Here is a 115343-nt window from a genome sequence, read left to right on the forward strand (position 1 = left end):
CGTTGTTGAATACTGATCGGCGCTTGATTTTTTAGGAGCTGTATTGCTGATGATGACTACCTATCCTGTCATGGAAATCACGACGCAGGCGGAGGTGTTGGATATGCCTATGATTCATGCTTTTTTGTCGGAACAGTCTGGCTGGGCCAGAGGAATACCGTTGGCAACGGTCAAAAAGTCACTACAACATTCATTATGTTTTGGTGGATTAATAGATGGAAAGCAAATGGCATTTGCCAGAGTGGTGACAGACCATGCCACTTTTGCCTATTTGATGGATGTGTTTGTCTTACCAGAATGGCGGCATCAAGGTCATGGCAAAACACTACTGAACAACATTCAGCAACATTACAAAATCTGCGCAGGATCATGCTGGTCAGCTCTGATGCACGTGGCTTGTATCAGAAATTCGGTTTTACAACGCCACTCAAACCGGAAACATTTATGGAAATCAACGTACCGGATATTTACCAGCAATCAATAAGCGATCAGGACTGAAAAAACATTGTCGCTATAGAGCCAAACAAGCCCCCTGTTTTTTTAGGAAATATCACTTGGCAGCGAGTTTGTTAAGTGATGCTCGTTTCGCCAGCAAAAAGTCGTTTGCCTACGCCCCTCGCTACAGCATGACGACGAAGATAGTACGGGCTTGTACGGAACGTACTTATACAGCAGACAGTCGTCATGTTCATTTCTGATCACTTAACGTGGAACCCAAGGAATGACGGCAGAGGCTTCTTTTTTTGCCTGACGTGCTGCTTTTTTTTCTTTCGGATTTAACAAGGCCTGCTTCTTGGTTTCTTTGTTGCTTTGTTGTACTTTGCTCACGATGCTACTCCTGATAGTGCTCAACAGACTGTTGAACTCAGCTCAGTATAGGCTACTAAACAATCGCTGATCATAAATATATTCCCGCGCTTTTGAGAAGCCACTGCGAACTTGATCGTACAGAAAAAAAGCCAGCAACAATGCTGGCTTTTTACGCAACTGCTCGTTTTGGCTTACTTATACACAGTCACTGGCTCAGGTGCCTGCGCCGGAACGACTGGCTGGCCACTCATACCGTTATTGCCATTCAAAGAACGATTATTTCCACGTGGCAAACCAAACTGCACCATCAACTCGTTATACGCTGCTTCTGCCAGACTGCGCGACGTTTCCTGTATGACCTTACCGCGATTGAAGACAACACGATCACCGGCACGGCTGATGATCTTGGTATCGACACCGGAACCACTGGCACTGAATGCCGCTTTGACTTCATAGGTTTTGGTGTTGATCAGACTAAAATCAGCGACCAGATCCAGCGACAGGCTGGCTGTCATTGAATTGCCGTATTGCAGTTGATTGCTTTCCTGGCGGAACTGGATATTACTGACTGTGCCAAACAACACATAATCCGCGCCGGGATACATGCCTTGTTTGATGCGACCGATGATGTCGTAAATTTTTTCCATCGGTTTTCCAACATACGGACGCGCCTGAATCAGATGCACGCCACCGCCTTTGATCATCGCGCCTTTTAAATCAGCCGTGTAGGTTTTCAATTCACCGCGGTCGATATAGGTGTAAAAACCTTCCGCTTCATAGTAGTTGCTTTCACTTTTAGCATTGATATTGCCACGTTGTGAGTAGCTGCGATCGGTTTCACGCTCGCTGTAACTGCCTTTGACGCTGCTTTTACTGCTGGCAGAAACAACATGGAAATACTCGCTGACTTTTTCTTCGTAAGTCAGATCGGTCACGGCAATTTTCGGTTCTGCTGCCAGCGCGCTGCATGCCGCTGCGGAGCAGAAAACGCCTGCCAGAATTTTTTTCATATTCAACATCTTGCGTCCTTCAGGAGCCGGTTAAAAACCGGTTAAAGATTGATCAGGGCTGATTATTTCTTCGATGTTTTACGGATTTCTTTTTCATCTTGCCATTCGATGGAACCGTCTTCGATGTCATACAGTTTCAATGTCATCTTGTAGAACACATCTTTGGTCGTGGCGTTTTGTTTGACGATAGAAACGATTTCACCTTCGAGTGAATATTTCGCTGCCGTCATGTTGCCCACTTTTGCTTTACCCTGGGATTTATACAAGCCGCTTTGATTCTGACGTTGCAACTCATCCACGCCTTGCTGCATTTCATCAGCGCTACGTGTGAATTTGACTTTTTTACTTTTCACCAAGGCTGTCTGAATCGTATTCATGATGGACTTGGTATCAATGTATTCACTGGTTTTATTGCGCACACCAGCCAGCGTCAGTGTCGGACGATTTGCCAGCGCCGGATCTTCGAGCAGGGAACCTACCATTTTTTCGGCAATCATCTGCAGATCGGTAGAACCGAATTCGTTCGTGACTGTTTCTACCGCTTTGTTATCACCGTAGCTGACCTGACGCGCAAGGCTGACTGTCGGCTGCGATAATTTAGTCTGGCAGGCAGACAGTGCGCCTGCGGCAAGTAAAAGTACGCACAAGGATTTGCTGAGAGAGGAAATTTTTTTCATGATGACTCCGTGATTCTGTTCAATATCTGTTGATCTGCTGATTGTTTATAACGTTGGCCTAGCGTGGCTCCGCACTCATTTCAATTCTGAAATCAGTTGCCTGAGGGCCGTAACCAGTACTTTTGACGATCTGGCTTTGTTTTCCCAATATCATCAGTGGCTTCCAGACTTCGCCATCGCCAACCTGCATACCTGCGGCATCCGTCCAGCGGAAGCGGTAATACACGCGGACATCCTTCACTGTCGTGTTATACATTTCTGCCTGTACCACCAGAACATCATTGCGACGCTGCGAGCGTAAATCCGTCACCTGTACGCCCTCGAGGGTGCCGCGCACCATCAACTTTGCGGCAATACCGGGAGATACGGCATTAGGTACATCTTCAGCATGAGCTGTGGCGGTAAAACAGGCAGCGACAAGGCTGGCGCTGACTAAGATTCGTGTCGATAGCAGTTTCATACATTCTCGTTTCATCAATTAGTTTTTGTAACTGTTCCGCCACCAGCATTACTGGAAGCTGGTTTGACTTTGGCAGCAGATTTTTTGGCAACGGGCTTCGTAGGTGCAGGTGGAGCTTCAGACTCTAACTGCGCCACCGGCGTGACAGCACCAAACTTTGCCAGATCACCGATATAGGTTTTTTCATGATACATACGCACTGGTACCACCATATAACGGCCATCGACTGACAGTTTGACATTTTCACCCGCACGGCCAGAGAAATTCACATCGTACTCGCCAGGCGGAATGAATGCACGTGCCACGAAGACACGTTCAGGCAGACTACGCCACATACGATCATCGGCGTTACTTTCCGTTGCAGCGACTGCCAGATTGGCGGCCAGCCCGGCCAGTGCACCGAAATTCTTATTGATCTGGTCTTGCGCCACGCCTTTGGTAATCGCACGAATCGCGGCCCTTGCCTGAATACCTGGCAATTCATCTTTCAATGCTTTACGGGCCATGACATTAAAGTCTGTCACTAATGCGGTCGGCAATACCTGATTACCGACTTTGACGCTATTAATCGACGGTGCATTCTGGTCAGGATAAATCACCGGGAAGGCAAAGGATACTGTCACCAGACCGCGTCCGGTCGGTACAGGAAAAGCAATTTTTTTCGATTGGCGTGCCGGAGAATTCCCCGCCTCAATCACAAACAAGACATCGGTCACACCTTTTTTACGGCGGAAACTGGTACGTTGATCCAGCCCTTTCAGTCCATCTTCCAGCACAGGCAAATCAGGACGCAATTCAATCGCCTTACGATAGCCAGGCGCTGCCAGACCTGGCTCATTCAGCGCTTCATACACAAACCCAGCCAGATAATGACTCAACGCATTCTGGTAACCGTTTTTCAGTTTCAGCACTTCAGGATCATTTAATGTTTCAACCGGATAGCCGTTGAGCTCCTTGCTACCTGTCGTCACACCTTTGTCCTTGGCTTCTTTTTCAGCTTCGGCAGTTTCTTTGGAACGGAATTCGGCAATCACAGCTTCACGTTCGTGCGTGCGCTTGATATCCACCCTGGCAGTATCCAGATCACCCAGATTCAGGCGGTTCATTGCCATACGCGTCGTGAGCATCACTTTTTCATAATCCTGGCCTTCGTAATCGCGGCTGGCATCACCCAGAATAGTCGCGCCGATCTGGCTCATGAGTTTTTGCGGATTACTCTTGGCGGTTTCTTCCCACTCCTTCACTTTGGCATCGGCAACATCAAATGCCTGCAAACTATCCTGATAGCGTTTGCCAATGCGCATCAGCTCGCCTTTTTCGAGATTCAGCAACAGATCATTTTTGCTGCTGCCCTGTGTCTGCGCTTCTACCTGCCGGATCGCTTCGTCAATCTGACCTGTTTTGGCAACAGCCAGAGAGGTAGCGACTTTGCTGTCATGCGTCGGCGACGTCACACAACCTGTCAGAACCAGCGCCGCGACGATGGGACTGAGTGAAAATGAAATAATGCGCATAAGTGTTTTCGATGAAGGGTGGCAGAAAGAATACTCAGACGCTGTCAGACGTTTCTGGACGTTATCTGATGAGCATCACTCAAGAGCTCGCTCATGTAAATTCGATGAGGCCTGCCAGTATATTAAAAATTTACTTTTTGGTCACTTTTTTGATATGTTTATACTATTTTTTGCGCTTAATGTGTCTCTATTCCATGTGCATCGTCCAGCCAGAGTTCAATCTGATGCATGAAATCCGGCAAATAATTTCTGTTTTTGCTACGAAGTCCATGGTCCGCATCAGGAAAAATACGGACTGTCAGATGCGGGTTCTCTGCATCTGCAAATTGTTTCTGTAAAGCATGCAGCGCCTGCACGGGAACAAGGGGGTCTGCTTCACCTGCACCGATCAGCACAGGTCGATTCCATGCCAGCAGCGCAGAGGATGGTTGCACGCGGGCTGATTCAGACCAGTAACGCCAGCTACGTCCATGTATTCGCTGAGCCTGGTCAGGCTGTGCCGCAGATAAGGCCGCAGACACAACGCGCCATCCCTCGCGCATGTGGGGATAATCTGCGGCCAGTTGACGATAAAGATTGAGCGGAGCCAGACCGCTATGTGACAGCAGCACCACGTGACTAACCGGTAATTGCAGAGCAAGCAAGGATGCCGGCTCCGCCCCTTCTGAAATCCCCATCAGCACAATGCGGGAGTGCTGATCGCGCCGCCGCTGTTGTTGCTGTTTTTGTTGCTGTTGCAGATGCAAAGCCAATTGCCGCTCGATAAATTCCCGCTGATCTGCCAGCCATTGGGACGGATGATCCGCTTCCACAAACGCATCACTGCAATGTTGCCCATCCGCCCTCGGTGCAATATAGCGCTTCTGCAAGATCAATATCCGTATCGGGAAACGCTCGCCGTCCAGCCCGGTAAAGTAGTCAGGTAAAAGCGATCCCATGCTCCGGCAACCGGCTCCGGCAATGACAAAGACAAGATGATCTGGCTGACTCATCGAATCGGCGGGTAAGGAAGGTACACGCCCCCCCACACGATCCAACGTATAAAAAATCGCCGCCCCACCATCCTGAAAACGAAACTCCTGCGCAACCGGTCGCACGACTGCTGCGATATCTGCGGCGGCATCTACCGCTGTGTCCGCAACTGCATCTACCGTGACGTCTGCCAAGGCATTCCACGAAGACAATAATGACAATAGGGCCAGAAGCAGCATCAATGCCCAATGCACTACGTCAGAAAATCGTCTACGGCGCAAATGCATCAACATAAGGAGGCAAAGTAGGAAAACACATGAGATAAAGAAATCATCGGAGTCAGCACAGTAACAAGAATCAGGGGAATCATGCAATTCGATCAACCAAATCTCTCGCGAATGATCTCGGCCGAATGATCTATGACGAATGAGCGATGAATGTACCGACAATAAGCCCACAATACACGACTCTATACGACTCACATGCCACCAACATCCACATTCATACCAGCGTGTGACGCCGGATGCACGATAGCAACCAGCATAGAATCCGCCGTAGGACGATAAAATATACTCCCTCCAGTATAAAAATCTCCGCTTTAAATATATGGTCTGCAAGGCCTATTTTGATCTATACCCCCAATAATTGAAGTGAAATTGAGTTAATTATTGCGATAATTCGCCAGACTCTGACACTGTCAAGACTGGCGCAACGCTGCAAATTGCGTATCATCTGCGCCTTCATTGCTTTTTTATTGTCTGGATTCTGGATTTATGCTGCATTCGATTGAACAAAGACTCGCCGTAGAACTCGCCGCCAAGCCGGTACAGGTGGCCGCTGCCGTTGCCTTGCTGGATGAAGGCGCGACCGTGCCGTTTATCGCCCGTTACCGTAAAGAAGTCACCGGCGGGCTTGATGATACGCAATTGCGTCTGCTCGAAGAACGTCTGCGTTATCTGCGCGAACTCGAAGACCGCCGCGCCGCCATCATCGCCTCGATCGATGAACAAGGCAAGATGACGCCAGTCTTGCTTGAGGCGATTACCCACGCCGAAGACAAAACCCGTCTCGAAGATTTATATCTGCCGTACAAACCGAAACGCCGCACCAAAGCGCAGATCGCCGTCGAAGCCGGTTTGTTGCCGCTGGCCGACGCCTTGCTGGCAGACCCGATGCTGACGCCGGAAACCAAAGCCGCCAATTATCTGAAACCCGCGTTCAGCACCGACAACGGCGACAACCCCGGCGTGCCTGACACCAAAGCCGCGCTCGATGGCGCACGTCAGATTCTGATGGAACGTTTTGCTGAAGATGCGAGCCTGTTGCAAGCGCTGCGCGAATATCTGAACGACCACGGCATCGTCGAATCTAAAGTCGTGGCAGGCAAAGAAGACGCAGGCGAAAAATTTGCCGATTATTTCGATTACTCAGAAACGCTGGGCACCATTCCATCGCACCGCGCGCTGGCCTTGTTCCGTGGTCGCCGCGAAGAAATGCTGACCGTCACTTTGCGACTCGATACCGAAGAAGAAAAACCAAAATGGGATGCGCCGCTGAACCCATGTGAAAGCCGCATCGCCGCACGTTTCGGCGTCAGTCAGAAAGATCGCCCGGCCGATAAATGGCTGGCCGATACCGTGCGCTGGGCATGGCGCGTCAAAGTCTTCATGCATCTGGAAACCGAGCTCATGGGCAAGTTGCGTGAGAATGCAGAAATTGAAGCGATCAACGTATTTGCGCGCAACCTCAAAGATTTATTGCTGGCCGCACCTGCAGGCCCACGCGCCACGATGGGTCTTGATCCCGGCTTGCGTACCGGCGTCAAAGTGGCGATTGTGGATGCGACTGGCAAGGTGATGGAACACGCCACGATTTATCCGCATCAGCCGCGCAATGACTGGGATGGTTCGCTGCACACGCTGGCGAAGCTCGCTGAAAAATATCAGGTGTCATTAATCTCGATTGGCAACGGCACCGCCTCGCGCGAAACCGACAAACTGGCGCAGGATTTAATCAAACTCAAACCAGAACTCAAGCTGACCAAAATCGTCGTCTCTGAAGCTGGCGCGTCGGTGTATTCCGCCTCAGAATTCGCGTCTAAAGAATTGCCGGATCTGGATGTGTCCATCCGTGGCGCGGTCTCGATTGCACGTCGCCTGCAAGACCCGCTGGCGGAGCTGGTGAAGATCGATCCGAAATCGATCGGCGTTGGTCAGTATCAGCATGATGTCAGCCAGACCCAGCTGGCACGTTCGCTCGATGCGGTGGTGGAAGACTGCGTGAATGCAGTCGGCGTGGATGTGAACACCGCCTCCGCGCCTTTGCTGGCACGGGTGTCCGGTTTGTCTGCCAGCGTCGCGCAAAGCATCGTCAATGTCCGCGATGCCAAAGGCATGTTCAGTTCCCGCGCCGATCTGCGCGCAGTACCGCGCCTCGGTGACAAAACCTTTGAACAAGCCGCTGGCTTTTTGCGCGTGATGAATGGCAGCAATCCGCTCGATGCGTCGGCAGTTCACCCGGAATCGTATCCGCTGGTCGAAAAAATTCTGGCCGATATCAAGAAAGATGTGAAAGGTGTCATCGGCGACAGCGGCTTATTGAAATCGCTGAACGCCGCCAAATACGCCGACGAAAAATTCGGTGTGCCGACCATCACCGACATCATCAAAGAGCTGGAAAAACCAGGCCGCGATCCGCGCCCTGAATTCACCACCGCCACCTTTAAAGACGGCGTGGAAGACATCAAAGATTTGCAGCCCGATATGATTTTAGAAGGCGTCGTCACCAACGTTGCCGCGTTTGGTGCCTTCGTCGATATCGGCGTGCATCAGGATGGTCTGGTGCATATCTCCGCGCTGTCGAACACCTTTGTCAAAGACCCGCACACCGTCGTCAAAGCCGGTCAGGTGGTGAAAGTCAAAGTCATGGAAGTCGACGTCAAACGCCAGCGTATCGCCCTCACCATGCGCCTCACCGACAGCGCACCACAGCCCGGCAGCAAACCGGAACAACGCGGCGACCGCAACGACGCCAAACGCCTGGGCCAGCACCAGCAACAACGCAAACAAGAAGCCGCCCCGGCAGGCAACGCAATGGCAGCCGCGTTTGCGAAATTACGCGGTTGAGATTAAAAATTCTGCGAAAGAAAACGCAGCAGTAACATAACTAAACACCCTGGTTTTTACCGGGGTGTTTTTTTGTTATCTTGTCACCGCAAGCAAATACGAAGCACCATTCAAGCCCCCTATTCCCGGTAAATGACGCAGACCAGAACAAGGCAAACGAATTGAGGAGAATGAGCATTCATGACAGGCTCCTGTTGTTATACTGCACATTCAATCAGTATAAAGAAAAAAACCCATACCAAATAAGGACTTGCAACGCACTGGAACTTGTTGCTTATTTATCATCTATCTGTTATTTTGCCATTTTGCACTTTAAAACAAGTTAGGGGTCTTGATATGTACTCCGAAATCACCGCTGCTATTCAGAGCACCAAGACGGCTATCGAGCTTGTCAAAGCCGCTCACGGGCTTTCCAATTACAGTGAGCTTCTTACCGCTGTCACTGCTGTTCAGATAAAGCTCACGGACGCCATCGCTTCTGAGTTGGCGAGCCAAGAGAAGCAAGCGGCGCTCGCCGAACGGGTGCGCGAACTTGAAAAGCAAATAGCAGAGATCGAGGACTGGAAGAGTCAAATTCAACGCTATGCGCTTTTTCAGTTTCCCGCTACCAACGCACTCGCTTACGCTTTGAAGGCGGGAAGCGAGTGCGGCGAGCCAATGCACTATCTTTGTACAGCCTGCGTGGATAAGAAAAAGAAAACCACATTGCAGCCACACGGACGCTTTCTTCATTGTCCGGAATGCAAGACAGACATTGCTACTGAAAAGTCCAAGCCAATAAATTATGGTGGTCGGGGTAGTTCGTAGATGACGGCCTGACCCCCAACCCGGCAGTCGAGCGGACCTGCGCAAAAAGCCGCGCAGCAAGCGTAGGGTGCGTTACACGCACCAATTTTTTACCCCCTCACCGTAAATCAATTTATGAATGTCCATACATTACTTAAGACAAAAAGACTTTTTTATACCAATGATTAAAAAGAACGGCAGCTAATTACATTAATATTTCAGCTTTATTATCATTTTTTTTACCGCTGACGCGGTGCCTAAAACGCGCTCTATGCTTACAACATATGTCTTTGATAATCGGTCAAAAGGTTAAGCTTATTTCTACCGGAGAAGTGGGCGTCGTTATTTACACGTGGAAAAATGAACACGGAGACGTTGACACTTATGTGGCATTCTTTGGCGAGGCGTTTCCCGATGGGCAGCCGACCAGTAGACCTTACATTCTCCGTTACTACGAAAGTAGCTTGGAGGCACTTGAGTGAGGTTTTTTATGCACCAATATGTTCGCAACCTCACGTGCGTTTTAATCCAGCAAACGTAGGGTGCGTTCCACGCACCCTTTTTTGAAACTCCTCTCCGTTAATTAACCGAATATCGGATTTTTAGTGTCATTGTTCATCTGAATAAGACGTACTGTCACAATTTGGAACAGCCCTTTTTTGCGCATTTTTTGCCTGTTCTAAAACGATACAACTGTGACAGTGCATTTGATTCTTCTGCACGCATTCCTCATCGTATTTTTAAAAATCCCACTCTGAAACCTGGTGAAAGCCAAGGATTTTGTTGAGTTGGCACGCCGATTGCAAATCAGAGCATGTGCAACATGCACCTGATTTTATTTCGGCATATTCAACAAGCATTCATCCGGAGACAGCATCATGAACTTGACAGATATCAGCAAATTTGGCCTCAGCAATCCATACAAACAACGCTATGACAACTTTATTGGCGGCAAATTTGTTCCGCCGGTCAACGGCAATTATTTTGAAAATCTGAGCCCGATTTTTGGCCAGGCTTTCTGTGAAGTGGCTCGCTCAACAGCGGAAGACATAGAACTGGCGCTGGATGCAGCGCATGCAGCTAAAGCAAGCTGGGGTAAGACATCGCAAACAGAACGCGCCAATATCCTGAATAAAATCGCAGATCGTCTGGAAGCCAATCTGGCGACACTAGCAACCGCTGAATCGATTGATAACGGTAAACCTATTCGCGAAACCATGGCAGCGGATATTCCGCTGGCGATTGATCATTTCCGTTATTTCGCAGGTTGCATCCGCGCACAAGAAGGTTCTGTTGCACAGATCGACTCCGAAACTTACGCCTACCATTTCCATGAGCCACTCGGCGTTGTTGGTCAGATTATTCCGTGGAATTTCCCGATTCTGATGGCAGTCTGGAAAATGGCGCCAGCATTGGCTGCTGGTAACTGTATCGTGCTGAAACCAGCTGAACAAACACCGGCATCGATCATGGTGCTGGTCGAATTGATTCAGGATTTGTTACCGCCTGGCGTGTTGAACATTGTGAATGGCTTTGGTCTGGAAGCCGGTAAGCCATTAGCATCCAGCAAGCGTATCGCTAAAATTGCGTTCACAGGTGAAACCGGTACTGGCCGCCTGATCATGCAATACGCGTCACAAAATCTGATTCCTGTCACGCTGGAACTGGGTGGTAAATCACCGAATATTTTCTTTGCGGATGTGATGGATCAGGACGATGCTTTCTTCGATAAGTGTCTGGAAGGTTTTGCGATGTTCGCGCTGAATCAGGGTGAAGTCTGTACGTGCCCATCCCGCGTGTTGATTCAGGAATCGATTTATGAGCGCTTTATTGAGCGTGCAATCAAGCGTGTTGCCGCGATCAAGCAAGGTCACCCACTCGACAGTTCAACCATGATTGGAGCACAGGCTTCTCAGGAACAACTGGAAAAGATTTTGTCGTATCTGGACATCGGCAAACAGGAAGGTGCGGAATGCCTGCTGGGCGGAGCACGTCAACAGCAATCCGGCGAACTGGAAGGCGGTTACTACATTCAGCCGACTATTTTCAAAGGCCATAACAAGATGCGCATCTTCCAGGAAGAAATCTTTGGCCCGGTTGTGTCTGTCACTACCTTCAAAGATGAAGCCGAAGCACTGGAAATTGCCAATGATACGTTGTACGGCCTTGGCGCTGGCTTGTGGACTCGTGACGGCTCCCGCGCTTTCCGCGTAGGTCGTGGCATACAAGCCGGTCGTGTCTGGACGAACTGCTATCACCTGTATCCTGCTCACGCAGCATTTGGCGGCTACAAACAATCCGGTATCGGTCGTGAAAATCATAAGATGATGCTGGATCACTACCAACAAACTAAAAATTTGCTGGTCAGCTATAGCCCGAATGCTCTCGGATTCTTCTGAGAACGTGTTCACGATCTGTAGCGAGAGGGAGTCAGTGGGCGCTCAACAGCGCGGAAACACCGGAATGTACTCAAGTACATGAGGATATTGAGCACTGTTGAGTACCCAATCACGCCCTCGCAGTAAGATCGTGAACGCGTTCTAAGCCGGTCAGCACTTTATATCTGCTGAATCAGTCATATACTGGGATGCAGGGTGTATGCCCCGCATCCCAGTTTTTTCAGAAATGGAATTCATCATGACAGCAGTATCTGTACCAAGAGTGATCGCCACACCCGCTACGCTGGAAATGTTGACCAACTTACGTCAACAATATGGCTCTCTGATGTTTTTTCAATCCGGTGGTTGTTGTGATGGCAGTTCGCCGCTGTGCTATGCGCAAGGAGATTTTCAGGTCAGCGCTGAAGATGTGTATATGGGCGACCTGGATGGAACACCGTTTTATATGGGGCACGATCAATTCGAATACTGGAAACATACGCAACTCATTATTGATGTTGTCAACGGTATGGGAGGTATGTTTTCTCTGGACAACGGCACAGGAAAACGCTTTCTGACCCGATCGCGTCTCTTTACCGATGAAGAGAACAGCTTGCTTGAAGAAGCGGATTTACAACGCAGTCGCCCGATGGCCCGCTGATTACGGGATTTTCGCTTGACGCGCGTCAGCGACGCGGCTTCCGGCTTTCAACTATAATGTGGTCATTCGTTTTTAAAGGAAAATGCCATGAGTGACGTTCAAAGCTGGATCAAAGAAACCGTAAGCCAAAATCCTGTCGTGCTGTTCATGAAGGGAACTGCCCAATTCCCGCAATGTGGCTTTTCTGGTCGCGCAGTGCAGGTATTGAAAGCCTGCGGCGTACAGAATATGGTCACTGTCAATGTTCTGGAAGACCCGGAAGTTCGCCAGGGCATCAAGGAATTCTCTCAATGGCCAACAATTCCACAACTGTATGTCAAAGGTGAGTTCATCGGTGGCTCTGACATCATGAATGAAATGTTTGAAAACGGCGAACTGCAAACATTATTGAAAGACTGATCTTTCATGAGCGCAGCCACACCGAAGCGTCTGATTGTCGCCATCACTGGCGCAACTGGCGCGATTTATGGCGTGCGGCTGCTGCAAGCATTGCGCGATATTCCGGAAGTTGAAAGTCATGTTTTAATTTCCGAAGCAGGAGTCCTGAATCTGCATCAGGAAATGGGATTCAAGCGCAAACAAGTCGAAGAACTGGCAGATGTCAGCCACAATGTACGAGACGTGGGTGCGAGTATTGCCAGCGGATCATTTCAATCCGATGGTATGGTGATTGCGCCTTGCTCCATGAAAACCTTGGCCTCTGTGGCGCATGGTTTATCCGACAATCTGATTACACGAGCCGCAGACGTGGTATTGAAAGAGCGTCGCCGGTTGATACTGATGGTCAGGGAAACGCCATTCAATCTTGCGCACTTACGCAATATGACTGCCGTCACAGAGATGGGCGGAATCATCTTTCCACCACTTCCTGGCTTTTATCACCAACCCCAATCGATACAGGAAATGGTCGACCATACAATCGGTCGCGTTCTTGATATGTATGCACTTCCCCATCAGCTGACGCCACGTTGGCAAGGCCTGAAAACACCATCCTGAGCTATCCCCTGCTCAAAAAACAGACTGGAAGAAGTCAGTGCGTATGTGGGACACACATTTGATTTTGGCAATAAAAAAGCCCACATTGCTGTGAGCTTTTTTAAAAAACTGGTGCCGACTGCCGGAATCGAACTGGCCACCTGATGATTACAAGTCAACTGCTCTACCAAATGAGCTAAGTCGGCGATACTTTTACACTTAAGAATTACTTCTGAAGCTTTAAAGAAACAAGATTATAGCTTAATTTTTTATTTTTTGCGAGTACTTAGCGAACTTTACAAGGAACGTTTGATGCGATTAGCTCGGCAAAACTGCCAATGCAAATATCACGTAACCAACTGAGAAAGCTCGTTCACTTTAATCATTCAGAGCTAATAAAATCAAAAGGGCTCGCATTTCTGCGAGCCCTTAGAAAAACTGGTGCCGACTGCCGGAATCGAACTGGCCACCTGATGATTACAAGTCAACTGCTCTACCAAATGAGCTAAGTCGGCAAATTTCGATAAAATAAAATTTCTTACACCTTACCGAAGACGAATATTATAGTCTACTTTATTATTTTTAGCGAGGGTTTTTCTGATTTTTTTTCTGGTTTCGCTTGGGCTGCGTCGGTACTTTTCTCTCCCGTCTCAGCCCGCGTGCTGACGGCGGCGAGCCCTATCGCAGGCTTCGTTATCTCAGGGATAGCAGCAGGCGATATCCCTGCCATGTCAGGTTCTGAAAGATCGACTTCAAATGCCATTCCCTGACCATTTTCGCTCGCGTACACCGCCTGCACGTTTCCTACAGGGACATAGATTTCTCTTGAAACTCCGCCAAATCTCGCATGGAAAGCGACGGCATCGTTATCCATTTTCAGGCCACTGGTCGCACCAAAGCTGATGTTCAATACGATTTCACCATTGCGCACAAACTCCATCGGCACGCGCACGACAGGAGTCACTTTCACAGCCATATACGGTGTATAGCCGTTGTCGGTACACCATTCGTATATGGCGCGCATAAAATAAGGCTTTGTAGAAGTTTCTGACATAACGGTAAATATCAACTAAATAGTATTAAAGGATAAGCCTGACAACCAAAAAGAACAAGGCTGACTCAATCATCAGTCAGCCTCATTCTCTGTCAGGTCAGCAATCGATGTATTAATCGATGACTTATCTGCGCATGACTTTTTCTGATGGCGTCAGCGCTTCGATATACGCAGGACGAGAGAAAATACGCTCAGCATATTTCATTAATGGCGCGGCTGTTTTAGACAACTCAATACCATAATGATCAAGACGCCAGAGCAAAGGCGCCACAGCCACATCAAGCATAGAGAACTCATCGCCCAGCATGTATTTGTTTTTAATAAACAAAGGTGCCAGCTGCGTCAAACGATCGCGAATTTCTGCGCGTGCTTTATCGAGCACTTTAGCAGATGCTGTATTTTTGTCATTTTCCAGAGTGTGTACATGAACGAACAACTCTTTCTCGAAATTGAACAGCATCAAACGTGCACGTGCGCGTTGCAGCGGGTCCGCTGGCATCAATTGCGGATGCGGAAAACGCTCATCAATATATTCATTGATGATGTTGGATTCATACAAAATCAATTCACGTTCCACCAAAATTGGCACCTGACCATAAGGATTCATGGTCGAGATATCTTCTGGCTTATTGAACAAGTCAACATCACGGATTTCAAAATCCATGCCTTTTTCAAACAAAACAAGGCGGCAACGTTGGGAAAAGGGGCAGGTTGTACCCGAATAGAGAACCATCATTTTTATAGTTCCTTAGAAACAATCAGGGCGAGGAGCCAGTTTTGCGCACCTCACCCCGGGGATTACACGTCCGCTTACGACGGAGAAAAACGGACGATCTCAAAAATTCTTGTGTAAATTTCGACAACTCACACAAGATACATTACATTTATTTTACTTCTTTCCAGTAAGACGCGTTCAGTCTCCATGCGAGAGTTGCCAGAGAAGCTAAAAATATCAATACCCAAACGCCGAGGCGCTTGCGGGTACTTTGTGCTGGCTCACCCATCCACTGAAGATAAGCAACCAGATCACCGACTGCACTATCGTACTCCGCTGGGGATAACGTACCTGCTGTCACTTTTTCAAAACCACTGAATTTATGAACGGATTTAGATTCGTCATGCGGATCTTTCTCCTCAACGAATTTAGCAGTACGTACACCCTGTAGCTCCCACAACACATGTGGCATACCTACGCTAGGGAATACCATATTATTCCAGCCAGTTGGGCGGGAATCATCTTTGTAGTAAGTACGCAAATAAGTGTATATCCAGTCAGCTCCGGAACCAGCATCAGAGGCCTTGGCGCGTGCAATCACAGACAAATCAGGAGGCACTGCACCAAACCACGCTTTAGCATCTTTAGGTGCCAGCGTCGTTTTCATCAGATCACCCACTTTTTCACCGGTGAACAATAAATTGTCTTTAATCTGGTCTTCAGTCAGTCCGATATCACGCAAGCGGTTGTAACGCATTGCAGATGCGGAATGGCAATTCAGGCAGTAATTCACAAACAATTTTGCGCCGTTTTGCAAAGCTGCCATGTCCGTAGACCGATCAGGAGCACGATCCAAAGGGAAAGTGGCACCACTCGCTAACGCCAGTGCAGGTGCAAAAGCCAGCACAGCGATCAGTTTTTTAAGTAATTTCATGCTTATTCTTCCTCGCTTAGTCCGCTCAGTGAGCCGCAAATGTAACGCGTTTCGGTACAGGCTTGAATGTACCCATTGCACTCCACCATGGCATCAGCAAGAAAAAGCCGAAATAAATAATGGCGCAGACTTGGGAAATACGTTCACCAGTTGGGGACGGAGCTTGTACGCCGAGGTATCCCAAAGTAACGAAAGCAATGCCAAATACGATGTACACATATTTGTGCCAGTCAGGGCGATAGCGGATCGACTTCACTGGAGACAAATCAAGCCAAGGCAGAAAAGCAAGAATCACCACTGAGCCACCAAACAAAACAACACCCCAGAATTTTGCATCCAACGCACCAGGCATCATGCCGGCAATCGCCAAGAGCGCAATCACCGCAATAGCTGCTTTGATTTTGCTATCCAATTTTGAGCCCATGTAAATCAAGCCGACATAAGCAACTACACCCGCTTGTACCACATACAGGAACTCAGAAGTAGTAGCACGTAAGATCGAATAGAAAGGCGTGAAATACCATGTTGGCGCAATATGTGGTGGCGTTTTCAGCGAATCAGCTGGAATGAAGTTGTTATATTCGAGGAAATAACCACCCATTTCCGGTGCAAAGAATACGACTGTACTAAAAATAGTCAGGAACACAGTCACACCAAAGATATCGTGGAAAGTGTAATAAGGGTGAGAAGGCACGCCATCAACAGGGTGACCATCAGGCCCCAGGTTTTCTTTGATTTCAATACCATCAGGATTGTTAGACCCCACTTCGTGCAGAGCGATCAAGTGAGCAACGACCAGACCCAGCAATACCAGAGGAATTGCGATAACGTGGAAAGAGAAGAAGCGATTCAATGTCGCATCAGACACCACATAGTCACCACGGATCCACAGGGATAGATCAGGGCCGATGAAAGGAATGGCGCCAAACAGGTTAACAATAACCTGAGCACCCCAATAAGACATCTGACCCCAAGGCAACAAATAACCGAAGAATGCTTCTGCCATCAGGCACAGGAAAATCGCAAAACCAAACAACCAGATCAATTCGCGTGGTTTGCGATACGAGCCGTACAGGAAAGCACGGGTCATATGCAGGTACACAACAATGAAGAATGCCGAAGCGCCAGTCGAATGCATATAACGCACCAGCCAGCCCCAAGGGACATCACGCATGATGTATTCAACGGAAGCAAACGCCAGCGTTGCGTCTGGTTTGTAATGCATGACCAGGAAAATACCAGTCACGATCTGAATCACCAGCACCAGCATCGCCAGGGAGCCGAAGATATACCAGAAATTGAAATTCTTAGGAGCGTAGTATTTGCCCCACTGATCATTCCACAGCTTCGTCAGCGGAAAACGGGAATCGACCCAGTTCAAGGCTTTATCCACGACAGGAGCGTCAGCCGGGAGTTTTTTCTCAACAAATGCCATGATTAAGCCTCGCCTTTCTCATCTTTACCGATGATGATTTTGGTATCTGACAAAAACATATGACGTGGCACGTCAAGATTTTGTGGCGCTGGTTTGTTTTTATAGACACGACCTGCCAGATCGAATGTGGAACCATGGCATGGGCAAAGAAAGCCACCTTGCCAGTCATCAGGTAAAGAAGGTTGAGCGCCTGCCTGGAATTTTGAGCTTGGGGAACAGCCGAGGTGAGAACAGATACCTACTGCTACCAAAATCTCAGGATGTTCTTTGCGAGAGCGACTTTGCTTATCGCAATAGTCTGGCATATCCATCGTGTAAGGCTTTTTAGATTGAGGATCAGCTACCTTGTCTTCTGTCTTAGGTAAGCTGGCCAGCATTTCTGGCGTACGCTTCAAAATCCAAACTGGCTTACCGCGCCATTCGGCAGTGGTCATTTCACCCGGTTTCAGAGCCGAGATATCAACCTCCACCGGAGCACCTGCTGCTTTTGCACGCTCAGATGGCTGGAAAGTGCTAACCAGCGCCCCTGCCGTTGCCAAGCCTGCCACACCACCCGCCGCGCAAGTGGCGACGAGCAAACCGCGACGGCCGGAATCGACCTGCTTTTCGTTACTCATACCAACCCCAATCTGTCAAAAATCAAAACTTGAGAAGCACACCCAACTTCTAGCAACATTAAATTATAAAGTAGCCGGGTATGGTTTTAAAGAAAAAGATATCCGAAACACTAACTATGCACACTTTGTCGTTAATTTCGATGACATTCAGTGTTTTTTGTGTCCTAAATCCCTCCTGTATACGTAAAAAGAGCGCAAACGAAAAGAAAATTGACAAAGATAGTAGTTTTTTTAGATATCTGTCACATTAGAATAGTGACAGTTGACGCTTAGTCAAATGATGATCTGACTCAAAACAAGGAGATTTTTATGAGTATGTTGCAAGAATTTAAGGCATTTGCGAGCAAAGGAAATGTGGTTGATCTGGCTGTGGGTGTCATTATCGGTGCCGCCTTTGCCAAAATTGTGGACTCGCTTGTCGGCGATGTGGTGATGCCTATCGTTGGAAAAATATTTGGCGGACTGGATTTTTCTAATTATTACCTGCCACTCAATGGACAAGGAACCCAGTTGACATTGATTGAGGCGAAAAAAGCTGGCGGCGTGCTGGCATATGGCAATTTTATTACCGTCACTGTGAACTTTCTGATACTGGCTTTTATCATTTTTCAAATGGTCAGGCTGTTCAATAAAATGAAAAAGGATGAACCCGCACCAGCGCCAGCACCCGTCGTCACGCCGGAAGATGTGCTGTTGTTACGTGAAATCAGAGACGCACTGAAAAAATAAGCTCTCACCGATGATCGGTCTGGCCTTGACGAACCAGACCGGCCAATGAGCAGCAATCACCTTATCTAGATTTACACTGGATTATCAATATCTACAAACTGGTGTTCAACTCCTGTTTGCTGGGAAATATATTCGCCCAAAGCCTGAATTCCATAGCGCTCTGTCGCGTGGTGACCGCAAGCAAGATAAGCCACGCCACTCTCGCGCGCCAGATGCACGGTTGGCTCAGAAATTTCGCCACTCAGGTATACATTTGCCCCGACAGCAATCGCCTGATCCAGCATATTTTGTGCTGCACCAGTGCACCAGGCAACCGTCCCCAGTTGTTGATCAGGATCACCGATCAGCAAAGGTGCACGCCCCAGTTGTTGTTTTATCAGAGACATCAATTCAGAGACGCGCATTTGAGGCTGTTGATGATATCCCCACCAGCCTAGCCCATCTTCACCAAATCGCCCTTTTTCTACCAAATTCAAGCGATGAGCCAGTCTGGCATTATTTCCCAGCACAGGATGGGAATCCAGCGGCAAATGATAGGCAAATAACGACATATCGTGTTGCAGCAATAACTTCAGGCGCTTTTGTTTTTGGCCAATAACTCTGGCATCTTCACCTTTCCAAAAGTAGCCATGATGCACCAGCACTGCATCGGCACGCAGCTGAACTGCGGCTTCCAGTAAAGCTAAACTCGCTGTCACGCCGGTCACAATACGCTTAATCTCTGATCGCCCTTCCACCTGCAAGCCATTTGGGCAATAATCACGGAAACGATTCACTTGCAATTCAGACTCTATCAATCTTGCAAGTTCATTCCGATCGATTGTATTTATACTCATTATTCACTTTCTATGCGACGTCTTTGGCTTTTGTTCGCCCAAACCATCACGGTAGGTCTGGCGATATGGTTTATTGTAACGACCCTGAAACCAGAATGGGTTAACCGTACGTTAAGTTCTAATCAACAGTTACGCCTTGCATCCACCGTCAGCATGCAAGAAGCGCCAGCAAACGCGGTGCAGGCTCAAAGCTCTTACCGGAGTGCAGCAAAACAGGCGATGCCTTCAGTGGTGAATATTTATACCTCCAAAGAGGTGAAGCAGACACGTAACCCTCTGTTGAATGATCCATTTCTGAAGCGTTTTTTTGGCGAACAACAAAATCAGCAGGTTGAGCGTCAGTCCAGCCTTGGTTCCGGTGTCATCGTCAGCACCGAAGGCTATATTCTGACAAATAACCACGTCGTAGAATCAGCCGACGAAATTGATGTGGCTCTGGCAGACGGGCGCAAAGCAAATGCAAAAGTGGTGGGAACCGATCCGGAAACCGATCTGGCCGTCATCAAAATCGATTTACCCAATTTGCCTGCCATCACCCTGGGCCATGCCGATGATGCGCATGTCGGAGATGTGGTACTGGCGATAGGTAATCCATTTGGCGTAGGTCAGACCGTGACAATGGGCATTGTTTCCGCTCTCGGAAGGAATCATCTGACAGGTAATGCGTTCGAAAACTTCATTCAAACCGATGCGGCAGTCAATCCAGGAAATTCAGGTGGTGCACTGGTGGACGTCAATGGTAATTTGCTCGGCATTAACACTGCGATCTATTCACAAAATGGCGGTTCTGTCGGGATCGGTTTTGCGATTCCGGTGACCACGATCAAACTGGTCATGGAATCCATCATCAGTCACGGTCAGGTCGTGCGGGGCTGGATAGGTGTAGAACCGCAAGATATTACTCCGGAACTGGCTGAAAGTTTTGGCCTGAAGCAAAAGTCTGGCGCCATCATTGCAGGAGTCATTCGCGGAGGCCCAGCGGATAAAGCAGGTATGCGACCAGGCGATATTTTGATCGCGATTGAAGGTAAATCTGTCAGTGACACCACGGAAATGCTGAATCTGGTCGCTCAACTCAAACCAGGCAATAAAGCAAAAATGACCATCCTGCGCAATACTCAGGAGCCAACACTGGAAGTGCTGATCGGCAAACGCCCTCCTATACGCAAAGAAGAATAAAATTGCCGCCATTATTCAGTCAGGATCACTATGCATTTAATTGATTTGCGCTCTTATCTGAGCGAGTTAGCGGATAACAATAACCGCGCCTGGTTTGTTATGAACAAGCCGCGCTACGATATATTGCGTAACGAATTTTTGCAATTGGTGACGGAGCTGATCGCAGGCATTAGCAAATTTGACCCAGTCATCATCGGCTGCGAACCCAAAAAGGCGTTGTTCCGAATTAACCGGGATGTTCGCTTTGCACACGATAAATCCCCTTATAAGACCACATTTTCTGCCTCGATACTACCGAGCGGCAGAAAGAAACCAAGCGAAGGTGGAGGTCCTGCCTACTATTTCCAGCTGGATGGAAATGGCAGATTATTTTTTGCCTGTGGTGAATATATGCCGCCATCAGATCGATTGCGCGCAATACGTGAACGCATCGTAGCAGACCCAGACGGTTTTGGGAAAATGCTGAAAGACAAAAAATTAAAGCAAATTTTTGGTACTTTACAAGAAGAAGGCAAGCTTGTGCGCCCACCTAAGGGTTTTGATCCATCACTTCCTCACATGGAACAAATCAAGTTAAAGAATTTTATGGTGTGGACAGAATGCAGCATGACTGACATGGATACATCGGAGTTGATATCCACGCTACTGACAGGGTACAAAAGCGCATTTCCATTAGTAAAATGGTTGCGCACCGCCTGACAGCAGGTATGGATTTAATCTTGCTCGGCTGGTGCCTGAGTTGCCTTGACAAATAAAGGTGCAACCAGCAAACCCAACTCATAGAGTAACCACATCGGCAACGCCAGTGAGAACTGGCTGACAATATCCGGGGGCGTCACAATCGCAGCAATCACAAAGGCACCAACGATCACATACGAGCGAATTGCCTTCAGCTTTTCTAACGGTACCAATCCCATTCTGACCAGCACCACGACCACTACCGGCACTTCAAACGTCACGCCGAATGCCAGGCACATAGACATGATGAAATCGAGATAATTTTCAATATCTGGCGCTACGCTGATTGATGCTGGAGCAAACTCGTTGATAAATTTAAATACCCTGCCGAAAACCAGGAAATAACAAAAAGCGACACCACCCAAAAACAACAGAGAAGATGAGATGACCAACGGCGCAATCAGTTTTTTCTCATGCGTATACAGTCCTGGTGCCACAAATGCCCATGCCTGATACAACACCCAAGGCAAGGCCAGCATAAAAGCGATCAGTAAAGTCACTTTCATCGGTACAAGAAAAGGGGAAATCACACCGGTCGCAATCATCTTGGCCCCTGCAGGCAAAGAAGCCAGCATGGGTTGTGCCAAAAAATCATAAATCGCAGAAGGCCCCGGCCACAGCATCAAGAGCGCACACATCAATGCAATACCAATACTCGCTCTGACAAGACGATCGCGTAATTCAACCAGATGAGAGATAAAACTCTCTTCAACACCATTCTCAATATGATCGCTCATGCGCAGACCGCCGGAAATAATAGAGGCAAAAACATAAGTGAGAAATTAGAAAAAACTATTGTGAGAAGTGCCACGCGAGCTGCCTGGCCTGTGCCGGGCCATTCTGGCGGAACCGGAAATAACATGGCTCCGCTGACCATGACGATTTTTGTACCAGAGAGGCACTGCCGAGGTGCGAGATAATTTTTTGCGCCGGAAATCTTTTGCTTTTACGGACAGAGAGTCAGTCGTCGGCGGATCAAGCAGCGGGGATGCGTCTGCAAACGATGTCTTTCCAATGGAGCGGAACTCATCTTCGGCCTCAGACACCGCTTTTGACACCGACTGCTCCACATTCAACGCAGCATCCTGCACATCTTTTTGCATACGACGAAACTCTTCGAGCTCAATCTCACGACTGACTTCGGACTTCACATCGTTAATATAACGTTGAGCGCGCCCCAGCAAAGTACCCGCCATTCTCGCAACTTTGGGTAATTTCTCGGGTCCGATGACCACCAGCGCCACCACGCCGATCAAGGCCAACTTCGTGATACCAAGATCAATCATTGGTCTGCCCCGTTATCAGCGATACAGCAATCACTGCCTGGATTTTTCTTTGGCATCAACATCAATGGTCGTTTTTTCAGTGGCAGGTGCGGAAGTTTTTTCCTCTTCACCTTTAATGCCATCTTTAAAACCTTTGACCGCTTTACCAAGATCAGAGCCTACATTGCCCAGTTTTTTAGTGCCGAAAACCAGCATAACAACCACAAGAACAATCAGCCAATGCCAGATGCTTAAGGAACCCATTATTTACTCCTTGTGAGAGCGCACTCTCAAAAAATTTACTTGAATTTGTTTGAATGTGTTCGATCAACGCTGACCACGCCAGGGTTTTGGACCACCAATCACATGTGCGTGCAAATGATACACCTCTTGCCCGCCATCAGGCCCGGTATTGATTAAGGTTTTATATCCACCGGTAACACTGCCGTCAGCATGCGTCACCGGTGCACAGCCATGCTCACCGGCCAGCTTGGGAGCTAATGCCAGGATCTTTCCCAGCAACGCTGCCTGCTCTGGTTGTGCAGACGATAAAGTATCAATATGCAGTTTGGGAATAATTAGCAAATGAACTGGCGCTGCCGGATTAATATCTTTAAATGCCAGTAATTCTTCATCTTCATAAACGATGCCAGCAGGAATCTGCTTGGCAGTAATTTTACAAAAAATACAGTTATCCACTTTTTATCCGATCAATATCATCAAAACAGAATCAGCTCATTCACCTACAGTTACGCTTCTTTGCGTGCTGCTTTTTCGTCGAGGCCAGACAATCCCTCACGCCGGGCAAGTTCATCAATCACTTGTTGCGGAGAAAGATCATACTGCGCCAACATGACCATAGAGTGAAACCATAAATCAGCACATTCGTAGAGCAATTTAGTATGATCGCCGGATACCCGGGCATCCTTGGCAGCCATCACGGTTTCAGTTGCCTCTTCGCCTATCTTCTTCAGGATCGCGTCGTCACCTTTAGAAAATAAACGTGCAACATAAGATTTTTCAGGATCTCCGCCATTGACCAGCTTGCGACTCTCAATCACTTCCGCCAGGCGCTTCAGTATTTGTTCTTGCGACGTGTTCATTTATAAATACTTTCAGGGTCTTTCAATACAGGATCAACTGCTTCCCAGTCACCATCGTTCAGCCCGCCTTCAAATTTCTGAAAGAAACAGGAATGACGCCCTGTGTGGCAGGCGATGCTATCGACTTGTTCAATCTTAAGCAAAATCACATCTTCATCACAGTCAAGCCGGATTTCCATCACTTTCTGGATATGTCCCGACTCCTCACCTTTGTGCCAGAGTTTTTTACGTGAACGGCTCCAGTAAACAGCTTCGCCAAGCTCTACCGTTTTTGATAACGCATCCCGATTCATCCAGGCAAACATCAACACATCATTGCTAGCCGCTTCCTGTGCAATTACAGGCACCAGCCCATGCTCGTCCCAACGTACTTTATTCAACCATTTGGCCGCACTCATACCAGCCTCATAGGTATTTGTTGAGCTGCCATGAATTGCTTGGCCTCTCCAACAGTATGGTGACCATAATGGAAGATACTCGCGGCCAGCACAGCATCTGCGCCACCGATCTTGATGCCGTCTGCCAGATCCTGCAATCCACCTACACCACCGGATGCAATCACCGGAATCGGTACCGCATCAGATACTGCGCGCGTCAAGCCAAGATCAAAGCCAGAACGGGTTCCATCTTTGTCCATGCTGGTCAGTAAAATCTCTCCTGCGCCGAGCTGCGCCATTTTTTGCGCCCATTCGACAGCATCCAGACCAGTCGCATTGCGTCCGCCATGCGTAAACACTTCCCATTTACCTGGCGCAACGTTTTTCGCGTCAATCGCGACGACGATGCATTGCGAACCATATTTATGTGCAGCATCTGCCACCAACTGCGGATTCGTGACAGCCGACGTGTTGATACCAACTTTATCGGCCCCTGCATTGAGCAAACGGCGCACATCAGCCACCGTACGCACACCGCCTCCCACAGTCAGCGGAATAAAAACCTGAGAAGCAACGGCCTCAATGATGTGCAGGATTAAATCACGACCGTCAGAGGATGCCGTGATATCCAGAAAAGTAATCTCATCTGCACCCTGCTCATCGTAGCGGCGGGCGATCTCTACCGGATCACCGGCATCCCTTAGCTCTTGAAAATTAATTCCCTTCACGACGCGACCGGCAGTCACATCCAGACAAGGAATAATACGTTTTGCCAATGCCATACTTATTCTTCTTCGCTATCGAATTCGTCACCAAGATCATCACTGAGTTCATCAGCACGATCCTGTGCAGTCAATAAATCCAGCGTGCCCTCATAGATGGAGCGACCACAAATGACGCCTTCAATCCCTTCGTCCTGAACTGCACACAAGGCTTCCACATCGGCCAGATTATGTACGCCGCCAGAAGCGATCACAGGAATGGTGACTGCCTGCGCCAGTTTTACGGTAGCGTCAATATTTACGCCGCCCATCATGCCGTCACGGCCAATGTCGGTATAAATAATGGCTTCCACGCCATAACCTTCAAATTTTTGTGCCAGATCAATCACTTCGTGACCAGACAGTTTGCTCCAGCCATCGGTCGCCACTTTGCCGTCTTTGGCATCAATGCCGACAATAATCTGACCAGGAAATGCGCTGCAAGCATCCGCCAGAAAGCCGGGATTTTTGACAGCCGCCGTGCCGATAATGATGTAGGACAAGCCGTCATCAAGGTAGCGCTCGATGGTATCGAGATCACGGATGCCACCACCAAGCTGCACAGGAATTTCTTCAGTCCCTGTTTCTTCAGCGTAATCACGAACCGCCTGGATAATGGATTTGACAGCCGCTTCATTTTTGGGCTTGCCAGCAAAAGCGCCGTTCAAATCGACCAGATGCAGGCGACGCGCGCCTTGTTTGAGCCAGTGGCGTGCGGTTTCTGCGGGGTCGTCAGAGAATACGGTAGCCTGGTCCATATCACCTTGTTTAAGGCGTACGCAGTGACCATCTTTCAGGTCGATAGCAGGAATGAGCAGCATGATGTGAGAGAGAAAAGGTTTCGTCTAATAGACAATAGGGCAATAGGGTAATCGAATAATGCAGATCAGATTCAATCTGGTCACACGTCGCAACGCAATAACGGTCAGGGTTTCCAGTGTACAAAATTTTTATACAGTTGCAAGCCAGCTGCAGCGCTCTTTTCGGGATGAAACTGCGTCGCGAAAATATTATCCTGCGCTACAGCACAGGCAAACGGCTGACCATAATCGGTCATACCGACGGTGTGCGCAGGGTTGGCAGGCTGGGCGTAATAGCTGTGTACGAAATAAAAATACGCCTCATCAGCAATATCCTGCCATAAAGCATGTGGCTGCGTCTGGTGAACGCGATTCCAGCCCATTTGTGGAACTTTAAAACGTGATCCGTCGTCCTGAAGTTTGCCATGCAGATCGAAGCGCACCACCTTCCCGGGCAATAAACCCAGACCTGGCGTATCACCTTCTTCACTGACATCAAACAACATCTGCTCACCAACGCAAACACCGAATAAAGGCTTATTGCGCGAAGCCTCAAGCACCGCCTCCTGAACGCCAGATTCCCGCAGGCTGCTCATGCAATCGGGCATGGCACCTTGACCTGGTAAGACAATCCGGTCTGCGCTGCGAATATCAGCAACTTCACCTGAAATCAGCACATTGGCTTCAGGTGCAACAGCACGCAAGGCTTGCGCTACTGAGCGCAAATTCCCCATGCCATAATCTACAACAACGATTTTGTTCATAATGATTTGTCTGTACAGGCAGACATCGGGATACAGATATCAAAAATTAAAGACTGCCCTTGGTTGAAGGGATCGTACCCGCTGCTCGCGGATCAAGTTCAGTCGCCATACGCAGGGCACGACCAAACGCCTTGAACACGGTTTCACACTGATGATGAGAATTGTCACCACGCAGGTTATCAATATGCAGTGTCACCAACGCATGATTGACGAAGCCCTGAAAAAATTCGCGTGTCAGATCAACATCAAAGTTACCGATCATGGCGCGGGTGAATGGAATATGGTATTCCAGACCGGGCCGGCCTGAAAAATCGACAACAACGCGAGACAGCGCTTCATCCAGCGGTACATATGAATGACCGTAACGACGTATACCTTTTTTATCGCCAATCGCCTGAGCAAAAGCCTGGCCCAGCGTAATGCCGACATCTTCGACCGTATGGTGTGCGTCAATATGCAAATCGCCGACGGCTTCGATATCCAGATCGATCAGGCCATGACGGGCAATCTGATCGAGCATATGGTCAAGGAACGGCACACCCGTGTTCAGTTTTTGCTGACCTGTTCCATCCAGATTGATGGCAACGCGGATTTGCGTTTCGTTGGTATTGCGGGTTACCGCCGCAATGCGTTGAGTTTGGTTATTCATGTTGATGATAAAGACGCTGCAAGTGCAGCAAGAAAAAGAGCGTTTTCTGCCTGGGTACTGACTGTGATGCGCAGACAGTTCTCCAGCAGATTATGCATTTTACCTACATTTTTGACTAAAATTTTTTGTTCCAATAATTTTGCGAAAACATGTTCGGCATTTGCAACACGAATCAGCAGAAAATTAGCTGACGATGGGTACACGATAACACCAGGCAACTCACTCATGGCATTGGCCAGCGCAGCACGTTGTACGATCAGATCCGCCGCCTGCGCGTCCAGCACTTCCACATGCAACAGCACAAACTCCGCGGCAGCTTGCGTCAATACATTAATGTTATACGGTGGCCGGACTTTTTCAAATTCAGTCATCAGCGCATTGTTACCAGCCATGTAACCAAGACGAATACCTGCAAGACCCAGCTTGGAAACCGTGCGCATGACAATCAGATGATCAAACTCTGCCAGCCGCGACATGAAGCTGGCCTGTGCGAATGGCTGATATGCCTCATCCACCACCACGACACCGCTATCGCCGACAGCACCCAAAATATCAACGATATCGTCAGCCTCATACAAAGTGCCGGTAGGGTTGTTCGGATACGCAAGATAGGTAATTGCCGGACGATGCAGCGCAATAGCATCAAGCATCGCCTGTTTGTCGAGCTTCAGGTCAGAAGTAAGGTCAACGCCAATAAATTCAAGACCAGCCAATCTGGCAGACATGGCATACATGACAAAACCCGGCACAGGTGCCAAGACTTTGGCGCCCGGTTTCGCGCATGCCACCGAGATCATGCTGATCAACTCGTCAGAACCATTCCCCAGAACAATGTCGTGACCGGCTGGCACGCCCAGTTTTTCGGCAATACTGGCTTTCAATGTGCTGTAAGACGGTATGGGATAGCGATTCAGCGCAACCTGCGCCAGATGTGTTGCCAGTTCTTGCTGCAAAGATACTGGTAAAACATAAGGATTTTCCATGGCATCGAGCTTCAGAAAACCGCTCGCGTCAGGCACATGATAGGCGGCGAGACTAGCGATTTCAGGGCGAATGATATTGATGATATTCATCTAATACTCCAGGCAGTATGCCATTATGAATTGATTCAACACAGTATTTACCAAGTGCAGATCAGATCGCATCAGCATACTCCCCTGATTATGACTCAGATACGGTCACGGGGGCGGTCACTGCGGCAGTCTGCGCCAGACGTTTTTGGATCATCGTGCAGTAGTCTGGATTCAACTCAAAACCGACATAATCACGTCCACAGCGTTTTGCAGCAACGGCGGTCGTGCCGCTGCCCATGAAGGGGTCCAGCACCACGCCACCAGGTGGGCAAGAGGCTTTGATCATGCGCTCAATAATTTCGAGTGGTTTCTGAGTCGGATGCTCTTCACGCTCCGCATGTTCGCGATGCAGACGCGAAACGCTCCAGACATCCTTGGGATTAAATCCCAGCTCCAGCCATTTTGCACCTTCAAAAATTTTCCGGCTGCGCGCTTTTTTGGTCGCTGCGTCATACGGAATCCGGATGGCATCCAGATCAAAGTAATAATCTTTCGCCTTAACGAAAAACCCGATCGTGTCATGCACGGAAGAGTATTTACGTACACTGCCGCCCATCGAAGGCACACGTCGATCCCAGATGATTTCATTCATCATCAGCAGCCGTTGCTTCAGGAGGACAAATACTTCCGGAGAATAGCGCCAGGTCAGAAAAATATACAGACTGCCGTTCGGCTTGAGTTTTGGCAATACGGCATCAATCCATCTGGCCATCCATGCCAGATAAGCCTCTGCTTCCATTTTATCGGAATCATTACCGTAATCCTTACCCAGACCATACGGGGGATCCGCCAGCAGCAAATCGATGCTGGCATCCGGCAGTCGCGCCAAACCTGTCAGCGCGTCTTCACAAAAAATCTGATTCCGCCAATCAGCACTCATCACTGTTGACTCGTAGGAGATGTCACTTCAGGCGCAATTCTGCACTGCGTGCATGTGCCTGCAAACCTTCGCCATAAGCCAGTTCTGCTGCCACTTTACCCAACGTCTGCGCACCTTGTTCGCTCACGTAAATCATCGAGGAGCGCTTTTGAAAATCATACACGCCCAGCGGGGATGAAAAACGCGCTGTGCGTGACGTCGGCAAAACGTGATTAGGACCAGCACAGTAGTCGCCCAGCGCTTCGGATGAGTAACGCCCCAGGAACATAGCACCGGCATGGCGAATTTTATCTGCCCATTGCTGCGGCTGTTCTGCGGAGATTTCCAGATGTTCGGCAGCGATATTATTAGCGATCTCACAAGCCTGATCCATATCCCGCACCTTAATCAGCGCGCCCCGGTTCGCCAACGATGTGCGTATCACTTCTTGTCTGGGCATCTGAGGAAGCAGCTTGACGATGCTGGCTTGCACGGCATCGAGATAGGCTTCGTCCGGACACAGCAAGATCGATTGCGCAAGTTCATCATGTTCTGCCTGAGAGAACAAATCCATCGCAACCCAGTCAGGATCAGTCGTGCCGTCACACAGCACCAGAATCTCGGATGGTCCCGCAATCATATCGATCCCCACCGTGCCAAAAACACGGCGTTTTGCGGCGGCCACATACGCATTCCCAGGGCCAACGATTTTATCTACTTGCGGAATGGTCGCGGTACCGTAAGCCAGGGCACCGACCGCTTGCGCGCCACCAATAGTGAAAACCCTGTCCACTCCGGCAATGGCGGCGGCGGCCAGCACCAGAGGATTTTTAATACCATCCGGTGTTGGCACAACCATAATGATTTCCTGCACACCTGCGACTTTGGCAGGAATCGCATTCATCAATACCGAGGAAGGATAAGCTGCTTTACCCCCTGGAACATAGATACCGACGCGATCAAGCGGAGTCACTTTTTGACCAAGTACCGTACCATCGGCTTCGGTATAGCTAAAACCGGCAGAACCACATTCTGTACGCTGAATTTCGTGGTAAGAACGCACACGCTGGGCCGCTGTTTCCAGAGCAGAGCGGCGTTCAGGGCTTAACGACTGTAACGCGTCCTGCATTTCAGCCTGGGATAACTCCAGAGCAGCGACACTGTGCGCATTCAGGCGATCAAAGCGATTCGTTGCCTCCAGGACGGCGGTATCGCCAGTCGTTTTAACGCTGGCCAGAATCTGTGCCGCAGCACGATCAATCGCTTCATCTTCACTTGCTTCAAAAGCCAGTAACGAAGACAACTTGCTGGAGAAATCTGCATCGGCTGAATCAAGCCGGGTGATAAGGGATGCCATGTTGTTCTCTTCAAAAATATAGGACTTGCGCAAAATCGCCCCAGCCGCGTTATGGCTCCTTGTTGTACGAAACTCCGTACAAGCACAGTAGTACAAACTACAGCCTTCGTCGCCATGGTGTGGCCAGGGTTTCAGGCAACATGTTGCCTTCTGCCGAAACGAACCTCACTTGTAAGTGAGGTTTCCCAAAGAACAGGCAGCTTTTTTCGCCTTGCCGGGACAATGTTGCGTAAGTCCTGAAATATCAGACTGCTTTTACTTTAGAAGCGCGCTCAAAGGCTTCCAGTATCGGCTGCAAGCGTTCACGCTTGAGTTTCAACGCTGCCTGATTCACGACCAGACGCGAAGAAATTTCCATAATATGTTCGACTTCTACCAAATGGTTGGCACGCAAGGTGCTGCCTGTACTGACCAGATCGACAATCGCATCTGACAATCCGACTAACGGCGCCAGTTCCATGGAACCATAGAGTTTGATCAGATCAACGTGTACGCCCTTGCTGGCAAAATGTTCGCGTGCAGTTTCGGTATATTTCGTTGCCACGCGCAGACGCGCCCCCTGACGTACGGCATTTTCATAATCAAAACCAGCAGATACCGCAACCGACATCCTGCATTTGGCGATATTCAGATCGATAGGTTGATACAGGCCTTCGCCACCATGTTCATGCAAGACATCCTTGCCAGCTACACCAAAATCAGCGGCGCCATACTGAACATACGTCGGCACATCGGAAGCACGGACAATAATCACGCGAACATCGGGATCATTGGTCGACAGAATCAGCTTACGGGATTTTTCCGGATCTTCGGTTACCCGGATACCGGCAGCTTCCAGTAAAGGCAGGGTTTCTTCAAAGATGCGGCCCTTGGATAAAGCCAGTGTTAATTGTGCTGTCATTTATTTCACCCGCTGAATGTGTGCGCCAACTGCGGACAGTTTGACTTCCATACGATCGTAACCACGATCAAGGTGGTAAATCCGGTCAATCAAGGTGTCGCCCTTTGCTGCCATCGCTGCAATCACCAGCGATGCAGAAGCGCGCAGATCAGTCGCCATGACCGGAGCACCGACCAGTTGATCAACACCGCTGACCATCGCTGTATGACCATCAATTTCAATTTTTGCGCCCAGACGATTCATTTCCTGAACATGCATAAATCTGTTTTCAAAAATCGTTTCAGTGACACGACTCATGCCCTCAGCAATACAGTTCATTGCCATGAACTGTGCCTGCATGTCGGTAGGGAATCCGGGATACTCGGTCGTGCGGAAACCAACTGCCTTGGGGCGACCACTCATCTGAGCACGAATCCAGTCCGGTCCACTCGTGAGTATCACACCAGCTTCGCGCAATTTATCCAGTGCCACATCGAGAATATCGCTGCGGGTATTTGTCAATGTGAGGTCACCGCCTGTAGCAGCGACAGCACAAAGGAAAGTCGCGGTTTCAATACGATCAGCAATCACTTGATGCGTTGCGCCATGCAATTGACTAACACCCTGAATCACCAGTCGGTCAGTACCTATGCCTTCAATCTTAGCGCCCATCACCACCAGAAGATGCGCCAGATCAGTGACTTCGGGCTCACGCGCCGCATTTTCCAGAATGGTTTCGCCTTCCGCCAGCGTCGCTGCCATCAACAGATTTTCAGTACCTGTTACGGTAATCATGTCGGTGACAATGCGTGTTCCCTTCAGTCGCTTGGCTTTGGCATGGATATAACCGGCCTCAATGGTAATCTCTGCACCCATGGCCTGTAAGCCCTTGATGTGCTGATCAACCGGACGGGAGCCAATAGCGCAACCGCCAGGCAACGACACTTTGGCTTCACCGAAACGCGCCAGCAAAGGCCCCAGCACCAGAATCGATGCGCGCATGGTTTTCACCAGATCATATGGTGCTTCAAGTTTGTCAATGGCCGCGCCGTTCAAGGTCGTCACGCCATTTTCCTGCGTCACTTGCAAGCCCATCTGACGCAACAATTGCAGCATCGTGCTGACATCCTGCAACGATGGTACGTTGTGCAGAACGACATCTTCTGCACTGAGCAAACCAGCACACAGAATGGGCAACGCGGCATTTTTGGCGCCGGAAATGGCAATTTCACCGTTCAGACGATAACCGCCTGTAATCAATAACTTGTCCATTATGCCTGGTACTCTTCCGGGGTCAGTGTTTTCATGGACAAGGCATGAATCTCTTCGCGCATACGATCGCCCAGAACGGCGTATACCAGTTGGTGACGCTGAATCGGACGTTTACCGGCAAAAGCAGCCGACACGATCACCGCGTTAAAATGTTGGCCGTCGCCTTCGACTTCCAGATGACTGCATTCCAGACCGGCTGCAATGTAAGTTTTAATTTGTTCAGGTGTAGGAAACACGAGCGTTCTTTCAAAAACAATTCAAAAACAACTAATGACGTATTAGTGGCGCAATTTGTAACCACGCTTCAACATCTGCACTGCAATGGTCGCAAGTAACAGAAAGAAGATGGAAACGATGGTCAGACTATAAACCGGATCGACGTCTGATTTCCCGAAAAAGCCAAAACGGAAGCCATCGATCATATAAAAGAAGGGGTTAAAACGGGAAATACTTTGCCAGATACCGGGCAAAGAATGAATGGAATAAAACACACCGGATAAAAACGTTGCCGGCATGATCAGAAAATTCTGGAAGGCAGCCAACTGGTCAAATTTTTCTGCCCAGATACCGGCAATTAACCCCATCGTTCCCAGCATGGCGGCCCCCATCAGGGCAAACAGTGCTATCCACAGTGGCGCGACAAAACTGAGATGTGCAAACCATGCAGTCACCAGAAACACGCCCGTGCCCACAGCCAATCCGCGCAGAATGGATGCAATCACATAAGCACCAAAAATTTCCCAGTGAGATAAGGGCGGTAGCAAAATAAATACCAGGTTACCGGTGATTTTGGACTGTATCAGCGACGACGACGAATTGGCAAAAGCGTTCTGCAAAACACTCATCATCACCAGGCCAGGTACCAGGAATGCCGTGTATTTCACTCCCGGATACACCTGTACATGCTCTTCCAGTACATGCCCGAAAATCAGCAGATACAGTAAAGCGGTCATGATGGGCGCAGTGATGGTCTGGGTTGCTACTTTCCAGAAACGCAGCACTTCTTTGTAAAGCAGCGTATTAAAACCGGTCATGCCATGCATTTATTTGCCCTCCATGATTTGCAGAAAGACATCTTCCAGATCCGCTTGCAGCAATTGCAAATCTTCAAGCACGCAACCAGCCATGCGGAACTCATTCAACATCGTTTCAACCTGATTGTAGTCGGTTACACGCAAGGCAAACTGACGTGGATCAGATGGCGTTTCATGCGTAATGATTTTATCTTTCAGGCTGGCAGGTAATCCCACGTTACCGGTTGATGCAAGGGTCACTCGCAATTGTGAGCCAGATATCCGTTTGATCAATGCGGCAGTGCTGTCCAGAGCGACCACCTTACCGAGCTTCAGCATCGCGATGCGATTACAAAGCGCCTGTGCCTCCTCCAGATAATGCGTGGTCAGCACAACGGTATGGCCTTCGCGGTTGAGGCGAGCGATAAATTTCCATAACGTCTGCCGCAACTCCACATCCACACCGGCAGTAGGCTCATCCAGTACGATCACGGGTGGCTTATGCACCAGCGCCTGTGCGACCAGTACCCGACGTTTCATACCGCCAGACAAAGCGCGCATATTGGTGTCGGCCTTATTCGTGAGATCCAGATTTTCCATGATCTCATCTATCCACTTATCATTGTTTTTCAATCCAAAATAGCCGGATTGCATACGCAGTGTTTCGCGCACAGTGAAAAAAGGGTCAAATACTAATTCCTGCGGTACAACGCCAAGGTTGCGGCGAGCGTTACGGTAGTCCGTGACAACATCATGTCCTTTTACGGTGATATGTCCGGCATCAGCCCTGTTTAAACCTGCCAATATGGAGATCAGCGTCGTCTTGCCAGCACCATTGGGGCCAAGCAAACCGAAAAATTCACCCTCTTCTATAGAAAGTGAGACACCACCCAGCGCTTGTAGCGACTGGTAGCGTTTTTGAATATTGGTAATTTGTATGGCGGCCATATGGCGTGTTTGCACTTTCGTGCCCAATCAGTGTCCGGGGATTCAACAGGCTCGCCAGTGAACCGGCGAAACCTTTGATTATAGGGGATTTTCAGTGTTTGAACTGAATCAGCATCCCGAATAACAATTATACGGGTGCGCCAGAGGCGGGCATCAATGTCGCTCGGTCGATTCCAACTGAAACTGATCCGTTAAACCATACAGGCTGATCAAACTCAGCAAGCCTCCAGGCAAACCGACAAACTGCAGAGACTTGCCACTGGCATGCGCCTGACGCTGCCATGCAAGCATCGCGACAACCGCTGTCGAATCAATGCGGGACAGGTGCGAGCAATCGAATGTCGCTTCGCCCTGTCTGATCGCATCCAGGCCTGCAGCAACTGCTACATTCGCATTCTCCTGACACAAGTCGCCGCTTATTTTATACACGCTGAGCTCCGCAGATTATTTGGAAGCTGTTTTGGCAGGTGTTGCCGCTGCCAGTTTTTTGTTTTTATCCGACAGCGTCTTAATCAGGCCATCAATACCAGATTTGCTGATCTCTGCAGAAAAACTACCTTTATAGGTTTCGACCAGCCACGCACCGAGTACATTGATGTCATAGATTTTCCAGCCTGTCGCCATTTTTTGCAGACGATAATTCAGTTGTATAGGCTCACCACGACTTTGTATGACCTGTGAGCGCACTTCAACGTCGGTATCCTCCGGGGCAGAACGCATCGGTTTGAACTCAACACGCTGATCCTTGATCTGGGCAATCGCACCTGAATAAGTAAAGACTAACAAGGTACGGAATTCATTCGTCAGTTGTTTTTGCTGCTCGGGCGTAGCATCTCTCCAATTTTTTCCAGCAGCCAATGCCGTCATTTTCTGAAAATCAATGTAAGGCAAAATCTTGGACTCCACCAGATCATAGACACGCTTTTGGTTACCCGCCTGAATATCCTTGTCATTTTTGGCGATATCAAGAATTTCCTGACTCAGGCGCTTCACCAACTGATCAGGCGCTTCGTCAGCGGCCATGCTGCTACCGGCAAATGCCAGGGCACTCATGAACAATAAAAAAAATCGTACAAAAAATGTTTTCATGTCTTTTTATCCTATTAAAACAGTGGTCACACCACCATTAACCAGCCAACCTGATTGGTGGTTGACTCGGGTCATTATTTCTTACAAATGTCTTTCTCTGATACAAATACGAGACATCCTCAAACCAATACAAACCAATGCATATCAATACAAATCAATCATCATCAGGATTGATCTGGCCTGCACGGCGCTGCAGGTACGCATCGCGAATGAAGACATACTTGTCCAGAGCCGCTTCTTCGATCAGGTTACCTGCGTCGAGTACCGAAGCACGCTTATCCACCAGACGTAAAGCCGTACCCGAATTGCGCAGATATACTGGTGTTTTATACGACCAGATGTCGCCTTTAAAATCCACGGGCGTTGCTATCGCATCACGCAGAGTGGAAGAGCCAAGCAGCGGCAACACCAGATAAGGACCCGATCTGACGCCCCAACGTCCAAGTGTCTGCCCAAAATCCTCACGATGCTTGGTCAGGCCGGCTTCCGAACCGATATCCAGCAAACCGCCGAAACCAAAGGTCGTATTCACCGCCACACGCATCACATCGCTCATGCCTTCACCCAGCTTCCCCTGCAGCAGGTTATTCACAGCGTTCCAGACATCGCCGATATTGCCGAAAAAATTCCCTATCCCTGTCTGTACAAATGACGGCGTGATATCGCGGTAACCCTGTGCGGCAGGCCGAAGGATATTTTGATCCAGCGCATCATTAAAGTTGAACATGATGCGATTAAAACCCTCCATAGGATCACGAGGATTTTTACCGATGTTAGTCTTGGTACTAATGACATCTAATGTCTGGTCTGCGCGGTCTTTGATTTTATCAACGGCAACCGTGCTGCATCCAGTCAACAATATGCTCGCTGCAAGTAACAACACGCTGGCCATTTGTTGCGGCAAGTTTTTTTTCAATTTTGATTTCATTTTTTTTCTTCCGAGCTATCAGCCGCCTTACTGAACAAAAACTGACTGATCAGGTTTTCCAACACAACCGCGGACTGAGTCATTTTGATTCTGTCACCAGCAGCCAGGTTCGTCGTATCGCCGCCCGGCTCCAGACCGATGTATTGCTCACCCAATAAGCCCGCAGTCAGAATTTTTGCGGATGTATCTTTGGGAAATTTGTATCGTGTTTCCAATTGCAGAGTGACGGAGGCCTGAAATGTTTTGTCATCAAACTTGATCTCACCAACACGACCAACCACAACCCCTGCACTTTTCACGGCTGCACGTGGCTTCAGGCCGCCAATGTTGTCAAAGCGTGTTACTACATCATAGGTCTTTTCCAGCGACAAAGAGCTCATATTGCCGGCCTTCAGTGCCAGAAATAACAACGCTGCCGCGCCCAGCAAGATGAACAGGCCAACCCAGAAATCCAAGGATTTTTTTTGCATATTTGCTCCCAATTCTTCTACCCCAATCACAATAAATGGGGGAGTATCCATATCAATATTCAATTCGCGCTGCTTGCATCGAGGCGTAGCGCGCCGATAAGCTGATACTGGTACCAGTATCTGGTTCAGATCACTACTGAAACATCCACGCCGTCAGCAGGAAATCCAGCCATAACACCAGCAATGACGACACGACAACAGTACGTGTGGTGGCACGCGCCACACCTTCAGGCGTTGGTTGCGCTTCATACCCCTGAAACAGGGCGACAAACGTGACCGCAAAACCAAATACGATGCTCTTGATCACGCCATTGCCGATGTCCTGCCAAATTTCTACACCCGCTTGCATCTGTGACCAAAAAGCACCGCTATCGACTCCGATCAGCTTCACGCCGACGATATACCCGCCAATCACTCCCATGGCATTGAAAATCGCCGTCAGCACAGGAAGAGCGATCAGACCAGCAATGAAACGCGGTGCCAGTACTCGTTGTATAGGATTGACCGCCATCATTTCCATCGCAGCCAACTGCTCTCCCGCTTTCATCAGCCCAATTTCTGCTGTCAAAGACGTTCCGGCTCGCCCTGCGAACAACAAGGCAGTCACCACCGGCCCTAATTCACGCGTCAATGCAAGCGCCACCAGCAATCCCAGCGCTTCCTCGGAACCATATCGGTTCAGGGTGTAATAGCCTTGATAGGCGAGCACAAAACCAACGAACAGACCTGATACAGCGATGATGACAAGCGAATAATTACCAATGAAATGAATCTGATCCGTGATCAGCCTGGGTCGACGCCACAAACCTCTCGCATTCAGCAAGATGGAAAAGAAACAACGCGTGGCATAACCCAGATCAGCCAGACTACTTCTGACTACACGTCCTAAACGTTCTATCATCTGCGCCCCTCGTTGAGTCCAAGATCATCCGCCAGTGTTTTTCCCGGATAATGGAAAGGTACAGGTCCGTCTGCTTCTGCATGAACAAACTGTTTTACATAAGGGTCTTCCGATGCCTGCATCTGCTCTGGCGTTCCTTGGGCGACGATTTTGCCTTGCGACAGAAAATAAACATAATCGGCAATAGCAAAAGACTCATGCACATCGTGTGACACCAGAATAGACGTGGAGCCCAACGCGTCATTCAGCTTGCGGATCAGATTGGCCGTCACCCCCATGGAAATGGGGTCTAGTCCGGCAAACGGCTCGTCATACATGATCAACTGTGGGTCGAGCGCGATAGCTCTGGCCAACGCAACGCGACGCGCCATCCCACCGGAGATTTCAGCTGGCTTCAATGCATATGCGTTACGCAAACCTACTGCCTGCAACTTCAGCAACACGAGATCACGAATCATGGTTTCTGGCAGATTGGTATGTTCGCGCATAGGAAACGCCACATTGTCAAACACGTCCAGATCAGTAAATAAGGCACCGTGCTGAAATAACATGCCCATTTTTCTGCGCATGGCGTAGAGACCGCTATTATCCAGCGTTTGTACCTGCTGACCATCCACGATGACGGAACCGCTCTGCGGTCGTATTTGCCCGCCAATCAGACGAAGTATCGTGGTCTTACCGGACCCCGATCCGCCCATCACGGCGATCACTTTACCGCGTGGGAAATCCATACGAAGTCCAGACAAAATGGTCCGGTCTCCATATCCAAATTGGACATCTCGAATTTCAACTAGATTTGGCACGTCAGAAAGGAGTGTTTGGAAAAACTAGATTGTAATCCAGAACAGGAAAGAGAGTGATGCCAACAACTATGCAAAAAAAACAACGAAATAATGATTATTTCGTTTTTAATAAAAAAACAAACATTAATTTACTAATTTAAATTTAAAGAGTATTTAATTTAAAAATTAATTTTGCAGCGCGCAAAAATTAATGAATCATTAGTCAGTAACAACAGAAAACCACCAAAAATCAACGAAAGATTTGTGATGCTGCAAATGCGAAAGGTGGCTTTTATTAAAAATAATGCATTAAATATAAAAGCCAGCCTTTGAAATTCAACCCGAATCATCATTTACATCCGGGTTGAACTCGATTGTTAACGTGGAAGTACTGAATCACCCATCAGGAATGCATCCACTTCACGCGCGCACTGGCGGCCTTCACGAATCGCCCACACAACCAGCGATTGACCGCGACGCATATCACCTGCCGCGTAAACCTTCTCGACATTTGTTTTGTAACAACCAGCGCCATCAGTCGTTGCTTTGGCGTTACCGCGCACGTCTTTCTCCACACCGAAAGCATCCAACACTTGCTGCACAGGAGAAACAAAGCCCATCGCCAGCAATACCAGATCCGCTTTCATTTCAAATTCTGAATCTGGCACTTCCTGCATCTTGCCGTCTTTCCACTCAACGCGGCAGGCGATCAGCTTTTCAACTTTGCCGCCTTTGCCTTCCAGACGTTTAGTCGCGATAGACCAGTCACGTTCGCAACCTTCTTCATGAGAAGAGGATGTGCGCAACTTGGTTGGCCAGTAAGGCCAGACCAGTGGTTTGTTTTCTTGTTCCGGTGGCTGCGGCAGCAATTCAAACTGTGTCACAGATTTAGCACCGTGACGGTTCGATGTACCAACGCAATCTGAACCAGTGTCACCGCCGCCGATGACCACTACGTGCTTGCCGGTCGCCATGATCTGGTCTTTGACTTTGTCACCAGCGTTCACTTTGTTCTGTACTGGCAGGAAATCCATCGCGAAATGTACGCCTTTCAGTTCACGGCCAGGTACTGGCAGGTCGCGTGGGTTTTCAGCTCCGCCAGCGATGATGACAGCGTCAAAATCTTTTTGCAGCTGCTCTGGAGAAATCGTTTCCTTGGACCAGTTTGTGACTGTGGTAGGGAAATCCTTGCCGATCAACACGCCGGTGCGGAATGTCACGCCTTCTGCCTGCATCTGATCTACACGACGATCAATGTGAGATTTTTCCATTTTGAAATCAGGAATACCGTAACGCAGCAAACCACCAGCGCGATCATTTTTCTCAAATACTGTCACGTCATGGCCAACACGGGCCAATTGCTGTGCGGCAGCCAAACCCGCAGGACCAGAGCCGACAACAGCGATTTTTTTACCCGTTTTGATAGCTGGAATCTGGGGCTTGACCCAACCGTTTTCCCAGCCTTTATCGATAATAAAATGCTCAATCGATTTGATTCCAACAGCATCGCTGTTAATACCAAGCGTGCATGCAGACTCACAAGGCGCAGGGCAGATACGACCGGTAAATTCCGGGAAATTGTTCGTAGAATGCAATACGTCCAATGCTTGCTGGTAATCGCCGTGATACACCAGATCATTCCAGTCAGGGATGATGTTATTCACTGGACATCCGTTATTACAGAAAGGGATGCCACAATCCATACAACGTGCTCCCTGGACTTTTGCCTGAGCGTCATCCAGATGAACTGTAAATTCTTTATAGTGTTTTTTGCGCGATTGTGGCGCTTCGCTTGCTTCCTGCAAACGCTGGTATTCCATGAAGCCGGTGACTTTACCCATTTTTTACCTCAATATTGTTGTGGGCCATTGCCCATTCCATCCTGACTGATCTTGACTCGTCCTGACTACTACAGGAGCCAACGTCCGCACACTCAATGCGGACGTCGCTACACTGAATTAGGCAGTGACCTTTTCTTTTTTCGCTATCGCCTGTTTGGCCGCATACATTTCAGCCAGTGCGCGTTTGTATTCTGTCGGGAATACTTTGACGAATTTGGCGCGGCTACGCGCCCAGTCGTCCAACAAATTACGTGCACGGGTACTGCCTGTATGTTTAAAGTGACGCTCAATCAGGTTGCGCAAAATCGCTTCATCAGTCTCACCCTCACCGCCGCGCAAGCGGCTGTGCCAGATGGATTTATCCACAGTAGCAACCTGTACATCGCCTGCCAGCACTTGCTCCAGCGTGACCATGGACATATTGCATTTCGCTTCGAATTCACCGTCTGGGTCATAGACATACGCGATACCGCCAGACATACCTGCGGCAAAGTTACGACCAGTATTGCCCAACACGATGACCGTACCGCCAGTCATGTATTCGCAACCATGATCGCCAGTACCTTCAACGACCGTCACAGCACCAGAGTTGCGTACGGCGAAACGCTCACCGGCGACACCATTAATAAATGCTTCACCGGAAATCGCGCCGTACAAGACGGTGTTACCGCAAATGATGTTATCGACTGCCCAACCACGGAACTCGGTATTGGGACGGATGATGATACGACCACCGGACAAACCTTTACCAACGTAGTCATTGCCTTCACCCACCAGATCCAGCGTTACGCCGTGTGCCAGGAATGCACCTGCGGACTGACCTGCAGTGCCTTGCAACTGAATGTGGATGGTGTCGTCAGGCAAGCCAGCGTGACCATATTTCTTCGCTACTTCACCGGACAACATCGCACCAACAGTACGGTTCAGATTCTTGATCGGAGAAATAAAGGAGACTTTTTCACCGGTCTCAAGTGCGCTCTTGGCCTGTGCAATCAGTTTGTTATCCAGTGCCTTGTCCAGACCGTGATCTTGCACATCAACATGGCGAACCTGTGTGTCATTACCTAACTCGGCCTGATAGAAAATCTTGCTGAAATCCAGACCTTTTGCTTTCCAATGGCTGATTGCTTTGGATTTATCCAGCAAATCAACACGACCAATCAGATCGTCATAAGTGCGGATGCCCAGTTGCGCCATGATCTGACGTAACTCTTCGGCAACGAAGAAGAAGTAATTAACCACATATTCTGGCTTGCCAGAAAACTTCGCACGCAAGACAGGATCTTGTGTCGCGACACCGACCGGGCAAGTATTCAGATGGCATTTACGCATCATGATGCAGCCCTCAACTACCAGCGGTGCAGTCGCAAAGCCGATTTCATCAGCCCCAAGGATAGCGGCAATCGCCACGTCACGACCGGTCTTCATCTGACCATCAGCCTGTACACGAACACGTCCACGCAAACCATTCAATACCAGTGTCTGTTGCGTTTCGGATAAGCCCAGTTCCCATGGAGAACCGGCATGCTTAATCGAAGACAATGGAGAAGCGCCAGTGCCACCATCGTGTCCGGCGATCACAACGTGATCAGCCTTCGCTTTGGAAACACCTGCGGCAACAGTACCCACGCCGACTTCAGAAACCAGCTTGACTGAAATAGATGCTTTGGGATTGACGTTTTTCAGGTCATGAATCAACTGCGCCAAATCTTCAATCGAATAAATATCGTGATGCGGAGGCGGAGAAATCAGACCGACGCCTGGTACAGAAAAACGCAATTTAGCAATGTATTCAGATACTTTATGGCCAGGCAACTGACCGCCTTCACCAGGTTTTGCACCTTGCGCCATCTTGATCTGGATCTGGTCGGCAGATGTCAGATACTCGGCTGTCACACCGAAACGACCGGAAGCAACCTGTTTGATTCTAGAGCGCAGTGAATCGCCTTCCATCAATGGAATATCCACTTCGATCTGTTCCTTGCCAATCACAGAAGCCAATGTGGCGCCTTGCTTGATAGGAATACCCTTCAACTCTTGCTGGTAACGTGCCGGATCTTCACCGCCTTCGCCTGTATTTGACTTACCGCCAATCCGGTTCATCGCAATCGCCAGCGTCGCGTGAGCTTCTGTACTGATGGAACCCAAAGACATTGCACCGGTAGCAAAGCGCTTGACGATTTCTTTTGCAGGCTCAACCTGCTCCAGCGGAATCGCTTTTGACGGATCAATCTTGAATTCAAACAAGCCACGCAAAGTCATATGACGCTTGGACTGATCGTTGATGATCTGCGCATATTCTTTATACGAGTTATAGCTGTTGGAACGTGTGGAATGCTGCAATTTTGCAATGGCATCTGGTGTCCACATATGATCTTCACCACGAACACGGAATGCGTATTCGCCACCAGCATCCAGCGCATTCGCCAGAACAGGATCTTGGCCAAATGCCAGTTTGTGCAGGCGTAAGGCTTCTTCTGCGACTTCAAACACACCGATACCTTCAACGTTCGATGCTGTACCTTTAAAGTATTTGTCGACCAGTGATTTGTTCAGGCCAATGGCTTCAAAAATCTGTGCGCCACAATACGACATGTAGGTCGAAATACCCATTTTCGACATGACCTTCATGAGGCCTTTGCCCACTGCCTTGGTGTAGTTGTAGATCGCTTTATCTGCCGACAGATCGCCAGACAAGTCTTTCGCCATGTCAGCCAGCGTCTGCATTGCCAGATAAGGATGCACGGCTTCTGCACCGTAGCCTGCCAACAAAGCAAAGTGATGCGTTTCACGCGCAGAACCTGTCTCGACGACCAGACCAGTGGTGGTACGCAGACCTTTACTGACCAGATGCTGATGCACAGTCGATGTCGCCAGCAAAGCAGGAATCGCCACGAAATCGGCATTCATTTTGCGATCAGTAATGATCATGATGTTATGACCGGATTTGACCGCATCCACGACTTCGGCACAAATAGAAGCCAGGCGCGCTTCAATCCCTTCTTTACCCCAGGATACCGGATAGCAGATATCGAGTTCATAAGACTTGAACTTGCCGCCAGTATTGGCGCTGATGTTACGCAATTTGGCGATATCGGCAAAGTCCAGCACTGGCTGCGATACTTCCAGACGCATCGGTGGATTGATGTTATTCGTATCGAGCAAGTTAGGTTTAGGACCGATGAACGACACCAGCGACATCACCATTGCCTCACGGATAGGATCGATCGGAGGATTCGTCACCTGCGCAAACAACTGCTTAAAGTAGTTGTACAGTGGCTTGAGTTTGTTCGACATCACAGCCAGCGAAGAATCATTCCCCATGGAACCGATTGCTTCTTCGCCGTTGCTGGCCATTGGTGCCATCAGGAACTTCAGATCTTCCTGCGTGTAGCCAAATGCCTGCTGGCGATCCAGCAAACTCGCAGCATCAGGAGCCGCATCCAGTTCAGCCTTGAGACTGTCTAATTTAATACGGACAGATTGAATCCATTGTTTGTATGGTTTGGCATTGGCATACGTATCTTTGATTTCTTTGTCATCAATGATACGACCAGCTTCCAGATCGATCAGGAACATTTTGCCGGGTTGCAAACGCCATTTTTTGATGATTTTTGACTCAGGAATTGGCAATACACCAGATTCTGATGCCATCACCACCAGATCATCATCGGTCACGATGTAACGCGCAGGGCGCAAACCGTTACGATCCAGCGTGCCACCGATCTGACGACCATCAGTAAACGCCATCGCAGCCGGGCCGTCCCACGGCTCCATCATCGCTGCGTGATATTCGTAGAAAGCACGACGGTTGTCATCCATCATCGTGTGATTTTCCCAGGCTTCCGGAATCATCATCATCATCGCCTGAGCGATCGGGTAACCCGCCATCACCAGGAGTTCAAGTGCATTGTCGAAGCTTGCGGTATCAGACTGACCTTCAAAAATCAGCGGATACAGTTTTTGCAGATCATCACCCAACACAGCGGACTTCATCACGCCTTCACGGGCACGCATCCAGTTGAAGTTACCTTTCACAGTGTTAATTTCACCGTTATGCGCGATCATGCGGTAAGGATGAGCCAGTGGCCATTCTGGGAAAGTATTGGTGGAAAAACGCTGATGCACCAGCGCCAGCGCGGACACGCAACGCTCATCCTGCAAATCTTTGTAGTACACGCCAACCTGATCTGCCAGCAGCAAACCTTTATAAACAATCGTGCGTGCAGACATGGAAGGCACGAAATATTCTTTACCATGCAGCAGATTCAGCGCCTCAATCGCATGCACCGCAGATTTACGAATGACATACAGTTTGCGTTCCAGAGCATCAGTCACCATGATGTCATGGCCACGACCGATAAATATCTGGCGAATGACTGGCTCTTTTTCACGTACGGTCGGCGACATCGGCATATCCGCATCGACGGGCACATCACGCCAGCCTAATACAACCTGACCTTCGGCACGCACAGCGCGCTCAATTTCTTGCTCACAAGCAAGACGTGAGCCGTATTCTTTCGGCAAAAAGATCATACCAACGCCGTACTCGCCCGGAGGAGGCAGCTCAATTCCCTGTTTCGCCATTTCTTCGCGATAGTACTGATCCGGAATCTGAATCAAGATACCGGCACCGTCGCCCATCAGAGCATCCGCACCTACAGCGCCCCTGTGATCGAGATTTTTCAGAATCAGCAAACCCTGATCCACAATCGCGTGGGTTTTCTTACCTTTAATGTGGGCAACAAAACCCACACCACAGGCATCATGTTCATTAGACGGGTCGTACATACCTTGAGCGTGCATAGCTATCTCCGGGACAAATTAAAAGACTAGTACAGAGGATAGTGCAGTGCAATAGAAAGTTCAACCTGAAAATATAGGGTCAGTGTTAAATTAAAAATATCATAAACAAATATTTTTTTTATTGGGGACATAGTAAAAACAATCAAAATCCCAGCTTCAGTGACAAACCGTGTCCGGAAAATTCACAGGCTGCGAAGGAATAACTTGAAGCAAAACGATAATGCAATGTACATCACTGATTGCACATTCTGAAATTGATCACCGCATTCTCTGGCAACCAACGTCAAGCACCTTCACGTCACCTTCCGTGGTCGGCCACGACGAACAGGCTCAATCCGGCGCTCAGTCAACTTACTCATGTCTTCTTTGAATTGTGCGGAGCCAAGCAGCCACCCCTTGAGCGTGGCGTTTGTCATTGCGTCGATATCGCTTTGACTAAAAGATTGCTCCATGCGCTCTTTGTAGGCAGCCTCACGCTGAAAAGGTGTATTTCCCAGAGCCCAATACAATGAGTGATCGGCAATCAGAGGATCGGTTTGCAAACCGATGTGATGACGATAACTCGACCACGGATAATCAGCCGCCTCCTGCACCAGTCTGGAGCGAACAGGATTACTTTCAATGTAAATACTGCAAGGTAAAAAATATCGTGTACCTTCAATCACCGTTGCCTTAAAACGTCCCTGCCACAGGCTGCCGCTACGCTGATATTTGCGATTGAAATACGGTACGTAATGGCGCCCTACCCATTGCATCATTTTCCCCAGACCAGTGTCGTCAGCAGGCGTCATGAGCAAATGCACATGATCCGGCATCAATACATACGCATGCACCAAAACCTGAAACAGCTTCCCCGCCTCTGCCAGCCAGGCAATAAACCGCTGATGATCTTCATTATCGCGAAATAATTGTGTGCCATCATGGCTGCGCTGTATCACATGATGCAAAGCCTGAGGAATGACCAGGCGTGGAAGTCTTGCCATGAAAATGCTCTCACTGAAGTAGGAAGATACGTATTGTAAGGTCACCGACTATGGCATAGGCTGAGACTTGCGACATCTTCCCAAGTAAAAATTTATACAACAAAAATTTTTTACTATTGAAATAGATTTTTCTTCATTTGATGAATAACCATTACATGAATATGGTGAACGGTTACAATATTGCCAAGTGGATAGATTTATTGAGAAGCCGCGTGACTTGTCAGGGAGACAGTGACAAAGTCGTTTTTAAAGCCCTCGCACTACACAAAAAGGTTTACACCACATCATGAGCAATTCAATTAAACACCTGTCCGTTGCGAAACGCCTCGGTCTGGGTTTTGCCATCATTCTATTTCTGTCTCTGCTGACCACCATCATCGCCATCGCCAGATTGCATACTGTCGCGCAAGCCAGTGAGCAGTTAATGAAAGACCCTCTAACGACAGAGCGCTTAGTCAGCGACTGGTACCGTAATATTCATACTGGAATCCGGCGCACGACCGCGATTGCCAAAAGCAGCGATCCATCACTGGCAACTTTTTTCGCTGAAGATCAGGCAGAGTCAACGAGAACGTCTGCGATCTTGCAAAAATCGATTGAGGAGCATATGCAATCGGATCGGGAAAAAATTCTTTTCAAAGAAATTGGCGAGGCACGCAAAAGTTATCTCGCTGCCCGCGAAACCATCGTAAATCTGAAAAAAGAAGATAAAACTGAAGAGGCCAATCAGTCGCTGGAAAAAAACTTCACACCGGCGGGCAAATATTACACTCAAAAAATTGAAGAATTATTAAAAGGCCAGCGCGATAAAATTGACCAAACCGCCCTGGAAATACAAAACACCTACGAAGCTAGCCGTATCTTATTGATCATATTATCAATATTAGTGACGGCACTGTCTCTGGTATGCGCCTGGCTGATCACCAACTCCATCACTCACCCACTGCGACTGACGACAGAAGTTGCAGAAAAAATGGCGACAGGTGACCTAAGTGGCGTAATTCAAATACAGCGTCATGATGAAATCGGCAAAATGATGGAAGCCATCAATGGCGTCAGTCACGGATTAAGTCAGGTTATTTCGGAAGTGCGTCATGGGACAGAAACAATCATGACCGCATCAGGTGAAATTGCATCCGGTAATGCAGACCTATCGGCACGCACAGAATCACAGGCCAGTTCCCTGCAGGAAACAGCCTCCTCCATGGAAGAGTTGACTTCCACGGTCAGATTAAATGCAGAAAATGCGCAACATGCCAATCAACTGGTTCTGTCAGCATCTGGCGTAGCAGTGCGTGGCGGTGAGGTGGTGGATCAGGTGGTGAGTACCATGGGCGCTATCAAAGACAGCTCACGTAAGATTGTCGATATTATCGGCGTGATCGATAGCATTGCATTTCAAACCAATATCCTGGCACTGAATGCCGCAGTAGAAGCAGCACGAGCGGGCGAACAGGGGCGTGGCTTTGCAGTCGTCGCGACAGAAGTTCGCAACCTGGCTCAACGCAGCGCGTCGGCGGCCAAAGAAATCAAGGCACTGATCAACGATTCAGTCAGTGAAGTAGAACATGGCAGCAAGCTGGTTGATACCGCAGGAAAAACGATGCAAGACATCGTATCCAGCGTTCAGCAAGTGGCCGACATCATGAATGAAATCACCTCTGCCAGCCGCGAACAAAGCGCAGGCATAGAACAGGTGAATCTGGCGGTCACACAGATGGATGAAATGACGCAGCAAAATGCAGCGCTGGTTGAACAGGCAGCAGCATCGGCAGAAAGTATGCGCGATCAGTCGCTGAAATTATCGCAAGTCGTTGCGCAGTTTAAAATTGCCGGAGAAACAGTAACATCCAGCGCGCCCCAGAGAGCCATGAGTAGCAGTCAAAAACCACGGGCAGCACAACGACCAGGATTATTGGCGGCACACACAAAAACTCCGTCGACCAATCATCGAGCGGATAAGGACTGGGAAGAATTTTGAATTTGTGTGCACTGCGGCGCTACTACCTACCGAACGCAATAGTGGCGCAATCGCAATCCCTGACAAGTATTGCTAAGCACTGTTACCAACAATTTCTATGAATACGAAAGTCCCGTCTTATATGCTGTTATGACATGATGAATGTATCAACAACGTATAAGGCGGGACTTTTTGACATAAAACATCTGAACCTGCTTAGCAGAATCCTAGACTAAAGATTGTCAGTATGTTGTGAGAACCATCAGTCTCACCAACACGGCAGAACCCTGATTACATGTAGGCGCTGACCAGTTCACGCTTGGCTGTCTTCAGGCGAAATGCCTTCAGTGCACGGGATGCGTCAGGTACATCGACGATCTCATGTACACCGCTCAAAAGTTCTGAGATTCTGGTTTTCAGTGCTTTCGCCTGAGTCGCCAGCTTAAAATGTGCAGGACGCTGCGTCTGCACGATACTCCAGCGAACAACCGGAGATTTGCCGCTTGCATCCAACAACGATCTGTCTTGCAACCATTTTTCGAATGAACGTGTCGGTAAATCGCTTTCAATCCAGATCAGATGATCGGAAGTGATTTTTTTATTCTCAGCGGCACGAACCAGTATTTCGTAAATCATTTTCAGACTCCTGTGAGGAAATCTTCGCTTGTTGGATGTTATTGGCAAAGATTCTTTACGTCTGAAAACGGATGAATTTACAGTTCAGTTGACACGCTTCGTTACAAATTTTCAGTTTTTTGTAAAAATATTTTATAAAAAATAGTAAAAAAATATTTTTTGTTATTTTATTTTCATTTTTTAACCCCGTGTTAATAAAAATAACATTGCTACATAAATTTGACCACGAGAAGCCGACTTCACCGGATGACAGCTTATGTCCAGCCTTGCCCGCATTTTCGTCTAACTTTCATCAGCTCCAGTTGATGTTTGACATCAGGTCGCAATGAAATATCGCTCGTACTGAGCAACATTGATGGATATTCAAAATCACGATGTCATACTGCACCACAAATCATTTGCTTAACGCTTCCCAAACGCCAGTTCGCGACATAAAAAAAGCAGCCACTGGGGCTGCTTTTTTAGCATACTGAAAATTGTTCAAAATGGAATATCGTCATCCATATCCGAAAAATTGGGTGCTGGACGTGAAGGCGCTGGCTGACGTGGCGCTGGTGCAGCAGACTGACGTGGCATTGGCGCAGGGCTGCTGCCATAACCGTCGTCCATAGGCGCTCCGCCCATACCCTGACGGCTACCCAGCATCTGCATACTGTCAGCCTTGATGTCTGTTGCATATTTCTCGACACCGTCTTTGTCAGTGTACTTACGAGTACGCAATGACCCTTCCACGTAGACTTGAGAGCCTTTTTTCAGGTATTGTCCGGCGATTTCTGCCAATTTGCCGAAAAAGGTGATGCGGTGCCATTCTGTCTGCTCTTTCTTTTCACCGGTCGCCTTGTCTTTCCAGCTATCCGTCGTTGCCACTGTAATGCTGGTCATGGCATCACCACTTGGCATATAACGTGTTTCCGGGTCGCGGCCCAGATTGCCGACGATGATGACTTTGTTCACGGATGCCATGTAATTCTCCTGTTTTCCTGTAATTCAAATAAAGTTTAAGCCTGCACGGTGGCAGGTTTGCTGCGTTTTGCAATCGCAGGCATATTGACCGCGATTATAAGCCACAGCATCGTCATGATGGCACTGACAATAAAGACCGATGAGGCATCCATATGCTGTTTCAACCAGCCTCCGATAGCGCCGCCACAGAACAGGCCAATCGCCTGCAAGGTATTGTAGACACCGAGCGCGGCACCTTTCGCCGATGGTGGCGCGATCCGCGACACCAACGACGGCTGACTAGCTTCAAGAATATTAAACGCCACAAAAAATGCAAACAGCAACGCAATCAATGCCCACGGTTGCTGTAAAAATTGCCAGAATCCCAGTTGTACCAGCAACAGCAACGCAATAGCACCAACAAATACCTGTTTCATCTTGCCATATTTTTCGCCCACAAAAATCGCCGGCAACATCGCAATAAAAGAAACGAACATGATGGGCAGATAGACTTTCCAATGCGATACCACAGGCAAATCGGCAAATTGCACCAGTGCCGAAGGCACCACGACAAACATCGCCATTTGCGACAGATGCAATACAAACACGCCGTAATTCAAGCGCATCAATTCGCGATTTTTTAGCACCACAGATAACGGCACAGGCTCATGCGGCACCGCTGGTGCTTCGGGAGTCACATACAACACCACCGCGATGGCCATCAATGACAGTACTGCTGTCAGTCCAAAAATGCCCTGCATGCCAATACGCTGATACAACAAGGGGGCCGCCACCAGTGATAATGCAAACGTGAGTCCAATGGAGCCACCCACCATCGCCATCGCCTTGGTACGATGCTCTTCTCGCGTTGAATCGGCAATCAGCGCAGTGATCGCCGCCGAAATCGCACCAGCACCCTGTATCGCCCGACCAATCAGGACGCCCATGACCGTCGTTGCCATCGCAGCGACAAAAGCACCTGCGGCAAACAGCAACAGGCCGATCACGATAATGCGCTTACGACCAAATTTATCGGATGCAATACCGAACGGAATTTGCCCAAACGCCTGGCTTAAGCCGTAAATCCCCATCGCCAGCCCAACCAGCATACTGTTATCGCCATCCGGCAAGGTTTTGGCATGGATCGCAAATACCGGAAGAATTAAAAACAATCCCAGCATGCGCAGAGCAAAAATGGAGGCCAAGGATGTTGCGGAGCGGATCTCATCCCGGCTCATACCGGCAGAGTTTGAATCTGATTCAGTCGCTGCGTTGGAATTTGTTGCCATAGTCATATCAAAAACTCGCCTAATCGGTGTTATTTGCGCAAAGCAAAGACGAGCCTGCGGTAATGTTCAAAAACCCGTTATAGTAGCAGGTTGCTTGCCTCCGCCCAAATTCAGATCAAATACCATGACGACACGACCAAAAGCTGCAAAAGCATCAAAACCTGCCGAAATCGAGTTCGACGCTGACGATATTGCCCTGATGCAAAAGCGCGAGCTGATCCGGGTACGTGGAGCACGTACCCATAATCTGAAAAACATTAATCTGGATTTGCCGCGCAACAAGCTGGTGGTGATTACCGGACTGTCCGGCTCTGGCAAATCCTCATTAGCCTTCGATACTTTGTACGCCGAAGGGCAACGCCGCTACGTTGAATCGCTGTCCGCCTACGCGCGCCAGTTTCTGCAACTGATGGAAAAGCCAGACGTCGATCTAATCGAAGGTCTGTCGCCGGCGATTTCTATCGAGCAGAAGGCAACCTCGCATAATCCGCGCTCCACCGTCGGCACGGTCACTGAAATTCATGACTATCTGCGTCTGCTGTACGCACGGGTAGGCACGCCATATTGCCCGGATCATCCGGAAAACCCGCTGGCGGCGCAATCAGTCTCGCAAATGGTGGATTCCGTACTGGCCATGCCGGAAGACAGCAAGTTGATGATACTGGCACCAGTAGTATCGAACCGCAAAGGCGAACATGTGGATCTGTTTGAACAGATGCAGGCGCAGGGCTTTGTCCGCTTCCGCGTACAAAGTGGCACGCATGAAGCCAAAATTGTGGAGGTTGACGATCTGCCCAAGCTGAAAAAAACTGAAAAACATACCATCGACGTGGTGGTGGATCGAGTCAAAGTGCGCGAAGATATCAAGCAACGTCTGGCGGAATCCTTTGAAACATGCCTGCGCATCGCCAATGGCCGTGCTCTGGTAGTCAATATGGAAAACGGGCATGAACAACTGTTTTCGAACAAATTCGCCTGTCCGACCTGCGGCTATTCACTGCAAGAACTGGAACCACGTCTGTTCTCGTTCAATAACCCGATGGGTGCCTGTCCGGAATGTGACGGGCTGGGTCATATCGAATTCTTTGATCCGAAGCGAATCGTCGCCTTCCCCAATCTGTCGCTGGCCAGTGGTGCCGTCAAAGGCTGGGATCGTCGTAATCAGTTTTACTTCCAGATGCTGTCAAATCTGGCGGCTTTTTATGACTTCGATATCGATACGCCATTTGAACAATTACCGGAATCGGCGCAGCAAATCATTTTGTATGGATCGGGCAAACAAACCATTCCGTTCACCTACATTAACGAGCAAGGGCGGACTGTCGTCAAAGAACATACGTTTGAAGGCGTGGTTAATAACTTGCAACGTCGATATCGCGAAACCGATTCGATGGCGGTGAAAGAAGAGCTGGCGAAATTCATCAACGAAAAACAATGCCCATCTTGCCATGGCGCGCGTTTGCGCATCGAGGCGCGTTTTGTCAAAGTCGGTCATGGTGAGCAGGAAAAAGCGATTTTCGACATCAGCGCCATGCCTTTGCGAGCCACCCTGCATTTCTTTGAAAATCTGCAACTGCAAGGCTCAAAACGCGATATCGCCGACCGCATCATTAAGGAAATCACAGCCCGCCTGACTTTCCTCAATAACGTAGGGCTCGATTATCTGTCGCTGGAACGCAGCGCAGATACCTTGTCGGGTGGTGAAGCACAGCGTATCCGCCTCGCTTCGCAAATCGGCTCGGGCCTGACCGGCGTGATGTATGTACTGGATGAACCATCTATCGGTCTGCATCAGCGTGACAACGACCGTCTGATCGATACGCTCAAGCATTTGCGCGATATCGGCAACAGCGTGCTGGTGGTGGAGCATGACGAAGATGCGATACGCTGCGCCGACTTCGTGGTCGATATGGGCATAGGCGCTGGCGTGCATGGTGGTGAAGTGATCGCCCAGGGCGCGCTGGATGACATTATGCAAAACCCGCGTTCGCTGACAGCAAAATATCTGAGCGGCGAACTGGAAATCAGCGTACCGAAGCAACGTACCGCCGCCGATCCGGATAAGCAATTGCTGATTGCGGGTGCGCGTGGCAATAATCTGAAAAATCAGGATATGACGCTGCCGGTCGGCTTGCTGACTTGCGTGACCGGCGTATCCGGCTCGGGCAAATCCACGCTGGTGAATGACACGCTCTACCATGTGGCGGCCCGCCATTTGTATGGCTCACAGACCGAGCCTGCTGCGTTTGACCATGTGAGCGGACTCGAGCATTTTGATAAAGTGATTTCTGTCGATCAGGCACCGATAGGCCGCACACCACGCTCTAACCCAGCCACGTATACCGGCTTATTCACCCCTATCCGTGATTTATTTTCCACGGTACCGACCGCCAAAGAACGTGGCTACAGCGCTGGCCGCTTCTCGTTCAACGTGAAAGGCGGCCGCTGCGAAGCCTGTCAAGGCGATGGCGTGATTAAAGTCGAAATGCACTTCCTGCCGGATGTCTACGTCCCCTGCGATGTCTGCCATGGCAAACGCTATAACCGCGAAACGCTGGAAGTCCAGTACAAAGGCAAGAATATCCACGAAGTGCTGGAAATGACGGTTGAAGATGCGCATGAATTCTTCAAACCGGTGCCGGTGATTGCACGCAAGCTGCACACGTTACTGGATGTCGGTCTTGGCTATATCCGTCTCGGTCAGAGCGCCACCACGCTGTCCGGTGGCGAAGCACAAAGGGTGAAGCTGTCGCTGGAATTGTCGAAACGCGATACCGGCCGCACCTTGTATATTCTGGATGAACCGACTACCGGTCTGCATTTCCATGATATTGCGCTGCTGCTCAAAGTCATCCACCGCTTGCGTGATCAGGGCAATACGCTGGTCATCATCGAACACAATCTGGATGTGATCAAGACCGCTGACTGGCTGATTGATCTGGGTCCGGAAGGTGGTGCGGGTGGCGGCAGAATTATCGCTACCGGCACACCGGAACAAGTAGCGGCCAATCCCGACAGCGTGACGGGTAAATACCTGCTGCCACTGCTGAAAAAACACAACAAATAAGTCTTAATTAACCTTGAATTAGTATGTCTATCCGTCTGATCGTCGGCCTCGGTAACCCGGGGCCGGAGTATGAACAAACCCGCCATAACGCGGGCTTCTGGCTGGTTGATCAATTTCCGGTCAGCCTGCAGCGCGACAAAAATTTTAATGCGATGGTGGGAAAAACCCGGATCGCCGGCCAAGAAGTCTGGTTGCTGGAACCCCAGACCTTCATGAACCGCTCCGGCCAGTCGGTCGGTGCGATCTGTCGCTTTTATAAAATCACACCGGATCAGATTCTGGTGGTGCATGATGAACTGGACATGCTGCCAGGTGTCGCCAAGCTCAAAAAAGGCGGCTCGTCCGGTGGCCATAACGGACTCAAAGACATCACCGCCGCGCTCGGTACTCAGGATTACTGGCGGTTGCGTATCGGCATCGGTCATCCGCGCACGCTGAATCTGAATCAGGGCGTGGCAGATTTTGTATTGCACCGCCCACGTAAGGAAGAACAGCCGTTGATTGACGAAGCCATTGCCAAAAGTATGGATGTACTGCCGCTGATGGTCGCTGGTGAATTCGCAGAAGCCATGACCCGTTTACATACCGCCGCGAAGTAATCGCTACCGGAGTGATCATGCCTTCTCCCATCCAGATTTTTGCCGGAAAAACTGCTTATCGCCACATGCAGCAACACGGTCTGCAGGCAGCCGACATCGCCGTAATTCCAGCCGCAGCAGGCGGCCCCAAAGGCCTGATTTTGCAAGCATTGGATCAGTGGTTATTTGGTGAATGGCTGCCATCGTCCCCACGCGAACGCACCCTGATCGGCGCTTCGATAGGTGCATGGCGTATGGCGGCGGCCAGTTGTGCCGACCCGGTGGCCGCGTTTGAACGACTAGGGAATTTGTACTGCGAACAACGCTATCCCGTCAAACCCAGCGCCGCTTACGTAACAGAGGTGATTCAGAACCTGTTGCAGGCTTTTATCCAGGGACATGAGCACGAGATCGTGCATCAGCCACAGCATCGCTTACAAATACTGGCGAACCGTGGTCGTGGTTTGCTGGATATGCCATCCTCTGCGAATCAGGCCAGACTGGGCTTTGCTCAAGCTGCGGTGTCAAACCTGATATCACGCTCTCGAATGGCAAAACATATGGAGCGCGTGATCATCGGTGATGCCCGCGATCCATTATTCTGGCTAAAAGCGCGATTTGATGCTTTTGATACACATTTCAGTCCTCTTACCGAAAGCAATCTGGCCCCTTCATTACTGGCATCAGGTACGCTGCCGCTGGTGATGCAAGCGGTCAGCCATATTCCACAAGCGCCAGCAGGCAGCTATTGGGACGGCGGGATGATCGACTATCATCTGGATCTTCCTTACTCACGTCTGGCAGGTGGCAAAGAAGGCGCTCTGGTGCTGTATCCGCACTTTTCGCACCAAATCATTCCGGGATGGTTGGACAAGGCTCTGACGTGGAGACGAGCAGGCAAAGGTGCCCATCGTCACTGGGTTGATAATCTGATCATGGTGTCACCGTCTGCCAGTTTTCTTAAAACCTTATCACGCGGCAAATTGCCGGACAGACAGGATTTTTTCTACTACAACACGGATCATGAGTTTCGCATCCAGAACTGGCGTCTGGCTATCAGTGAAAGCGGCAGACTGCGGGATGCCTTTGCCGAATTTGTCCGACGCCCCGATTTATCAATAGTCCAGGCACTGAACTTCTGAGTGTCAACATGTGTGAATTTATCAATTTTTGAGTCTGCATCACTCAAAAACCAAAAAATCAGGGCACTCAGTGCATTCACGATATACGCCAAGAGTCAGGACAATTGCTGATACAGGCCGGTAATACCATCCATGACCGTCAAAATACGTTCACTGGTCGTGGCGACATTGGTGGCAAATAATTTATTGTTTTTAGCATCATTCATTTGTCGCAATGCACTGTCAAAAAACATCCACTGCTGCTGTGCCAACGCCAGCTCGTCACGGATTTTTTGTGTATTCACCGGCGCGTTCTGTAGCGTGTTCATCCCCGTGACAAAATCTTTCCGGGCCAGCTCCAGTTTAGCCTGCGCATCAGGCGGAGCAACACCCCACTGCATCGCCTGATAAAATTTTGCCATCCGTTGCGATAACATCCGCTGACGGCCAGATACATTGACCCATTGTCCGGAACTGGTACCAGAGTATTTTTCCAGCTGCACTGTTGCAGTCTGCGCCATACTCAGGATATCTTCGTTAATGACCATGATATTTCTGGCTCCTTCCTGATTGGGCGCATTGCCAGCCAGTACCTGCTTGTAACTACTCCACGCTTTTTCCATCTCCGACAAAATTTGCCGGTTATCCGGCGTCGGTGCATAAGCTTTCAACTCAGCCAACTGAGCTTCAAACAGTGTGACGGAGTTTTCCAGTACTTTTTTAGAACGCTCCGCGTCGATACCTTGCCCTAATTGCAGATAGGCTTTCGCCAGTCGCTGCGACAGCATGCGCTGACGTCCGGATTTATTGATGGCATCATTGATATTTAATATCTGGGCTATTGCACCGGTCAATAAAACAAGATTTCCAGTGACTAACAAGCCAGTTTTGATGAAATGGCGTCGGTTCATGTTATCCCCCCTGCTGAGTTAAAATTTACTTAGTAACAAGCAAACTTCATACCCTGAACATGACTCAGAATTGCGCCAAAACAGTGCAAAGCAATCGTTTGCGTCGCGGAATGAGGTAAGATGCTTGTCCCAAAATGGATGATGTAGTGCATGAAAACCCGTACCCGCACCGAAATACGTACCGAAGCTGCCGCTCTCTGGCAAATTGCCTGGCCTGTTTTAATCGGTCAGCTTGCGACCGTCGGCATGGGTGTCGCGGATGTTGGCATGACAGGACATCTGAGTGCGGTCGAACTTGCCGCCGTATCTCTGGGGGCATCGCTATGGACGATAGTCCTGGTCACTGTAATGGGTATCATGATGGTAGTGAACTCACTGATATCGCATGAGATAGGTGCCAACACCTTGCAGCGCGTGCCACATCTGATGCGCCAGTCGTTATGGATGGGATTCGGCATCGGTATGCTGGCTTGCCTTTTGTTAAACGCCTCCACCCTGATTTTCTCTCACCTGCAACTGGATGCAGGCGTTCACGAAAAGGCCGCCCGCTTTGTACATGTCATCAGTATAGGACTTCCTGCATTTGGCATGTACCGTGCGCTATATGGCTATACCACCAGCCTGAACCAGACCAAGCCGGTCATGCTGATTGCGCTTGGTGGCTTGCTGTTTAACATCCTGATTAACTGGCTGCTGATTTATGGTCATGCCGGATTACCGCAATTAGGCGCGACAGGATGTGCCGTTGCCACCGGAATCGGACTATGGCTGATGCTGGGAGCAATGATTTTCTGGATACACAAGTCCGATGTGTATCGCGCCACTTTTCCTTTTCAGCGACGCGAAGCACCGTACTGGGCGGAGATACGTGCCATGCTCAAACTCGGCCTACCTATCGGCGTTACCTATTTTGCGGAAGTATCTGCTTTTTGTGCGGTTGGCCTGCTGGTCGCACGTTTTGGCGTCGTTCCGGTGTCTGCCAACCAAATCGCACTGAATTTTTCTTCACTGGTGTTCATGGTACCCATGAGTATCGGTATTGCCCTGACAACCAGAGTGGGTCAGACACTGGGAGAAGGAGACGTGCAACGGGCACGCTTTGTATCATGGGTAGGGGTAAGCATTGCCCTGTTATTTGCCGTTATTTCTGCCAGCCTGATTACCTTGTCGCGCGATCTGATCGCCGCCGCCTACACCTCAGATGCCGAAGTTCAGCAATTAACCTCAGAGCTCTTGTTATTTGCGGCGATTTTTCAGCTATCAGATGCTGCACAAGTCACCACTTCATGCGCAATTCGCGGCTATAAAATCACCAGAACACCAATGCTGATTCACCTGATGGCATTTTACGGCTTCGCTCTGCCCATAGGATGCGCACTGGGATTAGCACCAGAATGGCTGCCCTGGCGCCCTGCAAACCCTATGGCAGCACAAGGATTCTGGACCGGCCTGGTGCTCGGTCTGACCGTGGCAGGCGTGCTATTGCTGGCTTATTTGCACCGAATCAGCAGTCATAGAATCAGAATGGCAGCTAATTCCGGTAAAATAGCGGGTTAATCCAATCTAATCGGCAAATCATCATGAGTCTCAAATGCGGCATCGTCGGCCTGCCTAACGTCGGCAAATCTACTCTGTTTAATGCACTGACTAAAGCGGGCATTCCGGCAGAAAACTACCCTTTCTGTACGATTGAGCCAAATGTCGGCGTGGTAGAAGTACCTGATCCGCGTCTGAAGCAACTGTCCGAGATCGTCAAGCCAGAGCGCATTCAAAACGCGATTGTTGAATTTGTCGACATCGCCGGTCTGGTTGCTGGTGCATCCAAAGGTGAAGGTCTTGGTAACCAGTTCCTTGCGCACATCCGTGAAACAGATGCGATCGTCAACGTCGTACGCTGCTTCGAAGACGACAACGTGATTCACGTCGCTGGCAAAGTCAGTCCACTGGATGATATCGAAGTAATCCAGACCGAACTTGCACTGGCCGACATGGGTACGGTAGAAAAAGCCATCCATCGCGAAAACAAAAAAGCGCGTTCCGGCGACAAAGATGCCGCCAAACTGGTCGCTTTGTTAGAACGCATCATGCCAGCCCTGAACGACGCCAAACCAGTACGTGCGCTGGGACTGGATGCAGAGGAAATGCTGTTGATCAAACCACTCTGTCTGATCACAGCAAAACCAGCAATGTATGTTGCCAACGTATCCGATGATGGCTTTAGCAACAACCCACTTCTGGATCAGCTGACGGCCTACGCGGCATCACAAAATGCCCCTATCGTCGCCATCTGCGCTGCGATTGAATCTGAAATTGCCGATCTGGATGACGCGGATAAAGCAGACTTTCTCGCCGACATGGGCATGGAAGAACCTGGCCTTGACCGCCTGATCCGCGCTGCGTACAAATTGCTCGGCCTGCAAACATACTTCACCGCAGGTGTTAAAGAAGTCCGCGCATGGACGATACACGTCGGCGACACCGCACCGCAAGCAGCGGGCGTCATTCATACCGATTTCGAACGCGGCTTCATCCGCGCACAAACCATCGCGTTTGAAGACTTTATCCAGTTCAAAGGCGAAGCTGGCGCTAAAGAAGCAGGCAAAATGCGTGCTGAAGGCAAGGAATACATCGTCAAAGACGGCGATGTACTGAACTTCCTGTTTAATGTTTGATTTACGTCTAATTTACGTCTAATTTACGTTCAATCTGTCAGACGTCTTTCGCAAGGACAAAATATTGCTCCGGATATCCTGCCTTGCAAAGTAATCATCTTTATCTGAAATACGACGCAGCCGATTAAAAAGGCTGCGTTTTCTTTTCAGCACACCTTCTCTTTTCGCTACGGAAAAGCCCACCATTTCTGCTTATATCATCCTGACACTATCACCCTCTCCTTGCCTCAGTTAACGATTGGCCTGAGTAGTATATGACGCTGATTTTTTTGTACGCATTGCATCTCTTACCTGTAGCTAATGACGCGGGCTTTAGTGGTAAGAAGAGTACGTCAATACCTCTCATCATGAATTTATTCTCAATCAGCACCGGCGCATCGCATCAGACCCATTAAAATAAGCACATCCGTATTACTAGCGGAAAATTCTTCGTTCTCACCTGCGGAAACCGTGCATGCCTTCTATCACTGAATTGACGATTTATCCGATTAAATCCTGCGCTGGCATCGCACTGGAAAGTGCAGAGCTGACAGAAGCTGGACTCCGTTACCAGGGCATCTGTGACCGGGAATGGATGCTGGTTGATCTGCAGGGTCAATTCCTGAGTCAACGTGAACTACCTAAAATGGCATGTCTGCGGCCGACTATTCAAGACGGAAAGTTACAGGTGAGCGCACCGGGAATGCCCTTGCTGCATCTGCCATGTGTACGACAAGAGCAGCAGATGACGCGCGACGTGCTGATCTGGGATTCAGAACTGAATGCCATAGACGAAGGCGAGGCAGCAGCAGCCTGGTTCAGTCAAAGTTTGGGAATAGCATGCAGACTGGTGCGTTTTGCAGCAGATGCCAAACGCTTTGCCAGCAACAAGTGGACAGGTGAAAAACAAGTACCAACCCGCTTTTCTGACGGTTATCCGATACTGTTAATTTCTCAGGCATCTCTGGATGATCTGAACCACCGGGCTCAGTCGCAAGGCAGGTCTGTCGTACCCATGAACCGTTTCCGACCGAATATTGTGATTGATGGCATCGAGGCATTTGAAGAAGATTACGCTGCGTCATATGATATCGGTGACACCATACAACTCAAGCCAGTCAAACCCTGCCCTCGCTGCCCTATGCCTGCGGTGGATCAACTGACTGGTGAAGTGAAAGAAAATCCAGTGGATATATTGCAAAGCTATCGAGCCAACCCTATCGTCGATGGCGAAATCACATTTGGCATGAATGTGATTCTGGAAAAAGCAACGACCAATATATTGCGCATCGGTGATGTTGTGGATATGCCGATTGCGTTTTGAATCAGCTCAACGCCAATTTGATTGAATCAGGACATCACTGTATGGACAGAGCTACGTCACCCCCTTCCCACACCGCTGGCAGCACGCCTTATAAAAATCTGGATGAATTGCGCATGGAAAATTCCTTGCTGCGCGCCAGGCTGGAAGACTTACTGGATCAGGCACATCGTAATCAGCACATCATGGCAAGGCACCAGCGCTTCGATCTGAAGCTCATTAGTGCCAGTCATTTTGAGGAATTAATTTCCTGTATTTTTAGTGGTCTGGCAGAAACGCCAGAACTGGATATGCTGACACTGATTCTGGTCGATCAACGCAGCCATCTGCAACAAATGCTGGCAGATCTGAAAGTTGACTTGCACACATTTCCACATTTGCTGTTTGTCAGCAGTGAGCAGGATATAGAGCCGTATATAACAGAGAATGGAATACCTTCATTAGGAAAATACGAGAGGTCTCTGCATCAGGAGTTATTCAGTTCCGGCGAAAAAGAACCGGCGAGCATTGCTATTATTCCGTTGTGGCGACAGGATCGCCTGATTGGCTGTCTGAATCTTGGCAGCTTTAAACCGGATCGATTTCTCTCCAGCATGGCAACAGATTTTATTCAGCGCCTGGGCTCTATCATCGCGATCTGCCTGGAAAACGTTCTGAATAATCAGCGTCTGACTTATATTGGACTAACCGATCCCTTAACGAACATCAGTAATCGTCGTTACGTAGAACAAAGAGCGTTAGAAGAAATTGCACGAGCACAACGACAGCAGTATGGAATTGCTTGCTTGTATCTGGATATCGATTTTTTTAAAAAAATCAATGATCAACACGGACATCAGGGTGGCGATGACGTGCTCTGCGAAGTGGCGCGCAGAATCAAGGCTGAACTCAGACTCAGCGATACGCTAGGCAGATTTGGCGGCGAGGAATTTGTTGTCTTGCTCATCAATGCCAATGTGCAAGACGCTATTCTGGTGGCAGAACGTATTCGTCAGAGCATTGCAGGAAAAATATTCCAACTCAGCGACGCATGTCAGTGCCAAACAACTATTTCAATTGGCATATCAACAATTCATGAGCGGGCAAATACGGGTGATGCTGCCACACTTGCACGCGAGATGCTCCTGCGTGCAGATCGAGCATTATATGAAGCAAAAAACACTGGCAGAAACCGCTACGCGATCAATCTTTAGGTTTTTTGCTCTGCTTGCAATCGTTCGTATTTTGCCTGCAACTGAGCGGGGGTCTCGCGCCATTCAGGATGAAATGGAATGCAATTGACAGGGCACACCTGCTTGCACTGAGGCTCTTTGTAATGACCTACGCATTCCGTACATTTATGCGGATCAATTTCATAAATTTCCGGGCCCATATAAATCGCATCGTTAGGGCATTCGGGTTCGCAAACGTCACAGTTTATGCAATCGTCCGTAATCATCAGGGCCATACAAACTCACTTCTTTCATACATGCGGCACAGGTAGTGCCGACTACTCATTCCGCATTGTAAGCGAAACTATCGTTGTTCATTACTTTCATTGAATGCCGCCACTTTTTGTTGCAGCCAGCGATCAACTGAAGGAAAAACAAATTTAGACACGTCACCGCCAAACATGGCTATCTCGCGAACGATGGTGCCGGAAATAAACTGATACTGATCAGATGGTGTGAGGAACAAGGTCTCTACATCTGGCAATAAATAGCGATTCATGCCTGCCATCTGGAACTCATACTCAAAATCAGACACGGCACGCAAACCACGTACGATCACGCGAGCATCGTTTTTACGGACAAAATCCTTGAGCAAGCCCGAAAAACTCTCCACTCTCACATTGGGATAATGTCCCAATACCTCATTGGCAATCGACAGTCTTTCTTCCAGGCTGAAAAATGGCTTTTTGCTTTTGCTATCCGCCACACCGACTACGAGCGTGTCAAAAAGCCCCGATGCACGGCGCACCAGATCTTCGTGACCACGAGTCAGTGGATCAAATGTTCCCGGATAAACGGCTGTGACCATCTTCACTCCTTTTATTTGCTGACAGCATAATCATATGCACTAAATTGATCTGGCATTATGCCTGATTTTCGTGCGATTCATGCTGCAAAATGTTGCGTTGCAGTATATGGAAGTACACACTACCTGCTTTATCTGCACGGATCACCTGCCATCCATCTAACAAGTTGGATGCTGTTTGCGCTGCTTCTACCTCCGGCAAGGCATGTTCGGCCTCCACGTAGATCACACCTCCGGCAGTCAATAAACGTGCGCAAGCGGGCAATAATCGGGGTAGCCAGTCCTGATGAAAAGGAGGGTCCAGAAAAATCATGTCAAACCGTTGTTGTTGCGCCACTAAATTGTCCGTGACGCGACTGGCGTCGCCTCTGATCAACTGAATCTGGGTCGCACCCAGTTTATCTTTCACCTGCTCCAACTGCTTAAAAGCGGGTGTATGTGACTCGACCATCATGACCTGTTTTGCCCCGCGACTAGCTGCTTCAAAGCCAAGAGACCCACTACCAGCGAACAAATCCAGGCAAGACTTCCGCTGCCAGTCGCCATCAATCAAGTGATTCAGCAAGTTAAATGCCGTTTCACGAACACGATCGGGCGTCGGCCTGAGGCCTTCTGCATCGACCACAGTTAATAATGAGCGCTTCCACTGCCCACCAATAATTCTGACCTGATGCGCCACACGCTTAGGCGAAACGGACTTGATGGGCTTCGTTCTTGTATTTGATTTCATTATTTCAATGACACTGGCAAATAAAATTACCGTGCACGGTCTGTTAGAATGGCAGCATTCTAATACTAGGGGTGATAACTTATTCCAGTTTTCGGATGAAACGCTGATCTATCTTCTCACTCAGATGCCACGCCGATACTAATCCGCATGTCCTGACAAGAAATCAATGCTTTTCACCGCCCACTGCATTGTTACTCCCCCAACTCTTCTACAGATTATCCCCGATGTTTAGTTTTTTCAAAAGAAAACCGAAAGAAGAGCCAGCGCCAACGCCTGTTGTTGCGCCTGAGCCTGTTATCGCCAGTACACCGGACGTTGCAATAACAACACCGACGCCGACTAACAATGTGATTGTTACGCCAGATACGGTAATCGATTCCCCTGCAACCGTCATTGAACCTTCTGCCGAACCCAAAAGATCATGGTTCAGCCGATTAAAAGCGGGCTTGGCAAAAACATCCTCCAACCTGACTACGCTCTTTATCGGTGCCCGCATTGATGATGATTTATATGAAGAGCTGGAAGCCGCACTCCTCACGGCAGATGCGGGTGTTGAAGCAACGCAATTTTTGTTGAATGGCTTGAAGAAAAAAGTCAAAGAGGACAAATTAACTGATGCGGAACAAGTCAAAACAGCACTCAAAGAATTACTCAAAGAGCTGCTTCTTCCTTTGCAAAAACCGCTGGAGCTTGGCCGACATCAGCCACTTGTTATGATGATTGCAGGCGTTAATGGTGCAGGCAAAACCACCACGATTGGTAAATTAGCCAAACATATGCAAACCCATCAGCAATCGGTGTTACTGGCGGCAGGTGATACTTTCCGCGCGGCTGCGCGTGAGCAGCTCACCATCTGGGGTCAGCGCAATAACGTCACGGTGATCTCTCAGGAATCTGGTGATCCGGCAGCAGTTGCATTTGATGCAGTCGCTTCCGCGCGCGCGCGCGGGATTGACGTCGTGATGGTTGATACAGCTGGACGTTTGCCCACACAGTTACATCTGATGGAAGAGCTGAAGAAAATCAAACGTGTCATTGCAAAAGGTATGGATACCGCGCCGCAAGAGATATTGCTGATCATTGACGGTAACACCGGGCAAAATGCACTTGCACAAGTCAAGGCGTTTGATGATGCCCTGCAATTAACTGGACTTGTCATCACCAAGCTTGATGGCACGGCCAAAGGCGGCATTCTTGCCGCCATCGCCAAAAACCGCCCTGTTCCCGTGTATTTCATTGGTGTTGGCGAGCAAATTGAAGATTTGCAGCCATTTAATGCACAAGAATTTGTCGATGCTCTGTTTAACTAGAAACCAGACTGTGATTTTCGCCTGCCATGATCGAATTTGACCACGTCTCTAAACAATACTCGCCGGAAGCGTTTGCTCTGCGCGATATTTCACTGTCCATTAATGATGGTGAGCTGATTTTTCTGGCTGGTCCTTCCGGCGCGGGAAAGTCTACTCTGTTAAAAATGATCGCCGGCATAGAAAAGCCTACGTCTGGGAGTATCAGCGTAAACGGTCAAGATATCGGCAAACTCAAAACTGGCAGCCTTCCTTATCTGCGTCGCAAACTCGGATTGATCTTGCAGGATCAAAAATTATTGCCTGATCGCAGTGTATTGTCGAACGTCATGTTGCCACTGATTGTCACCGGCGCCTCCGTTAGCGAAGCAGAAAGCCGCGCGCATATTGCGCTGGAAAAAGTGAATCTAATGGATAAGGCCGGCATGTATCCGATGGCGCTATCCGGTGGTGAGCAGCAACGGGTCGCCATTGCCCGTGCCATTGTGAATCGCCCACAGATTATTCTCGCGGATGAGCCTACGGCTTTTCTGGACCGGGAAAATGCGAATAAGGTGCTCAGTGCACTCAAAGCCTTTCAAAGTGCAGGAGTAACCTGCATTATTTCCAGCCACGATGAACAGTTTCTGGACAAGGCCAGCCGTGTTATCTATCTGAATCATGGGCAGATCAGCGATACCTGGGGCACAGATTTAGCTGCCTGATCGATTAAAGTTACAAGGAAAACGTCATGACAATCTGGTTTCGTCAGCATCTGTTCGCGCTGAAAAGCGCTTTTTCTCATCTGCGTGCGGGTCCTGGTAATTTCCTGTTCAATGTTCTGGTTGTTGCCATCGCACTGGCCTTACCTATCGCTGGCCTGACGCTGATAGAAAATATCCGCCCGATTTCATCACAATTGTCTATCGAGCCAGAAATCAGCCTGTTTCTCAGCCCCGACATATCCCGGTCGAATGCAACAGCATTGTCTATCCCTATTAAAAAATTATTGAAAGAAAATAATATCCAGGCGAAATTAAATTTCGTCACAAAAGACAAGGCTCTGGCTGCAATGGAAGGCTCTTCCAGCCTCGCAGAGGTATTGTCTACATTGGGTGGAAATCCACTGCCAGATGCCTATGTCATGTCGCTATCTAACAGCGATGCCAGTAAAGTGGATAGACTCGTACAGCAATTACAGGCTTTGCCCGATATTGACACGGTACAGGTAGATTCAGCATGGGTAAAACGTCTGGCAGCACTAGTACAAATACTGCAATTAGGCCTGCTTTTTCTGGCAACCACGTTGGGCGTGGTGGTAGTGGTCGTCGTATTTAATGCGACCAGACTACAGGTCATTTCCCATCAGGCAGAAATTTCCGTGACCCGACTGCTTGGAGCAACCAACAGCTTCATTCACAAACCGTACTACTACACTGGTGCCTTATTAGGTTTGCTCTCAGGTTTACTGGCACTTGGAATCATTGCTGCTTCGCTACAACCCCTGAATCATGCCATTGCCGATTTTGCAAAATTATATGCATCAGAATTCCGTCTCACGCCACTGGGCTTGATCCCTAGTGTGCTCCTCCTCCTCCTGAGTGTCATCCTGGGATTGATTGGTGCGTTTCTATCAGTCAGACGTCAACTGGCGCGTGCAAGTTAAGGTCAAACACCCTGCAACTTTTACGATGCATCGTGGTCTAACGAGAAGAAAATGACCAGTCAGAAAATAGGCCATCCTGCCGTATCTGCATATTTTTTGGCTGCGTTAGCACTCTTCTCAAGAGAGTGCTAATATAAGGGCTTGACATCGTTGGTTTTTGCAATTGCATGCATACCAACAGCAATGAGGAGAAATAATGGCAACTACATCGACACAATTGATCCCTGCTTCTGATAGCACAGTGCTGGCACTTGGTTTTAGCGGCACCTTAGGAAATATTGACGCCTACATTTCAGCAGTTAACCGGCTTCCTATGCTCACGCATGAAGAAGAAGTCAGTCTTGCGACCAAACTTCAGCAAGACAATGATCTCGCCGCTGCGCAGCAACTGGTGATGTCGCATCTGCGTCTGGTTGTCTCTATCGCTCGCGGCTACCTTGGATATGGTTTGCCACATGCAGACCTGATTCAAGAGGGAAATATTGGCCTGATGAAAGCAGTTAAACGCTTCGATCCGAATCAAGGTGTACGACTGGTGTCGTATGCTATGCACTGGATTAAAGCTGAAATGCATGAATACATCCTGAAAAACTGGCGCCTGGTCAAAGTAGCGACAACAAAGGCTCAGCGCAAACTGTTTTTCAATCTGCGCAGCCATAAAGAAGGTCTGGATACCATGTCGCCTAAGCAAATTGATGCTCTGGCAAAGACATTGGATGTGAAACGCGAAGAAGTAATTGAAATGGAAATGCGTTTATCCGGCCGTGATATTGCTCTGGATGCGCCGACAGACGATGATGATGATAAATTCGCACCTATTGCCTATCTGAAAACAGAGTCTGAAGAGCCGACACGCGTGTTAGAAGCTCGTCAGTATGACAGGCTGCAGAGCGAAGGCTTGGAAACTGCTTTGTCAAAACTGGATGCACGTTCACGCCACATCGTAGAGTCACGCTGGCTCAAGAACGATGATGGCACCGGATCCACTCTGCATGAACTGGCTGATGAATATGGTGTCTCTGCAGAGCGCATACGCCAGATTGAGAGTGCTGCGTTGAAGAAAATGAAGGGCGCGCTCGTCAGCTTTTCATAAAGTGAGCAAAGCTCATATTAAAAAAGGCACTCTGCGGAGTGCCTTTTTATTTTAAACGTATCATCGTGCAGGTTTCTGTGGGATTTTGATGATGCACTTCAGTGCTTTCACACAACAATGATTCTTGAAAACAGTATTCACTGCTGAACCAGCTTAACAGCATGCCTATTTATTTGCGATATGACAAAACTTATCGTCATCAACGATACGCCTATCATTCATCATCTGCAGTCAAGTTAAGCAGGTGTCAGCTGCAATAACAATTTCAGATCATGCGCAACTGGTTCTGGACCCTGCCCATGACGCAGAAATAAACGTATACGTCCCTGAGTATCAAACACGTAGCTACCAGCCGTATGATCCATCGTATAACTACCAGGGGTTTTACCTTCTACCTTTTGATAAAACACCTTAAAATCTTTAGCGACTTTTGCTGTCGCCACTGCATCCCCATACAGGCCAAGAAAACGTTGATCAAAATTTGGCACATAAGATGCCAGCAAGGCTTGAGTATCACGTTCTGGGTCAATCGTTACAAACAGTACTTGTACCTTATCTGCATCCGGCCCCAGTTGTTGCATGACATTCGCCATTTCTGCCATTGTTGTCGGACAAACGTCTGGACATTGGGTATAGCCAAAAAATATCACCACCGCTTTTCCACGAAAATCAGCCAAAGTACGTGGCTTGCCATGATGATCAGTCAGATTAAAACCCTGCGCATAATCAAGGCCAGTGATATCGGTATTTTTAAATTTGTCAGCAGGTTTGCCGCAGGCAGCCAACAACAACATGCATGCGATCGTGAGCAGAGCTTTCAGGATTTTCATAATTTGATGTAATGATCAAGCAACAGCGCCGCAAATAACAGTGACAGATAGATGATTGAATATGTAAATGCTTTGCGTGCAAGTAAATCACTGTAGTGCTTATGCATCTGCCATGCATACCACAAAAAAATAATCCCCAAGACAATGGCACTGACCAGATAAATCAGGCCGCTCATCTGCACTGCATATGGCAACATCGTCGTTGCAAACAAAGCGATGGTGTATAGCAGGATATGAAAACGGGTAAATTCAGAACCATGTGTCACAGGCAGCATAGGAAGCCCGGAACGGGCATAATCATCACGCCGATACATGGCCAGAGCCCAGAAATGGGGCGGAGTCCAGACAAAAATAATCAATACCAATAACCATGCCTGCATAGGTACATCGTTTGCTACAGCCGCCCAGCCTAGCGCCGGAGGCATGGCACCAGACAAACCGCCAATCACAATGTTTTGTGGCGTTGCTGGCTTTAAAATAATGGTATAGATCACTGCGTAGCCTACGAACGTGATAAATGTCAGCCACATAGTGAGAGGGTTGACGAATGCATACAAAACCCACATCCCGATACCACCGATCACACCGGAAAATACCAGCGTTTGTAATGCAGTAATTTCACCCTGCGCTGTCGCCCGGCGCGCCGTCCTTGCCATGCGAGAATCAATTTCCCTCTCCACCAGGCAATTCACTGCAAACGCGGCACCGGCCAGCAGCCAGATACCAATCGTTGCGGCAACCAGAATGCGCCAGTCTGGCAATTCCGGCGTTGCCAGAAACATGCCGATCACAGCACAAAATACGGCTAACTGAGTCACGCGGGGTTTAGTCAGCGCCAAATATTGCGCCAGTCTGTTTTGTGTGAGGCTTAAAGTAGTCATGATCAATCAGTGAACAACGGCACGGCTGACATGCCTGACGCGGTAGTTTAACATGGTCAACAAGAGCACGAGCATTGCCGCTCCGCCGTTGTGCAACACGGCCAGTAAAAGTGGCCAGGAAAAGTAAACGGTAGAAACACCGATCAAAAATTGCAGCAGAATCATCATCAGTATGTACTTGCCCAATTGTTCAAAACCTTTGACAGCAAGCGCTTTCCAGCCCACCCATGCAACCAGTCCGAGCACCAGCACTGCAAAGCTGCGATGAACCCACTGTATGGCGACCAATGCGGTAAATGGTAAATACATGCCATCTCTGGTTTGACCTAAAGGCCGCCAAAGACTGAAGCCATGCCCCATATCCATGTCTGGCAGCCATTTCCCATTGCAAAGAGGATAGTCATGACAAGCAAGCGCAGCATAGTTAGTACTAACCCAGCCACCGAGGGCTATCTGGATAAAAATCACCAGCAATGCCACGGTCGCTGGCGCAATAAGGGTACCCGCACCACGCGCTTCCTTTGCGGGCCGCTGCTGCTCTACCGATGCGGCTAATAAAGCCAGCAAGATGATCCCAAGGAGTAAGTGCGTTGTCACAATGACTGGCTGCAACTTTAAAGTCACAGTCCATGCTCCAAATGCACCTTGCAGACATACCGCAAACAATAAAACCCCCGCCAGTTTCAATGCTCCCGGCAACTTGCTACGCTGAGTCCAGGCAAAAAACAATTGCACAATAATCAGTACGCCAACGCTCATTGCCAGATAGCGATGTACCATCTCTATCCACGCTTTTGTTAATGTTACCGGCCCATGGGGCATAGCAACTTCAGCTGCGCTGATTGCCTCATGCGATTGCAAAGGATTCGCCTGCCCATAACATCCAGGCCAGTCAGGACAGCCAAGACCGGAATCTGTCAGGCGTGTAAATGCGCCGAACATAATCAACTCGAATGTCAGCACCATCGTGACAGTCACTAATTTTCTGTATTTATTTTGTTCGGCAGAAAAAAATATAATCGATAACGGTAGTAAGGCAACCAGTAACCCCGTCATTGCAAGCTGAATAAACACGGTTTACCCTATCGAGGATGCTTTAAGCAATTTGGCAATATCTTTCTTCATTTTGTTTGGGTCAGCATCTTTGGGGAAGCGCATCATTAAATTTCCTAAGGGATCCACCATGTAAATATGATCGCTGATCTGCGTATCCGCTTCGGTAGGCAACCAGCGCTTCACTATTTCCGCATTCACGCGCAACATCTGCATACCATCGTGCTGACGAATCAAGTCTGTATCGACTGGCTGCTCATCACTGATCAACCAGACCCGCTCAATTCTTTCCATTTCTTTGCCCTGCGCCAGTCTCAACTGGCGAATATCATATAGTTTTTTACGGCATGCCGGATGACAGTCTCCCCCATCAATACTCAGCATTAACCACTTGCCTTTGTAAGCATCCAAACCCGTTGTTTTATCTGTGGAATGTGTGCTCAGCAAACGTGCATTCAAGGCGGGAACAGGGTAGTCACGAGGGTCGAGTATGACGCCGTAATTAGTGCGGCCACCCGGTTTGATCACGTAATACGCCAGATAAGAAAAAATCATTGGCGCAGCACATACCAATAAAATCAACAATAGTTTCCAACGCCCCTTGGACGTTGGGTTTTCATTTTTTTTCACGACGAAATCCTGTAACCAAAAAAAATATCAGTGCCATGATAGACAGCGCATACCATTGAAAAGCGTATGCTCGATGTTTATCTGCACCGGAAGATGGTAACGGCCAATCTCTTTGCAAGCCATCGGCAACTTCTGAAGTCTGCTCAATAATAAATGGATAAAATTGCATCCCTGTCTGCGCGGTCAAATCATTAAGATCAAGGTTTTGGATAATACTGCCTGATTTGACCTTCTCAGCCTGGCCAAGTTGCATCGCACGATCAAGTTTATCCCGCATCATACCTGTCAGCGTTATCTGTCCGGGCGGCGTGTACAAAGGAGGTAATTTTGTTCTCTCCACTGGGTTCCGAACCTGCCAGCCGCGCGCAACCAGAATAAATTGATTGGTACCAGTCACACGTAAAGGCATTAATACATAAAAACCAGCACGGCCTTGTAAAGGACGATTATCCAGATAAAGTGGCCAGTCTTGAACAAACTCGCCCTCAACAACGAGGCGTCGAAAAGGACTGAACACATGATCAGTCGTAGTTTTATTCAGATAAATCAACGGCGCAGATGATGCCTTTTCTATTTCCTGAAACAGGGCTTCTTTTTGCTCTGCTCGGCGAGTTTGCCATTGTCCCAAGGCACACCCTGCAACAATGAGCAGAACCGTAGCAATCAGCGGCCATAAACGCAAACGTGAGGCGATTCGCATTACAATAGACATATCACTCATCTTGGCACAATGCTGCAGAATATAACCGTATGAAAATCCTTGTTGCCATTGCGTTTTTTCTTATCATTTTCAGTCTTGGATCTGCGCTGGTCTATTTGATGAAAGATAAGGGAAAAAGTAACCGTACCGTGAAAGCGCTCGCTTTTCGCGTAGGGTTTTCAATTACACTTTTTATACTGATTTTAGTGGCCAACCATTATGGACTGATACAGCCCACTGGAATACGATAAAGCACAACCAAAACAAAAATTGAAACAAGCTCAGAAGATAAAAACCTGAAAATCGTTCACCATCCAAGAAAAAGCCGCACACATGTGCGGCTTTTTTATTCTCAGCGTCAGAATTTCCTAGTTTATAGCCAGTACACCACAACATACAACCCCAGCCAAACCACGTCGACAAAGTGCCAGTACCATGCAGCGCCTTCAAAGGCGAAATGCTGCTCAGGCGTAAAATGACCTTTCAACACACGGAACAACACTACGGACAGCATAATCGCACCCATCGTTACGTGGAAACCATGGAAACCTGTCAGCATGAAAAAGGTGGAGCCATAAATACCAGACGTCAGTTTCAAATTCAGTTCATGGTAAGCATGAATATATTCATATGCTTGGAAGCCCATAAACACCGCACCCAGCAAGACTGTTGCGAACAGCCAGAGTGCTGTTTTACTGCGATGGCCAGCGCGAATAGCGTGATGTGCAATTGTCAGCGTCACACCAGAGGTCAGCAACAAAGCGGTATTGATCGTTGGAATAGGGAAAGGCCCCATCGTTTTGAACGCCTCTACTGTACCAGCAGGACCAACATTACCCCAGTTTGCAGCAAAATCTGGCCACAGCACTTTATGATCCAGATCTGCTAACCACGGCATCGAAATACTGCGCGCGTAAAATAACGCTCCAAAGAACGCAGCAAAGAACATGACTTCAGAGAAAATAAACCAGCTCATACTCCAACGATAAGAGACATCAATGCGAGCGCTGTATTTGCCACCTTCAGACTCGGCAATCGCATCACCAAACCAGTTGTACAACACGACCAGCGTCAGGAATATACCTGCGAAGTTAACATAAGAACCCCAGCTCACGCCATTGACCCAGGCAGATGCGCCTATCATGGTCAGCAGCAAAGAGGAACCTGCCAGAACAGGCCATTTGGATGGTCCTGGCACAAAATAATATGGCGCTTTAGCGTGTTGAGAACTCATTTCCATCTCCCGATGCAATTTAATGTACGACTCGAATTGTTATTTTGCGACGACATGCTTCACGATCAGCACCAGTATCGATATAAAAATGATGGCGCCGATAATCCCTGCAATAATCACATGTACAGGATTGAGTTGCGCAGCATCCTGCTCATAATCATTTTTCTTACGAATTCCCAGAAACGACCAGAATACTGCTTTCATCGTTGCCAGAAATGATGCCTTACGTTGTGAAGCCTGCTTTAAATCACTCATGTTTTCGCCTGACTGGCTGACACTGCGGTCTGCTGCTTCCCGCCAACCTCAAAGAAAGTATAGGACAGAGTAATCGTCTTCACGTCTCTGGGTAACGCCGGATCTATGTAAAACACGACTGGCATCTGCCTTGCTTCATTTGCTTCCAGTGTTTGCTGCTTAAAACAAAAACATTCCATTTTTTTGAAATAGTTACTTGCCTGCTGCGGTGCATAGCTTGGTATAGCCTGCGCATCCATTTTATAAGCTTGCTTGTTAACCACTTCATACACAATTTGGGACATCTCGCCAGGGTGTACTTTCATGCTTGATACAGTAGGACGAAAACGCCACGGACCTTGCGTATTGGCATCAAACTCAACTGTAATTTCACGACTTCTGTCAATTTGAGAATTAGATATTTCTTTTACTGAAATATCTTTGGGAGTCAAAATATTTACGCCCGTTATTTCGCAAATTTGTTTATAAATCGGTACCAGTGCATAGCCAAAGCCAAACATCATCACTGCAATCACCAGTAACTTGCCCAACATGCTGGCATTCAGCTTGCCGATCATTGATGCAGCTTTGTTGTCTTGTTCAGACATGGAATATTCCGTGTTAGCGCAGCAAAGTTTGTTTAACGAATACGCCGATAAAAAATATCAGCGCCACCGAAAACAAAATAATGGCTGTTCTTGCATTGTTCGGCTTTTTATCGTTTTTCATATTTTTCACGATGCCCCACAAGCTTGCTGGGGCATCTTGCATATATTCATTATTTAACGATCGGAGGTTCTTCAAAAGTATGGAATGGTGCAGGACTTGGCACTGTCCATTCCAGTCCCTCAGCACCTTCCCATGGTTTCGCCGGTGCTGGTTGACCACCTTTAATCGATGGAATAACAACCGCCAGGATAAAGTACACCTGCATCAGACCGAACCAGAAAGCACCGATCGTCGCGATCTGATTAAAATCAGTGAATTGCGCAGGATAATCAGCGTAGCGACGTGGCATACCCGCAAGACCCAGGAAGTGCATAGGGAAGAAAGTCACATTAAATGCGATCAGAGAACCCCAGAAATGAATCTTGCCGCGGGTTTCGTTATACATAAAGCCTGTCCACTTTGGTCCCCAGTAGTAATACCCGGCAAATAAGGCAAACAAGGAACCAGCTACCAGTACATAGTGGAAGTGGGCCACTACGTAGTATGTATCCTGCAACTGAATATCAATCGGTGTTACCGCCAGAATCAAACCTGTAAAACCACCCATAGTAAACACGAAGATAAATCCGACTGCAAACAACATGGGCGTCTCAAAAGTCATTGAGCCTTTCCACATTGTGGCGACCCAGTTAAATACCTTCACGCCTGTAGGGATAGAAATCAGCATCGTGGCATACATAAAGAACAACTGCGCAGTCACTGGCATACCGGTTGTGAACATGTGATGTGCCCAGACGATGAAGGACAGAATCGCGATGGATGCTGTTGCATACACCATCGATGCATAACCAAACAAAGGCTTACGGGCAAATGCAGGAACGATCTGGGAAACGATACCAAAAGCGGGCAAAATCATGATGTACACCTCTGGATGTCCGAAGAACCAGAAAATGTGCTGATACATGACAGGATCACCGCCGCCTGCTGCATTAAAGAAGGATGTACCAAAATGACGATCAGTCAGTGTCATGGTGATCGCGCCGGCCAACACAGGCATGACAGCAATCAACAGGTACGCAGTAATCAACCATGTCCAGCAAAACATCGGCATTTTCATCAACGTCATACCTGGCGCGCGCATGTTCAGGATGGTAGTAATGATGTTGATAGAACCCATGATGGACGATGCACCCATGATATGAACGGCAAAAATCGCCATATCCATACCTGGTCCCATTTGTGTCGACAGCGGCGCATACAAAGTCCAACCTGCGGCAGTCGCGCCACCAGGAACCCAGAACGAAGCCATCAACAAAATCGCTGCTGGCGGCATCAACCAGAATGAGAAGTTATTCATCCGGGCGAATGCCATGTCAGATGCGCCAATTTGCAGAGGAATCATCCAGTTAGCAAAACCAACGAACGCCGGCATAATCGCACCGAACACCATGATCAGACCATGCATGGTCGTCAGCTGATTGAAGAATTCCGGCTGCACCAACTGCAAGCCCGGCTGGAACAGCTCTGCACGGATCATCAGGGCCAACACGCCGCCTGACAACAGCATCGTGAAGGCGAACCATAAATACAGACTGCCGATATCTTTATGATTGGTAGCAAACAACCAACGACGGAAACCATGTGGATGGTCATGCGCGTGGTCGTGAGAGTGATCGTGAGCGTGATCAATTGTAGTAGTGCTCATCTTTTCTCCTGTTCTTCCTGTTATTACTTACGCGCAGCCAGAACTTCGGCTGGTTGGACGATATTTTCGGCAGACTTGTTGGACCAGTTATTGCGCGTATAAGTAATCACGGCTGCAATTTCTGTATCTGACAAAGTTGCTTTCCATGCAGGCATCGCATTTTTACCATTGAGCAAAATACCAACCTGACCAGTTTTCGGACCTGCTACAACGGCAGAGCCATCCAATGCAGGGAACGCGCCCGGAACACCTTTGCCTGTTGCCTGATGGCAGGCCACGCAGTTAGCAGCATAGACTTTCTCGCCGCGCTGTTTCAGTTCGTCAACAGTCCATACTTTATTCGGGTCATCCGCTTTGGCAGCCATTTCTTTTTTCTTGGTATCGACCCATTTTTTGTAATCGTCGTCAGAAACAACATTCACCACGATAGGCATGAATGCGTGCTCTTTACCGCATAATTCAACGCACTGACCGCGGTAGACGCCAATTTTCTCAGCCTTAAACCAAGTATCACGCACAAAGCCTGGAATCGCATCCTGCTTCACGCCAAACGCTGGGATAGTCCATGAGTGAATGACGTCGTTCGCTGTTGTGATAATACGGACTTTTTTATTAACAGGTACGACCACTTGATTATCAACTTCAAGCAGATAGTTGTCACCACGCGCTTCTGTCGGAGCAACGCCTGGGGAACCAACCTGAGTGCGCGGAGTGGACAACGTAGACAAGAAAGAAATGCCTTCACCTTCGCCTTTGAGGTAATCGTAACCCCATTTCCACTGCATGCCGGTCGCTTTGATCGTAATGTCGGCATTTGAAGTGTCCTTCATCGCCACGACTGTTTTAGTTGCAGGCAACGCCATGCCGATAACGATAAAGAACGGGACGATAGTCCACGCAATTTCTACCGCAGTACTTTCATGGAAAGTTGCTGCCTTATGACCAACTGATTTACGGTGTTTCAGTATCGAATAAAACATCACACCAAATACAGCGACAAAGATCACCAGACAGATAACCAGCATCAGGTTATGAATGGAGTAAATTTGTTCCGCAATCTGTGTTACTGGCGCTTGCAGGTTTAACTGACGCACCGCAGGACCACCCTGACTATCTACCACCGCCCATGTTGGCATACCAGCAGCCAAGAGCGAGGCACCCAGCATGAACGACTTTAATCGCTTAGCATGTTTCATCATTCCCCCAAAACCCCGTTTAGAATTCTTTTAACAGACTGCCTGGCAGACATACAATCAGACACGCATGCGTACTGGCAACATCTACAACTGCGTGAGTATAAGGCGTAAAGCAAGGGCTTATCAAGCAGAATGCAGCGCAAAAATCTATGATCTGGCGCAAATGAAACAAAGATTTATTTCAGATAATTTGCTTTTTTTAAGGGCATTTGATGTAGATTAAATTCCTTTTTTACGAATATCGAAGTGAACAATAGACTCGCCAGAACTTGTTTTTCGACTGACAGGACGAAATGCGTGTCCATATACGACTTCAAAACTCAGAGGAATCAGGCCATCCTCCCCCCGCAGAGAATCCAGTGCACGCAACATGTTGGCGTGCATGTGCTTACCACTCAAGCCTGGACGACGCGACAATAAAGGGTTACCGCCAAGCGCCTGAACATCAGCCAGTAAGCTGCGGGCGTCTTTATAAGTTACGGTAATTTTTTCCATATCCATCACTGGTGTGGAAAATCCGGCATTCACCAGCATGTCACCAAAATCATGCATATCGACGAAAGGCAAGGTATGCGGAAATGTGTCGACAGCGGCGTACGCCTGCCGCAATTCGATCAGCGTGTCAGGACCAAAACAGGAAAACATCAGCAAACCCTCGGTGCGCAATACGCGACGCCATTCAGCAAATACCAGGTCAGGCTGAGGATGCCAGTGCAATGCAAGATTGGACCAGATCAAATCCGTCGATGCAGATGCCAGTGGTAATCTGGAGAAGTCACCATTGATCAGGCCCGGCGCGCTGTCTGTCCTTAATGCAGCGGGCGTGAGCTTTGCCATCAACCGACCAACCGTACTCATGGCGGCCTGACGCTGCTGTTGTATGACGTTCAGCATAGGCAGTGACGCATCCAGCGCAATGACTTGCGCATCCGGATAGTTGCGTTGTAATTCAGAAATATCAGCACCATCACCACAACCGGCGTCAAGCAAGCACTGCGGCTTTATTTTGACTAGCTCCAGCTTTTCCCTCATACGGGACGCAATCTCTCTGCGCAAAAAATCAGAAGGTTTTATTTTTTCTGGACGGGAAAACAACTGTCTTACCAGTTGCACATCAATAGGAGCACTCAGCATCTTCAGGAAATGGTCTTGCCATCATTAAGTTGAATTAAACGGTATTGTCCGAGTTTACACGCTTGCACATCCTGTCGCAGAATTACTACATGCAAACACAACGTCACTTATTCACCACAGCGCTGCAACGACTCCTGAGCACATTGCTGCCCGGCATCTGCGCTCTGTGTCGGCAAGAGGCCAGCAATACGCTCTGCGTTGCTTGTAAACAAAGATACTTTGTGAGCCATTCGACACGCTGCCGGCAATGCGCACTCGTATTACCGCCGCAAGCAGCTTCAACGGTTTGCGGTGATTGCCTGCAACATCCACCCGCCTTTGATCAGACCATCACTGTTTGCGACTATGCACCACCACAGGATCAGTTGGTGCTGACACTGAAGTTCGGCCATCAACTGGCAGTGGCGAATCTATGCTCTGCTCTGTTAAGAGACGCGATTCTGAGCCAGCAAACGACGTCACTACCCGACCTGCTGTGTGTCGTACCATTAAGTGCTCAGCGTCTGGCAGAGCGCGGCTTCAATCAATCCGCGGAAATCGCACGTCCATTAGCGCAACAACTCGGAATACCCTTACACGTAGCGATGTTAAAAAGAACGCGTGATACCTTGCAGCAAAGTAGTTTGCCCCCTGATGCGCGCAAGCATAATGTCAGACAGGCATTTACCATCGATACCAATGCGTTGGAATTAATACACGGAGCACACATTGCTGTGATTGATGATGTGATTACCACTGGCATGACTTTGCATGAAATCGCTACAATGCTGAAACGTTTCGGTGCGGCCAAAATCACCAATTATGTTTTTGCCCGTACACCACCTCATTTCAGTTAGGAAATTATTTTGTTTCATGTCGTCCTGGTCGAACCGGAAATACCACCCAATACCGGCAATATCATCCGCCTCTGCGCCAATACTGGCGTGCAGCTGCATTTAATCGAGCCGCTGGGGTTTCCTTTGGACGATAGCAAAATGAAAAGAGCTGGTCTCGATTACCACGATTATGCGACGATGAAAGTACATAAAAACTGGGAAGCATTCCTTGCGACACAACAACCGCCGACAGATCGGATGTTCGCTCTCACCACGCATGGCTCAGCACCATTTTCCACCGCCCGCTTTATGCCCGGTGATTACTTTGTCTTCGGCGCAGAAACCCGGGGACTGGCGCCCGCATTGCGTGAGTCATTTCCGGTATCGCAACGCATACGATTACCAATGCGGCCTGATAACCGTAGCCTGAATCTTTCCAACACCGTTGCAGTGGTGGTGTATGAGGCGTGGCGGCAAAACGATTTTCTCGGTGGATCATAGAGAATATTGATATATATTGAGCGTCACGTTCCTGCCTGAACAAATTCTGATATGAGCGGACAATGGCGCAAAACAATAGGTCACCAACGGCAAGACAACCATAACACCGAGCTGTTTCAGCTCCAGCCCATAAAAGTGCCACCAAAAACAAAATAAGCAATACAGACAACGCCAACAGCGTGAAGGACACGAGCATTGAATACCATCGGCATCTGGACTTGGAATAGCATGACAGGCGACTTTTACTGGTCGCCTGGAATGTGTGCCATGTCAGGCAGACCATTACATATGACGCAGGTCAGCGCTCAGGATGCGGGAACCTACTATGCCAATGATGCCTGGCTACACTTTGTGACCAGTCTGACTGCGTTGATTGGCCGCACTTCTACAATGGCATTGCCTGCCATGCAATTTATCTTACCGCTGCATGATCAGTCTAAAACCATACGACTACGGTTGGAGCCATATTTTGATCAGCATGGCAGCGTCTTGCATGGCATTGCCGAAACCATAGAACAAGACGGTCTGGCTGCCAGCGTGCCGCCGACACAAAACCATACGATGTCACTCCCCGCGCTGTTAAATGCGCTGACCGTCGGTATTGCTTTTGTTGACCATGATTTACGCTATCAATTTTTTAATACTACGTATCTGGAATGGTTTTCTCTGCCGGCATCTGCCAGCATCGGAAAGTCAGTGGAAGACACGATAGGAAAAGAAATTTACCTATCATTAAAACAATCGCTGCAGATGGCTTTGCGTGGTGTTCCAGCCACGTCCGATGCCACGATCACCGACAGACATGGCGTCACCAGATCCATGACAACAAAATGTCTGCCTGCTTACTCAAATCGCCACACTATCATCGGCTGTTATGTGTTCGTGCACGACAATACGCAGTATCAACAGGCGGAAGAGGAATTAAGGCTGACAGAAAATCGCTGGCAGATGGCGCTGGAAGGATGTGGCGACGGTGTTTGGGACTGGTATCCGCAACTTGGCATAGAAATATTGTCAGATCGCCTGAAAGCGATCTATGGCTATGGCCCTCATGAAGTCAGCGATTTTTCAGAGGAACTTGACCGCCGCACGCACCCCGAAGATCTGGACAAAATGCTTGCGGACCGCATCGCCCATTTTGAAGGACTGACACCCATCTACATCAATGAACACCGGGTGCAATGCAAAGATGGCAGCTGGAAGTGGATATTGTCGCGCGGTACCGTGATTCAAAGAGATGAGCACGGAAATCCATTGCGCGTGGTCGGTACTCACACCGATATTTCAGAACAAAAGAAAGCCGACGTTGCCCTGAAAGAAAGCGAAGGCCGGCTAAGGATGGCGCTGTCAGCGACGCATCAGGGTTTATATGATCTGAACATACAAACCGGTGACACCATCGTCAATGCCGAGTATGCCAATATGCTTGGCTACGAACACGCAAATTTTATCGAAAATAAAGCGGCCTGGCTGGAGCGTATGCATCCGGAAGACATCAGAAGCGCTGACCGTGCGTATAGCAATTATCAGAATGGTCTGGCGGATGAATATCGGGTGGAGTTCCGGCAGCGAAAAGCGAGTGGTGACTGGATCTGGGTGTTATCCGTCGGGGCACTGGTAGAGTGGGATAACGATGGCAATCCTCTGCGTATGCTAGGTACTGTTCTGGACATTACAGAAAAGAAAAAATCCGAAGCACTGATATGGCAACAGGCCAATATGGATTCGCTAACGGGTCTGCCAAACCGGCGCAGTTTTTATGACCGGGTGGATTACGACATCAAGAAGAGTAAGCGTACAGGTTTACAACTGGGCGTGCTGTTCATTGATCTGGATTTTTTCAAAGAAGTCAACGACACCTTAGGCCATGCTACTGGCGACGCGCTACTGGTTGAAGCGGCGAACCGCCTGCGTCACTGCGTGCGGGAATACGATACCGTTGCCCGACTGGGTGGTGATGAATTTACTGTGTCGATTCCAGACCAGCATGATCATCTGCAAATTGAAAAAATTGCCCAAAAAATTATTCAGCAGTTATCCGCACCATTTTCGTTGGCGAATGAGCAGATTTTTTTATCCGCCAGTATCGGCATCACCTTGTACCCACGTGATGCTGACAATGCCAACGATCTGTTAAAACATGCTGATCAGGCAATGTACGCAGCAAAAGGCAGTGGGCGCAATCGCTTCAGTTATTTCACCCCCGATCTGCAAACTGCCGCACAAGCCAGACTCAGGCTCAACAACGAATTACGTACTGCCATTGCCGAAAAACATTTACAGGTATATTTCCAGCCAATTATTGATCTCAATACGGGTCACATCCGTAAAGCGGAAGCACTGATACGCTGGCATCATGCGCAGATGGGTTATATCAGTCCTCCGGAATTTATTCCGATAGCGGAAACCAGCGGACTGATCCACCATATCGGTGACTGGGTATTTGAGCAGTCGCTTATTTATGTACAACAATGGCGTGAACGCTTTCATCCCGAATTTCAGATCAGCGTCAATCAATCGCCGGTAGAATTCCAGGCCGATGATGGCCGATATGCAGGTTGGATACAGAAAATGCGCGATCTGAATCTGCCAGGTCAGGCAATCGTCATAGAAATTACCGAAGGACTATTACTGGATGCCAGTAATAAAATTTTTAATCAATTATTGCAATTCCGGGACGCCGGAATTGCAGTCGCGATTGACGACTTTGGCACCGGCTACTCGTCGTTATCGTACCTGAACAAATTTGATATCGATTATCTGAAAATTGACCAGTCTTTTGTACGCAATCTGGCCCCGGGTTCCAGCGAAAGTGCCTTATCGGAAGCCATGATTATGATGGCGCACAAGCTGGGGCTCAGAGTCATTGCGGAAGGTGTGGAAACAGAGGAGCAACGTGCATTGTTATCGCTGGCAACCTGCGATTTTGCACAAGGTTACCTGTTCGCCAAACCACTGCCACCGGAAGAGTTCGAGCAATTGCTGGAAACATTGTATAAGGCCGAGTGATGCATTCGCGTGCATCAGTATTTCTGCTTCATCTGCATCCAGTGCATTTTCTGCCTTAGAGCACTTTCACCGCTGTGCTGGCACAGCAATAGCATGATGCTGGTGACGAGAGCGCATGCCAGCAGATTAACGATGTGCTCTGACCTTGGCGAGTAATTGACTGGTGGAGCGATCGTGCTGGAAATCAATTGCCTGCACTTTTCCACCATACGACAACACGGCCTGCCCTTCCGGAATCGCGCTCATATCGTAATCGCCACCTTTGACATACAGGTCCGGATGCGCCGCCAGCACAGCTTGCAACGCTGTATCTTCGTCAAATTCCACCACCAGACTGACAGATTCCAATGCCGCCAGTACGGCCATTCTATCGGCACAACTGTTGACTGGACGATCATCGCCCTTGCCAAGTCGTCGCACAGAAGCATCGGTATTGACTGCTACCACCAGCGAAGCACCAAGTGCACGCGCCTGCTCCAGATAGGTCACATGGCCACGATGTAAAATATCAAATACGCCATTGGTCATCACCACCGGTTTAGGCAAGGAAGCAACGCGTGACGATAGTTCTGTGGTGGCAGCGATTTTTTGTTCAGAAGAACGCATAAAAAATATCAACAACATGTATATTAAAAAACGCCGTGATCACATATCCACGGCGGCTTTGCTTATTGTATGCGAACCTGGGCTCAGGAAGCTGCTGCAGGCGTCAGGCGCTGCGCGATTTCCTTACGGTAGCGATTCAAATCCTGGACAGACTCAAATGTGCGCTCAAACAACAACGACATATTGTGCAGGATGCGGTCGATGACCTTTTTTTCCCAGACGCTGTCAAACTTGATCTGCCCATCCAGCCAACGTTCCAACCAATCAGGATCGGGCAAACGGCTTTGCACGGTATCGTTCGGAAATAAAGCCTGATTCACATGCAGGTTGGTCGGATGCAAAGGTTTTTCTGTGCGTCGCGCAGAGGCCATCAATACACCGATTTTAGAGAATGCAGCGCGTGCAACATCGCCTGCTTCCAGCAGAGATTTTTTCATGTAGCGTAAATAAGCGCCACCATGACGTGCTTCATCCTGACTGATAATTTTGTAGATGTGTTTGATGACAGGTTCTGTATGCCATTCCGATGCGCAGCGATACCAGTGATTCAGACGGATTTCACCGCAAAAATGCAGCATCAGCGTTTCCAGCGGCGGAGCAGGATCGAATTCAAAACGGACGTTCTGAAGTTCTTTCTCGGTCGGCACCAGTTCGGGATGAAAGCGGCGCAGATATTCCATCAACACCAGAGAATGTTTTTGCTCTTCAAAAAACCAGATCGACATAAATGCAGAAAAATCACTATCGCCGCGATTGTCACGCAAAAACATTTCTGTCGCAGGCAAGGCAGACCATTCTGTGATGGCGTTCATCTTGATCGTTTGCGCCTGCTCTGCTGATAGCTTGGTGGCGTCGTACTGGTCCCAGGGAATATCCGTATCCATGTTCCAGCGAACCTGTTCGAGCGATTTAAATAATTCGGGATAAAGCATCGTCAGCCTCTGATATAAATGACTGCATTACTGCGAGATAGCAGCAATGGCGAGCCATTTTACCAGAGACCTGTGACTGATTCACGACAGGGCTCAGTCATCATCAAACCCGCATGGAGCTTCAGTTTTCTTCGTTTTCACTGATCGCGTTGCGAATATCATCACGCGTCAGTGCAGGAGCAAACTGCAAGATAAAGTCATAGGTATACGCACGCAGATAAGCCCCTTTGCGCACGGCAAGACGAGTCACATTCGGCGTGAACAAATGATCAGCAGAAATCGTTCTGAGCTGATGCGTGCGCTGTGCTTCAATCGCCATGGATGCCACAATTCCTACACCCAGCCCCAGGGCCACATATTGCTGAATCACATCTGAATCCATCGCCGTCAACACAATATCCGTGCGCAGACCTGCCTGCTGGAATGCATCGTCGATATGACCACGTCCCGTGAATCCGACGTCATACGTAATCAATGGATAATTTGACAAATCTGCCAGTGTCAGCTGCTCCTTGTGCAGCAAAGGATGTCCTTCCGGTACCACAATGACATGGTTCCATTCATAGCAAGGGAAAGACACGAGATCTTTAAATTGCGATAAACCTTCGGTAGCAATACCGATATCAGCTTTGCCTGACAATACCCATTCTGCAATATGCTCTGGCGAACTCTGTTGCAAGGCGATACGGACATCCGGAAAATTCTGCCGAAATCCTTGTACCACTTTTGGCAATACATATCTGGCCTGGGTATGCGTGGTGGCAATCGCCAGTGTGCCTTTGGTCTGATCAGAATAATCGTTGCCGGCCTGTTGTAAATTTTCGGCCTCCAGCAGCAAGCGCTCGATGATAGGCAAAATATCTTTGCCTGGCTCAGTCAATCCTGTCAGACGTTTGCCGTTGCGTTCAAAAATATCCACGCCAAGTTCTTCTTCCAGTTCGCGAATCTGGCGGCTGACACCGGGCTGCGAGGTGAACAACACATTAGCGACTTCTGTCAGGTTATAACCACGTCGGGACGCTTCGCGGATGGAACGTAATTGTTGGAAATTCATGATAATCCTGTTCTTTTTTTATGGTTACTGATGATCGACAAAGACATGCAAACGTTTCGGTTTCACGACCAGTGCTTCACCGATCTTGAGTTTCAGTTGCAGATATTTTTCGCTGGAAATCATCGCTTCTACCAGTTCGCCATTGTCATCCCGCTCAAGTTCCAATTGCGCCAGAGGGCCGATGCTGTGTACACGGCGTAACTGCACCAACAAGCCTGTCGCACCAGGCGAATAACGGTCGATATCCAGTTCATGAGGGCGTACATATCCGGTGCCGATGGCATCGCGGGTATCGGCGTGTCCCGGTGCCTCAAATGCCACTCCACCAGCATCCAGAATGCCCTCGTGCACTCGTCCACGGAACAGATTCACGTTGCCCAGGAAGCCATACACAAATGGTGTGGCAGGATGGTGATACACATCTGCCGGAGCACCAACCTGCTCGACCTTGCCGTGATTCATGACCACGATTCTATCGGCAACTTCCAGTGCTTCTTCCTGATCATGTGTGACGAAAATACTGGTGACATGCAGTTCATCATGCAAACGACGAAGCCAGCGACGCAACTCTTTACGCACCTTGGCATCCAGCGCGCCGAATGGCTCATCCAGCAACAAAACCCGTGGTTCCACCGCCAGCGCACGCGCCAGCGCGATACGCTGACGTTGCCCACCCGACAGTTGTGGCGGATAGCGATCTGCGAGCCAGTCGAGCTGTACCAGCTCCAGTAACTTCGATACTTTTTCCTTGATTTCTGCTTCTGACGGACGCAGATGACGCGGCTTGACGCGCAATCCGAATGCGATGTTTTCAAAGATCGTCATGTGCTTGAACAAGGCATAATGCTGGAACACAAATCCGACCTGACGCTCACGTACATGCTGTGCAGAAGCGTCCTGACCATCGAGCAACACCTGACCGCTATCGGCATATTCCAGCCCCGCGATAATGCGCAACAATGTCGTTTTTCCGCAGCCGGAGGGTCCCAGCAATGCAGTCAGTTCGCCATTCGGAAAATCCAGCGAAACGTTATCCAGTGCCGTGAAATTGCCAAAGCGTTTTTGTAATTGATTAACAGCGATACTCATCTTGTTTCTCCGATTATTCCTGTGGGATGCGGGCACGCGATTCATCGGTGCGCCATTCAACGATGGATTTCACCACCAGCGTCAGCAACGCCAGCAAGGTCAGTAATGACGCCACAGCAAAGGCTGCAGTGAAGTTGTATTCGTTATATAAAATTTCGACTTGCAAAGGCATGGTGTTGGTCTCGCCGCGTACATGCCCGGAGACGACGGAGACGGCACCGAACTCCCCCATGGCGCGGGCATTACACAAGATCACGCCATAGATCAGACCCCATTTAATATTGGGCAAGGTCACGTGCCAGAAGGTTTTCCAGCCAGACGCGCCAAGCACCAGAGCGGCTTCTTCTTCCTCGCTGCCTTGCGCTTGCATCAAGGGAATCAGTTCGCGGGCAACAAATGGAAAGGTGACAAAAATCGTCGCCAGCACAATGCCGGGAACAGCAAATAAAATCTTGATGTCATGCTCCCGCAACCAGCCACCAAACCAGCCCTGCGCGCCAAACAGCAACACATAAATCAGACCAGAAATAACCGGTGATACTGAGAATGGCAAATCGATCAATGTCAGCAACACATTCTTGCCACGGAATTCAAATTTGGCGATTGTCCAGGCAGCAGCAACACCAAACACCAGATTCAGTGGCACTGCTATTCCTGCAGCGATCAGGGTCAGTTTGATGGCAGAAAGTGCATCTGCTTCAGTAATCGACTGCAGATAGACTTCCCAGCCTTTTTTCAGGGCTTCGGCAAATACAGCAGCCAGCGGTATAAATAAAAATAAGGTCAGAAATGCCAGCGCAATCGTCAACAGTAATGCTCTGACCCAGAATGGTTCTATGGTTGCTGCCGGTGTAATGACCGGCTCTATCCCGCGTGCAGGAGTGGATTCAGAATGGGGTACTGCGGACATTATTCTCTCCCTGCATTTTGTTTGCTGCGGGTCCAGGCTTGCAGCGCATTAATCGTTAATAGCAAAGTAAATGACATCAACAACATCACCACCGCAATCGCCGTTGCTCCGGCATAGTCGTATTGCTCCAGCTTGGTGATCATGAATAAGGGCGTGATCTCGGACACCATCGGCATATTGCCGGCAATAAAAATGACCGAACCGTATTCACCTGTGGCGCGCGCAAACGCCAGCGCAAAGCCAGTCAGTAAGGCCGGTAATATGGTCGGCAAAATAACGCGGGTAAATGTTTGCCAGTGACTGGCACCGAGGCTGACTGCGGCTTCTTCCAGCTCTTTTTCGGCCTCTTCCAGCACCGGTTGTACGGTACGAACAACAAACGGCAAGCCGATAAAAGTCAGTGCGACCAATACCCCGAGCGGCGTGAACGCGACTTTAATACCCAGTGGCGTCAGCAACTTGCCAAGCCAGCCGTTTGGCGCATACAAAGTCGCCAGGGTGATCCCCGCTACCGCTGTCGGCAGCGCAAACGGTAAGTCTACTAATGCATCAACCAGACGCTTGCCCGGAAATTTATAACGCACCAGTACCCAGGCAACGATTCCTCCAAACACAACGTTAATCAGCGCCCCTAACAATGAGGCACCGAATGTCAGCCGATAAGATGCCAGCACACGATCGGACGTTACGGTGGACCAGAATGCCTCCCAGGTCATGGTGAATGTTTTCAGAAAAACCGCTGACAAGGGAATCAGCACGATCAGACTCAGGTAAAACAGAGTGAATCCCAGAGAGAAATGAAACCCCGGAATCACCCTTCCCACCTTTGGTTTACGACTCAAGAATGTTGCCATACGCTGCCTTTATTACTGATATGACTATAGAAAGTACATATTGGCAGGTTTTTGTTATATGAAAAACGAATTTTTTATTATGTTCTTATTTGTTTTTCAAATATGAAACCGACGAAAAAATGCCCCGGCAAGGCCAGGCAAGCGTCCTCCGCCTTGAGAATCGTCGCTTGCCATTGGTATTCGCCCGCAGTCAGCATGGGCGTGAAGGAGCTTAAAGAAGCGTAAAGAGACTTGTAAAGGCTTGAACTGTAATGAAGTTGGTACGCCATCGGTAGATCACCACGCACACCGCAGGATTTTTATAACGTTCAGACGGCGCATCCAGTTTGATGTCAAAGTTATTCGAGATCGGTCAGCTGTGCAATGTTGCCTGCCGTTGCAGGCAGCACGCGTTCAGCGGCTACCAGTGACGCCTGTGGCAAATCAAATAAAAATCCCTGTACCTGATAGCTGCTGACCGTGTCATTCGCCTGTTGTAAAAGCTGGTAACGCGATTCATTTTCGATACGTCGGAAAATCACATTGCAGTGCGCGCGGCTGGCCTGATCCAGCAACTGTATCTGGGCAGCAGGATTGTTCGCAGCGCTGATGTCGATCTTGATGGCATCTGGTCGTATGCGAACCAGTAAATCCTGCGCCTGTTCCAGATTACCGGCATTCACTCCGATACGAAAACCGTTACGACGATAATTCTCTGCCACATGCGTCAACACCCAACGCTGACTGGGCGTAATCTGCGGCAATTGCAACACGATATGCTGATGCGGCAATTCCAATACGTCCAGAATGCGGCGAAACGCCATACCGTGATTTCCCTCCACCGCCGCCAGCAAACGGCTGTGTACGCTCAGATATAAATCCAGATGTGCCGATCCGGCCTGACGGTAAAAGTTAATCGTGTGCAGCAAACGACACAAACGATCCAGCTCCACCGATTCGTCATCGTTGGCCGCGTATTCGAGCAACTTCCAGACGTTCAGTCCCTGATCGTTGACCGAATAGCTGCGAGCGTAGGCCTCATATGCCAGAACCTGACGATCGTAGCCGGAGCGGATTGCCTGAAACGCACTGGTCAGCGAAGAATTAAAATACCGGCCACGAGCCCGCCCCTGCTCGTCCAGCCAAAGATTACTGCTGGCAAGATGGCTTTTCAGCCGGCTCAGATACGCTTGTAATGCCGGATTATTCATGAGACCTCCCTGGTCTGCGATCAGGCAAAGTGACCTGGCACTTTGCCGTTTCTGTTACAGCTTCGCGATCGAGACTTCGGTTGCCTTGACCAGTGCCACGACCTCGGTACCGATCACCAGATTCAGATCGCGGATAGAACGCGTGGTAATGACAGACGTCACGATACCAGCGGGGGTTTCCACATCCAGTTCAGACACGACCGGGCCTTCGATAATGGCCTTGATTTTGCCGCGGAACTGGTTACGTACATTGATAGCCTGGATACTCATTTTATTTCCTTTTCAAAGATAAAATTCACCGGAAAAACCTATACTCCCCCGGTCAACTTGATTAAATCAGCGGTAGTCGCCAATAAATAAGGCACAGTAAAATATACTCCCCTTGAGTATATTATTCGTTCAAATCGCCCATGCCACCTGACTAACCGTCCGCAGCAGGGACACATCTCCCAGATCGCCATCCGGTGCCTGTGCCGGACGATTCAGTACCCGGGTCAAGATACGCTCTTCCAGTTCAGCAAAAGCGACATTGCCACGAGCGCGGGGGCGGGGTAAATCGACGCTCAGATCCAGTGCAATCTGCCCTTCCTCAATCAGAATAATGCGATCCGCCAAAGCAATCGCTTCCTGCACATCATGCGTGACCAGCAAGGCGGTAAAACCGCGTTGCTGCCACAGCTTTTCGATCAGATTCTGCATTTCAATGCGGGTCAAGGCATCAAGTGCACCCAGCGGCTCGTCCAGCAATAACAGGCTGGGTTCATGCACCAGCGCCCGCGCCAGTGCCACACGTTGACGCTGACCGCCGGACAACACAGATGGCCATTCATCTGCGCGCTCAGACAGTGCCACCTTCTCCAAGGCCGCCCGCGCTGCATGACGGTTCTTGTCCAAACCGAGCGCCACGTTGCCCAGCACGGTCTTCCACGGTAACAAACGCGAATCCTGAAACATCACCCGGGTATCCGGTCGCTGTTCACGCTCATCAAATTCCAGGCTGCCCTGATCCGGCGTTTCCAGCCCCGCGACGAGACGCAGCAAGGTGCTTTTACCGCAACCACTACGACCAATCACTGCGACGAACTCACCTGCTTTGACTTCCAGATTCAGAGATTTCAGCACCTGCCGTCCCTGATACGATTTTTGCAGTCCGCGCACCGATACGGAGGTTCCCTGACGACCAGTCTGCCCGGCACTGGCTCTGTGCGTACTGCCTGTCGATGCCGATGTGGCCGCAGCGGTCGTCGTTGTTGCTGTCGTTGCTGCTGTCATTGCTGTCGGCGCTGCAGCGGATGACGACTCACCATCCCAGTCAGCATCCAGCTCCCGCTTCAAGGCGGCGATATGCGCAGCGCTACTCAGCGTCGTTCCTGCATTTTCTACAGAATGTTGCATCAGTGTCCCTTTCGCTGATAACCCGGATGCCAGCGCAGCCAGTAATGTTCAAGTGCCCGTGACAGTACGTCTGCCAGCTTGCCCAGCAAGGCATACAACAAGATCCCGACCAGCACCACGTCTGTCTGTAAAAACTCCCTGGCATTCATGGTCATGTAACCGATACCCGCCTGCGCCGAAATAGTTTCCGCCACGATCAGCAACACCCACACCAACCCCAGTGAGAAACGTACCCCCACCAGAATCGATGGTAAGGCTCCCGGCAAAATCACATCACGATATAAAGGCCAGCCTGACAAACCATAGCTTTTCGCCATTTCAATCAGCCCTTTATCGACCGAACGTATGCCGTGAAACGTGTTCAGATACACCGGAAAAAATACCCCCACGGATACCAGAAACAGTTTCGCCATCTCATCAATCCCGAACCACAGGATCACTAAAGGAATCAGCGCAAGCGCAGGAATATTGCGGATCATCTGCAAACTGGTGTCGAGCAAGGTCTCTGCCAGACGGAAAGTACCGGTCAGCAAACCCAGTAACAATCCCAGACCACCGCCAACCGCAAACCCCGTCATCGCGCGCCACAAACTGGTTTTGGCATGAATCCAGATTTCTCCGGAAATCGTCAGCGCCCAGAATGCTTTTGCCACCGCCAGCGGCTCCGGCAAAATGCGACTCGACAACCAGCCAACCTGCGCTGCAATCTGCCAGAGCAACACTAGGCTGACAGGTACGATCCACGGAGCAAACTGGCGTAAAGCCCGCAACAATGATGCGGTGCTGACGCCGACATTTCCCGCAACGCCGGAAGCGGATTTCAATACCGGCAATGCCGTTTCTGCCAGTTCATTGCCATCACCCACACTGGTAATCAAAGGCCCCATGTTGTGCTCCTAGCTCTGTGATACTTTGGGCGCAAACCCGTTGGCGATGATTTCACCGAACGGCCCGGTCAGGGTACTGCTCACATTCGGAACAGATTTTCCGATCAGCGGAAACACCAGTTCCGAGAATCGATAGGCTTCTTCCAGATGCGGATAACCAGAGAAAATAAAGGTGTCAATTCCCAGGTCAGCATATTCCTTGATACGCGCCGCCACCGTCTCAGGATCCCCCACCAACGCAGTTCCAGCACCGCCACGCACTAACCCGACCCCTGCCCATAAATTCGGCGATACTTCCAATTGATCGCGCTTACCGCCATGCAATGCCTGCATGCGTTTTTGTCCAACAGAATCCATTTTGTCGAAAGCTTTCTGCGCACGCGCAATCACCTCATCATCCACATAGCGGATCAGATCATCGGCGGCTTTCCAGGCTTCTTCATTGGTTTCGCGCACGATCACATGCAGACGAATACCAAAGCGCAGCGTACGTCCGTGCTTTGCCGCACGCGCACGCATATCCGCAATCTTGGCAGCCACTGCGGCTGGTGGCTCACCCCAGGTCAGATAGACATCCACTTGTTCGGCAGCCAGCTCATGTGCTGGTTCTGATGAACCGCCAAAAAAGAGCGGTGGATGTGGTTTCTGCACTGGTGGATACAAAGTTTTTGCACCCTTGACCGTCAGATGTTCCCCTTCAAAATCGTAACCCGCATCGCCGCCTTCACCTGCCAGAGAGGCACGCCAGATACGCAAAAATTCATCGGTAATTTCATAGCGTTTTTCATGGTCAGCAAATACGCCGTCCGCTTCCAACTCGCCCTGATCACCACCGGTAACGATGTTGATCAGCAAGCGTCCTTGAGAAATACGATCAAACGTCGATGCCATCCGAACCGATAAGCCGGGGCTGCTGAGACCGGGACGAATCGCCACCAGAAATTTCAATCTGGTGGTAGCGTCAATCAGACTCGATGCCACCACCCATGCGTCTTCGCAAGAGCGTCCGGTTGGTAATAACACGCCGTCAAAACCTTGCGTATCAGCGGCAACCGCGATCTGCTTCAGATAATCGTGGCTGATTTCACGCGCACCACGACTGGTGCCCAGATAACGGCTATCGCCGTGGGTTGGAATAAACCAAAATATATTCAGACTCATCATTGACCTCATTACTTTGTATTTCACATTACAGTTTGCTACCAGGTGGCAGCCAGACTGCATCGCGGATATTGACCGCTTTAGGAATTAATTTTTGCTGATAAAAATGATCAGCAACACGTTGTTGTTCATCGATGATGCTCTGCGTCAGATACACCACCGGTGAACGTGGACGACGATCCAGAAAACTGGCAATCGTCGCCTTGTCCAGACCGGTACTCGCAGCGAGAATCGCCACAGCTTCTGGCCGGTTGCTTTGTACAAACGTGTCGCTGCGGGTCAGTTCTTCAAAAAATAGTTGTATGACTTTCGGGTATTGATCAGCGAACTGGCGACTGGATAAATAATGCGTCAGATTGTTGACCAGGCCTTTTCCGGTTGCCAGCACACGCGGCGATGCCGTTTGTTCCAGTGCCGCCCAGTAAGGATCCCAGATGGCCCAGGCATCCACGCTGCCACGCTCAAATGCAGCACGGGCATCGGCGGGAGCAAGATAGGCTGGCGTAATATCGCTCCATTGCAAACCCGCCTGCTGAACAGCGCGCAAGACGTGATAATGCGCACTGGAACCTTTCTGAAAAGCGATCTTTTTACCTTTCAGATCAGCCAGAGTTTTCAGGCTGGAATCTGGCTTGACTAAAATGGCACTGACTCCGGGTTTCGCCGGTTCCGCACCGACATACACCAGCTGACTACCCGCTGCCTGCGCAAAAATCGGCGGTGGCTCACCTGTCATCGCAAAATCGATACTGCCGACAGACAGCGCCTCCAGCATTTGTGGACCGGCAGTAAATTCAAACCAGCTGACCTTAGTCGCTGGCAACTGCTTTTCCAGCCCTTGTCGCTGTTTAAGCAAACTCAGATTGACAGAACTTTTCTGAAACCCGATTCTGATTTCACGCGGCGTATCGCCCTTGCGATTTTTTTCCACTTTGTTGACAGCGGTGCTGACAGTAGCACTGCCGGTCGCACTGGCAACGCCGGGCAGCAGCAGTGAAGTTCCCGCCAGGAAAACCAACGCACGTCGACGATTTGCAGAGAGTGTCATCGCAGCCTCAGAATTTCAGCGCCAGAACAGCATCACGAATATTGATGCGTTTCGGTATCAGCTTCAGATCGGCAAAAGTGTCGGCAATATTTTGCTGCTCCTTCACCACCTGTTCACTCAACGGCTTGACGCCAAAACCAAAGCGGGAAGTCGATAACTCGACCACGCTCGCATCCAGACCCAGTTGTGCGGTCAGAATGGCACTGACTTCTTTCAGATTTTTTGCGCTCCAGGCATCCGTTTTGGCAAGCTCGTCCAATACGATGCGCACGACTTCCGGATTTTTTTGTGCGTATGGTCGCGCCGCCAGATAAAACTGATGATTGCTGACCAGTGCTTTTCCATCGACCAGAACACGTGCACCCAGTTGCTTTTCAGCGGCTGCCAGAAATGGGTCCCAGATTGCCCACGCGTCGACACTGCCACGCTCAAATGCGGCGCGCGCATCGGCTGGCGGCAAGAAAATTATCTCAACATCTTTGTAAGAAATGCCCGCCTTTTCCAAGACCTTGACCAACAGGTAATGCACATTCGAGCCCTTGTTCAGAACGATCTTTTTCCCTTTAAGATCGGCTGCTGATTTGAGGGGAGAATTTTTAGGAACGATGACGGCTTCGGCACTTGGTGCTGGTGGTTCATTGCCGACATACAGCAAATCTGCACCTGCGGCCTGGGCAAAAATCGGCGGTGCTTCACCTGTCGTACCAAAATCAATACTGCCGACATTCAAGCCTTCCAACAATTGTGGTCCAGCCGGAAACTCTGACCACTTGACTTCTACACCGGAGGCGGCCAGACGCTTTTCCAGCGCACCGGTTCCTTTCAGCACGGTCAAGGTGCCGTATTTTTGATATCCGATGCGCAGTACGCCCGGAGTAATGGTTTTCGTTTGCTGCGCAAAGGCTTTTGGTAAAGTCGTCGCCAACGCTGTTGCAGCGAGTGCAGACAACCAGCCTAGTGCGCGGCGTCTGGTGTGTTGAATCGGATATTTGCTCATCGTATGCTCTCAGAATAGGGGTGGATGTACGTCAGATAATTCACATCTACGATCATTCAGGCGAAGAAATGCCGCGCCAGCAAGTTGTGGCAAGTTGTGACTTTTCTTTGCGATATCAGGGTAAAGAGAAAAGAAGCCGCGCCGCAGATCTGCTCCGGGCGACGGCTCTCTGGCTTAAGCTGCCAGCGCTGTCGTCTGGCGTCGCATGAAAGCCAGACTGTCAATCAACAGATTGACGCCATCGTGAAGGCGAGATTGAATGGGTGCGTCCAGCAACAATCCCTGCACTTCGTTCCACTGTACCTGCGCATCTGTAGCGTAGACACTCGGCAGTATGTGTCTGGGGGACAGTGATGCCAGCACCGGACGCAAAGCATAATCCAGCGCCAGCAAGTGCGACTGACTACCACCTGTCGCGAGTGGCAATATGAGTTTGCCATTCAAACCATCCTGCGGAAGAATATCCAGAAAAGCTTTCAGCAAACCACTGTACGCTGCCTTATAAATCGGCGTCGCAATCACGATGGCATCGGCCTGCGCCACCAGCTGGCTGGCAGCACGCAATTCCGGATCGGTGTAATCTGCCGCCAGTAAAGCCTGTGGCGGCAAATCACGGACATGCACACTGAGAATCTGTTGCCCACGTTCCAACAAGCGATCACCGACATGATGCAACAATCGTGTCGAACGCGAAGGGGAGGATGGACTACCCGACAATAACAAAATACTCATGATGCTCTTCCTTTACTTCTTTTTTTGCAGTGATCTGCAAGCGTTGTTTACTTTTTACCTGGCTGATAAATCTGATCGAATACGCCGCCGTCACCGAAGTGCGTTTTTTGTGCGAGTGTCCAGCCGCCAAAGGTGTCGTCGATGTTAAACAATTTGATTTTCGAGAATTGGCCGGCGTATTTTTTTGCTGCCTTTTCGCTGATAGGACGATAAAAATTCTTACCGATAATCTCTTGTGCCTCGTCGGTGTACAGGTAGTTCAGATAGGCTTCTGCGACTTTGCGGGTGCCACGCTTATCGACCACTTTATCGACCACGGAAACCGGAGGTTCTGCCAATACGCTGATGGAAGGAGAAATGATTTCAAATTTATCGGCGCCAAATTCCTGCAATGCCAGATACGCTTCATTTTCCCAGGAAAGCAATACATCACCAATGCCACGTTCCGCAAATGTCACTGTTGATCCGCGCGCACCGGAATCGAGTACGGGAACATTTTTGTACACTTTCTGGATGTAATCTTTTGCTGTCGCCTGTGTACCGCCTGGCAGCTTTAATGCATAACCATACGCGGCCAGATATGCCCAGCGCGCACCACCGGATGTTTTAGGGTTGGCCGTAATCACGGACACGCCCGGTTTGATGATGTCTGCCCAGTCTTTAATACCTTTGGGATTACCTTTACGCACCAGGAATACGATCGTTGAAGTGTATGGTGATGCATTGTGTGTCAGGCGTTTTTGCCAGTTTTTAGCCAACAGACCGGCATCAGCAATCGCATCGATATCGTAGGCCAGAGCCAGCGTCACCACATCTGCATCCAGACCATCAATCACCGAACGGGCCTGCTTGCCGGAGCCGCCATGAGACTGCTTAAAGGTGACGTTATCACCTGTTTTTGCTTTGTATTGTTTCGCGAATGCCTGGTTCACGTCCTGATACAACTCACGGGTAGGATCGTAAGAAACATTGAGTAAATTAATATCTGCAGCATAGGCGACGCTGCTGAATGTGGTGACAGTACCGACGATTGCCAGTGATGCCGCGAGGAGAAGTTTTTTGATCGTCATCTGCATTTCCTTAATCACTAAATGAATCACTAAAAAGTAGTGGATGGATTGCAGAATAAGGTGCCAGCTTATAAATCAAAACGAATCATTTCGCGATTTGATATCTGATTTTCGTATAAACGTGGTGAGTCAATGCTGCCCTGGTGTGCAATCAATGTGGAATGAGACGGGAATCAGCAGACTTTTTTTTGCTGGGCTAAGATGTGCAGTCTATCTTTCGGGAGTACACATCATGTCTTCACGGTTTTTGTTTCGCATTGCGCTGTTATCAGGCATCGCAGGTATGTCAGCAGTTTCCCAGAGTGCATGGGCTGAGGCGGCAGATAGCTGTCCGGCAGTACTGAATCACACCTTTAAACGGCTGCAGGATGAAACCCCGCAAAACCTTTGCCAATATCGTGGCAAGGTAGCATTGGTCGTCAATACGGCAAGTTATTGCGGCTTTACCAGTCAATATGAAGGGCTGGAGGCGATGTATGCAAAATACAATTCCAAAGGTCTGGTCGTGCTGGGATTTCCCTCGAATGATTTTGGCCAGCAAGAACCTGGCGATAGCAAACAGATCGCTGATTTTTGCTTCAACACGTATGGTGTGAAGTTCCCTATGTTCACCAAATCCTCCGTCAAGGGTAAAGATGTGAACCCTTTGTATGCACAGTTGATCAAGGCAACCGATACGACACCGAAGTGGAATTTTTATAAATATCTGATCGACCGTAAAGGCAATGTCGTTGCCGCTTACTCCAGCGTTACCACTCCCGATGACAAGAAGCTGGTTGCCGATGTAGAAAAAGCGCTGGCGCAGTAAATCACGACATAGCCAGCCATCTTATGTTGCAATGACTGGCTATGATGGAGCTACGATATAGCTACTATTTAGCTACTATTTAGCTACGATATAGCTGTCGCGACGTAACCAAGCTGATGCGACAGCTGCGCTGCACTGGCTTTTAACTGCTGCGCAATCACGCCCTCCGGCGCTATATCAAAACTCCCTTGCGGCCCGGTCACTGTCAATACCAGACTCAGCGTATGTGCATGGTTGAATACTGGTGCGCTTAATGCGTGGATGCCGGGAATCGGCAATCCCTGGGCACGCGCCATTCCCTGCTCTCGAACCTCATTGAGCGTTTTTTGTATGTCCGCTTTTTTCATGCGCACGCCTGCCTGACCGATGACCAGCTCGTCATTCATCTCTCTGGCGATCACATTCTCGACCAGTTTTGGCGGCAAAAACGCGGAGAACACCAAACCAGTCGCCGTTCCCAGCATCGACATCACAGAACCCGCGTGCATATTCACGTGAATCGGGCGCGTGGACTCCGCAATATAAATCACCGTTGGCCCATGACTTCCCCAAACTGCCAGTGCCACAGTGTGGTCCAACAACGCTGCCAGTCGGGTCACTTCCGGAATCGCCAGTCTGACCGGTGTTATCTGTTGCAAACTCACCAATCCCATCTGTAACGCAAATGGGCCAAGTGAATATTGACCAGTAGCAGCGTCCTGCTCCACGAGTCCTAACTTACAAAAACTCACCAGATACGGGTGTGCCTTCGACGCCGGCATGCCGCTATCGCGTGCCAGATCGCCCAACGACAAAGGCTGCGCCGCATTCACCAGCGCCACCAGCAACTGGCCACCCACTTCGATGGAGCCGATACCGCGTCTTTCTTTTAATTTTTCGCTCATGAACTACCTGTCAGTTTTCCTGTAATCATTCTGGCTGCTACCCTGGTCATTGTGGTCATCGGCATCATTCCAATCATTGCAGCCATCGCTTGTGTTGTCGCTTGTGTTGTCGCTCGTGTTATCGCATGTTTTATCGCTTGTGACAGACACATCCTGCCATTTGTCCGCATGATACCGCCTGTACACCGTTTCATACCATTACACCAACCGGCATCTGTGCATCATCCACGATCAATCGGGCTGGTCATGACCGCTGGAATCAGCATATCAGCCCATTAAATTTTAACATTAACAAATACATTTACAATTAACGAATTACTGCTTATCCTTATCTCTGTTATCTGATGATGATAAGACTGACGCAACATGGTCTCTGCAAGAACGTGTTCACGATCTGCAGCAAGGGGGTGTCAGTCCTGAGCGAACGTCTGCTTACAGGATTGTCATCACATTCATCCACTTGACCGCACAGGAGACTTTCATGAGCAACAGCAATACTAAAAAATTCGCTTCACACGCCGATCTTGAAGAAAAAAAGGTCAGTTTTCAGCAACTGTCTGAACATGCCTATGCCTACACAGCAGAAGGCGACCCAAACACGGGTATTATCATTGGCGACGATGCGGTCATGGTGATCGATACACAAGCTACACCGATCATGGCGCAAGACGTGGTACGCCGGATACGCGAGATTACCGACAAGCCGATCAAGTATGTTGTCATGTCGCATTACCATGCGGTGCGCGTGCTGGGCGCCACCGGCTACAAAGCGGAAGGGCTGGAACACATCATCGCCAGTCGCGACACCTATGATCTGATTGTGGAACGTGGCGAAGCAGATATGAAGAGTGAAATCGGACGTTTCCCGCGTCTGTTCCGCGCAGTCGAAAGCGTACCTGGCCTGACCTGGCCCACGATCACTTTCAGCGGAAAAATGACACTCTGGCTAGGCACACTGGAAGTTAACATCATGCAGGTAGGACGCGGTCATACCAAGGGTGACACCATCGTCTGGCTGCCATCAGAAAAAGTCCTGTTCTCTGGCGATCTGGTTGAGTTTGGTGCGACACCCTATGCCGGTGATGCGTATTATCAGGACTGGCCTCAGACGCTGAGCAATCTGGAAGCCATGAATGCTGAAAAACTTGTTCCTGGTCGTGGCGAAGCCTTAACCACTCCAGAAATGGTCAAAGCCGGGCTGACAGAAACCCGTGCCTTCGTCAGCGACCTTTATGCTTCCGTCAAGGCTGGCGCGGCGCAACAGCAAGATCTGAACACCATCTATAAAAACACTTATGCAGCACTACAACCCAAATACGGTCACTGGGTGATTTTTGATCACTGCCTGCCATTCGATGTCACGCGCGCATTTGATGAAGCATCGGGTCACGCTGATCCACGCATCTGGACAGCTGAGCGCGATGTTCAGATGTGGAAGAGTCTGGAAGGCTGACCATATCCCTGACAAATAAACAAAAAATGGGATAACAAGATCGCTGGAGGAGACACCATGCTACAAAATTATCATTACGAAAAATTCCCCTATCACCCACCTGCCGATCTGCAGGCCGAACAGCCGACGCGACGTCAGTTGGTCATCATCGGTGCCGGACCGGTCGGTCTGGCAGCAGCGATTGATGCGCAACTGCAAGGTCTGGACGTGCTGGTGATCGACGATGACGATACCGTGTCCGTTGGTTCACGCGGCTTATGCTATGCCAAGCGCACACTGGAAATTCTGGACCGACTGGGCTGCGGTGACGCCATCGTCAACAAAGGCGTGGAGTGGAACGTAGGACGTACTTTTTTCCGGGAAGCCGAGGTGTTTAATTTCAACCTGCTGCCCGTTCCAGATCACAAGCGCCCTGGCATGGTCAATTTGCAACAGTATTATCTGGAAGAGTATCTGATACAAAGAGCACGGCAACTGGGTGTGGAGATACGCTGGAAAAACAAGCTGCTGTCGTTGCTGCAACACGATACCTATTGCAGCCTGCAAATCGAGACACCGGATGGTATCTACACACTGGAAGCAGAATGGCTACTGGCCTGCGACGGTGCACGCAGTCCGGTTCGCAACCAGATGGGACTGGAAGTAGAAGGAAAAATATTTCAGGATCGCTTTCTGATCGCAGACGTGGTGATGAAAGCCGATTTCCCTGCTGAACGCTGGTTCTGGTTTGATCCACCATTCCATCCGAATCAATCGGTGTTGCTACATCGTGAAGCTGATAATGTCTGGCGCATCGATTTTCAACTCGGCTGGGACGCCGATCCGGTCGAAGAAAAAAAACCGGAAAACGTGATTCCTCGGATCAAGGCCATGCTCGGTGACGAACATGAATTTGAACTGGAATGGGTCAGCGTATATACGTTTCAATGCCGTCGTATGGAAAAATTCCGGCATGGCAGAGTCCTGTTTGCCGGAGATTCTGCACATCAGGTATCGCCTTTTGGCGCACGCGGCGCCAACTCTGGCATTCAGGATGCAGACAATCTGATCTGGAAACTGAAATTGGTGATGGAGGGTCAGGCGCCCGACACCCTGCTCGACAGCTACTCCGATGAACGCGTCATGGCGGCAGATGAAAACATCAGCAACTCCACGCGCTCCACGGACTTCATCACGCCCAAAAGTGCCATCAGTAAAACCTTCCGTAATGCAGTGCTGACATTGGCAGGACAATATCCATTTGCACGCAAACTGGTTAACTCAGGTCGCCTGTCAGTTCCGAGCATTTTATGGTCTTCGGCACTGACCACTGCTGACAGCGATGATTTTCCCGACAGTTGTGTTCCCGGTTCCGCCATGGAAGACGGCCCTGTCATTCATCAGAATACGGCAGGATTTTTGCTTGACTATACCGGCATGCAATTTCATGGCCTGTATTTTTGCGACGCACTCGCTGAGATTCCGGCAGACCATCTGCAATTGATGCAGCGATTAAAGCAATTGCCCGTTCCTGTGCAAACGTTGATCGTCAGCCAGCACAGTGCAGACAGCGATGGCAATGAAAATTGCAGCACAGATCACATTCACGGTGTTGTTCTGTATGACGCTAAAAACCTGCTGCAGCAACGCTATGCGGCCCGTGCAGGCAGCTACTACCTGATACGGCCAGATCAGCATATTGCAGCGCGCTGGCACACGCCCAACGAGCATCACATCAAACATGCGTTAGCGCGTGTGTTATGTCAGCATGATGCCCATCTCTGAATACTGAGTACAACCACTACAAGCGACACAGGAACAGGAATACACCATGTCTTTGATGATTGAATCGCATTTTCACCATACCAAATCAGTGGGTCAACGCGACTACACTGCAGGCGATGATTTTTATGAAGCACTGATCGATGCTCATCGTGACCTCAGCCCGGAACAAAGTGCCGACCTGAATGCCAGACTGATACTGCTGCTGGCAAACCATATCGGCAACGTTGATATTCTGCGTGAAGCTTTACATCTGGCCAAGGGTAGCGCCTGAGCATTTCTTTTCAGCTTTTATTCCAGTCCCGACCTTGTTGTTCCTTCTGCCAGCATCAACGCTGGCAGATACGCATGACCGCCAAACTTTTTACTCAGTTTCCACTCAGTTTTTACTAAGCTCATCGTCTTGCTAAGGCACCTCGCCGATAGCATGCCAATCCCTTATCCTGCCAAGTCAGCTAACAGACGCCGGAAAATCAATTTTCTTATCCCCGTCAGCAAGAAACAAAAAATCTCTTTACTATCGTCGTTCATTCTCAAACAATCGCGTAGATGAATGAATCAGTAAATCAATTAATGAGGTACATGAGCGCACGATAAGCATTTCATCGAACATCACAGGGACGACATCATGACACGTAAAACAGCAAGCGATTTTGATCCGGAAGTTTTGAAGCTATTTGACCAGTATGTGCATGGCGATATCAGTCGCCGCAGTTTTTTGCAATCCACAGGAAAATTTGCGGTAGGCGCACTCACAGCCGAAGGCATCCTCGAAGCGTTGAGTCCACGATTTGCGGAGGCACAGCAAATCAAACCTGACGATCAGCGCATTACTACGCGCTATGTTGAATATCCGTCACCCGAAGGCTATGGCACCTTGCGTGGTTATCTGGCGCAACCAGCACATGTCAGCGGCAAGCTGCCGACTATTCTGGTGGTACACGAAAACCGGGGACTGAATCCGCATATCGAAGATATTACGCGACGTCTGGCGTTAGAAAATTATATTGCTTTCGCACCGGATGGTTTATTTACTCTCGGCGGATATCCTGGTGACGAAGACAAAGCGCGCGATTTGTTTGGGAAACTCGACCAGAATAAATCCAAAGCAGATTTCATCGCTGCCGCTGATATCCTCAAGAATCTGCCGCAAGGAAATGGCAAAGTGGGTGTCGTTGGATTCTGTTACGGCGGCAGTATTGCCAATTATCTGGCAAGCCGCCTGTCCTATCTGAATGCCGCTGTCGCATTTTATGGCGCACCACCGGCAACTGCCGATATTCCGAATATCAAGGCCAGATTATTAATTCATCATGCAGGCAAAGATGAACGCCTGATGGCAACCTGGCCCGGCTATGAAGCAGCACTCAAAGCAGCCGAAATTCATTACGCAGGATATGTCTACGCTGGTGTCGAACATGGTTTTAATAATGACACCACGCCAAGATTTGACGATGCAGCAGCAAAGTTGGCATGGCAAAGAACGTTGACGCTGTTCAATGACGCGCTGAGAGCTTGATGCGGGGCTTAAAACTGAGTTTGATGCTGAATTTGATGCTGAATTTGATGCTGAAATAGGTTCAGCATCAAACCCAATCACAGCGATCGCAACTCGCGCATACAATCGGCATACGCTGATTGTATGCTGGCTTGCTGGATATGGCGCCCATCCACAATCACCTGCCTGCCACCAACATACACATGGCGCACCAGATTATCGTTTCCGGAAAAAATCCAGGTATTTAACAGCTCATCGCAGTGCAGGCCTGTGAGGTTAGGATGCGTTGCGTCCAGCACCAGCATATCCGCGCGATATCCGCTGGATAGCTGACCGACCTTGCGTCCACTGGCCTGAGCGCCGCCTTGTAATGCTGCCTGCCAGAGAAAATCACCAACGCGACGCTGCTGCTGATGACTGGCGACATTGCGTGCTTGCAGGCGCAGACGCTGGCCATATTCCAGCCAACGCAATTCTTCTACCGGGCTTTGCGATACATGGCTATCGCTGCCGATACCAATGCATCCACCGGCCTCAATATAATCCGGTAGATCAAAAAATCCATCACCAAGATTACCCTCGGTCGTCGTACAAATACCTGCCACCGCGCCGCTTGCAGCGACTGCACGTACTTCATCCTTGTTCATGTGGGTCGCATGTACCAGACACCAGCGCTGATCCAGCATACCGCTATCTGCCAGCAATTCCACAGGTCGTTTGCCAGTCGCAGCCAAACAAGCGTCCACCTCCCGCACTTGTTCTGCGATATGGATATGCACTGGGCGCCGGTCAGGTAAAACACGCAGCACTTCCTGAATCTGGGCAATGCTCGCTGCGCGCAAGGAATGTGGTGCCACACCTATTTCTGTCTGCCAGTCACGTTGCGATTCCAGAGCATTGACAAGACGCAAGATATCGTCGACACCTGTAGAAAAACGGCGCTGATCATCGCGCAAAGGCTGCGCACCAAAATCAGCATAGCTATACAAAACGGGCAACATGGTGATACCGATTCCCGTCTGATGCGCAGCAGCAATCACCCGCGCAGCCATCTCTTCAGGGCGAGCATAAAACGCACCTGCAGGATCACGATGCAGGTAATGGAACTCACATACACCGGTATAACCATGACGCAGACATTCTGCGTACAGTTGTGCTGCAATCGCCTGTATCTGCCCGGGTGTTATGTGCAAAGCGTAGCGATACATCAGATCTCGCCAGGTCCAGAAACTGTCTTTGCTATCGCCCGCGATCTCTGTCATACCAGCCATTGCACGCTGAAAAGCATGCGAATGCAGATTGCTCATGCCCGGCACAACCCAGGTCGCCTGCGTTTCGCCTGAAACTGCTATCGTGTCTGGCGTGACGGCAGTCAGATTACCCGCCTGATCCCATTGCAGCCGCACGTTTTTCATCCACCCCTGTGGCAATAATGCATGCTGCGCAAACAAACTTTGCGGATTTTGTGGAAAGTGCTGATAAAGTTGATGATGCTGACTCATGCCGCAGCTCCCCGTGCAAAATGAATACACACTTGTAATAGTTCATTCAACAAAGGCTGAACTTGCGCGGCGAGATCGGGACGATACGCATACGGAGCTGCCTCGTTCATGTACACACACTGGCTCATTTCCAGCTGCACCGCATGGATATGGCGTCGCGGCTGACCATAATTGCGTGTGATATAGCCACCTTTGAAACGGCCATTAAATACATGGCTGTAAGTCAGTGCGGTAGCGGATTGCTGCGAACGCTGTGTCAATGCCTGTTGCAATGCTCGTTGTAAGTCAGGCGAACAGGATTGCTGGTCAGCAGTGCCAAAATTCAAATCAGGTAATTTGCCCTCAAAGAAACGCGGCACGACCGAGGCGATCGAATGTGCATCCCACAACACGACGTGTCCATGCAAATCCAGAAGACGTTCTAATTCTGTCTGCAATTGCTGATGATAGGGTTGCCAGTAGGCGGCAATGCGCCGCTGCACTTCGTCTGCGGAAGGCAAATTTTCTGGTGCGTACAACGCCTGTTTGTGAAACGTGTCGACCGGACACAAACCTGTCGTATCCTGCCCCGGATATAAACTGGCATTATCCGGTGCACGGTTCAGATCAATCACATAACGCGAATATTCAGCGACGATGGTGGATGCCCCGAGCTGCTGCGCCATGTTGTACAACAAGGGCAGATGCCAATCAGTATCCGCTTTTTCCTGCGCCACTGGCAGCATTTGCGCAGCGACCTCCGGTGCAATCACGGTGCCGGCATGCGGCATGGAAATCAATAGCGGAACACTCCCTGCGTGCAAATGAAATGGCTGGCTCATGCGGTACTCCTGAATAATGTAGTCTTATGAATCTTTAGGACTTACGCAAAATTGCCCCGGCAAGACATGGCGACGAAGGCAGTACGTACTTGAACGACAATGCACCATAACGCCGCTGGGCTGGTTTTGCGTAAGTCCTCATCTTGTTGGATTTGCTAATCCTGCAATACACGGCTGATTCTGTCGGCTGCTGCTAAGGTCATGCTGATCAAATCCCCTTGTCGTGTGGCACTGCGATGCACCGGCGCCATCAGTGATAAAGTCGCAATCAATTGTGACTTACCGGAAAACACCGGCGCACTGACTCCCCATACGCCAAGATCAATTTCATTCTCACTGGTGGCATAACGCTGCGTGCGGATTTGCAGCAGCTCCTGCTCAATGGAGTAACGGCGCATCTGCGCATCGTCCATATCAATGAAATTCTGATCCAGCAATTGTTGCTGGACAGTCACAGGTAAAAACGCCAGCAGCGCCTTGGCAGAAGCACCGCGCACCGTTGAATTAGCGCGCCCTTTGGCAAACGAGCAGCGCAGTGCCTGCTGGCTTTCCTGCATATCCAGACACACCACCTGACCATGCAGATAACACAGCAACCCAACGCTTTCACCTGAGCGCTGCACCAACTGATCCATCTCCGGACGAGCTGCCTGCATCAACCAGGAATGCTGATCAAAGCCATGTGCAAGCTGTACTGCCAATGGACCCGGCTCATATAAACCACTACGCGCATGCTCTTGCACCCAGCCCCATTTTTTCAGCACAGACAGGTGACGATATACCGTACTCAACGGCAAACCTGTTTGCTCCGCTAACTCACGCGCGGCCATTGCTTCGCCCTGACGGGCAATACAGGCCAACACTTGCAAAATACGTTCATTAGTAGCTACTGGTGTGACAAGTGCAGAAGTCATGAAGTGACAATTAAAAAGGCCATTTGTTTATCCTAGCATTTGACTGAGAAATAACAATGCATCATTCTCGATAAACGAGAATACATGAGAATAAACAGCACATTTAACATCAAAGCTCATTCGCGATGGAGGACGAGACAGTGCAATGCCTGTCCGCCAGAAGCAACGCCAGAATTCAATCAAGGGAAAAAGGACAAAATGCGGAAAGAAAATGCGGGAGAATGAAGCGAAAATGAGTAGCGATCAGCTTCGCGTTGACTACACTGAATTCAGGATGAATTCGAACATCCACCCTGAATTGTTATCTACTTATCAGCCAAAATGGTAACAGAGCAATACATTACTTATAAATGCCGCAAGCAAAGTAAATATCGTCAACACGCTCTACATAAGTGCTTTTTTGCTCTATCGCTTTGCTTGTAGGATTCGGCCATTTATAATCAACCCAGCCGTAGCCAGTCTTACTGCTCGCCACTTCATTGATCTTGCGGACAAAATACACACCATCAACATCTTTCAGATCGCCCAGCGGCTTTCCCAGCATTTTAGGATTCGCACCATGTGCCAGAGTAACGCCGCCGGATTTGACTGCACCTGCAAACAGATATAAATCCTTGTTAGTGAATTGCCCTTTGGGATCGTTGATTTCGGCGAAGGTTTTGTCCTTACCATTTGCTTTGTAGTAGGCAATGGCTTTCTTGACCAGTTCGGTTGCTTCTGCCGCAGTACCTCGCTCTGCCGCCAGTGCCGACGTACTCAGTCCGATGGCACAACAAATACTGATAAGGAATTTGATCATCTTTTTCATGCTGTCTCCTGTGGGTGTGAACATATCATTCGATCACTGTTTTTATATCAGCGTATCGTCATAAGCCAAAACTACATCAGTGCGATGCCATATAGCTTGTCTTATCTGCTCAGAATAACTGATGACTGTCACTACAGCAAGAAATTGCCAAAAAGCAAGCCTGCTAACATACAGAGATGCTCTCTCATTGCTTGCCAGTATTAATTTTTGCTATATGCAGCAGTCTGGCAATTACGCATTTCCTGTACCGGAAAATCTGCTTTGATGGCATCGAGTCTGCTTTTTTCATCTGGATTTAAAGTCCGCAACTGATAGGCAAATTTGGTGGTGCTGACCATGCGTGGGCCAATGCGGGCGGAGCGTACGCCTTTATTCGACAAATTATTCAAATGTTGTCTGGCTGCTTCTTCAGTCTTGAATACGCCCAACGAAATCCCCCAGCGTAAACTAGACTGGTCTTGCACAATAAAAAAATCACTGATCCCCAGACGACGTAATTCTCCTGCCTTTTTATCGGCACCGTCTTTGCTACCCAGCGAAGGGATAAACACCATATGGGAAGCGACATCAATCACGTTGATTCTGGTCTGACGATCTCCAAGCGCTAACTGTTTGAGCTTTTCCTCTATGCGATTCACCTCCGCCTGAGGGAAATTGCCAATCTCGGTACAAGCAATGATCTCCGCCTTTTTTTCAGCAACAACCGGCTCTGCCAATGCAGACGCAGCACTGGCAGTTACCAGACGCAGCTGGTCGGCGTGGTGCTGCATTTTCAGACGTTCCGGTTCATGGGTATCCAACGACCATTGGCCCAGCCATCCCATATTTAATGCCAGCATCATGGTATTGATGACCAGCAGACTCCAGAAAAAAAATCGCAACATACGGTTTTGTAGTGAAAGTTAAGCAGTGAAGGTTAAGTGGCAGTGAATTTAATAGTGATCTGATTGTGCCACGACATACAAGCCCGTCAACACCAGGTTTTCAATATGCTGGCACGACGCTCCCAGATGCGGCAACAGATACGGTGCGGCACCACCAGACAACAGACAAGTCACCGTTTGCTGCTGCTCATGCTCCAGCGCTCTGATGGCCGCCATGATAGCGCCGATCTGAGCATAAATACAGCCACTGACAATGGCCTGATCGGTGTTATCGGCAAATGGATGCTCCACCTGTATGCTCTCTGCTACCTGCGGTAATTGCGCCGTGTTGCGTGCCAGCGATTCTGCCATCAACTTCAATCCCGGCAAAATCATGCCGCCTGCAAACACACCATCTGCGCTGACAGCATCTACGGTCGTGGCTGTACCGCAGGTTGCCACAATCAGATGCCGCTGTGGATACAGATAATGTGCCGCAATCGCTGAGGCAAATCTGTCGCATCCTAATTGTCGTGGATCACGATAGCGGTTTTGCACCCCCGCCAATTGTGCCTGCGAAGCAAACCAGACTGGCTCTGTCGCTGGAAATAACTGTGACAACAGGTCTGTCAGTGTCGCCCGGATCACCGGACCCGCCACATTCGACACCAGAATACGGGTTACTGGTAAGCCACGCCAGGCAGTTGCCAGCGTGGCGATATCCGCATGTGACACTGAGGCCAACTGTTGCCAGGCAGGTGCAACACCTTGCGCAACAGCTGTCTCTGCATTTGCAGCAAGAACCGACGCATTCAGGTGTCGCGTCACCGGATTTTGCAGCACGCCCCATTTGACCCGTGTATTGCCAGCATCAATTAATAGCAACATGATTCGCCCTCATTTATTGTTCAGTATCAAGCGGGCGCAAAGACACGTCGCCGCTCAGAACAGTCACTTGTCCTTGCTGAGTCTGCAACACCAGACACCCAGCCAGATCAACGCCCAGAGCCACGCCTCTGTGTAATACCTGCCCATGATCAATGATTTGCACCATCTGTCCTGCATAAGCATGTAACTGGTTCCAGCGCGGTAAAAAGGGCGCGAAACCTTGTTGATCAAATTGCTCAAACATTGCCGCCAGTGCATTGGCCAATATTGCCATCAAACGGTTTCGGTCCATGTTCGCCAGCCAAGGTGCGTCGGCAACTTCACGCCCGATCTGTTGCTCCAGTTCAGCCGATATCAACAGATTCAATCCTATGCCGACGACGACCCAGGTTTTTCCTGCCTGATCACTGGCAGACTCCACCAATATACCGGCGAGCTTTTTACCATCACGCAAGAGATCGTTAGGCCATTTTAATTGCACGGGAATATGCAATTGCTGAAGCGTTTCTGCCAACACGACACCAATCGCCAATGGCAGACCTGTCAGCGCATGGGCGGGCTTCGACATGCGCCAGGCAATGGAAAACATCAACATGCCGCCGGGTGCAGAATGCCAGGTGCGGCCAGCGCGCCCTCTCCCCGCAGTCTGATGTAACGCGATCCGGAGTACAGGTCCTTGTAAATCATGCAGACGTGCCATCAGATCGGCATTGGTTGAGCCTGTTTCTGGCACGACTTCAACGTTTAACACACGCCCTGCTATATCCAGTTGCATGTCTATCTGTGCCGCATCCAGAACGGACGTTTGTGCGCTCAACTTTTTGTCCAGCTCATGTTGGTGTGGTATGACGTTGTGTAAATCACTCATCGCTTGTTCTATGTTGTATCTAGCTGCTGCAAACAACAGCACAATTGTTCTCTACGTACTCTTTGCCTACTCTCTGGCAACAACGATAACGGTGAGGCACATAAAAAAACGGCACCCAGATCGGTGCCGTTTTTTATTTTACTTCAGAAGCAATTACGCTTCACCTTCGCTGACATCCGTTGCTGCTACTTCTGGCATAGGAGCAAATGCTGCTTTTTCTGCCTCCAGCAATGCGGAGCGCTCATCGGCTTCCCATGTTTCTTTCAGCTTGCGTGCACGATGGAACGCCAAACCTGTACCAGCTGGGATCAGACGACCAACGATGACGTTTTCTTTCAGACCACGCAGACCATCTTTTTTGCCCATGATCGCGGCTTCTGTCAGAACGCGGGTTGTTTCCTGGAAGGACGCTGCCGAGATAAAGGAATCGGTCGACAGAGACGCTTTGGTAATACCCAGCAAGATATTTTCATACGTTGCAGGAATACCGCCTGCAGCCGCTACGCGATCGTTTTCGCCTAACAGGTCAGAGCGTTCAACTTGTTCACCAACGATGTAGTTCGCATCACCCGGATTCACTACAACCACACGACGCAACATCTGACGCACGATTACTTCAATGTGCTTGTCATTGATCTTAACGCCTTGCAAGCGGTACACGTCCTGCACTTCGTCCACGATGTAACGTGCCAGCGCTTCGATACCCAGCAAACGCAGGATGTCTTGTGGATCGGCTGGGCCGTCAACAATCATCTCACCTTTGTTCACCACCTGACCGTCATGCACCAGAACCTGTTTGTCTTTAGTGATCAGGAACTCGTGTTTCTCGCCGTCCATGTCAGTGATTTCCAGACGTTGCTTACCTTTGGTTTCTTTACCAAACGCAACGGTACCAGTCACTTCCGCCAACATACCTGCATCTTTTGGTGAACGCGCTTCGAACAACTCAGCAACGCGTGGCAGACCACCGGTAATATCACGGGTTTTTTGTGATTCAGTCGGGATACGCGCCAGAACCTCACCAACGTGTACTTGCTGACCGTCTTTCACCGTAATCAGCGCACCAACCTGGAAGCCAATCGTCACTGCGTGCTCGGTGCCAGAGATCTTGACCTCTTCACCTTGCTCGTTCAACAGCTTAACTTGCGGACGCAACGACTTACCAGCAGCGCTACCACGACGTTTCGCATCGATCGCGACCAGAGTGGACAAGCCAGTTACTTCATCAACCTGCTTCGCGACAGTCACGCCTTCTTCGACGTTCTCGAATTTCACAGTACCTGTGTATTCGGTAATGATAGGACGTGTCAGCGGATCCCATGTTGCCAATGCTGTACCTGCCTTGATCACCATGCCGTCTTTAACGATCAATGTTGCACCGTAAGGTACTTTATGACGTTCACGTTCACGACCGTGGTCGTCAGTGATCAGCACTTCACCGGAACGGGAAATAACGATCTGATCGCCTTTGCCGTTCGTCACATAACGCATCGTCACTGTGAAACGGATCGTACCGTTGGATTTTGCTTCAACCGAAGAAGCCACTGCTGCACGAGACGCCGCACCACCAATGTGGAACGTACGCATTGTCAACTGTGTACCTGGTTCACCGATGGACTGCGCAGCGATAACACCAACAGCTTCACCAGCGTTGACCATAGAACCACGACCCAGATCGCGGCCATAGCACATCGCGCACAGACCGTAACGTGTGTCACAAGTCAATGGCGTACGTACTTTGACTTCATCAATGCCCAGTGCTTCGATACGCTCAACCGCAACTTCATCCAGCAAAGTGCCAGCTTCGTACAGTGTTTCCTGTGTTTCAGGATTGACGATATCGTTGGCAGAAACGCGACCCAGAATCAACTCACGCAGAGGAACGTTAACTTCACCGCCTTCGACCAATGCTTTCATGGAAGAGCCGTTGCTTGTACCGCAATCATCCTCAACCACGACCAGATCCTGCGTCACGTCAACCAGACGACGTGTCAGGTAACCGGAGTTCGCTGTCTTCAATGCCGTATCGGCCAGACCTTTACGCGCACCGTGAGTAGAAATAAAGTACTGAAGAACGTTCAGACCTTCGCGGAAGTTCGCGGTAATCGGTGTTTCGATAATCGAGCCATCTGGTTTCGCCATCAGACCACGCATACCGGCCAGCTGACGAATCTGTGCTGCAGAACCACGCGCACCGGAGTCGGCCATCATATAAATCGCGTTAAACGATTCTTGTGTACCAACTGTGCCGTCGCGGCGTGTGACTGGTTCAACTTTCAGTTGTTCCATCATCGCCTTACCGACTTCATCACCGGTTTTGCCCCAGATATCGACCACTTTATTGTAACGCTCACCCGCTGTCACCAGACCGGATGCATATTGCTGCTCGATCTGTTTAACTTCATGCTCAGCTGCTGCCAACAATGTGACTTTTTGTGGTGGTACCAACATATCGTCGATACAGATAGAAATACCGGCGCGTGTCGCGAGGCGGAAACCCATTTGCATCAATTGATCGGCGAAAACGACCGTTGCGCGCAAACCGCATTTACGGAACGACGTATCGATCAGTTTGGAAATTTCTTTTTTCTTCAACGCGCGGTTCAGCACGGTGAATGGCAAGCCCTTAGGCAGAATTTCTGACAAAATCGCACGGCCAACTGTGGTTTCGTAACGTTTGATCGTTTTAACGAATTCACCAGTTGCAGGATCTTTCGGATATTCCGTAATACGGACAGTCACGCGTGTTGCCAGCTCGACTTCCTTGTTGTCCCAGGCGCGGATCGCTTCGGAGACGTCAGGGAACATCATGCCTTCGCCTTTGCCGTTAATGGCTTCGCGAGACGCGTAGTACAGACCCAACACGATATCCTGAGAAGGCACGATAGACGGTTCGCCATTCGATGGGAACAGAATATTGTTAGACGCCAGCATCAGTGTGCGGGCTTCCATCTGCGCTTCGATAGACAAAGGAACGTGAACCGCCATCTGGTCACCGTCGAAGTCGGCATTGAAAGCCGCGCAGACGAGTGGATGCAACTGAATCGCTTTACCTTCGATCAGGACTGGTTCAAACGCCTGAATACCAAGACGATGCAGCGTAGGCGCACGGTTCAGCATAATCGGATGTTCGCGGATCACTTCTTCCAGAATATCCCAGACGACTGGCTCTTGAATCTCAACCAGTTTTTTCGCTGCCTTGATCGTTGTCGCCAGACCCATCAATTCCAGTTTATTGAAAATGAAAGGTTTGAAGAGTTCCAAGGCCATCAGTTTTGGCAAACCGCATTGATGCAATTTCAGTTGCGGACCAACCACGATAACGGAACGACCGGAGTAATCGACGCGCTTACCCAGCAAGTTCTGACGGAAACGACCGCCCTTACCTTTGATCATCTCAGCCAGAGATTTCAATGGACGCTTGTTCGCACCAGTCATTGCCTTACCGCGACGACCATTGTCTAACAATGAATCGACTGCTTCTTGCAACATACGCTTTTCATTACGCGTAATGATTTCCGGAGCGCGCAATTCCATCAGGCGCTTCAAACGGTTATTACGGTTAATGACGCGACGATACAGATCATTCAGATCGGAAGTTGCAAAACGACCACCATCCAGCGGTACCAATGGACGCAGCTCTGGCGGCAACACTGGCAATACTTCCATGATCATCCAGTCTGGTTTGATACCGGAACGTTGGAACGCTTCGAGTACTTTCAGACGTTTTGCATATTTCTTGATCTTGGCTTCGGATTTTGACTCTTTGAGTTCTACACGCAAAGTTTCAGCATCACGGTCGATATCAATCGAACGCAGCAATTCACGGATACCTTCTGCGCCCATGAATGCGGTGAATTCATCGCCGTATTCTTCGTATTTAGCAGCGAAATCGTCTTCCGACATGATCTGACATTTTTTCAGCGGCGTCATACCTGGATCGGTCACAACGTATGCTTCAAAGTACAAAACGCGTTCGATATCGCGCAATGTCATGTCGAGCACCATACCCAAACGGGATGGCAGAGATTTCAGGAACCAGATGTGCGCTGTTGGCGATGCCAGTTCAATGTGACCCATACGTTCACGACGCACTTTCGCCAGTGTGACCTCAACGCCGCACTTTTCGCAGATCACGCCACGGTGTTTCAGACGTTTGTATTTACCGCACAGGCACTCATAATCTTTGATAGGGCCAAAAATTTTGGCGCAGAACAAACCGTCGCGCTCAGGCTTGAAAGTACGATAGTTGATGGTTTCCGGCTTTTTAACTTCGCCGTAGGACCAGGAACGAATTTTTTCAGGAGACGCCAGACCAATTTTGATCGCGTCGAATTGTTCGTTAGGTTGGACTTGCTTGAATAGATCGAGCAGGGCTTTCATGTATATCACTCCAGTGAAGCGCGCAATTTATTTTTAAATTCACGCTTGGTGGCTGAATGGTGCTGCAACAGAAGGTCTTTCGCCTTACCCTGTTCGCATCGACGGGAGAGCCTGGTCCTTTGCGGAGGACTGGTTCCATCAGATACCGGGAACGAATTCACTTCAAAACTGCTGGCTAGCTGAATGACCAACGCCCGAATCTCGTTCGGGCGGTGGTGGTATTACACATACTGCAAATTACTAAATCTGTTTCCAGGGTAGCTGCAAAGCGCTCCCAGACAAACGGGAAACACTTCACATCAATCTGGATTAATCGCGCTCGAGATCGATATCGATACCCAAAGAACGAATCTCTTTGACCAGAACGTTGAACGATTCTGGCATACCTGCATCAATCACATGATCGCCCTTGACCAGGTTTTCATAGACTTTGGTACGACCATTCACGTCATCGGACTTCACAGTCAACATCTCTTGCAAGACATAAGACGCACCGTATGCTTCCAGAGCCCAAACTTCCATCTCACCAAAACGCTGACCACCGAACTGAGCTTTACCGCCCAGTGGTTGCTGCGTGACCAGAGAGTAAGGACCAGTTGAACGGGCATGCATTTTATCATCAACCAGATGATGCAGTTTCAACATATGCATGTAACCGAGCGTGACTTTACGTTCAAATGCTTCACCAGTGCGACCATCGTACAGTGTGACCTGATTTTTCGATGGTGTCATACCGAGTTGTGCAGCAATGTGATCAGGGAAAGCAAGATCCAGCATGCGACGGATTTCTGACTCATGGGCGCCGTCAAACACTGGCGTTGCAAATGGAACACCATTTTTCAGGTTGTTCGTCAACTCCAGAATTTCTGCATCGGAGAAGCCATCGATATCTTCGGTTTTACCTGATTCGTTATAAATCTGTTTCAGGAAAGCACGGATTTCTTCGATTTTTGCTTTTGCTTTCAGCATTTCGCCGATGCGCAAGCCCAGACCTTTCGCTGCCCAGCCCAGATGTACTTCCAAAATCTGACCAACGTTCATACGTGATGGAACACCCAGTGGGTTCAACACGATGTCGGCCGGAGTACCGTCAGCCATGTAAGGCATGTCTTCGATAGGCACGATACGGGAAACCACACCCTTATTACCGTGACGACCCGCCATTTTGTCACCAGGTTGCAAGCGGCGTTTAACAGCAAGGTAAACCTTGACCATTTTTTGTACGCCTGGAGGCAACTCATCGCCCTGCGTCAGCTTGGTACGTTTTTCTTCGAAAGCCAGATCGAACTGATGACGTTTTTCTGCGATGGAATCTTTCATCGCAACTAATGCATTCGCGGCCTCATCAGATGCCAGACGGATATCAAACCAGTGATATTTATCGATGCTTGCCAGATATTCTTTAGTAATCTTGCTGCCTTTGGCCAGTTTAGCCGGACCACCGTCAGCAATTTTACTGTCGAGCATACGCTCCAAACGCTCAAACGCATCGCGTTCGACGATACGCAACTGATCGTTCAGATCGAGACGATAACGCTTCAATTCATCATCGATAATCTGCTGTGCACGTTTGTCGCGTTGGA

114 protein-coding genes and 2 tRNA genes (1 of these 116 running past the window's edge) are annotated in these 115343 nt (G+C 49.4%); 31 read left to right on the forward strand and 85 right to left on the reverse strand.

Annotated features, from left to right (window positions below; genetic code table 11):
* Positions 1-49 precede the first annotated feature (49 nt).
* Positions 50-484, forward strand: coding sequence for a GNAT family N-acetyltransferase (locus tag ACO0LB_RS15255; RefSeq protein ID WP_423050551.1), 435 nt, complete (start codon positions 50-52; stop codon positions 482-484).
* A gap of 218 nt (positions 485-702) precedes the next feature.
* Here the strand turns inward: ACO0LB_RS15255 and ACO0LB_RS15260 are convergent, their stop codons facing one another.
* From ACO0LB_RS15260 to ACO0LB_RS15285, 6 genes are all read right to left on the reverse strand, one after another.
* Positions 703-828 (reverse strand): hypothetical protein, encoded by a 126-nt coding sequence (locus ACO0LB_RS15260; RefSeq protein ID WP_423050553.1) that lies wholly within the window; start codon positions 826-828, stop codon positions 703-705.
* A gap of 173 nt (positions 829-1001) precedes the next feature.
* Positions 1002-1829 carry a hypothetical protein gene (locus ACO0LB_RS15265; protein ID WP_423050555.1) on the reverse strand — a complete coding sequence of 276 codons (828 nt, stop codon included), beginning with the start codon at positions 1827-1829 and terminating at the stop codon, positions 1002-1004.
* Between the two features lie 53 nt (positions 1830-1882).
* The gene (gene lpoB / locus ACO0LB_RS15270; RefSeq protein ID WP_423050557.1) at positions 1883-2497 is read right to left on the reverse strand and encodes a penicillin-binding protein activator LpoB; all 615 of its coding nucleotides are present in this window, start codon (positions 2495-2497) and stop codon (positions 1883-1885) included.
* Positions 2498-2555: 58 nt separating this feature from the next.
* Positions 2556-2957, reverse strand: coding sequence for a YcfL family protein (locus tag ACO0LB_RS15275; protein WP_423050559.1), 402 nt, complete (start codon positions 2955-2957; stop codon positions 2556-2558).
* 14 nt (positions 2958-2971) lie between these two features.
* Complete coding sequence (locus ACO0LB_RS15280) at positions 2972-4471, reverse strand: COG3014 family protein (protein WP_423050561.1); 1500 nt, start codon at positions 4469-4471, stop codon at positions 2972-2974.
* Positions 4472-4647: 176 nt separating this feature from the next.
* Positions 4648-5682, reverse strand: a complete 1035-nt coding sequence (locus ACO0LB_RS15285) for a dienelactone hydrolase family protein (protein ID WP_423050563.1) — start codon at positions 5680-5682, stop codon at positions 4648-4650.
* Positions 5683-6216: 534 nt separating this feature from the next.
* Here ACO0LB_RS15285 and ACO0LB_RS15290 point away from each other — a divergent pair.
* The 6 genes from ACO0LB_RS15290 (at position 6217) to ACO0LB_RS15315 (ending at position 13389) form a co-directional block, all read left to right on the forward strand.
* On the forward strand, positions 6217-8568 hold the full coding sequence (locus ACO0LB_RS15290) for a Tex family protein (protein ID WP_423050565.1): 2352 nt from the start codon (positions 6217-6219) through the stop codon (positions 8566-8568).
* Between the two features lie 336 nt (positions 8569-8904).
* The gene (locus ACO0LB_RS15295; protein WP_423050567.1) at positions 8905-9375 is read left to right on the forward strand and encodes a hypothetical protein; all 471 of its coding nucleotides are present in this window, start codon (positions 8905-8907) and stop codon (positions 9373-9375) included.
* Between the two features lie 857 nt (positions 9376-10232).
* On the forward strand, positions 10233-11753 hold the full coding sequence (adh, locus tag ACO0LB_RS15300; RefSeq protein WP_423050569.1) for an aldehyde dehydrogenase: 1521 nt from the start codon (positions 10233-10235) through the stop codon (positions 11751-11753).
* 238 nt (positions 11754-11991) lie between these two features.
* Positions 11992-12393, forward strand: coding sequence for a DUF779 domain-containing protein (locus ACO0LB_RS15305; RefSeq protein ID WP_423050571.1), 402 nt, complete (start codon positions 11992-11994; stop codon positions 12391-12393).
* 87 nt (positions 12394-12480) lie between these two features.
* Positions 12481-12792, forward strand: a complete 312-nt coding sequence (grxD, locus tag ACO0LB_RS15310) for a Grx4 family monothiol glutaredoxin (protein WP_423050573.1) — start codon at positions 12481-12483, stop codon at positions 12790-12792.
* 6 nt (positions 12793-12798) lie between these two features.
* A complete protein-coding gene (locus ACO0LB_RS15315) occupies positions 12799-13389 on the forward strand; it encodes a UbiX family flavin prenyltransferase (protein ID WP_423050575.1) in 591 nt (196 codons plus the stop codon).
* 109 nt (positions 13390-13498) lie between these two features.
* Here the strand turns inward: ACO0LB_RS15315 and ACO0LB_RS15320 are convergent.
* The 7 genes from ACO0LB_RS15320 to petA form a co-directional block, all read right to left on the reverse strand.
* Positions 13499-13574: transfer RNA gene (locus ACO0LB_RS15320), tRNA-Thr, on the reverse strand.
* Between the two features lie 233 nt (positions 13575-13807).
* Positions 13808-13883 (reverse strand) — tRNA-Thr (locus tag ACO0LB_RS15325).
* 53 nt (positions 13884-13936) lie between these two features.
* Positions 13937-14422 carry a ClpXP protease specificity-enhancing factor gene (locus tag ACO0LB_RS15330; protein ID WP_423050577.1) on the reverse strand — a complete coding sequence of 162 codons (486 nt, stop codon included), beginning with the start codon at positions 14420-14422 and terminating at the stop codon, positions 13937-13939.
* Positions 14423-14546: 124 nt separating this feature from the next.
* Positions 14547-15158: a glutathione S-transferase N-terminal domain-containing protein gene (locus tag ACO0LB_RS15335; RefSeq protein WP_423050579.1), complete on the reverse strand. Its 612-nt coding sequence runs from the start codon at positions 15156-15158 to the stop codon at positions 14547-14549.
* 148 nt (positions 15159-15306) lie between these two features.
* Positions 15307-16071, reverse strand: a complete 765-nt coding sequence (locus ACO0LB_RS15340) for a cytochrome c1 (protein WP_423050581.1) — start codon at positions 16069-16071, stop codon at positions 15307-15309.
* Positions 16072-16096: 25 nt separating this feature from the next.
* Complete coding sequence (locus ACO0LB_RS15345) at positions 16097-17509, reverse strand: cytochrome b (RefSeq protein ID WP_423050772.1); 1413 nt, start codon at positions 17507-17509, stop codon at positions 16097-16099.
* On the reverse strand, positions 17509-18123 hold the full coding sequence (gene petA, locus ACO0LB_RS15350) for a ubiquinol-cytochrome c reductase iron-sulfur subunit (RefSeq protein ID WP_423050583.1): 615 nt from the start codon (positions 18121-18123) through the stop codon (positions 17509-17511). The genes ACO0LB_RS15345 and petA overlap by 1 nt, the downstream gene beginning before the upstream one ends.
* Before the next feature lie 309 nt (positions 18124-18432).
* Between petA and mscL the strand changes: the two genes are divergently transcribed.
* Positions 18433-18852, forward strand: a complete 420-nt coding sequence (gene mscL / locus ACO0LB_RS15355) for a large conductance mechanosensitive channel protein MscL (protein WP_423050585.1) — start codon at positions 18433-18435, stop codon at positions 18850-18852.
* Between the two features lie 71 nt (positions 18853-18923).
* Here mscL and ACO0LB_RS15360 read toward each other — a convergent pair whose 3' ends face one another.
* On the reverse strand, positions 18924-19688 hold the full coding sequence (locus ACO0LB_RS15360; RefSeq protein ID WP_423050587.1) for a Nif3-like dinuclear metal center hexameric protein: 765 nt from the start codon (positions 19686-19688) through the stop codon (positions 18924-18926).
* A 12-nt stretch (positions 19689-19700) separates the two neighbouring features.
* On the opposite strand from ACO0LB_RS15360, the gene ACO0LB_RS15365 reads away from it, so the two are divergent.
* Together ACO0LB_RS15365 and ACO0LB_RS15370 are read left to right on the forward strand one after the other, a co-directional pair.
* Positions 19701-20867, forward strand: coding sequence for a Do family serine endopeptidase (locus ACO0LB_RS15365; RefSeq protein ID WP_423050589.1), 1167 nt, complete (start codon positions 19701-19703; stop codon positions 20865-20867).
* Positions 20868-20897: 30 nt separating this feature from the next.
* Entirely contained in the window at positions 20898-21566 is a 669-nt protein-coding gene (locus ACO0LB_RS15370; protein ID WP_423050591.1) for a DUF2461 domain-containing protein, read from the forward strand.
* A 14-nt stretch (positions 21567-21580) separates the two neighbouring features.
* Here ACO0LB_RS15370 and tatC read toward each other — a convergent pair whose 3' ends face one another.
* The 27 genes from tatC to ACO0LB_RS15505 form a co-directional block, all read right to left on the reverse strand.
* On the reverse strand, positions 21581-22342 hold the full coding sequence (tatC, locus tag ACO0LB_RS15375; RefSeq protein ID WP_423050593.1) for a twin-arginine translocase subunit TatC: 762 nt from the start codon (positions 22340-22342) through the stop codon (positions 21581-21583).
* A gap of 45 nt (positions 22343-22387) precedes the next feature.
* Positions 22388-22891, reverse strand: a complete 504-nt coding sequence (gene tatB, locus ACO0LB_RS15380) for a Sec-independent protein translocase protein TatB (RefSeq protein WP_423050595.1) — start codon at positions 22889-22891, stop codon at positions 22388-22390.
* Between the two features lie 30 nt (positions 22892-22921).
* Positions 22922-23134: a Sec-independent protein translocase subunit TatA gene (gene tatA / locus ACO0LB_RS15385; RefSeq protein WP_423050597.1), complete on the reverse strand. Its 213-nt coding sequence runs from the start codon at positions 23132-23134 to the stop codon at positions 22922-22924.
* 63 nt (positions 23135-23197) lie between these two features.
* Positions 23198-23569, reverse strand: a complete 372-nt coding sequence (locus ACO0LB_RS15390; RefSeq protein ID WP_423050599.1) for a histidine triad nucleotide-binding protein — start codon at positions 23567-23569, stop codon at positions 23198-23200.
* Between the two features lie 50 nt (positions 23570-23619).
* Complete coding sequence (locus ACO0LB_RS15395; RefSeq protein WP_423050601.1) at positions 23620-23973, reverse strand: phosphoribosyl-ATP diphosphatase; 354 nt, start codon at positions 23971-23973, stop codon at positions 23620-23622.
* On the reverse strand, positions 23970-24371 hold the full coding sequence (hisI, locus tag ACO0LB_RS15400; protein WP_423050603.1) for a phosphoribosyl-AMP cyclohydrolase: 402 nt from the start codon (positions 24369-24371) through the stop codon (positions 23970-23972). Before hisI ends, ACO0LB_RS15395 begins: the two co-directional genes overlap by 4 nt.
* Positions 24368-25132 carry an imidazole glycerol phosphate synthase subunit HisF gene (gene hisF, locus ACO0LB_RS15405; protein WP_423050605.1) on the reverse strand — a complete coding sequence of 255 codons (765 nt, stop codon included), beginning with the start codon at positions 25130-25132 and terminating at the stop codon, positions 24368-24370. Before hisF ends, hisI begins: the two co-directional genes overlap by 4 nt.
* A gap of 2 nt (positions 25133-25134) precedes the next feature.
* Positions 25135-25932 (reverse strand): 1-(5-phosphoribosyl)-5-[(5-phosphoribosylamino)methylideneamino]imidazole-4-carboxamide isomerase, encoded by a 798-nt coding sequence (gene hisA / locus ACO0LB_RS15410; protein WP_423050607.1) that lies wholly within the window; start codon positions 25930-25932, stop codon positions 25135-25137.
* 104 nt (positions 25933-26036) lie between these two features.
* Positions 26037-26675 carry an imidazole glycerol phosphate synthase subunit HisH gene (gene hisH / locus ACO0LB_RS15415; protein ID WP_423050609.1) on the reverse strand — a complete coding sequence of 213 codons (639 nt, stop codon included), beginning with the start codon at positions 26673-26675 and terminating at the stop codon, positions 26037-26039.
* A gap of 46 nt (positions 26676-26721) precedes the next feature.
* Positions 26722-27324 (reverse strand): imidazoleglycerol-phosphate dehydratase HisB, encoded by a 603-nt coding sequence (hisB, locus tag ACO0LB_RS15420; RefSeq protein ID WP_423050611.1) that lies wholly within the window; start codon positions 27322-27324, stop codon positions 26722-26724.
* Positions 27321-28397: a histidinol-phosphate transaminase gene (gene hisC, locus ACO0LB_RS15425; protein ID WP_423050613.1), complete on the reverse strand. Its 1077-nt coding sequence runs from the start codon at positions 28395-28397 to the stop codon at positions 27321-27323. Before hisC ends, hisB begins: the two co-directional genes overlap by 4 nt.
* Before the next feature lie 88 nt (positions 28398-28485).
* On the reverse strand, positions 28486-29277 hold the full coding sequence (locus ACO0LB_RS15430) for a DNA-methyltransferase (protein ID WP_423050615.1): 792 nt from the start codon (positions 29275-29277) through the stop codon (positions 28486-28488).
* A gap of 22 nt (positions 29278-29299) precedes the next feature.
* Positions 29300-30613 carry a histidinol dehydrogenase gene (gene hisD / locus ACO0LB_RS15435; protein WP_423050617.1) on the reverse strand — a complete coding sequence of 438 codons (1314 nt, stop codon included), beginning with the start codon at positions 30611-30613 and terminating at the stop codon, positions 29300-29302.
* 244 nt (positions 30614-30857) lie between these two features.
* Complete coding sequence (gene hisG / locus ACO0LB_RS15440; RefSeq protein WP_423050619.1) at positions 30858-31514, reverse strand: ATP phosphoribosyltransferase; 657 nt, start codon at positions 31512-31514, stop codon at positions 30858-30860.
* Positions 31515-32765, reverse strand: coding sequence for a UDP-N-acetylglucosamine 1-carboxyvinyltransferase (murA, locus tag ACO0LB_RS15445; RefSeq protein ID WP_423050621.1), 1251 nt, complete (start codon positions 32763-32765; stop codon positions 31515-31517).
* Positions 32765-33001, reverse strand: a complete 237-nt coding sequence (locus ACO0LB_RS15450) for a BolA family protein (protein WP_423050623.1) — start codon at positions 32999-33001, stop codon at positions 32765-32767. Before ACO0LB_RS15450 ends, murA begins: the two co-directional genes overlap by 1 nt.
* A 42-nt stretch (positions 33002-33043) precedes the next feature.
* Positions 33044-33799 (reverse strand): ABC transporter permease, encoded by a 756-nt coding sequence (locus ACO0LB_RS15455; protein WP_423050774.1) that lies wholly within the window; start codon positions 33797-33799, stop codon positions 33044-33046.
* 9 nt (positions 33800-33808) lie between these two features.
* Entirely contained in the window at positions 33809-34726 is a 918-nt protein-coding gene (locus tag ACO0LB_RS15460; protein WP_423050625.1) for an ABC transporter ATP-binding protein, read from the reverse strand.
* Between the two features lie 153 nt (positions 34727-34879).
* Positions 34880-35155, reverse strand: coding sequence for an STAS domain-containing protein (locus ACO0LB_RS15465; RefSeq protein WP_423050627.1), 276 nt, complete (start codon positions 35153-35155; stop codon positions 34880-34882).
* Positions 35156-35170: 15 nt separating this feature from the next.
* Positions 35171-35815 (reverse strand): MlaC/ttg2D family ABC transporter substrate-binding protein, encoded by a 645-nt coding sequence (locus ACO0LB_RS15470; RefSeq protein ID WP_423050629.1) that lies wholly within the window; start codon positions 35813-35815, stop codon positions 35171-35173.
* A gap of 154 nt (positions 35816-35969) precedes the next feature.
* Positions 35970-36743, reverse strand: coding sequence for an MlaA family lipoprotein (locus tag ACO0LB_RS15475; protein WP_423050631.1), 774 nt, complete (start codon positions 36741-36743; stop codon positions 35970-35972).
* Positions 36740-37213 (reverse strand): outer membrane lipid asymmetry maintenance protein MlaD, encoded by a 474-nt coding sequence (mlaD, locus tag ACO0LB_RS15480; protein ID WP_423050776.1) that lies wholly within the window; start codon positions 37211-37213, stop codon positions 36740-36742. The genes ACO0LB_RS15475 and mlaD overlap by 4 nt, the downstream gene beginning before the upstream one ends.
* Positions 37214-37346: 133 nt before the next feature.
* Positions 37347-38114: a lipid asymmetry maintenance ABC transporter permease subunit MlaE gene (mlaE, locus tag ACO0LB_RS15485; protein ID WP_423050633.1), complete on the reverse strand. Its 768-nt coding sequence runs from the start codon at positions 38112-38114 to the stop codon at positions 37347-37349.
* The gene (locus tag ACO0LB_RS15490) at positions 38111-38917 is read right to left on the reverse strand and encodes an ABC transporter ATP-binding protein (RefSeq protein WP_423050635.1); all 807 of its coding nucleotides are present in this window, start codon (positions 38915-38917) and stop codon (positions 38111-38113) included. Before ACO0LB_RS15490 ends, mlaE begins: the two co-directional genes overlap by 4 nt.
* A gap of 356 nt (positions 38918-39273) precedes the next feature.
* Complete coding sequence (locus ACO0LB_RS15495; RefSeq protein WP_423050637.1) at positions 39274-40737, reverse strand: glutamate synthase subunit beta; 1464 nt, start codon at positions 40735-40737, stop codon at positions 39274-39276.
* 117 nt (positions 40738-40854) lie between these two features.
* Positions 40855-45543 carry a glutamate synthase-related protein gene (locus tag ACO0LB_RS15500; protein WP_423050639.1) on the reverse strand — a complete coding sequence of 1563 codons (4689 nt, stop codon included), beginning with the start codon at positions 45541-45543 and terminating at the stop codon, positions 40855-40857.
* Between the two features lie 293 nt (positions 45544-45836).
* Positions 45837-46526, reverse strand: a complete 690-nt coding sequence (locus ACO0LB_RS15505; protein WP_423050641.1) for a transposase — start codon at positions 46524-46526, stop codon at positions 45837-45839.
* 286 nt (positions 46527-46812) lie between these two features.
* Here ACO0LB_RS15505 and ACO0LB_RS15510 point away from each other — a divergent pair, with 286 nt between their 5' ends.
* Positions 46813-48507, forward strand: coding sequence for a methyl-accepting chemotaxis protein (locus ACO0LB_RS15510; RefSeq protein ID WP_423050643.1), 1695 nt, complete (start codon positions 46813-46815; stop codon positions 48505-48507).
* A gap of 270 nt (positions 48508-48777) precedes the next feature.
* Here the strand turns inward: ACO0LB_RS15510 and ACO0LB_RS15515 are convergent, their stop codons facing one another.
* From ACO0LB_RS15515 to ACO0LB_RS15525, 3 genes are all read right to left on the reverse strand, one after another.
* The gene (locus tag ACO0LB_RS15515) at positions 48778-49122 is read right to left on the reverse strand and encodes a hypothetical protein (protein WP_423050645.1); all 345 of its coding nucleotides are present in this window, start codon (positions 49120-49122) and stop codon (positions 48778-48780) included.
* 480 nt (positions 49123-49602) lie between these two features.
* Positions 49603-50085 carry a single-stranded DNA-binding protein gene (ssb, locus tag ACO0LB_RS15520; RefSeq protein WP_423050647.1) on the reverse strand — a complete coding sequence of 161 codons (483 nt, stop codon included), beginning with the start codon at positions 50083-50085 and terminating at the stop codon, positions 49603-49605.
* Between the two features lie 35 nt (positions 50086-50120).
* Positions 50121-51302, reverse strand: a complete 1182-nt coding sequence (locus tag ACO0LB_RS15525) for an MFS transporter (RefSeq protein WP_423050778.1) — start codon at positions 51300-51302, stop codon at positions 50121-50123.
* 250 nt (positions 51303-51552) lie between these two features.
* Between ACO0LB_RS15525 and uvrA the strand changes: the two genes are divergently transcribed.
* From uvrA to ACO0LB_RS15540, 3 genes are read left to right on the forward strand one after another with little or no spacing between them, the layout of a single operon-like run.
* A complete protein-coding gene (uvrA, locus tag ACO0LB_RS15530) occupies positions 51553-54420 on the forward strand; it encodes an excinuclease ABC subunit UvrA (protein WP_423050780.1) in 2868 nt (955 codons plus the stop codon).
* A 23-nt stretch (positions 54421-54443) separates the two neighbouring features.
* The gene (gene pth, locus ACO0LB_RS15535; RefSeq protein WP_423050649.1) at positions 54444-55019 is read left to right on the forward strand and encodes an aminoacyl-tRNA hydrolase; all 576 of its coding nucleotides are present in this window, start codon (positions 54444-54446) and stop codon (positions 55017-55019) included.
* A 17-nt stretch (positions 55020-55036) separates the two neighbouring features.
* Positions 55037-56140, forward strand: a complete 1104-nt coding sequence (locus ACO0LB_RS15540) for a patatin-like phospholipase family protein (RefSeq protein ID WP_423050651.1) — start codon at positions 55037-55039, stop codon at positions 56138-56140.
* A gap of 95 nt (positions 56141-56235) precedes the next feature.
* Here ACO0LB_RS15540 and ACO0LB_RS15545 read toward each other — a convergent pair whose 3' ends face one another.
* Positions 56236-57030 carry a type IV pili methyl-accepting chemotaxis transducer N-terminal domain-containing protein gene (locus ACO0LB_RS15545; RefSeq protein ID WP_423050653.1) on the reverse strand — a complete coding sequence of 265 codons (795 nt, stop codon included), beginning with the start codon at positions 57028-57030 and terminating at the stop codon, positions 56236-56238.
* A gap of 150 nt (positions 57031-57180) precedes the next feature.
* On the opposite strand from ACO0LB_RS15545, the gene ACO0LB_RS15550 reads away from it, so the two are divergent.
* The 4 genes from ACO0LB_RS15550 to ACO0LB_RS15565 all read left to right on the forward strand — a co-directional run bounded on the left by ACO0LB_RS15550 (position 57181) and on the right by ACO0LB_RS15565 (position 62195).
* Positions 57181-58587 (forward strand): MATE family efflux transporter, encoded by a 1407-nt coding sequence (locus ACO0LB_RS15550; RefSeq protein WP_423050655.1) that lies wholly within the window; start codon positions 57181-57183, stop codon positions 58585-58587.
* A gap of 23 nt (positions 58588-58610) precedes the next feature.
* Positions 58611-59702: a redox-regulated ATPase YchF gene (gene ychF / locus ACO0LB_RS15555; protein ID WP_423050657.1), complete on the forward strand. Its 1092-nt coding sequence runs from the start codon at positions 58611-58613 to the stop codon at positions 59700-59702.
* 454 nt (positions 59703-60156) lie between these two features.
* On the forward strand, positions 60157-61005 hold the full coding sequence (locus ACO0LB_RS15560) for an MOSC domain-containing protein (RefSeq protein WP_423050658.1): 849 nt from the start codon (positions 60157-60159) through the stop codon (positions 61003-61005).
* Between the two features lie 41 nt (positions 61006-61046).
* The gene (locus ACO0LB_RS15565) at positions 61047-62195 is read left to right on the forward strand and encodes a DUF484 family protein (RefSeq protein WP_423050660.1); all 1149 of its coding nucleotides are present in this window, start codon (positions 61047-61049) and stop codon (positions 62193-62195) included.
* Here the strand turns inward: ACO0LB_RS15565 and ACO0LB_RS15570 are convergent.
* The 3 genes from ACO0LB_RS15570 to rsmD all read right to left on the reverse strand — a co-directional run bounded on the left by ACO0LB_RS15570 (position 62192) and on the right by rsmD (position 63748).
* Positions 62192-62449 carry a YfhL family 4Fe-4S dicluster ferredoxin gene (locus ACO0LB_RS15570; protein ID WP_423050662.1) on the reverse strand — a complete coding sequence of 86 codons (258 nt, stop codon included), beginning with the start codon at positions 62447-62449 and terminating at the stop codon, positions 62192-62194. The two genes, ACO0LB_RS15565 and ACO0LB_RS15570, sit on opposite strands and share 4 nt — an antisense overlap.
* Before the next feature lie 68 nt (positions 62450-62517).
* On the reverse strand, positions 62518-63021 hold the full coding sequence (coaD, locus tag ACO0LB_RS15575) for a pantetheine-phosphate adenylyltransferase (RefSeq protein ID WP_423050664.1): 504 nt from the start codon (positions 63019-63021) through the stop codon (positions 62518-62520).
* A 55-nt stretch (positions 63022-63076) separates the two neighbouring features.
* A complete protein-coding gene (rsmD, locus tag ACO0LB_RS15580) occupies positions 63077-63748 on the reverse strand; it encodes a 16S rRNA (guanine(966)-N(2))-methyltransferase RsmD (protein ID WP_423050666.1) in 672 nt (223 codons plus the stop codon).
* A gap of 224 nt (positions 63749-63972) precedes the next feature.
* On the opposite strand from rsmD, the gene ftsY reads away from it, so the two are divergent.
* The 4 genes from ftsY (at position 63973) to rpoH (ending at position 67793) form a co-directional block, all read left to right on the forward strand.
* A complete protein-coding gene (gene ftsY, locus ACO0LB_RS15585; protein WP_423050668.1) occupies positions 63973-65058 on the forward strand; it encodes a signal recognition particle-docking protein FtsY in 1086 nt (361 codons plus the stop codon).
* Positions 65059-65084: 26 nt separating this feature from the next.
* Positions 65085-65759 (forward strand): cell division ATP-binding protein FtsE, encoded by a 675-nt coding sequence (locus tag ACO0LB_RS15590; protein ID WP_423050670.1) that lies wholly within the window; start codon positions 65085-65087, stop codon positions 65757-65759.
* Between the two features lie 26 nt (positions 65760-65785).
* Positions 65786-66700: a cell division protein FtsX gene (locus ACO0LB_RS15595; RefSeq protein ID WP_423050672.1), complete on the forward strand. Its 915-nt coding sequence runs from the start codon at positions 65786-65788 to the stop codon at positions 66698-66700.
* A 196-nt stretch (positions 66701-66896) separates the two neighbouring features.
* Positions 66897-67793: an RNA polymerase sigma factor RpoH gene (rpoH, locus tag ACO0LB_RS15600; protein ID WP_423050674.1), complete on the forward strand. Its 897-nt coding sequence runs from the start codon at positions 66897-66899 to the stop codon at positions 67791-67793.
* Positions 67794-68029: 236 nt separating this feature from the next.
* On the opposite strand, the gene ACO0LB_RS15605 is transcribed toward rpoH, so the two are convergent.
* Genes ACO0LB_RS15605 through ACO0LB_RS15625 form a run of 5 tightly spaced genes read right to left on the reverse strand, consistent with a single transcriptional unit; the run spans position 68030 to position 71899 of the window.
* The gene (locus tag ACO0LB_RS15605) at positions 68030-68623 is read right to left on the reverse strand and encodes an SCO family protein (RefSeq protein WP_423050676.1); all 594 of its coding nucleotides are present in this window, start codon (positions 68621-68623) and stop codon (positions 68030-68032) included.
* The gene (cyoE, locus tag ACO0LB_RS15610) at positions 68620-69504 is read right to left on the reverse strand and encodes a heme o synthase (RefSeq protein ID WP_423050678.1); all 885 of its coding nucleotides are present in this window, start codon (positions 69502-69504) and stop codon (positions 68620-68622) included. Before cyoE ends, ACO0LB_RS15605 begins: the two co-directional genes overlap by 4 nt.
* 6 nt (positions 69505-69510) lie before the next feature.
* On the reverse strand, positions 69511-70578 hold the full coding sequence (locus ACO0LB_RS15615; RefSeq protein ID WP_423050680.1) for a COX15/CtaA family protein: 1068 nt from the start codon (positions 70576-70578) through the stop codon (positions 69511-69513).
* A gap of 3 nt (positions 70579-70581) precedes the next feature.
* Positions 70582-71187 (reverse strand): SCO family protein, encoded by a 606-nt coding sequence (locus ACO0LB_RS15620; RefSeq protein WP_423050682.1) that lies wholly within the window; start codon positions 71185-71187, stop codon positions 70582-70584.
* The gene (locus ACO0LB_RS15625; RefSeq protein WP_423050684.1) at positions 71174-71899 is read right to left on the reverse strand and encodes an SURF1 family protein; all 726 of its coding nucleotides are present in this window, start codon (positions 71897-71899) and stop codon (positions 71174-71176) included. Before ACO0LB_RS15625 ends, ACO0LB_RS15620 begins: the two co-directional genes overlap by 14 nt.
* Before the next feature lie 38 nt (positions 71900-71937).
* Between ACO0LB_RS15625 and ACO0LB_RS15630 the strand changes: the two genes are divergently transcribed.
* The gene (locus ACO0LB_RS15630) at positions 71938-72138 is read left to right on the forward strand and encodes a twin transmembrane helix small protein (protein ID WP_423050686.1); all 201 of its coding nucleotides are present in this window, start codon (positions 71938-71940) and stop codon (positions 72136-72138) included.
* A gap of 122 nt (positions 72139-72260) precedes the next feature.
* On the opposite strand, the gene ACO0LB_RS15635 is transcribed toward ACO0LB_RS15630, so the two are convergent.
* From ACO0LB_RS15635 to ACO0LB_RS15665, 7 genes are all read right to left on the reverse strand, one after another.
* The gene (locus ACO0LB_RS15635) at positions 72261-73121 is read right to left on the reverse strand and encodes a cytochrome c oxidase subunit 3 (protein WP_423050688.1); all 861 of its coding nucleotides are present in this window, start codon (positions 73119-73121) and stop codon (positions 72261-72263) included.
* Positions 73122-73160: 39 nt separating this feature from the next.
* A complete protein-coding gene (locus ACO0LB_RS15640; protein WP_423050690.1) occupies positions 73161-73376 on the reverse strand; it encodes a DUF2970 domain-containing protein in 216 nt (71 codons plus the stop codon).
* Positions 73373-73963 carry a cytochrome c oxidase assembly protein gene (locus tag ACO0LB_RS15645; protein WP_423050692.1) on the reverse strand — a complete coding sequence of 197 codons (591 nt, stop codon included), beginning with the start codon at positions 73961-73963 and terminating at the stop codon, positions 73373-73375. The genes ACO0LB_RS15640 and ACO0LB_RS15645 overlap by 4 nt, the downstream gene beginning before the upstream one ends.
* 13 nt (positions 73964-73976) lie before the next feature.
* Positions 73977-74084: a cytochrome oxidase small assembly protein gene (locus ACO0LB_RS15650; protein WP_423050694.1), complete on the reverse strand. Its 108-nt coding sequence runs from the start codon at positions 74082-74084 to the stop codon at positions 73977-73979.
* 49 nt (positions 74085-74133) lie between these two features.
* Entirely contained in the window at positions 74134-75729 is a 1596-nt protein-coding gene (ctaD, locus tag ACO0LB_RS15655; protein ID WP_423050696.1) for a cytochrome c oxidase subunit I, read from the reverse strand.
* A gap of 23 nt (positions 75730-75752) precedes the next feature.
* Positions 75753-76925: a cytochrome c oxidase subunit II gene (gene coxB / locus ACO0LB_RS15660; RefSeq protein WP_423050782.1), complete on the reverse strand. Its 1173-nt coding sequence runs from the start codon at positions 76923-76925 to the stop codon at positions 75753-75755.
* 219 nt (positions 76926-77144) lie between these two features.
* The gene (locus ACO0LB_RS15665) at positions 77145-78059 is read right to left on the reverse strand and encodes a methyltransferase domain-containing protein (protein ID WP_423050698.1); all 915 of its coding nucleotides are present in this window, start codon (positions 78057-78059) and stop codon (positions 77145-77147) included.
* An 89-nt stretch (positions 78060-78148) separates the two neighbouring features.
* Here ACO0LB_RS15665 and ACO0LB_RS15670 point away from each other — a divergent pair, with 89 nt between their 5' ends.
* The 3 genes from ACO0LB_RS15670 to ACO0LB_RS15680 all read left to right on the forward strand — a co-directional run bounded on the left by ACO0LB_RS15670 (position 78149) and on the right by ACO0LB_RS15680 (position 82384).
* Positions 78149-78895, forward strand: a complete 747-nt coding sequence (locus ACO0LB_RS15670) for a phosphoribosyltransferase family protein (protein ID WP_423050700.1) — start codon at positions 78149-78151, stop codon at positions 78893-78895.
* A 9-nt stretch (positions 78896-78904) separates the two neighbouring features.
* Positions 78905-79375 (forward strand): tRNA (uridine(34)/cytosine(34)/5-carboxymethylaminomethyluridine(34)-2'-O)-methyltransferase TrmL, encoded by a 471-nt coding sequence (gene trmL, locus ACO0LB_RS15675; protein WP_423050702.1) that lies wholly within the window; start codon positions 78905-78907, stop codon positions 79373-79375.
* A gap of 228 nt (positions 79376-79603) precedes the next feature.
* Positions 79604-82384 carry a sensor domain-containing protein gene (locus tag ACO0LB_RS15680; RefSeq protein WP_423050704.1) on the forward strand — a complete coding sequence of 927 codons (2781 nt, stop codon included), beginning with the start codon at positions 79604-79606 and terminating at the stop codon, positions 82382-82384.
* 126 nt (positions 82385-82510) lie between these two features.
* On the opposite strand, the gene rfaE2 is transcribed toward ACO0LB_RS15680, so the two are convergent.
* The 15 genes from rfaE2 to ACO0LB_RS15755 form a co-directional block, all read right to left on the reverse strand.
* Positions 82511-82990 (reverse strand): D-glycero-beta-D-manno-heptose 1-phosphate adenylyltransferase, encoded by a 480-nt coding sequence (gene rfaE2, locus ACO0LB_RS15685; protein WP_423050706.1) that lies wholly within the window; start codon positions 82988-82990, stop codon positions 82511-82513.
* An 83-nt stretch (positions 82991-83073) separates the two neighbouring features.
* Positions 83074-83922 (reverse strand): ferritin-like domain-containing protein, encoded by an 849-nt coding sequence (locus tag ACO0LB_RS15690; protein ID WP_423050708.1) that lies wholly within the window; start codon positions 83920-83922, stop codon positions 83074-83076.
* Positions 83923-84043: 121 nt separating this feature from the next.
* Positions 84044-84976 carry a CysB family HTH-type transcriptional regulator gene (locus ACO0LB_RS15695; protein WP_423050710.1) on the reverse strand — a complete coding sequence of 311 codons (933 nt, stop codon included), beginning with the start codon at positions 84974-84976 and terminating at the stop codon, positions 84044-84046.
* A gap of 24 nt (positions 84977-85000) precedes the next feature.
* Positions 85001-86065, reverse strand: a complete 1065-nt coding sequence (locus ACO0LB_RS15700; RefSeq protein ID WP_423050712.1) for a sulfate/molybdate ABC transporter ATP-binding protein — start codon at positions 86063-86065, stop codon at positions 85001-85003.
* 13 nt (positions 86066-86078) lie between these two features.
* Entirely contained in the window at positions 86079-86975 is an 897-nt protein-coding gene (gene cysW / locus ACO0LB_RS15705) for a sulfate ABC transporter permease subunit CysW (RefSeq protein WP_423050714.1), read from the reverse strand.
* Complete coding sequence (gene cysT, locus ACO0LB_RS15710) at positions 86975-87817, reverse strand: sulfate ABC transporter permease subunit CysT (RefSeq protein WP_423050716.1); 843 nt, start codon at positions 87815-87817, stop codon at positions 86975-86977. The genes cysW and cysT overlap by 1 nt, the downstream gene beginning before the upstream one ends.
* A 350-nt stretch (positions 87818-88167) precedes the next feature.
* Positions 88168-89019: an EAL domain-containing protein gene (locus ACO0LB_RS15715; protein ID WP_423050718.1), complete on the reverse strand. Its 852-nt coding sequence runs from the start codon at positions 89017-89019 to the stop codon at positions 88168-88170.
* Between the two features lie 54 nt (positions 89020-89073).
* A complete protein-coding gene (locus tag ACO0LB_RS15720; protein WP_423050720.1) occupies positions 89074-89289 on the reverse strand; it encodes a TOBE domain-containing protein in 216 nt (71 codons plus the stop codon).
* Between the two features lie 129 nt (positions 89290-89418).
* On the reverse strand, positions 89419-90414 hold the full coding sequence (locus tag ACO0LB_RS15725) for an ATP-binding cassette domain-containing protein (protein WP_423050722.1): 996 nt from the start codon (positions 90412-90414) through the stop codon (positions 89419-89421).
* Positions 90414-91301: an aliphatic sulfonate ABC transporter permease SsuC gene (gene ssuC, locus ACO0LB_RS15730; RefSeq protein WP_423050724.1), complete on the reverse strand. Its 888-nt coding sequence runs from the start codon at positions 91299-91301 to the stop codon at positions 90414-90416. Before ssuC ends, ACO0LB_RS15725 begins: the two co-directional genes overlap by 1 nt.
* A 9-nt stretch (positions 91302-91310) precedes the next feature.
* Entirely contained in the window at positions 91311-92456 is a 1146-nt protein-coding gene (gene ssuD / locus ACO0LB_RS15735) for an FMNH2-dependent alkanesulfonate monooxygenase (RefSeq protein WP_423050784.1), read from the reverse strand.
* Between the two features lie 34 nt (positions 92457-92490).
* Positions 92491-93510 carry a sulfonate ABC transporter substrate-binding protein gene (locus ACO0LB_RS15740; protein ID WP_423050726.1) on the reverse strand — a complete coding sequence of 340 codons (1020 nt, stop codon included), beginning with the start codon at positions 93508-93510 and terminating at the stop codon, positions 92491-92493.
* A 7-nt stretch (positions 93511-93517) separates the two neighbouring features.
* Positions 93518-94507, reverse strand: a complete 990-nt coding sequence (locus ACO0LB_RS15745; protein ID WP_423050728.1) for a sulfonate ABC transporter substrate-binding protein — start codon at positions 94505-94507, stop codon at positions 93518-93520.
* A gap of 174 nt (positions 94508-94681) precedes the next feature.
* Positions 94682-95239 (reverse strand): NADPH-dependent FMN reductase, encoded by a 558-nt coding sequence (gene ssuE, locus ACO0LB_RS15750; RefSeq protein WP_423050730.1) that lies wholly within the window; start codon positions 95237-95239, stop codon positions 94682-94684.
* A gap of 47 nt (positions 95240-95286) precedes the next feature.
* The gene (locus tag ACO0LB_RS15755) at positions 95287-96309 is read right to left on the reverse strand and encodes a sulfate ABC transporter substrate-binding protein (protein WP_423050732.1); all 1023 of its coding nucleotides are present in this window, start codon (positions 96307-96309) and stop codon (positions 95287-95289) included.
* Positions 96310-96592: 283 nt separating this feature from the next.
* Between ACO0LB_RS15755 and ACO0LB_RS15760 the strand changes: the two genes are divergently transcribed.
* Entirely contained in the window at positions 96593-97117 is a 525-nt protein-coding gene (locus ACO0LB_RS15760; protein WP_423050786.1) for a glutathione peroxidase, read from the forward strand.
* Between the two features lie 83 nt (positions 97118-97200).
* Here the strand turns inward: ACO0LB_RS15760 and ACO0LB_RS15765 are convergent, their stop codons facing one another.
* Complete coding sequence (locus ACO0LB_RS15765; protein WP_423050734.1) at positions 97201-98001, reverse strand: IclR family transcriptional regulator; 801 nt, start codon at positions 97999-98001, stop codon at positions 97201-97203.
* 481 nt (positions 98002-98482) lie between these two features.
* On the opposite strand from ACO0LB_RS15765, the gene ACO0LB_RS15770 reads away from it, so the two are divergent.
* From ACO0LB_RS15770 to ACO0LB_RS15785, 4 genes are all read left to right on the forward strand, one after another.
* On the forward strand, positions 98483-99454 hold the full coding sequence (locus tag ACO0LB_RS15770) for an MBL fold metallo-hydrolase (protein ID WP_423050736.1): 972 nt from the start codon (positions 98483-98485) through the stop codon (positions 99452-99454).
* Positions 99455-99511: 57 nt separating this feature from the next.
* The gene (locus tag ACO0LB_RS15775; protein ID WP_423050738.1) at positions 99512-101218 is read left to right on the forward strand and encodes an FAD-dependent oxidoreductase; all 1707 of its coding nucleotides are present in this window, start codon (positions 99512-99514) and stop codon (positions 101216-101218) included.
* A 55-nt stretch (positions 101219-101273) separates the two neighbouring features.
* Positions 101274-101489 (forward strand): DUF2783 domain-containing protein, encoded by a 216-nt coding sequence (locus tag ACO0LB_RS15780; protein WP_423050788.1) that lies wholly within the window; start codon positions 101274-101276, stop codon positions 101487-101489.
* A 354-nt stretch (positions 101490-101843) separates the two neighbouring features.
* Positions 101844-102734: a dienelactone hydrolase family protein gene (locus tag ACO0LB_RS15785; protein ID WP_423050740.1), complete on the forward strand. Its 891-nt coding sequence runs from the start codon at positions 101844-101846 to the stop codon at positions 102732-102734.
* Between the two features lie 77 nt (positions 102735-102811).
* On the opposite strand, the gene ACO0LB_RS15790 is transcribed toward ACO0LB_RS15785, so the two are convergent.
* From ACO0LB_RS15790 to rpoB, 9 genes are all read right to left on the reverse strand, one after another.
* Positions 102812-104215, reverse strand: coding sequence for a formimidoylglutamate deiminase (locus ACO0LB_RS15790; protein ID WP_423050742.1), 1404 nt, complete (start codon positions 104213-104215; stop codon positions 102812-102814).
* Entirely contained in the window at positions 104212-105036 is an 825-nt protein-coding gene (gene hutG / locus ACO0LB_RS15795; protein WP_423050744.1) for an N-formylglutamate deformylase, read from the reverse strand. Before hutG ends, ACO0LB_RS15790 begins: the two co-directional genes overlap by 4 nt.
* 155 nt (positions 105037-105191) lie before the next feature.
* A complete protein-coding gene (locus ACO0LB_RS15800) occupies positions 105192-105950 on the reverse strand; it encodes an IclR family transcriptional regulator (protein ID WP_423050746.1) in 759 nt (252 codons plus the stop codon).
* A gap of 340 nt (positions 105951-106290) precedes the next feature.
* Complete coding sequence (locus ACO0LB_RS15805; protein ID WP_423050748.1) at positions 106291-106758, reverse strand: cache domain-containing protein; 468 nt, start codon at positions 106756-106758, stop codon at positions 106291-106293.
* Positions 106759-106958: 200 nt separating this feature from the next.
* Positions 106959-107642 (reverse strand): SPOR domain-containing protein, encoded by a 684-nt coding sequence (locus ACO0LB_RS15810; protein ID WP_423050750.1) that lies wholly within the window; start codon positions 107640-107642, stop codon positions 106959-106961.
* Between the two features lie 48 nt (positions 107643-107690).
* A complete protein-coding gene (locus ACO0LB_RS15815) occupies positions 107691-108509 on the reverse strand; it encodes a type III pantothenate kinase (RefSeq protein ID WP_423050752.1) in 819 nt (272 codons plus the stop codon).
* 13 nt (positions 108510-108522) lie between these two features.
* On the reverse strand, positions 108523-109326 hold the full coding sequence (locus ACO0LB_RS15820; protein WP_423050754.1) for a biotin--[acetyl-CoA-carboxylase] ligase: 804 nt from the start codon (positions 109324-109326) through the stop codon (positions 108523-108525).
* A gap of 204 nt (positions 109327-109530) precedes the next feature.
* Entirely contained in the window at positions 109531-113760 is a 4230-nt protein-coding gene (gene rpoC, locus ACO0LB_RS15825; RefSeq protein ID WP_423050756.1) for a DNA-directed RNA polymerase subunit beta', read from the reverse strand.
* A 309-nt stretch (positions 113761-114069) separates the two neighbouring features.
* On the reverse strand, positions 114070-115343 hold the end of the coding sequence (rpoB, locus tag ACO0LB_RS15830; RefSeq protein WP_423050758.1) for a DNA-directed RNA polymerase subunit beta. Its footprint extends 2833 nt past the window's final position; only the last 1274 of its 4107 coding nucleotides appear in the window; its start codon lies off the right edge, out of view; its stop codon occupies positions 114070-114072.

Source organism: Undibacterium sp. SXout7W (assembly GCF_049339385.1).
Classification (GTDB): Bacteria; Pseudomonadota; Gammaproteobacteria; order Burkholderiales; family Burkholderiaceae_D; genus Undibacterium.

Bases quoted from the DNA above. Each gene is read 5' to 3' on its own strand.
- ACO0LB_RS15255 (WP_423050551.1), top strand. From the start codon at position 50: ATGATGACTACCTATCCTGTCATGGAAATCACGACGCAGGCGGAGGTG.
- ACO0LB_RS15265 (WP_423050555.1), bottom strand. From the start codon at position 1,829: ATGTTGAATATGAAAAAAATTCTGGCAGGCGTTTTCTGCTCCGCAGCG.
- lpoB (WP_423050557.1), bottom strand. From the start codon at position 2,497: ATGAAAAAAATTTCCTCTCTCAGCAAATCCTTGTGCGTACTTTTACTT.
- ACO0LB_RS15275 (WP_423050559.1), bottom strand. From the start codon at position 2,957: ATGAAACTGCTATCGACACGAATCTTAGTCAGCGCCAGCCTTGTCGCT.
- ACO0LB_RS15280 (WP_423050561.1), bottom strand. From the start codon at position 4,471: ATGCGCATTATTTCATTTTCACTCAGTCCCATCGTCGCGGCGCTGGTT.
- ACO0LB_RS15285 (WP_423050563.1), bottom strand. From the start codon at position 5,682: ATGCTGCTTCTGGCCCTATTGTCATTATTGTCTTCGTGGAATGCCTTG.
- ACO0LB_RS15290 (WP_423050565.1), top strand. From the start codon at position 6,217: ATGCTGCATTCGATTGAACAAAGACTCGCCGTAGAACTCGCCGCCAAG.
- ACO0LB_RS15295 (WP_423050567.1), top strand. From the start codon at position 8,905: ATGTACTCCGAAATCACCGCTGCTATTCAGAGCACCAAGACGGCTATC.
- adh (WP_423050569.1), top strand. From the start codon at position 10,233: ATGAACTTGACAGATATCAGCAAATTTGGCCTCAGCAATCCATACAAA.
- ACO0LB_RS15305 (WP_423050571.1), top strand. From the start codon at position 11,992: ATGACAGCAGTATCTGTACCAAGAGTGATCGCCACACCCGCTACGCTG.
- grxD (WP_423050573.1), top strand. From the start codon at position 12,481: ATGAGTGACGTTCAAAGCTGGATCAAAGAAACCGTAAGCCAAAATCCT.
- ACO0LB_RS15315 (WP_423050575.1), top strand. From the start codon at position 12,799: ATGAGCGCAGCCACACCGAAGCGTCTGATTGTCGCCATCACTGGCGCA.
- ACO0LB_RS15330 (WP_423050577.1), bottom strand. From the start codon at position 14,422: ATGTCAGAAACTTCTACAAAGCCTTATTTTATGCGCGCCATATACGAA.
- ACO0LB_RS15335 (WP_423050579.1), bottom strand. From the start codon at position 15,158: ATGATGGTTCTCTATTCGGGTACAACCTGCCCCTTTTCCCAACGTTGC.
- ACO0LB_RS15340 (WP_423050581.1), bottom strand. From the start codon at position 16,071: ATGAAATTACTTAAAAAACTGATCGCTGTGCTGGCTTTTGCACCTGCA.
- petA (WP_423050583.1), bottom strand. From the start codon at position 18,123: ATGAGTAACGAAAAGCAGGTCGATTCCGGCCGTCGCGGTTTGCTCGTC.
- mscL (WP_423050585.1), top strand. From the start codon at position 18,433: ATGAGTATGTTGCAAGAATTTAAGGCATTTGCGAGCAAAGGAAATGTG.
- ACO0LB_RS15360 (WP_423050587.1), bottom strand. From the start codon at position 19,688: ATGAGTATAAATACAATCGATCGGAATGAACTTGCAAGATTGATAGAG.
- ACO0LB_RS15365 (WP_423050589.1), top strand. From the start codon at position 19,701: ATGCGACGTCTTTGGCTTTTGTTCGCCCAAACCATCACGGTAGGTCTG.
- ACO0LB_RS15370 (WP_423050591.1), top strand. From the start codon at position 20,898: ATGCATTTAATTGATTTGCGCTCTTATCTGAGCGAGTTAGCGGATAAC.
- tatC (WP_423050593.1), bottom strand. From the start codon at position 22,342: ATGAGCGATCATATTGAGAATGGTGTTGAAGAGAGTTTTATCTCTCAT.
- tatB (WP_423050595.1), bottom strand. From the start codon at position 22,891: ATGATTGATCTTGGTATCACGAAGTTGGCCTTGATCGGCGTGGTGGCG.
- tatA (WP_423050597.1), bottom strand. From the start codon at position 23,134: ATGGGTTCCTTAAGCATCTGGCATTGGCTGATTGTTCTTGTGGTTGTT.
- ACO0LB_RS15395 (WP_423050601.1), bottom strand. From the start codon at position 23,973: ATGAACACGTCGCAAGAACAAATACTGAAGCGCCTGGCGGAAGTGATT.
- hisI (WP_423050603.1), bottom strand. From the start codon at position 24,371: ATGAGTGCGGCCAAATGGTTGAATAAAGTACGTTGGGACGAGCATGGG.
- hisF (WP_423050605.1), bottom strand. From the start codon at position 25,132: ATGGCATTGGCAAAACGTATTATTCCTTGTCTGGATGTGACTGCCGGT.
- hisA (WP_423050607.1), bottom strand. From the start codon at position 25,932: ATGCTGCTCATTCCTGCTATCGACCTGAAAGATGGTCACTGCGTACGC.
- hisH (WP_423050609.1), bottom strand. From the start codon at position 26,675: ATGAACAAAATCGTTGTTGTAGATTATGGCATGGGGAATTTGCGCTCA.
- hisB (WP_423050611.1), bottom strand. From the start codon at position 27,324: ATGAATAACCAAACTCAACGCATTGCGGCGGTAACCCGCAATACCAAC.
- hisC (WP_423050613.1), bottom strand. From the start codon at position 28,397: ATGAATATCATCAATATCATTCGCCCTGAAATCGCTAGTCTCGCCGCC.
- ACO0LB_RS15430 (WP_423050615.1), bottom strand. From the start codon at position 29,277: ATGAGTGCTGATTGGCGGAATCAGATTTTTTGTGAAGACGCGCTGACA.
- hisD (WP_423050617.1), bottom strand. From the start codon at position 30,613: ATGGCATCCCTTATCACCCGGCTTGATTCAGCCGATGCAGATTTCTCC.
- hisG (WP_423050619.1), bottom strand. From the start codon at position 31,514: ATGACAGCACAATTAACACTGGCTTTATCCAAGGGCCGCATCTTTGAA.
- murA (WP_423050621.1), bottom strand. From the start codon at position 32,765: ATGGACAAGTTATTGATTACAGGCGGTTATCGTCTGAACGGTGAAATT.
- ACO0LB_RS15455 (WP_423050774.1), bottom strand. From the start codon at position 33,799: ATGACCGGTTTTAATACGCTGCTTTACAAAGAAGTGCTGCGTTTCTGG.
- ACO0LB_RS15460 (WP_423050625.1), bottom strand. From the start codon at position 34,726: ATGGCCGCCATACAAATTACCAATATTCAAAAACGCTACCAGTCGCTA.
- ACO0LB_RS15470 (WP_423050629.1), bottom strand. From the start codon at position 35,815: ATGAAAACATTTTTTGTACGATTTTTTTTATTGTTCATGAGTGCCCTG.
- ACO0LB_RS15475 (WP_423050631.1), bottom strand. From the start codon at position 36,743: ATGAAATCAAAATTGAAAAAAAACTTGCCGCAACAAATGGCCAGCGTG.
- mlaD (WP_423050776.1), bottom strand. From the start codon at position 37,213: ATGCAAAAAAAATCCTTGGATTTCTGGGTTGGCCTGTTCATCTTGCTG.
- mlaE (WP_423050633.1), bottom strand. From the start codon at position 38,114: ATGATAGAACGTTTAGGACGTGTAGTCAGAAGTAGTCTGGCTGATCTG.
- ACO0LB_RS15495 (WP_423050637.1), bottom strand. From the start codon at position 40,737: ATGGGTAAAGTCACCGGCTTCATGGAATACCAGCGTTTGCAGGAAGCA.
- ACO0LB_RS15500 (WP_423050639.1), bottom strand. From the start codon at position 45,543: ATGCACGCTCAAGGTATGTACGACCCGTCTAATGAACATGATGCCTGT.
- ACO0LB_RS15505 (WP_423050641.1), bottom strand. From the start codon at position 46,526: ATGGCAAGACTTCCACGCCTGGTCATTCCTCAGGCTTTGCATCATGTG.
- ACO0LB_RS15510 (WP_423050643.1), top strand. From the start codon at position 46,813: ATGAGCAATTCAATTAAACACCTGTCCGTTGCGAAACGCCTCGGTCTG.
- ACO0LB_RS15515 (WP_423050645.1), bottom strand. From the start codon at position 49,122: ATGATTTACGAAATACTGGTTCGTGCCGCTGAGAATAAAAAAATCACT.
- ssb (WP_423050647.1), bottom strand. From the start codon at position 50,085: ATGGCATCCGTGAACAAAGTCATCATCGTCGGCAATCTGGGCCGCGAC.
- ACO0LB_RS15525 (WP_423050778.1), bottom strand. From the start codon at position 51,302: ATGAGCCGGGATGAGATCCGCTCCGCAACATCCTTGGCCTCCATTTTT.
- uvrA (WP_423050780.1), top strand. From the start codon at position 51,553: ATGCAAAAGCGCGAGCTGATCCGGGTACGTGGAGCACGTACCCATAAT.
- pth (WP_423050649.1), top strand. From the start codon at position 54,444: ATGTCTATCCGTCTGATCGTCGGCCTCGGTAACCCGGGGCCGGAGTAT.
- ACO0LB_RS15540 (WP_423050651.1), top strand. From the start codon at position 55,037: ATGCCTTCTCCCATCCAGATTTTTGCCGGAAAAACTGCTTATCGCCAC.
- ACO0LB_RS15545 (WP_423050653.1), bottom strand. From the start codon at position 57,030: ATGAACCGACGCCATTTCATCAAAACTGGCTTGTTAGTCACTGGAAAT.
- ACO0LB_RS15550 (WP_423050655.1), top strand. From the start codon at position 57,181: ATGAAAACCCGTACCCGCACCGAAATACGTACCGAAGCTGCCGCTCTC.
- ychF (WP_423050657.1), top strand. From the start codon at position 58,611: ATGAGTCTCAAATGCGGCATCGTCGGCCTGCCTAACGTCGGCAAATCT.
- ACO0LB_RS15560 (WP_423050658.1), top strand. From the start codon at position 60,157: ATGCCTTCTATCACTGAATTGACGATTTATCCGATTAAATCCTGCGCT.
- ACO0LB_RS15565 (WP_423050660.1), top strand. From the start codon at position 61,047: ATGGACAGAGCTACGTCACCCCCTTCCCACACCGCTGGCAGCACGCCT.
- ACO0LB_RS15570 (WP_423050662.1), bottom strand. From the start codon at position 62,449: ATGGCCCTGATGATTACGGACGATTGCATAAACTGTGACGTTTGCGAA.
- coaD (WP_423050664.1), bottom strand. From the start codon at position 63,021: ATGGTCACAGCCGTTTATCCGGGAACATTTGATCCACTGACTCGTGGT.
- rsmD (WP_423050666.1), bottom strand. From the start codon at position 63,748: ATGAAATCAAATACAAGAACGAAGCCCATCAAGTCCGTTTCGCCTAAG.
- ftsY (WP_423050668.1), top strand. From the start codon at position 63,973: ATGTTTAGTTTTTTCAAAAGAAAACCGAAAGAAGAGCCAGCGCCAACG.
- ACO0LB_RS15590 (WP_423050670.1), top strand. From the start codon at position 65,085: ATGATCGAATTTGACCACGTCTCTAAACAATACTCGCCGGAAGCGTTT.
- ACO0LB_RS15595 (WP_423050672.1), top strand. From the start codon at position 65,786: ATGACAATCTGGTTTCGTCAGCATCTGTTCGCGCTGAAAAGCGCTTTT.
- rpoH (WP_423050674.1), top strand. From the start codon at position 66,897: ATGGCAACTACATCGACACAATTGATCCCTGCTTCTGATAGCACAGTG.
- ACO0LB_RS15605 (WP_423050676.1), bottom strand. From the start codon at position 68,623: ATGAAAATCCTGAAAGCTCTGCTCACGATCGCATGCATGTTGTTGTTG.
- cyoE (WP_423050678.1), bottom strand. From the start codon at position 69,504: ATGACTACTTTAAGCCTCACACAAAACAGACTGGCGCAATATTTGGCG.
- ACO0LB_RS15625 (WP_423050684.1), bottom strand. From the start codon at position 71,899: ATGTCTATTGTAATGCGAATCGCCTCACGTTTGCGTTTATGGCCGCTG.
- ACO0LB_RS15630 (WP_423050686.1), top strand. From the start codon at position 71,938: ATGAAAATCCTTGTTGCCATTGCGTTTTTTCTTATCATTTTCAGTCTT.
- ACO0LB_RS15635 (WP_423050688.1), bottom strand. From the start codon at position 73,121: ATGAGTTCTCAACACGCTAAAGCGCCATATTATTTTGTGCCAGGACCA.
- ACO0LB_RS15640 (WP_423050690.1), bottom strand. From the start codon at position 73,376: ATGAGTGATTTAAAGCAGGCTTCACAACGTAAGGCATCATTTCTGGCA.
- ACO0LB_RS15645 (WP_423050692.1), bottom strand. From the start codon at position 73,963: ATGTCTGAACAAGACAACAAAGCTGCATCAATGATCGGCAAGCTGAAT.
- ACO0LB_RS15650 (WP_423050694.1), bottom strand. From the start codon at position 74,084: ATGAAAAACGATAAAAAGCCGAACAATGCAAGAACAGCCATTATTTTG.
- ctaD (WP_423050696.1), bottom strand. From the start codon at position 75,729: ATGAGCACTACTACAATTGATCACGCTCACGATCACTCTCACGACCAC.
- coxB (WP_423050782.1), bottom strand. From the start codon at position 76,925: ATGAAACATGCTAAGCGATTAAAGTCGTTCATGCTGGGTGCCTCGCTC.
- ACO0LB_RS15665 (WP_423050698.1), bottom strand. From the start codon at position 78,059: ATGCTGAGTGCTCCTATTGATGTGCAACTGGTAAGACAGTTGTTTTCC.
- ACO0LB_RS15670 (WP_423050700.1), top strand. From the start codon at position 78,149: ATGCAAACACAACGTCACTTATTCACCACAGCGCTGCAACGACTCCTG.
- ACO0LB_RS15680 (WP_423050704.1), top strand. From the start codon at position 79,604: ATGACAGGCGACTTTTACTGGTCGCCTGGAATGTGTGCCATGTCAGGC.
- rfaE2 (WP_423050706.1), bottom strand. From the start codon at position 82,990: ATGCGTTCTTCTGAACAAAAAATCGCTGCCACCACAGAACTATCGTCA.
- ACO0LB_RS15690 (WP_423050708.1), bottom strand. From the start codon at position 83,922: ATGCTTTATCCCGAATTATTTAAATCGCTCGAACAGGTTCGCTGGAAC.
- ACO0LB_RS15695 (WP_423050710.1), bottom strand. From the start codon at position 84,976: ATGAATTTCCAACAATTACGTTCCATCCGCGAAGCGTCCCGACGTGGT.
- ACO0LB_RS15700 (WP_423050712.1), bottom strand. From the start codon at position 86,065: ATGAGTATCGCTGTTAATCAATTACAAAAACGCTTTGGCAATTTCACG.
- cysW (WP_423050714.1), bottom strand. From the start codon at position 86,975: ATGTCCGCAGTACCCCATTCTGAATCCACTCCTGCACGCGGGATAGAG.
- ACO0LB_RS15715 (WP_423050718.1), bottom strand. From the start codon at position 89,019: ATGAATAATCCGGCATTACAAGCGTATCTGAGCCGGCTGAAAAGCCAT.
- ACO0LB_RS15720 (WP_423050720.1), bottom strand. From the start codon at position 89,289: ATGAGTATCCAGGCTATCAATGTACGTAACCAGTTCCGCGGCAAAATC.
- ACO0LB_RS15725 (WP_423050722.1), bottom strand. From the start codon at position 90,414: ATGCAACATTCTGTAGAAAATGCAGGAACGACGCTGAGTAGCGCTGCG.
- ssuC (WP_423050724.1), bottom strand. From the start codon at position 91,301: ATGGGGCCTTTGATTACCAGTGTGGGTGATGGCAATGAACTGGCAGAA.
- ACO0LB_RS15740 (WP_423050726.1), bottom strand. From the start codon at position 93,510: ATGACACTCTCTGCAAATCGTCGACGTGCGTTGGTTTTCCTGGCGGGA.
- ACO0LB_RS15745 (WP_423050728.1), bottom strand. From the start codon at position 94,507: ATGAGCAAATATCCGATTCAACACACCAGACGCCGCGCACTAGGCTGG.
- ssuE (WP_423050730.1), bottom strand. From the start codon at position 95,239: ATGAGTATTTTGTTATTGTCGGGTAGTCCATCCTCCCCTTCGCGTTCG.
- ACO0LB_RS15755 (WP_423050732.1), bottom strand. From the start codon at position 96,309: ATGACGATCAAAAAACTTCTCCTCGCGGCATCACTGGCAATCGTCGGT.
- ACO0LB_RS15760 (WP_423050786.1), top strand. From the start codon at position 96,593: ATGTCAGCAGTTTCCCAGAGTGCATGGGCTGAGGCGGCAGATAGCTGT.
- ACO0LB_RS15765 (WP_423050734.1), bottom strand. From the start codon at position 98,001: ATGAGCGAAAAATTAAAAGAAAGACGCGGTATCGGCTCCATCGAAGTG.
- ACO0LB_RS15770 (WP_423050736.1), top strand. From the start codon at position 98,483: ATGAGCAACAGCAATACTAAAAAATTCGCTTCACACGCCGATCTTGAA.
- ACO0LB_RS15775 (WP_423050738.1), top strand. From the start codon at position 99,512: ATGCTACAAAATTATCATTACGAAAAATTCCCCTATCACCCACCTGCC.
- ACO0LB_RS15780 (WP_423050788.1), top strand. From the start codon at position 101,274: ATGATTGAATCGCATTTTCACCATACCAAATCAGTGGGTCAACGCGAC.
- ACO0LB_RS15785 (WP_423050740.1), top strand. From the start codon at position 101,844: ATGACACGTAAAACAGCAAGCGATTTTGATCCGGAAGTTTTGAAGCTA.
- ACO0LB_RS15790 (WP_423050742.1), bottom strand. From the start codon at position 104,215: ATGAGTCAGCATCATCAACTTTATCAGCACTTTCCACAAAATCCGCAA.
- hutG (WP_423050744.1), bottom strand. From the start codon at position 105,036: ATGAGCCAGCCATTTCATTTGCACGCAGGGAGTGTTCCGCTATTGATT.
- ACO0LB_RS15800 (WP_423050746.1), bottom strand. From the start codon at position 105,950: ATGACTTCTGCACTTGTCACACCAGTAGCTACTAATGAACGTATTTTG.
- ACO0LB_RS15805 (WP_423050748.1), bottom strand. From the start codon at position 106,758: ATGAAAAAGATGATCAAATTCCTTATCAGTATTTGTTGTGCCATCGGA.
- ACO0LB_RS15810 (WP_423050750.1), bottom strand. From the start codon at position 107,642: ATGTTGCGATTTTTTTTCTGGAGTCTGCTGGTCATCAATACCATGATG.
- ACO0LB_RS15815 (WP_423050752.1), bottom strand. From the start codon at position 108,509: ATGTTGCTATTAATTGATGCTGGCAATACACGGGTCAAATGGGGCGTG.
- rpoC (WP_423050756.1), bottom strand. From the start codon at position 113,760: ATGAAAGCCCTGCTCGATCTATTCAAGCAAGTCCAACCTAACGAACAA.